The organism is Streptomyces deccanensis (genome assembly GCF_022385335.1).
GTDB classification, from domain to species: domain Bacteria; phylum Actinomycetota; class Actinomycetes; order Streptomycetales; family Streptomycetaceae; genus Streptomyces; species Streptomyces deccanensis.
In genome coordinates this window covers 8,648,085-8,763,427 of record NZ_CP092431.1, presented here as the reverse complement: position 1 = coordinate 8,763,427, position 115,343 = coordinate 8,648,085, and the positions used below count along the sequence as shown (strand labels likewise).

Genomic DNA, 115,343 nt, shown 5'->3' with positions numbered 1-115,343 from the left:
GGCCCGGTCCAGGGCGTGCAGGATCTCGTGGCGGCGGGGCTCGTGCTCGCCGAGGTGGACCATCAGCTCGCGCAGCACTTGGAGGTCCAGGTCGAGGTGGAAGACCTCCTCGTCGAGGACGGCGATGTCGGCGCGCCGGAAGGTGTAGAGCGGCTTGTCGCCGGCGGTGAGGATGTCGCCGAGCGGGGTGATCTTGGAGAAGTTGTCGGCGAGGATGTCGGGGTTGGAGGCCGCCTCGACGAGGTAGTCGATGCTCTCGCCGCCCCGGACCGGGTTGCCGATCGGCACGTACTGGTTGAGCGGGTTGACGGCCTTCAGCGGGGTGCCGTCGGCGAGGTGGACGAGGGCCTCGGCCTGGTTGCCCGGCCAGTCGCCGACGAAGCCGAGGTCGATGACGGCCTCGACGCGGCGGCCCGCCCATTCGGCGGGGACCTGTCCGCGCATCCGGAACCAGGTGGTGCCCCACGGCGGGCCCCAGGGGGTGTCCATGGCGAACGGGGCGTACGAGGCGGCCGCGGCCTCCTCGAAGGGGACCGGTTCGCCCGGCGCCTGCCAGGCCGCGACCTCGAAGGGGACGGAGGCCGCGTAGACGGCGGGCTTGATGCGTTGGGTGTGGACGCGCTCTACGCGTTCCTCGATCCGGCGGCGTTCGTCATGCATGTGAGGTCTCCAGAGAGGGCGGTGCGGGAGCGGGTGGAGAGGCAGGGACGGGACAGGTCGGAAAGCGCTTTCCGGGCGGGAGCCTACTTCAGGTACCCCAGGCCAGGGTGCACGGCCGTGTAACCCTCGACCAGACGGCGGGCCACGTTGACGGAGTCCACCAGGGGGTGCAGGGCGAAGGCCTTCACGGCGGTGGTGCGGGAACCCGCCTCGGCCGCCGCCAGGACCTCGCGCTCGACGGCCTTGACCGCGCAGACCAGGCCGGTGGCGTGGTCCGGCAGGGGCGCGACGGAGACCGGGTGGGCCCCGTTGGCGTCGACCAGGCAGGGCACCTCGATGACGGCCTCGGTGTCGAGGGTCGTGAGGGTGCCCTTGTTGCGGACGTTGAGGATGAGGGTGGTGCGCTCGTCGCGGGCGATGGCCCGCATCAGGGCGAGGGCGACCTTCTCGTAGCCGCCGGAGAGGTCGTCGGCGTCGCGTTCACCGGCGCCGGCCGTCTCCCGGTTCTCCGACATGTAGGTGGCCTCGCGCTCGGCGCGGGTGCGGTCCCAGGCCTTGAGGGCGTGGGCGTCGGGGCGGCGCATCTCCTCGTAGAAATGGGCCTGTTGCTCCTTGAGGAAGGCGCCGCGGGTCTTCTCGACGGCCTGGTAGGCGCGGACGGCCTCGCGGTTGAAGTAGTAGTAGTGCAGGTACTCGTTGGGGATCGCGCCGAGGGACTGGAGCCAGTCGACGCCGAAGAGCTTGCCCTCCTCGAAGGAGCCGAGCAGGTCGCGGTCGGCGAGGAGGCGGGGCAGTTCGTCGCGGCCGGCGATGTGCAGACCGCGGACCCAGCCGAGGTGGTTGAGGCCGACGTAGTCGATCCAGGCCTCGGCCGGTTTGGCCGCCCCGAGGACGCGGGCGATCCGGCGGCCGAGGCCCACGGGTGAGTCGCAGATGCCGATGACGCGGTCGCCGAGGTGGCGGGACATGGCCTCGGTGACCAGACCGGCCGGGTTGGTGAAGTTGATGACCCAGGCGTCGGGGGCGAGGCGGGCCACGCGCCGGGCGATGTCCACGGCGACCGGGACCGTGCGCAGACCGTAGGCGATGCCGCCGGCGCCGACGGTCTCCTGGCCGAGGACACCCTCGTCGAGGGCGACGCGCTCGTCGTTCGCGCGGCCCTCCAGGCCGCCCACGCGGATCGCGGAGAAGATGAAGTCAGCGCCGGTCAGGGCCTCGTCGAGGTCGGTGGTGGCGGTCACCTCGGGGGCGTCGGGGACGTCCGCGGCCTGCTCGGCGAGGACGCGGGTGACGGCGGAGAGCCGCTCGGCGTCCAGGTCGTGCAGGACGACATGGGTGACCCGGCCCTCGGCGCGGTCCCCGAGGAGCGCCCCGTACACGAGGGGCACCCGGAATCCTCCGCCGCCCAGAATCGTCAGCTTCACGCAACTACCACCTTTGCCGATCGTGCGTTTGTGCGGGCCGTTCGGACACTGCTCGTCCGGGCCGTTCCGCCACCGTGCGCGGGCGGGGCCCGACACGTGTCAGCCTCCCCGCCCCGGGGGCGGTCATGGCGTGACCACTTCGACCCCCGCCTCCTCCAACGACGCCCGGGTGGCCTGCTCCACCGGCCCGTTGGTGACGACGACGTCGAGTTCCCTGGGTCCGCAGACCTTCGCCATCCCCGTGCCGGGGAACTTCGCGGAGTCGGCGAGCAGGACGACCCTGTCGCTCGCCCTGATCATCGCGCGTTTGACGGGGACCTCGACGACGGTCGTGTCCATCACCTGTCCACCGGGGCGCACTCCACTCGTACCGAGGAAGAGCCAGTCGGCGTGCAGTTGACGGAGGTTGTCCTCGGTGAGGAAGCCGACGAGGGAGCGGTACTCGCGGCGGACCATGCCGCCGAGCAGCACCAGTTCGATGCCCTCGTCGTCGGCCAGTTCCTCATAGACCACCAGGTTGCTGGTGATCACGGTGAGGCGGCGGCCGTGCAACTGCCGGGCCAGGCGGTAGGCGGTGGTCCCGATGTCGAGCAGCACGGACTGGCCGTCGTGGACCATCGACGCGGCCTTCGCCGCTATCGCGTCCTTCTCGGCCACCCGCACCTCGGCGACCTCGGCGAAGGGCTGGTCGCCCTCGTCCACGACCGCGCCGCCGTGCACCCGGGTGAGCAGCCCCTCCTCCTCCAGCCGGACGAGGTCACGCCGGATGGTGGCGGGGCTCACACCGAGCTGTTCGGACAGGTCGGTGACCGCCGCCGGCCCGCCAGATCGCAGGGCCCGCAGGATGAGTTGGTGTCGTCTCTCTGCCAGCACGCGCTGAACAGTACTCGTCATTCCCAATCAAATCCATGCTCACTTCTGCTCGACTCTTGCCAAACCTCTCGGAGGCGCGCACGATCTGTGCACCGAAATTGAAGACTTTTGAAGAGTGATCTTCGAAGGCCTTCCCCAGGTCTCGACGAGAGGGTGCACGCGTGGACGACGACCGGCCCGACGTGCTGCTGACCGGGCTGCTCTTCTACGACCTCGTACTCACGGGGCTGGGCAGGCCGCCCACACCCGGCGAGGAGATCTGGACCGACGGCATGGGCTGCGGTCCGGGCGGCATCGCCAACCTGGCGGTGGCCACCGCCCGTTTCGGCCTGCGGACCTCGCTGGCCACGGTCTTCGGCGACGACTACTACGGCCAGTACTGCCGTGAGGTCCTCGCCGGGCAGGAGGGCGTCGACCTCTCCCTCTCGCGCACCGCCGACGGCTGGCACACCCCCGTCACCGTCTCCCTCGCCCACGGTCACGACCGGGCCCTGGTCACCCACGGCCAGGAACCGCCCTACTCGCAGGACGTCCTGATGGGCGACCCGCCCGAGGCGCGCACGGCGCTCGTGCACATCGAGGCCGAGCCGCGCGAGTGGCTCGCCAAGGCCGCCGCGAACGGCACGCTCGTCTACGCGGACGTCGGCTGGGACCCCACCCAGCAGTGGTCGCGCGACCTGCTCGACCAACTCGCCCTGTGCCACGCCTTCCTCCCCAACGAGACCGAGGCGATGGCCTACACCCGCACCGACAGCGCGGTCGCCGCGCTCGGCACCCTGAGCGAGCTGGTGCCGGTGGCCGTGGTCACCCGCGGCGGCGAGGGCGCGGTCGCGGTGGACCAGACGACCGGGGAGTACGCGGAGGTGCCTGCCCTGGACGTCGACGTGCTCGACGCGACGGGCGCCGGCGACGTCTTCGGCGCGAGCTTCGTCGCCGCCTCCCTCGGCGGCTGGCCCCTGACGGAACGGCTGCGGTTCGCCGTCCTGTCCGCCGGACTCTCCGTGGGCCGGCACGGCGGAGGCCTCGCCGCGCCCGGCTGGTACGGCGTCGAGCGCTGGTGGCGCTCGCTGACCGACCCCGAGCTGAAGCAGGCCTACGGCTTCCTCGCGGACCGCATCCCCGCCGACGTCGGCCCACCGGTGCGCCACGCCCCGGTCACCCCGCCCGCGCGGCCCCACTGACCCCACGAACAAAAGCCCTGAAGTACCACGAACAGGAACAAACAGGAGTGACCGTGGACCTTTCTCGTAGAGGCTTCCTCCAGGCCGCCGTGTTCACCGCGGCCGCCTCCGGCCTGACCGTCGCCTGCGGCGGCGGCTCCGATTCCGGCGGCACCAAGAACGGCAAGAACCTCACCATGTGGTACTGGGGCGGAGCCCTCAGCGACAAGGTGGTCGCCGAGGCCAAGACGCACTTCAAGAGCCAGATCAAGCTGACCAGTTCCTCCATCGGAGGCGACTTCAAGCAGAAGCTCACCACCACGCTCGCGGCGGGCGGCTCCTCCGTGCCGGACATCACCGGCATCAAGGGCGAGGACATCGCCTCCTTCCTGCCCAACGCGGACCGCTTCCTCGACCTGAACGACCTGGGCTTCAAGAAGATCTCCTCCCAGTACCTGGAGTGGAAGACCAAGCTCGCCCAGACCGAGGACGGCAAGCAGATCGGCTTCCCGATCGACATCGGCCCCACCGCGCTCTTCTACCGGGCGGACCAGTTCGAGAAGGCGGGGCTGCCCTCCGACCCGGCGAAGGTCGCCGCGGAGGCCAAGACCTGGGACGACTACTTCGCGCTCGGCACCGAGCTGAAGAAGGCGCTGCCCGGCACCTTCCTCATCAACAACATGGGCTCGGTGTTCAGCATCGCGGTCGGCCAGGGCACCAAGCGGTTCATCGACCAGGACAACCACTTCATCGGCGACCAGGACCACATCCGCGCCGCGTGGGACCACGCGATCCGTGCCTACACGCTCGGCCTCGACGCCAAGATCAACGACCAGAGCTGGAACGCCGCCGTCGGCAAGAGCCTGACCACCGAGGTCGGCGCCGCCTGGCACGCGCTGGACATCGAGTCGGCCGCGCCGAACACCAAGGGCAAGTGGCGGGTCTGCGCGACCCCCGGCGGACCGGCCAACCAGGGCGGCTCCTATCTGACCCTGCCCAAGCAGTGCCGGAACCCCGAAGAGGCGTTCAAGATCATCAGCTGGATCCTCAGCCCGGAGAACAACGCCAAGAGCTTCGCCGACGCCACCATCTTCCCCGCCTCCCCGGAGACGTACGCGATGCCGGCCATGACCGGCCCCGACGCCTTCTTCGGCGGGCAGAAGATCATCGAGGTCTTCGGTCCGGCCGCCGAGGCCATCCCCGTCAGCTACGAGGCGCCCGCCGACTCCGCGGTCATGGCCCCCTTCATGGCCGAGCTGACCAGCATCGAGGCCAAGGGCAAGAAGCCCGACGACGCCTGGAACGACGCGGTCTCCCAGGCCAAGCAGATCGCCAGGCGACAGGGGGTGAAGTGAGGTGTCGTCACCTCCGGTGACCGGTCCCGCCACGGTGCCCGAGCACCGTGGCGGGCCGGGCCCGGCCCGCTTCCGCCCGCGGCGCACCCCGCCCGCGGGCGTCGCTCGGCCCACGCGTCGCGGGGTGCTGTCGTACTGGCGGCAGTACCTCGCGATCTCGCCCTTCTATCTGATCTTCCTCGGCTTCTCGTTCGTCCCCGTCTTCTACTCGCTGTACCTGGCCTTCCAGCGCTACGACGGGCTGGGCACCAAGGAGTTCGTGGGCCTCCAGCAGTTCGAGTTCCTGTGGAGCGACCCGGTCTTCTGGCTGTCCATCCGCAACACCCTGATCATCTGGGTCCTGTCCACCGTTCCCACGCTCTTCGGCGCGCTGGTGCTGGCGACGCTGCTGCACTCGGTGCGCCGCTTCAAGGGCTTCTACCGCATCGCCCTCTACGTGCCCAACGTGACGTCGATCGTCGCCGTGGCGATCTTCTTCGGCGCGGTGTTCAGCAACGACTTCGGTCTGGTCAACGCGATCCTGGGCACGGTCGGCATCTCACCCGTGCCGTGGCTGAGCAACCCGTGGCTGATCAAGGTGGTCATCGGGCTGCTGATGACCTGGATGTGGACCGGCTACAACATGATCATCTATCTGGCCGGTCTCCAGGCCATCCCGCAGTCGGTCTACGAGGCGGCGAGGATGGACGGCGCCGGACCGATCCGCACGTTCTTCCAGATCACCATTCCGATCATGCGGCCGATCATCCTGTTCACCGTCGTCATCTCGACCATCAACGGTCTGCAGAGCTTCAGCGAACCCCAGGTGCTCTTCGCCAGCAACGCCGCCAACCAGAACCTCGGCGGGCCGGGCCAGGCGGGCCTGACCACCCTGCTGTACTTCTACCAATCGGCCTTCCTCGACAACGACTACGGCTACGGCGCGGCCATCGTGTGGGCCTTCTTCGTACTGATCATCGTGCTCGTCGTCATCAACTGGCGCATCGTGCAACGAGGGAGGAAGGCATGACGACCGCCACCACGCCCCGGCCGGCCACGGCCGCGAAGCCGAACCCGGGCGCCGGGCGGCCGCGCCGCCCCAAGGGCCTGTCCCCGCACCTCTTCCTGATCCTGGCCGTCGTGATCTCGATCTTCCCGTTCGTGTGGACGATCGTGATGGCGACCAACACCACCCGGGACATCTACAAGAGCCCGCCGAAGCTGACCTTCGGCTCGCATCTGCTGGAGAACATCCGGGGTGTGCTCGACACGGTCGACTTCTTCGGGTCGATGCTCAACACGATCGTCATCGCGAGTGTCACGACGGTCCTGGTGCTGCTCGTCGACTCCCTGGCGGCCTTCGCCTTCGCCAAGTTCGACTTCCCGGGGCGCAAGATCCTCTTCGGCACGCTCCTGGTGTTCATGATGCTGCCGCTGCAGCTGGCCGTCCTGCCGCAGTTCATCCTGATGTCGGAGATCGGCTGGGTCGGCATGCTCAAGGCGCTGGTCTGGCCCGCCCTCTCCAACGCCTTCGGCATCTTCTGGCTGCGCCAGTACATCGAGAACGGGGTGCCCGACGAACTGCTGGACGCGGCCCGCATCGACGGCGCCGGGTTCCTCCGGCAGTACTGGAACGTCGCGCTGCCGATGATCAGGCCCGCGATGTCCTTCCTCGCCATCTACGCCTTCGTCGGCGCCTGGAACGACTACGTCTGGCCGCTGATCGTGCTCACCAACCCCGAGCACGTCACGCTCCAGGTCGAGCTGGCCCAGCTCAACGTCGGCCACAACACCGACTACAGCATGGTGATGGCCGGTGTGCTGATGGCCTCCCTCCCCCTGGTGATCGTCTTCGCCGTCTTCGCGCGGGGCTTCATCGCAGGGGCCACCGAGGGCGCGGTCCAGGGCAGTTGAACCGCGGTACGGCGACAGCCGGGCCGGTGGCGGAACGGAGGGGCGCGGTGGTGGGCACCGGGAGCGACGGGCGGCCCGAACGCGGCAAGGTGCTGGTGGTGGGCATGGACGGGGTGCGCTTCGACCGGCTCGCCCGCTCGCCGGCCACGGCACCGGTGCTGCACGCCCTTATGGCCGCGGGCGCCCACGGCCGCGGTCTGCTGCCCTACGGCGAGGTGGACGGCCAGGCCGAGGGCGGGCCGTCCACCAGCATGGCCTACACCGACTCCGGTCCCGGCTGGTCGAGCGTGCTGACCGGGGTGTGGCCCGACCGGCACGGCGTGACCGGCAACGACTTCGCGGGCGCCGACTACGCCCGTCACCCCGACTTCCTCAGCCGGGCCGCAGCCGCGCGACCCGGTCTGCGTACGGTGGCCGTCGTGTCCTGGCCGGAGCTGATCGACCGCGGCACGCTGGGCCCCGGCGTGGGCGAACGCGTGCGCTACGACGGGGAGTCGGACGGCTACGAGGAGGCGGACCGGCTCGTCGCCGACACCGCCGTGCGCCGGCTCACCGAGGACGACCCGGACGCGCTGTTCGTGTACTTCGGCGCCACCGACGAGGCCAGCCACGCCACGGGACCGCTCAGCCCGGCCTACGACCGTGCCCTGCTCGCCCAGGACGCCCACCTCGGACGACTGCTGGACGCGATCTCCGCCCGGCGCTCGGCCCCCGGCCGCGCGGACGAGCACTGGACGGTCCTGGTCACCACCGACCACGGCCACCTCGACACCGGCGGCCACGGCGGCGACACCCGTGCCGAACGCGAGGTCTTCGTCGTCCTGGCCGAGCCGGGATCTCCCTCGTACGGGACCTCCCCCGGCACCCGTCTGGACTCCCCCCGTCTCATCGACATCGCGCCCACCGTCCTGGACCGCCTCGGGATCCCCCTCGACCCCGCCTGGAACCTGCCGGGGCGGGTGCTGCCCCGGCCGGTCTTCTCTCCCCCGCCCCTGACGACTTCGGAACGGTCATGACCGACGCACTCTTCGCCCTGCGCCCCTGGAACGCACCCGAGGTGACCTCCTGGGGGCGGCTGCCCATGAACGCCGTGGACCGGCGTGCGGGGGCGGTGTCGCTGGACGGCCGGTGGCGGTTCCAGCTGCTGCCGTCGCCCGAGCGGGAGCCCGGGCCCGCCTGGTCCTGGGCCGAACTCCCCGGTTCCTGGGCCCTCGACGTGGCGGAGGACCCGCCGCAGTACACCAACGTCCGTATGCCGTGGGGCCAGTTCCCGCCGGACTGCCCGCCCGATAACCCGACCGGGGTCTACGAGCGGGAGGTCGACATCCCCGCCGAGTGGGCCGGGCGCCGGATCGTCCTGCACGTCGGCGCCGCCGAGAGCGTGCTGCTCGTCCATGTGGACGGACGGCCGGCCGGTGTCTCCAAGGACTCCCACCTGGCCGCCGAGTTCGACCTGTCCGGACTGGTCCGGGCCGGGGCGCGGGCCACCGTGCGGCTCACCGTGGTGAAGTGGTCGGACGCCTCGCACATCGAGGACCAGGACCAGTGGTGGCTGGGCGGCATCACCCGCCCGGTGCTGCTGTACGCCACCGATCCCCTCCATCTCGCGGACGTGACCGTACGGGCCCACCGCGACGGGGAGCTGCGGGTGGACTGCCGGGTGCGCTCGGCGGCGGGGACGGCGACGGGCGCGCTGCCGCCCGGCTGGTACGTCAGCGGGGAGTTGGACGGTCCGGAGCTGGACGGGCTGGAGCTGTCCCAGGACCGGGAGTTCGACCGGCTCAACGCCGAGGACGAGCGGGTCTCCGACTTCCTCGGCGAGGCCCGGCTGGGCACGGTCGTCCCCGGCGTGCGCACCTGGAACGCCGAGACGCCCGAGCTGTACGGCCTCACCGTCCGGCTGCACCGCGCCGACGGCACCGTGGCCGACACCTCGCACCACCGGGTCGGCTTCCGCGACGTCGAGATCCGGGGCCGGGACCTGCTGGTCAACGGGGAACGCGTCTACATCCGGGGTGTGAACCGGCACGACTTCCATCCGCTGACGGGACGGACGGTGTCGTACGAGGACATGCGCGCGGACCTGCTGACGCTGAAGCGGTTCGGGTTCAACGCGATCCGCACCTCCCACTACCCGGGCGACCCGGCCCTGTACGACCTCACGGACGAACTCGGCTTCTACGTGGTGGACGAGGCGGACATCGAGTCGCACGACCACGCGCACGAGATCGCCGACGACCCGCGCTATCTGAACGCCTTCGTGGACCGCGTCTCCCGCATGGTCCTGCGGGACAAGAACCATCCGTCGGTGATCGTCTGGTCGCTGGGCAACGAGTCCGACTACGGGGCGAACCACGACGCGGCGGCGGGCTGGCTGCGCCGCCACGACCCGACCCGGCCGGTGCAGTACGAAGGCGCCGCGAAGCTGGACTGGGCCGCCACGGACGACGCCTCCGACATCGCCTGCCCGATGTACGCGCCCATCGAGGACTGTGTGGCGCACGCCCTGTCGGGCGAGCAGACCAGGCCGCTGATCCAGTGCGAGTACTCGCACGCCATGGGCAACAGCAACGGCACCCTCGCCGACACGTGGGCCGCCATCGAGGCAACCCCAGGTCTTCAGGGCGGGTTCATCTGGGAGTTCTGGGACCACGGCATCCTCCAGCGTGTGAACGACGGACGACCGGCCGGGCGTGGGGGCGCCGGGCTGTACGAGAACGGAGTCGCCGGACCCGGTCTGCGCTGGGCCTACGGCGGCGACTTCGGCGAGACGATCCACGACGGCGCCTTCATCGCCGACGGTGTCGTTCTCCCCGACCGCACGCCCAAGCCGGTGATGTTCGAGCACCGGGAGATCGCCGCCCCGGTGCGGCTGTCGGTGGAGGGCGAGGGCACCTGGCGGGTCCTGCGGGTGCACAACCGCCAGCACTTCCGCGACCTTTCGTGGCTGGTGGCCGAGTGGGAGTTCGCGGCGGCCGACGGCGGCACCTGGACGGTGCCGGCCCAGCTGCCCGCCGTACCGCCCGGCGGCTCGGCGGTCATCGACCGGCCCGAGGTGGCGGGCGGGGCCGGTGAGATCTGGCTGACGCTGCGGGTGACGACGGCCGACGACGAGCCCTGGGCGCCGCGCGGCACCGAGGTGTGCTGCCCGCAGGTCCAGTGGTACCCGGCGGAGGAGGGCGAACCGGTGGTGGGCGCCGAGGAGGACCTCGGCCACATCCCGCCGCCGGAGACGGACCAGGACGGGCTGCTGCTGCACCCGCTGCTGGCCTCCCCGCCGCTGCTGAGCCTGTGGCGGGCGCCGACCGACAACGACGTCCTCGGCGGTATGGCCGAGCGCTGGCGCGCCCTGGGTCTGGACCGCATGGAGCGCGAGCCGGTCGCCGTGGAGCGCAAGGGGTCCACGGTGCGGGTCCGCTCCCGCTGGAGCACGGGTGCGGGCGTCGTCGAGCACGAGCAGGCGTTCACGGCGCTGGTGGACGGCCGGGTGCTCATCGAGGAGACGGCCGTGCTGCCCGAGGAGCTGACGGACGTGGCCCGGGTCGGCACGGTTTTCGAGACCGTCGACGGTCTGGACGACCTCGCCTGGTACGGGCAGGGCCCCTGGGAGAGCTACCCGGACCGTGCGGCCGGGGCACCCGTCGGCCACCACGCGGCCCCCGTGGACGCGTTGTTCACCCCTTATCTGCGGCCGCAGGAGAGCGGGGGCCGGCACGGCGTACGGCACTTCACGCTCTCCGGGGACGCCCATGTCCTGTCGGTACGGCTGGACGGCCCCCGGCAGGTCTCGGTCACCCGCCACCGCGCGGAGGACCTGGCGTCGGCCGCGCACCACGACGAGTTGGTGCCCCGGCCCGGCTGTGTGGTCCGCATCGACGCGGCGCACCGGGGGCTGGGCACCGCCTCGTGCGGTCCCGACACCTCACCGTCGTACCTCGTCCCCCCGGGCGTCCACCGCTGGTCGTGGACGCTGCGGGCGCTCTGAACCACGAACCCTTACGGAGTCACTGTGTGCACCTCGCACGAACCGGGGCAGGAGTCTGCCCAGGCCCGCTCGGGCAGACGTAACTTCCTGCGGGCCACGGCCCTGCTGGGCGCGGCGGCGACGGTCTCGCTGCCCGTCGTGGCGCAGGCGGCGCCCGAGCGCTTCCGGCCCGATCGCACGAGCCGTCGCTTCACGCTCGCCGTCATGCCCGACACGCAGTATCTGTTCGACGGGCCGAGCATCGACAAGGCGCCCGTCGAGGCGTCGTTGAAGTACCTCCTGGAGCACGGTGAGGAGGAGAACATCGTGTTCCTGTCGCATCTCGGGGACCTCACCCAGAACGGCACCGCGCAGGAGATGGGGGCGATCGGCGAGGCCTTCCGGCTCCTGGACCGCAGGGGCGTCGGCTACAGCGTCCTCGCGGGCAACCACGACGTGCGCTCGTCGACCGACGACCAGCGGGGCCCGACGCCCTACCTGGATGTCTTCGGGCCCGACCGTTTCAAGGGCGGGCCGAGCTTCGGCGGTGCCTCGCCCGACGGCTACAACTCCTTCCACCTCTTCGAGGCGGGCGGCCGGCAGTGGATGGTGCTGGCCCTGGACTGGCGGCTCTCCGCGAAGGGCTTCGCCTGGGCGAAGGACGTCCTGGCCCGGCACCCGAAAACCCCGGTCGTGCTCACCACGCACGAGCTGGTCGACGGCGACGACTCCCTGTCCGCGTACGGGCAGACGCTCTGGGACCAACTGATCGAGGACCACGACCAGATCTTCCTCACCCTCAACGGGCACTACTGGCCGGCGGCGCGGGCGACCCGGAAGAACGCCGCCGACAACGATGTCCATCTGCACCTCACGAACTACCAGAACCGGTACTTCGGCGGCGCGGCGATGATCCGGCTCTACCGCTTCGACCTCGACCGGAACACCATCGACGTGGAGACGATCTCCCCGTGGATCCTGGGCCGGGCCGGGAAGGGGCTCAACGAACTGGAGCGGCAGGAGAGCGAACTCTCCGGCGACGCCGACCGGTTCACCGTCGAGATCGACTTCGAGAAGCGGTTCTCCGGTTTCGCGCCGGTGCCCGCCCGTGCGGCCCGTCCGGCGTCGAAGATGCTGATACCAGGCACGGTCGCCTACTGGCGGTTCGACGGTCAGCAGGACGGGGCGAAGGTCGCCGGCACCGTCCCGGACCGCTCCGGGCACGGCAACGACCTCACGCTGGTGACCGTCGGCGGCGGCTCCCTCACCTGGTCCGCCGACCACCACCCGGACCAGCCGGGCCACGGCAGCCTGGAGTTCCAGGGCGGCAAGCCCCCGCTGACGGGCGCGTACCTGCGGACGGTCGACGGGGCGCCCCTCAACTCGGCGACGTTCAGGAACGGTTACACCATCGAGGCGTTCTACCGGCTGCCCGCCGACTGGAACCCCTCGCACCACGCCTGGGCGGGTCTCCTCGGCCGGACCGGCACGGGCGGCGCGGCCGGCAAGACCGCCGACGACCCGGACGAGCCGCTCGCCACGCTGTCGCTGTCGAACGATCGGGAGCCGCAGTGGGCGGTGCGCCCGCTCAACCAGCAGGGCATCGCGACCAACTGGGGTCAGGAGACCCCGCTGGAGACGTGGTGGCACCTCGCGGTCGTCAACGACGGCAGGCACACCACGCTCTACGTCCAGGGCTGCCCGGTCGTGCGCAACCCGAAGGCCACCGCCGTGGGGCTCACCTCCGTCGGCCTGCCCTGGATCCTCGGGGGCTACGAGTACGCCGGGAAGATCGACCAGATCCTGCACGGGCGCCTCGGTGACGTCCGCGTCGTCGAACGGGCGCTGCCCGTCAAGTCGTTCATGAACCACTGAGACGCGAAGGAACGCAGACCATGTCCGACCTGTCCGGCACACCCGAACAGCAGCTGCCCGCCTGGGCCGATCCGTCCGTCTCCGCCACCGACCTGGACGCGCAGGGGGTGTCGCGCCGGGGACTCCTGCGGGGCGCGGGCCTGTTCGGCGCGGCGTTCGCGATGGGCGCGACGGGTGCCCTGACGACTCCGGCCGCGGCCGGCACCCGCCCGTACGGGGGCGAGGACCCGCGGCTCGCCTATCTCGTCGGCGACCACCACATCCACACCGTCTACAGCCACGACGCCAAGTACACGTTCTCCCAACTCGCCTCGGCGGGCGCGACGTACGGTCTCGACTGGATGGTGTTCACCGAGCACTCCAACTTCGGGCACGCCGACTTCGGGGCCGCGCTGGAGCACAAGGAGATCTTGAAGGCCCGCGCCGAGAACCCTCGACAGCTGATCTTCCAGGGCCTGGAGTGGTACATCCCGGCCGCCGAGCACTGCACGGTCTTCACCACGCCCGGCCGGCACGAGGTCGACCTGCTCACCCGTTTCGAGCGCGCGTACGACGGCAAGCTGCTGGGCTACACGGACGGTTCCGTCGGCGGCGCGGACACCGCCCGCAACGAGGCGCACGCGGTCAAGGCGATCAAGTGGCTCGCACAGCAACGCCGTTCGGGCTACGTCGACGACGTGCTGGTCCTCGCCAACCACCCCCTGCGGCTGGGCATCGACTCCCCGCACGAACTGCGCAACTGGCGCGACGCGGCACCCGAGATCATGATCGGCATGGAGGGCGCCCCCGGCGCCCAGGGCGCGGCCATCCCCGGCTGGCGGGGGACGACCTCGATCCGGGGCGAGTACGAGAACAAGCCCTCCGCCCAGTCCTGGCCCGGTTATCCGGCGGAGGCGTACCTGACGTACGGCGGCTTCGACTGGTCGACGGCGACCGTGGGCGGACTCTGGGACGCGATGCTGGCCGAGGGCAGGCTGTTCTCGATCACCACGAACTCCGACGCCCACCGGATCGTCTTCGACACCTGGAAGAACGGTGACTGGCCGGCCGGGCAGAACTTCGACAACACGGGCAAGCTGCCCGACCCGGTGAACACCGACACCCCGCAGCCGGGCAGCGACTTCTGGCCCGGCCAGTTCAGCCGCACCCACGTCGGCGTCACCCGCCACGGATACCGCTCGGTGATGGCGGGCCTGCGCGCGGGCCGCGTCTGGCTCGACCACGGCCACCTACTGGACGGCCTGGACGTCCGGGTCAAGCGCGACCGTGACCACGGCCGGGGTGTCACCCTGGGCGGCCGGCTGCGCGTCCGCAAGGGCGAGAGGCTCACGCTGAACGTGACGGTGACGACCGCGTCCCGCGCCAACCCGAAGGGGATCCTGCCGGAGTTGGCCCATGTCGACGTCATCCGGGGCGCGGTGCGCGGTCCGGTGACCGACCGGGACGTCTGGAAGGCCCCGGACACGAGGGTCGTGCACACCAAGGACGTGAGCGGTCGCAAGGGCACGTACACCCTGCGTGTCCCGGTCACGGCGGGCGACGAGTCCTTCTACCTCCGCCTGCGCGGCAGCGACGGCAAGCGCAACGGTGCCGGCTACCTGGGCGCGTCCGTCGACCCGCACGGCCCGATCCCCCACGCCCCGGGCGACGGCGACCCGTGGGAGGACACGTGGTTCTACTCGAACCCGGTCTTCGTGGACGTGAGTTGAGCGGCGGATTCTGTTAGGGGCGCGGGGAACTGCGCGACCAGCCACGACGGTCCGCAGTCCCCCACGTCCCTCAGGTTCTACGGCGCTCAGGCGTAAAAACGAGACAGGCTCTGCAGCACCGCCGCCGGCTTCGGCGCCCCCTCGATCTCGATCGTCCCGTCGACGGTGATCTGCACCCCACCCGGCACGTCCTCCACGGACGCCAGCTTGCCCACCAGCCGGATCTTCGACCCCACCTTCACCGGCGAGGGGAACCGCACCTTGTTCAGGCCGTAGTTGACCTTCGTCGAGACGCCCTCGACGTCCAGCAGCTCGGTGAAGAGCGGGATGAACAGCGACAGGGTCAGGTACCCGTGGGCGATCGGCGCGCCGAAGGGGCCCTCGGCCGCCTTCTCGGGGTCGACGTGGATCCACTGGTGGTCCCCGGTCGCGTCGGCGAACGTGTCGATGCGCTCCTGGGTGACCTCGATCCACTCGCTGGTGCCGAGGTCGCTGCCGGCGAGCTTCTTGAGCTCGTCGATGCCGTTGACGGTGATGCTCATAGGACGTTCCTTAGCTAAGAGTTGGTGCCGTAGCGCTTGCGCACCCGGGCCTTGAGGAGCTTTCCGGAGGCGGTGCGCGGCAGTTCGTCCGCGATCACCACCGACTTCGGGATCTTGTACTTGGCGAGCCGCCCGGCCAGCGAGGCCAGCACCTCGTCGGCGTCCAACGAGACGCCCTCGCGGGGTACGACCACGGCTCGTGGCACCTCGCCCCACTTGTCGTCGGGGACGCCGATGACCGCGCACTCGACGATGTCGGGGTGGGCGAGGAGCTGGTCCTCGATCTCGGCGGGGTAGATGTTCTCGCCCCCGGAGATGATCATGTCCTTGATGCGGTCGACGATGAAGACATAGCCGTCCTCGTCGACCCGGGCCGCGTCCCCGCTGCGGAACCAGCCGTCGGCGAACACCGCGGCCGTCTCCTCCGGCAGCCCCCAGTAGCCGGGCATGACGTGCGGGCCGCGGACGACGACCTCGCCGGGCTCGTCGACGTCGACCGGGGTCATGTCGGGCCGTACGACCCGTACGTCGCTGAAGAAGTGCGGGACGCCCGCCGACCCGGCCTTGCTCACGGCGTGCTCGGCGTCGAGGAAGAGCGTGCCGGGGGCCGCCTCCGTCATGCCGTAGCCCTGGAGGAAGGTGAGCCCGCGCTCCTGGAACCTGGCGATGAGCGGGGTCGGGACCGGGGAGCCGCCGCAGGAGAGCATCCGGAGCGACGACAGGTCGGCGTCGGCCCAGCGCGGGTGCCGGGCGATCTGGTCGAACATGGTCGGCACGCCGAACATGAAGGTGATCCGATGCCGTTCGATCAGGTCGAAGGTGGCCTCCGGGACGAACGCCTCGACCAGGACGCAGGTGCCGCCCTTGAGCAGCACGGGCAGGGTGAGCATGTTCAACCCGGCCGTGTGGAACAACGGCGCGGAGACCAGGGCGCGTTCGTCGGTGATGACGTCCTGGTCGACGAGGACGTTGACGGCGTTCCAGGTGATGTTGCCGTGGGTGAGCATCGCGCCCTTGGGGCGGCCCGTTGTCCCCGAGGTGTACATGATGATGCAGGTGTCGTCGGCGGTGACGGGCTGGTCGATCGGCTCGGCGCCGGCCCCCGCGAGCAGCGCCTCGTACTCGGTGCCGATCTCCACGAACGTGCGCACGTCGGTCTCGCCGCCGGGCAGTCCGGCGACGAGTCCGGTGAACCCGGCGCCGTACACCAGTGCCTTGGCCCCGGAGTCCGCCAGCTGGTAGGCGATCTCGGGGCCCGCGAGGCGGGTGTTGAGCGGGACGAAGACCGCGCCGAGAGTGCCGGCGGCGAACAGCGTCTCCAGGTACGAGGGGTGGTTGGGCCCCAGGTAGGCGATGCGGTCGCCGCGGCGTACGCCGGAGGCGCGCAGGGCGTGGGCGAGGCGTGTGGTGCGCTCGTACAGCTCCCCGTAGGTGAGGCTCGTGTCGCCGTGGATCAGCGCGGTGCGCTGCGGGGTCTTGCGGGCCCGGCGGGCGGGCCACGACCCCAGTCCCTCATTGCGCATGTCTGTGCCCCTGTCCGTCGTTGCACATGGGGAGGTCCATCTGCGTCCTCTACGGTTTCGTCAGGCCGAGCAAACGGGCGGCGTTCTCCTTGAGGATCTTCGGCTTGACCTCGTCCTTGATCGACAGCTTCTCGAAGTCGGCGAGCCAGCGGTCGGGGGTGAGGACGGGGTAGTCGGAGCCGAAGAGCACCTTGTCCTTGAGGAGGGTGTTCGCGTACTGCACGAGCTGCGGCGGGAAGTACTTCGGCGACCAGCCGGACAGGTCGATGTGCACGCCCGGCTTGTGCGTGGCGACCGCCAGGGCCTCGTCCTGCCAGGGGAACGACGGGTGCGCCAGGATGATCTTGAGGTGCGGGAAGTCGGCGGCGACGTCGTCCACGTGCAGCGGGTTGGAGTACTTCAGGCGGATGCCTCCGCCACCGGGCACGCCCGCCCCGATGCCCGTCTGGCCGGTGTGGAAGAGGGCGATGGTGCCCGTCTCCTCGATGACCTCGTACAGGTCGTACGCCACCGAGCGGTCGTTGGGGAAGAAGCCCTGGATGCTGGGGTGGAACTTGAAGCCCTTGACCCCGTACTCCTCGACCAGCCGGCGGGCCTGCTTGACGCCGGCCTTGCCGCGGAAGGGGTCGATGGAGGCGAAGGGGATCAGGACGTCCGCGTTGGCGGCGGCGGCCTCGGCGACCTCCTCGTTGGGGACGGGCTCGGTGCCGGTCGCGGACTCGGCGTCCACCGTGAAGATCACGGCGGCCATCTTCCGCTCACGGTAGTACGCGGCCGTCTCCTCGATGGTCGGCTTCCGCTTGCCCTCGACCTTGAAGTACGCGGAGGAGGCGTCGTGGAGGTCGTCGTCCAGGGAGGAGTTGCCCTTGGAGGACACCTCCGCGTGCGTGTGGACGTCGATCGCGACGAGTTCCTCGACGTTCATGGCCTGGCTCATCACGCCTCCGGGATCTTCGGGGCGGGGATGCCCACGGTCTGCGGCTCGGCGCCCAGCGAGGTCGGCCAGACGTCGGCGAGGGCCTCGGGGGTCCAGCCGCCGTTCGCGTACGCCGTCTTGATCTCCTGCGGATGCGACCAGAGTGCCACCTTGTCGCCGCCGATGCCGATGGCCTGGCCGGTGACCCCGCGCGCCGCCTCGGAGGCGAGGAACGGGATCAGGGCCGCGCAGTCCTCGGGGGTGCCGAAGCCCTCGCCCTTGCGCAGGAAGTCCGGGAACGGCTTGCCCTCGCGCAGGGCCTCCACGTACGGGGCGAAGACCGGGATGGTCTCGGTCATCGCGGTGGCGGCGACCGGGATGATCGCGTTGACGGTGATGTTCGCGCGGCCCAGCTCCATCGCCCAGGTGCGGGCGAAGGCGGCGATGCCGGCCTTGGCCGCGGCGTAGTTGGTCTGGCCGAAGTTGCCGCGCTGGCCGGCCGGGGAGCCCACGAGGATCAGCGAGCCGCCCTCGCCCTGCTCGCGCATGCGGATCGCGGCGGCGCGGGCGCAGGTGAAGGTGCCCTTGAGGTGGGTGGTGATCACGGCGTCGAAGTCGTCGTCGGACATCTTCCACAGCACCTTGTCGCGGAGGATGCCCGCGTTGGTGACCAGGATGTCCAGCCGCCCGAACTCCTCCACCGCCCGGCCCACCAGACGGTCGGCGGCCTCGGTCGTGCCGACCGGGACCACCTCGGCCACGGCCTTGCCGCCCGCCTCGGTGATGGACTTCACGGCCGCCTCGGCCACGGCCTCGTCGATGTCGTTGACGACGACGGAGGCGCCGGCGGCGGCGAGGGCCTGTGCGTAGGCGAGGCCCAGGCCACGGCCACTGCCCGTGACGACGGCGACCTTGCCGGTGAGATCGATGCTGGACACGAGTGGGTCCCTTCGAGTGGCGGAGCGGCTTCGAAATCGAAGTTAAGAGCAATAGTTGTTGACGTCAATAGTTGTTGTTCCCCGGGCGTTGCGCCATGCTGGTGCGGTACGTACGCGCCGCCCCTGCTCGGGGCCTCGACCAGGGAGCCCGCCATCGCCCGCCAGCAGACGCAGGACGCCGCCTCGATCGACGCGCACGAGCCGTGGATGCGCGGGCTGCACGCGGACACCGGCTATCTGCTGTACCGGCTGGGGCTGCGGTCCGGACAGCTGTTCAACTCGACCCTCCAGGAGTCGGGCCTCCGGCTGCGGCACTACGCGCTGCTGCGTTTCCTCGCCACCTCCCCGGGCGCGCTCCAGCGCGAGCTGAGCGCGACGCTCGGCTACGACCCGAGCGCGATCGTCGGGCTGGTGGACGACCTGGAGAAGCTGGGATTCGCCGAGCGGCGCCCCTCCCCCGACGACCGCCGCAGCCGTATCGTCGTGCTCACCGAGGACGGCCGGTCCTTCCTCCGGGACACCGACGAGGCCGGACAGCGGGTCTCCGACGAACTGGTGGAGCCCCTCGACGCCGCCGAACGCGAGACGCTCCACGCGCTGCTGCAGAAGATCGCCGAGGCCGGACTGGGGTGACGCCACGATGCCGATGACCACCGACGCGCTCGCGGGAGCCGCCCGCTCCGCGCCCGACCGGCTGCTCGCCGTGCTGGCCGCCTTCGACCACGACCACCCGGCGCTCTCGCTGACGGACATCAGCCGCCGGGCCGGGCTGACCCTCACCACGGCCCACCGGCTGGTCGGCGCGCTCACCGAGTGGGGCGCCCTGGAGCGCGACGCGGGCGGGATCTACCACGTGGGGCTCCGGCTGTGGGAACTCGCGGCGCTCGCCCCGCGCGGGCTCGCCCTGCGCCAGATCGCGCTGCCGTACCTGGAGGACCTGTACGAGGCGACGCACGAGAACGTGCAGCTCGCGGTCCGCGACGGGGACGAGGTCGTCTACATCGAGTGGCTCTCCGGACGCTCCGCCGTCGGCGTCCACATCCGGGTCGGCGCCCGCTGGCCCCTGCACGCCACGGGCGTGGGCCTCGCGCTCCTCGCCCACGGGGACACGGCTTCCCAGGAGGCCTACTGCCAGGGGCCGTTGGCCTCCTTCACGCCGTACACCATCACGGACGGGCCCCGCTTGCGCCGGGTGCTCGCCGAAGTACGGCGCACGGGCGTGGCGGTGAGCAGCCGTCAGGTCACCGAGGACGCGCTGTCGGTGGCCGCGCCGGTACGCGGGCCTGGCGGGTCCGTGGTGGCCGCCGTGTCGGTCGTGGTGCCGCAAGCCGGCGCCCAGGTACCGGTGTTGACGCCCGCAGTACGGGTGGCGGCACGCGGGATCTCACGCGCCCTGGGCTGGCAGCCGGACGCGCCCCGGCGGGGGTCGCTGATCCCGGGCCGGGGCACGTCCGCCTCCTGACGAGGAGCCGGCCGCTCGGCGGGCGTCCCGTCGCCCCGCTTCCGGCCGTCTACTTCCCGACCGACGCCTGTGCGGTGTACGTCACCGCGGCGCCCGCGTGGGTGGCGGTGGCCCGGGCCGTGAGCCGGCCCTGGTCGGCGTCGGCGGCGGGGGTGACCTCCCAGCGGGCGACGAACCGTCCGCCGGGGCGGATGCGGTCGGCGGTGACCGTGCCGAGTGCGCGCGTCTGCCAGCCGTTCGGCGCGGTGAGGGCGAGACGTGCGGCGGTCCAGGGGCGGGCGGAGCCGTTGGCGCAGGTCGCGGTGACGAGGAACGTGCCGCCCCGCCGGGTCACGTGGAGGGTGACGCCGTAGGGCTTGCGCCGGTAGTCGTCCACCCAGGAGGTCCGCATCAGCCGGACCAGCGCGTCGGCCTGGGCGGGCCGGGCCGCCGCCAGGTCGTTCCGCTCACCCGGGTCGCGGGCCAGGTCGTACAGCTCGACCTGCCACCGGTCGTCCGGCGCCGTCCGGTCCTCGCCGGGGGCGAACCGCACCGCCTTGAGGTCGCCGCGCCGCACCGCCTCGGCCAGCCGTCGCGTCCGGCCGCCGTCGACCCGGTCGGCGCGCGGGGTGACGCCGCTGTGGTTGCGGTAGAAGTACAGATGGCCGTGGCGGGCGGCCTCGGCGCCGCCGGCCCGCAGCAGGGGAGCCGCGGAGAGCCCGTCGATGTCCGACGGCGCGGGCGCGCCCGCGAGTTCGGCGAGGGTCGGCAGCAGGTCGATCAGCGGGGTCGGACGGTCGGTGGTACCGGCGGGGACTCGCTGCGGGGACCAAGCGATGAGGGGGACGCGGATGCCGCCCTCGTACAGATTGCGCTTGTAGCCGCGCAGCGGGCCGTTGCCGTCGAAGAGGTCCGGGTCGGTGCCGCCCTCCTCGTGCGGGCCGTTGTCGCTGGTGACGAGGACGACGGTGCGCCGGTCGATACCGTGCTCCCTGAGCCGGTCGACGAGAGCGCCGACCAGGGTGTCCAGACCGGTGACCTGCGCCGCGTGCGCCTTGTCCGGGCGGCTCCAGGGCTCCTCGGCGTACGCGCCGAGCTTCGGGGCGAGGCTCGGGGCGTGCGGCACGGTCGGGGCGAGGAACAGCAGGAACGGCTCGTCCTTGTGGGCGTCGACGAAGCCGAGGGCCCGCTCCTCGATGAGGTCGGGGGCGTAGACCTCGCGGGCGCCGTCCCGGTTCTCCGGGATCTCCTGCTTCTCGCCGTTGTCCCAGAGGTACGTCGGGTAGTACTCGTGCGCGTGCCTGTGCGTGAGATAGCCGTAGAACTGCTCGAAACCACGCGAGTTGGGGTGGCTCGGCTGGTTCGGGCGCTCCGGGCCGAAGCCCCACTTGCCGATGAGCGCGGTGCGGTAGCCGAGGGCCCGCAGCGCGTCGGCGAAGGTGAAGTCCCGCTCGGTCAGCGCGCCCTGGCCACCCGGGCCCCAGGGGTTCTCTCGGACGGTGGCGTGGCCGCTGTGCAGCCCGGTGAGGAGGGAGCAGCGGGAGGGGGCGCAGACCGGGGCGGCGGCATAGGCGTCGGTGAAGCGCAGCCCCTCGGCGGCCAGGGCGTCCAGGCGCGGGGTGTCGATCAGTTTCTGGCCGTAGGAGCCGAGTTCGCCGTAGCCGAGGTCGTCGGCGAGGACGACCACGAAGTTGGGGCGCTGCGAAGGGGTGCGGGCCGCGGGCACGACCGGCGCGGACGGCCGGCTCCCCTCGGGATCGGCGGCATCGTGGGCGCCGCCCCTGCGTCCGTCGTGCGCGACACAGCCGGCCGCCGCCCCGGTCGCGCCGACGGCGGCGGTCCCCGCGAGGAAACGGCGGCGGCTGGGCATGCGAACTCCTGGGTGGTGATCGGCGGGTGGTCGTGGGTCCGATGGTGAAGGGGGCACCCGGAGCAGAACCATGCACAGGGCATGAACAGCTTGTTGCGGCAGGTCGGTGGAGGCCGCGGTGGTCGACTGCGCGTCCTCCGCCTCTGGAGAGGGGGAACGCGGGGTTCTGGTTCCACCGGGTGCGGGGTGATCTTGCCAGACGTCCGTGACATGCCGCGCACCGGCCTCGGGGGACTTCCGGGGCCGGTGCGTGATGCCGTCGATGCGGTTGTGCCGTGGGTCCAGGGCAGTTCAGGCCGACAGGCCCTCGTAGGCGGCCGCGAGGATCGCGAATCCCCGCTCGTCGCCGAGGCCCCCGTCGATCATCCGGTTCATCATGTACGCCACGGTCATCCGGGCGTCGAGGTCGACCAGGACGAGCGAGCCGCCCCAGCCGCCCCAGAAGCAGGTGCGGGGGTTGGGCAGTTGGCCGCCGTTCAGGCCGTAGCCCATGCCGTAGCGCATCGGGACACGCAGGACGCTGTCGACGCCGTCGAACTGTTCCTCGAAGACCCGCGCGCACCCCTCCTCCGACAGCAGCCGCACACCACGCGCCGCGCCGCCGCAGGACAGCAGCGACTGGACGGCGGCGACCGAGCGGGCGTTGCCGTGACCGTTCGCGGCCGGGATCTCGGCCCTTCGCCAGGCGGTCGTGTTGGGGGCGCCGTCCGGGATGGCCGGGTTGGGCGGCGGGCCGTCCTGGGTCGGCGAGGAGGGCGGCATGATGACCGGCGCCACCCGGTGGTCGTGCTCGGCGGGAAGCCCGATGTGGAAGTCGGCGCCCAGCGGCCCGCTCACCTCCTCGGCGAAGAAGGTGCCCAGACTGCGGCCGGTGACCCGGCGGACGATCTCCCCGAGCAGATAGCCCTGGGTCATCGCGTGGTAGCCGGCCTCGGTGCCGGGTTTCCAGGCCGGTGCCTGCGCGGCGAGCCGCGCGGTGACGGTCGGCCAGTCGTACAGGTCCTCCAGCGTCGTGGGGGCCTCGAAGCGGGGCAGGCCGGCCGTGTGCGAGAGCACATGGCTGACGCGTACGTCCTCCTTGCCCGCCGCCGCGAACTCCGGCCAGTACGTCGCCACCGGGGCGTGCAGGTCCAGTGCGCCCCGGTCGGCGAGCATCAGCACGCACAGGGCCGTCATCGTCTTGGTGGTCGACCACACATGGGTGAGGGTGTCCCGCTGCCACGGGACGGTGCGGTCGATGTCGGTGTACCCGCCCCAGAGATCGACCTCGGGCTCACCGTCCACGTACACGGCGACCGAGGCACCCACGTCCTTGTCGTCCAACGAGGCCGCCAACGCCTCGCGCACCGCGCTGAACCGGTCCGTGCACATGCCCTCAGTCGTCGCCATGGGGGGAAGGTAACGGGCCGCGTCGCGCGCGGCCATCGAATAAGCCGGGCCCCGACGGGGCCCGGTCACCGGTCCGGTGCGGTCCCGCGGTGCCCCTGGTCGGGCGGTCCCGCGCCGATCGCCTAGGCTGCTCCGTGCGGGGCTGTCGTACGGACAAGAGCGTGGTGGGAAATGCCGCTGAGGGACGACGATCCCACCGTCATAGGCGGATACGCCCTGGAGGACCGGCTCGGCTCGGGCGGCATGGGGGTCGTCTATCGCGCCCGGTCCGCGTCGGGACGACTGGTCGCGATCAAGCTGGTGCACGCGCAGTACCGCGACGACGAGGAGTTCCGCTCCCGGTTCCGTCAGGAGGTCGCGGCGGCGCGGCGGGTGAGCGGGGCGTTCACGGCCGCCGTGGTGGACGCCGATCCGGAGGCGGCCAGGCCCTGGATGGCGACGCAGTACGTCCCGGGTCCGACCCTCTCCGATCTGGTGCGCGAGGAGGGGCCGCTGCGCGGCGCCCGCATCCGGGGCCTCGCGCTGGGGCTCGTCGAGGCGCTGCGCGACATCCACCGGGCGGGGGTCGTGCACCGGGACCTGAAACCGGCGAACGTCCTGATGGCCGAGGACGGCCCGCGCGTCATCGACTTCGGCATCTCCCGCGCCGGCGACAACCTGCCGCTCACGGTGACCGGACGGGTGATCGGCACGCCGCCGTTCATGTCACCGGAGCAGTTGCGCTCGCCGAGGGACGTCACCGAGGCGTCGGACGTGTTCTCGCTGGGGTCGCTGCTGGTGTACGCCGCCAGCGGGCACAGCCCGTTCAAGGCGGAGAGCCCCTATCTGGCGGGCTACCAGGTCATGTTCGAGGCCCCGAAGCTGGACGCGGTGCCCGAACCGCTGCGCACCGTCGCCGAACGCTGCCTGGACAAGAACCCGATGACCCGCCCGGACCTCACCGAACTGCACGGCCTGTTCCTGGAGTTCGCGACCTCGCCCGCCACGGCCACCGGCACGCAGGGCGCCGCGCCGACGCCGGTACCGATACCGGAGACGGGCACGGACAAGAGCACGGGCACGGCAACCGGCACAGGCGAAGAAGCGGATCTGGCGACCTACCCGGACGACGCCGGCCAGGCCGACACCGGCCCACGGAACGCCGCTCGGGCCGACGACACGACCACGAGCGACCGGCAGCCGGACCGTCGCCCCACGAGCGGCGGTTCACCGGACCGCCGCCCCACGGACGGCGGTTCGCCGGACCGTCGCCCGGTCGGCGGACGCCTCCCCCGCCCGCGCGGCGGACGGCGGTTGCTGCTCGTCGGGCTCGGCGCCGCCCTGACCGTCTCCGCGCTGACCGCCGCGCTGCTCCTCCACCCGGGGGCCGAGGACACCTCGACGGCGTCCGGCGGCACCGGCGCCACTGTCGACTACCGTGCCGCGTCGCTCCCCGAGGGCTGGCGGCCGTGGCAGACCCGGCTGCGGGCCGACAGCGGCCTTCCCGCCGACTACATCCCGGTCAACTACGACGACACGGGCTGCCGGACGGACGGCACGGACCTGTACTGCGGCGGTACGGGCTTCCTCGTCGCGAAGCTGGACGCCGCCACCGGCGAGACGGGATGGCGGTACGGCCAACTCCCGCAGACCGCCCGGCCCATCGGCGTACGGGACGGCCTGGTCTTCGTCTACACGGAACCCGACAGCACGCAGCGGCGCCTGGTGGCCCTGGACACCCGCACGGGGAAGCAGCGGTGGTCCCGGCCCATCAGCGCGAGCGAGGTGGCACCCCTCTTCGACGGCGGCGTCCTCACCCTCGCACCCGACCACTACGACGTGATCGCCTACGACACGGCGGGCAAGGAGCTGTGGCGGACGTCCGAGCCCGCCGGAATCAACTGCGTCCCCACGGTGCTCGGCGACGCCCCGTACGAACTGTGCTGGGAGGGCGACGACTTCCTCGACACCCGCCCGTTCACGCTGGTACGCCTCGATCCGGACGACGGCACTCCTCGGGAACGCACCCCGATGCCCGAGAAGTCGCTCGCCCTGGGCGCCGTCGACGGACGGCCGCTGTTCCTGAAGGCGGAGACCACCGAGGAGGTCTACCAGGCCGGGTACGAGCGGCCGTACGACGCGTTCCTGCGGGTGGACCCGGACACCGGGAAGGTCACCCGGATCCCGTTGAAGCGCGCGCTGCGGGGCGCGGCGACGCTCGTGGACGGGGTCGTGTACTTCGTGCGGACCAGCGGCTCGGTCACCGCCGTGTCGGCGACGAGCGGCAAGGTGCTGTGGGAGCGGACCACCGACATGGAGAACCTGTCCGCGCCGGTGGTGTCGGCGGCCCGTGACGAGATCTACTTCGCCAACCGGTTCGGCCGGCTGCTGGCCCTGGACAGCCGGACGGGCGCCGAGGTGTGGCGCACGGACGCGCTCGACGACCCGGGGGACATCGCGACCGAGACCCCGCCCCGGGTGCTGCTCGTGGACGACGCGATCGTGGCGACGGCCGGGAACATGGCGTTCTCGGTGAACCCGGACGAGCCGATGAAGACCGGGGCGACCGTGTCGACCTTCGGCGACTGACGGCCCGTCATATCGGCGAGCGGGTCCGGTCACCGGCCGAGACAGCGCGTCTTCAGATCGTGAACTCGGCGCCCCCGCAAGGACTTTCTCCGCTTTAACTCTTGACGCCCGCAGCGCCGGAGCGCACATTGACCGCACGCTCTTCTTTGAGAGCGCTCTCAGGACGGGACTCCACGGAGCGCTCCCCCCACCCGCGCTTTTCACTCCGTACACCGAAGAGGCCGCCATGAGTGAAGCCCCCGGCACACCCGACACCGGAACACCCGCAGGACGTCGCCGCCCGCTCCGCCGCCCGCTCCGGCGCGCGTTCCTCGCCGTGGCCACCGCGCTGGCGCTGGCCACGGCGTGGGCGACGACCGCGCAGGGCGCCGCCCCCACCCCGCCCGCCGGCTGGACGCAGGTCTTCGTCGACGATTTCAACGGCGCCGCCGGCACCGGCGTGAACACCTCCAACTGGCAGTACGCGACCGGGACTTCGTACCCGGGCGGGCCCGCCAACTGGGGCACCGGCGAGGTCGAGACGATGACGAACAGCACTGCCAACGTCTCCCTCGACGGCAACGGCAACCTCCGCATCACCCCGATCCGGGACGCGGCCGGCCGCTGGACCTCGGGCCGGATCGAGACCAACCGCACCGACTTCCAGCCCCCGGCGGGCGGCAAGCTGCGGGTCGAGTCCCGGCTCCAGATGCCGAACGTCACCGGAACGGCCGCCGAGGGCTACTGGCCGGCGTTCTGGATGCTGGGCGCGCCCTACCGGGGCAACTACCAGAACTGGCCGAGCGTCGGCGAGCTGGACATCATGGAGAACGTGCAGGGCCGCAACCAGGTCTGGGCCACCATGCACTGCGGCACCAACCCCGGTGGCCCGTGCAACGAGACGACCGGCATCGGCAACTCCACGGCGTGCCCCGGCACGACCTGTCAGTCCGGGTTCCACACGTACACCATGGAGTGGGACCGCTCCGTGACCCCGGAGACGATCCGGTTCTCCGTCGACGGCACCCAGTTCCACTCGGTCAACGCGAACCAGGTCGACGCGACCACCTGGACCAACGCCACCAACCACGGGTTCTTCATCATCCTGAACGTGGCGATGGGCGGCGCCTTCCCCGACGCGTTCGGCGGCGGGCTCGACGGTGACACCCGCTCCGGTGTGCCGATGGTCGTCGACTACGTGCAGGTGCTGTCGGCCGCCGGGGGCACCACCACCCCGCCGCCGACGGGCACCCGGGACGCGTACAGCGCCATCCAGGCCGAGTCGTACAACGGGCAGAGCGGCACCCTCACCGAGTCCACGTCCGACACCGGTGGCGGCCAGAACATCGGCGCGCTGGCCAACGGCGACTGGGCGCTCTTCCAGAACGTGAACTTCGGCTCCACGGCCGCGACACAGTTCGTCGCCCGGGTGGCCTCCGGCGCCAACGCGGGGGTGAGCGGCCTGGTCGAGGTCAGGCTCGACAGCCGGTCGAACGCGCCGGTCGGCAGTTTCTCGATCGCCAACACCGGTGGCTGGCAGTCATGGCGGACGGTGCCGGCGAACATGAGCCGGGTCACCGGCACCCATGACGTGTATCTGACCTTCACCAGCGGTCAGGCGCAGGACTTCGTGAACGTGAACTGGTTCAACTTCGGCCGCTGACAGCCGGGTTGTGCGAGGGGCGGACTCCACGGCGGTGGGGTCCGCCCCTCGTCGCGTGTCATCGCATCTCCGCCCGGAACGCCACCGGTGTGGTCCCGGCGTGCAGGTGGAAGAACTTGGAGAAGTTCGCCGCGTCGGGGAAGCCGACGGCGACGCCCACGCGGCCGATCGGCAGGTCCGTGTGGGCCAGCAGCCGCTTCGCCTCCAGGACGACCCGCTTGTCGATGAAGCCCTTCGGGGTCTCGCCGGTCGCCGAGCGGACCGCGCGGACCAGGGTGCGGCGCGAGTAGCCGAGCGCGTCGGCGTAGGCGCTGACACTGTGGTTGACGGCGAAGTCCCGCTCGACGGCGTCCCGGAAGCGGGTGAAGGTGGAGTCGTCGAGCCGGTGCGCCTCCTCCGTGGCGCCGGCGGCGAGATGGGCGAGGCGCAGGAGGAAGGCCGTCAGGGAGTGCCGCAGGACGGCGGTGTGCAGGGCGGGCGGCAGGGTGACGGTGTCGGCGTACTCGCGTTCCAGCTGGGTCAACGAGGCGCGCAGGCCCGCGAGTTGGGTCTCGTCGGGGCGGAGCAGCGGCGGCAGGTCGTAGCGGTAGAGGCCGGTCGTCTCGACGGTGGCGCGGGGCAGGAAGCCTGGTTGCATGGTGAGGACGGTCCCGCGGTACTCGGTGGCGTGTGAGAAGCGATGCACCTGCCCCGGCCGTATCCACAGCAGCTCGCCCGCGACCGCCTCGTACTCGGTGAAGTCGATCATGTGGCGTACCGGGCCGCCGTCGAACAGCATCACCACGTGGAAGTCGATGCGGTGGACCCCTTCCAGGGGTACGCCCGCGTCCAGGGGTGTGTCCGCGTGCCAGGGGCCCCGGCCGTCCATCGGGCCGATCCGCATGCCGACGCCGGAGAGGCCGCGGTCGGCGGGGAACGGGAAGGTCTTGATCCGGTCACCGTCGGGGAAGTCTCTGTCCGTCATGTCCTCGCCGTCGCGTCGTCGGTGTCCCAGTTTCACCGAAGGCTGGCACACCGCCACCTCGCCTCATAAAAGTCAGACTTTTACTTTTGAAGACGCCAGAAACCTTTCCGCCGTCTCATCGAGGACTTCTTGAAGATGAACTGGACAGAACTCGACCGACGCGCCGTCGACACCGCCCGCCTGTTGGCCGCCGACGCCGTGCAGAAGGTCGGCAACGGGCACCCGGGCACGGCGATGAGCCTGGCGCCCGCCGCGTACACGCTCTTTCAGAAGGTGATGCGTCACGATCCCGCCGACCCGGAGTGGACCGGCCGCGACCGCTTCGTCCTCTCCCCCGGCCACACCTCGCTGACCCTCTACACGCAGCTGTACCTGGCCGGGTACGAGCTGGAGCTGGACGATCTCAAGGCGTACCGGACGCACGGTTCGAAGACGCCGGGTCATCCGGAGTACGGGCACACCGCCGGGGTCGAGACCACCACGGGTCCGCTGGGCCAGGGGGTCGCCAACGCCGTCGGCATGGCGATGGCCGCCCGCTACGAGCGCGGCCTGTTCGACCCGGACGCCCCCGAGGGGACCTCCCCGTTCGACCACACCGTCTGGACGATCGTCTCCGACGGCGACCTGGAGGAGGGCATCTCCGCCGAGGCCTCCTCCCTGGCGGGCCATCAGAAGCTGGGCAACCTGGTCTTCCTGTACGACGACAACCACATCTCCATCGAGGGCGACACGGCCACCGCGTTCTCCGAGGACGTGCTGAAGCGGTACGAGGCGTACGGCTGGCACGTGCAGCGGATCGAGCCGGCCTTCAACGGCAACGTCGACGTGCACGCCCTGTACGACGCGCTGTCGGCCGCGCGGGAGGAGACCTCGCGTCCCTCGATCATCGCGATGCGCACGATCATCGCCTGGCCTGCCCCGAACGCGCAGAACACCGAGGCCTCCCACGGCTCCGCGCTCGGCGAGGACGAGGTCGCCGCCACCAAGCGGGTCCTCGGCTTCGACGCGGACAAGACGTTCGACGTCGCCGACGACGTGCTCGCCCACACCCGGCGCGCCCTCGACCGGGGCGCCGAGGCGCACGCCGCCTGGGACAAGCGGATCGCCGAATGGCGCGCCGCCTCCCCCGAACGGGCCCGGCTCTTCGACCGGGTGGTCGCGGGCCGCCTGCCCGAGGGCTGGGAGCGTGCGCTGCCCGTCTTCGAGGAGGGCACCTCCGTGGCGACCCGGGCCGCGTCCGGCAAGGTCCTCCAGGCGCTGGGCGCGGTGATCCCCGAGCTGTGGGGCGGCTCCGCCGACCTCGCCGGGTCGAACAACACCACCATCGACACGACGTCGTCGTTCCTGCCGGCGGGCAACCCGCTCCCCGAGGCCGACCCGTACGGCCGCACGATCCACTTCGGCATCCGTGAGCACTCCATGGCCGCCGAGATGAACGGCATCGCGCTGCACGGCAACACCCGTGTCTACGGCGGCACGTTCCTGGTGTTCTCGGACTACATGCGCAACGCCGTCCGCCTGTCGGCGCTGATGCAGCTGCCGGTGACGTACGTCTGGACGCACGACTCCATCGGTCTCGGCGAGGACGGTCCCACCCATCAGCCGGTCGAACACCTGGCCTCCCTGCGCGCCATCCCCGGACTGAACCTCGTCCGCCCGGCCGACGCCAACGAGACGGCGATCGCCTGGGCCGAGATCCTGAAGCGGCACACCACGAACCCGGCCCCGCACGGGCTGGCACTCACCCGCCAGGGCGTACCCACATACGCACCCGACTCCCGTACGGCGAAGGGTGGTTACGTACGGGAGGAGTCCTCGACCGCGACCCCGGAGCTGATCCTGATCGCCACCGGCTCCGAGGTGCAGCTGGCCGTGGCCGCGCGGGAGCGGCTGGAGGCCGAGGGGGTCGGCACCCGGGTGGTGTCGATGCCGTCGGTGGAGTGGTTCGAGGAGCAGCCGCGCGCCTACCGGGAGAGCGTGCTGCCGCCGTCCGTGAAGGCCCGCGTGGCGGTCGAGGCGGGGATCGGTCTGACCTGGTACCGCTACGTCGGTGACCACGGCCGCATCGTCTCCCTCGAACACTTCGGCGCCTCCGCCGACGCGAAGACCCTGTTCGCCGAGTACGGCTTCACCGCCGAGAACGTCGTCGCCGTGGCGAAGGCCGTGCTCGCCCGCACGACGCGGCCCGACGCCGTCCACGGCTGAGGCACGCACCTGAAGGAAGATGATCACTGTGACCACCGAAGCGACCGTGGCGGCCGCCGACGGCCGGGGCTCCGACCACCCGGACATCGCGGTGAGCAAGTCCTCGAACAGCAAGGGAGTTGATGGGGAATGACCGCCGAGTGGCTCAACCCGCTCCGGGACGCGGGCGATCGCCGGCTCCCGAAGATCGCGGGCCCGTCCGGGCTCGTCATCTTCGGGGTGACCGGCGACCTGTCCCGCAAGAAGCTGATGCCGGCCGTGTACGACCTGGCCAACCGAGGTCTGCTGCCGCCGGGCTTCTCGCTGGTGGGGTTCGCCCGCCGGGACTGGGAGGACGAGGACTTCGCGCAGATCGTGCACGACGCGGTCCGCGAGCACGCCCGCACCGAGTTCCGCGAGGAGGTCTGGCAGCAGCTCGCCGAGGGGATGCGCTTCATCCCGGGCGACTTCGGTGACGACGAGGCGTTCAAGCGGCTCCGCGAGGCCGTCGAGGAACTGGACGTCTCGCGAGGCACCGGCGGCAACTTCGCCTTCTACCTCTCCGTGCCGCCGAGCATGTTCCCGAAGGTCGTCAAGCAGCTCAAGAAGCACGGTCTGGCCAGTCCGCCCGAGGGTTCCTGGCGGCGCGCGGTCATCGAGAAGCCGTTCGGCCACGACCTGGCGAGCGCCCGCGAGCTGAACGCGGTCCTGCACGAGGTGTTCGACCCCGAGCAGGTCTTCCGCATCGACCACTACCTCGGCAAGGAGACCGTCCAGAACATCCTGGCGCTCCGCTTCGCCAACCAGATGTACGAGCCCATCTGGAACCGGAGTTACGTCGACCACGTGCAGATCACCATGGCCGAGGACATCGGCATCGGCGGTCGCGCCGGGTACTACGACGGCATCGGCTCGGCCCGCGACGTCATCCAGAACCATCTGCTGCAGCTGTTGGCCCTGACCGCCATGGAGGAACCGGCGGCCTTCGACGCCGAGTCGCTGCTGACCGAGAAGCTGAAGGCGCTCAAGGCCGTGCGGCTGCCGGAGGACCTGGGCCGGCACACCGTGCGCGGCCAGTACGCGGGCGGCTGGCAGGGCGGCGAGCAGGTGCTCGGCTATCTGGAGGAGGAGGGCATCGACCCGTCCTCCACCACCGACACCTACGCGGCGGTCAAGCTCGGCATCGACAACCGCCGTTGGGCGGGCGTCCCCTTCTACCTGCGCACCGGCAAGCGGCTCGGCCGCCGGGTCACCGAGATCGCGGTCGTCTTCCAGCGCGCCCCGCACTCCCCGTTCGACTCCACCGCCACGGAGGAACTGGGGCAGAACGCGATCGTCATCCGGGTGCAACCGGACGAGGGGATGACCGTGCGCTTCGGTTCGAAGGTGCCGGGTACCTCGATGGAGATCCGGGACGTCACGATGGACTTCGCGTACGGCGAGTCGTTCACGGAGTCCAGCCCGGAGGCGTACGAACGGCTGATCCTTGATGTGCTGCTCGGCGACGCCAACCTCTTCCCCCGCCACCAGGAGGTGGAGGAGTCCTGGAAGATCCTCGACCCGATCGAGGAGTACTGGGCGAGGCACGGCAGGCCCGCGCAGTACGCCTCGGGCGGTTGGGGGCCCGCGGAAGCGGACGAGATGCTCGCACAAGACGGACGGAGCTGGCGCAGGCCATGAAGATCGACCTGACTGACACCACGGCAAGCAAGATCAACAAGGCCCTGGTGCAGGGCCGCCGGGCCATCGGCACGCCGGCCGTGGGCATGGTCCTCACGATGGTGATCGTGACGGACGAGGAGAACGCGTACGACTCGATCAAGGCCGCCGAGGAGGCCTCGCACGAGCACCCCTCGCGCACCCTGGTCGTCATCAAGCGGCACGCCCGCACCCCGAAGGACCGCACCAAGTCGCACCTGGACGCCGAGGTACGGGTCGGCGCCGACGCCGGCACCGGCGAGACGGTCGTGCTGCGGACGTACGGCGAGGTGTCCGACCACGCCGACTCGGTGGTCCTGCCGCTGCTGCTGCCGGACGCGCCGGTGGTGGTGTGGTGGCCGGTCGACGCGCCGGAGAACCCGGCGAAGGACCCGCTGGGCGCGCTCGCCCAGCGCCGGATCACCGACATGTACGCCGTGGAGACCCCGCTCGCCGCGCTCGAACAGCGGGTCGCGGCGTACACCCCCGGCGACACCGACCTCGCCTGGACGCGGCTCACGCCGTGGCGCTCCATGCTCGCCGCCGCGCTCGACCAGGCCAAGGAGACCATCACCACGGCCGCCGTGGAGAGCGAGGCCGACAACCCCAGCGCCGAACTGCTGGCCCGCTGGCTGGAGGCCCGCCTCGGCGTGTCCGTGGAGCGCGTCCTGACCGCCGGACCGGTGGTCACGGGGGTACGGCTCGGCACCGCGAAGGGCGAGATCGTCATCGACCGCCCCGAGGGCCCGCTCGCCACACTCACGCTGCCCGGCCAGCCGTCCCGCACCCTCGCCCTGAAGGTGCGCGCCACCTCCGAGTTGATCGCCGAGGAGCTGCGCCGCCTCGACGCCGACGAGATGTACGCCGTCGCCCTGCGCGGCGGCGGGGGCGACGGGCAGACCGCCGCCGATGACTGACACGCCTCTGCTCGACTCTCGTATGGAACAGGTGAACTGACATGGCAACGATGCAGCTGGGTCTCATCGGTCTGGGCAAGATGGGCGGCAACATGCGCGAGCGGCTCCGCCGCGCCGGCCACACCGTCATCGGCTACGACCGCAACCCCGAGGTGTCCGACGTGGGCAGCCTCGCCGAACTGGTCGAGCGCCTCGACGGGCCGCGCGTGGTGTGGGTGATGGTCCCGGCGGGCGGCGCCACCCAGTCCGTCATCGACGAGCTGGCGGAGCTGCTGTCGCCGGGCGACACGGTCGTCGACGGCGGCAACTCCCGTTGGACGGACGACGAGAAGCACGCCGCGGAGCTGGGCGCGAAGGGCATCGGCTTCGTCGACGCGGGTGTCTCCGGGGGCGTGTGGGGTCTGCAGAACGGTTACGCCCTGATGGTCGGCGGCGACGAGGAGCACGTCGAGCGGCTCCAGCCGATCTTCGAGGCGCTCAAGCCGGAGGGGCCGTACGGCTATGTCCACGCCGGCAAGGTCGGCGCCGGCCACTTCTCCAAGATGGTCCACAACGGCATCGAGTACGCCATGATGCAGGCGTACGCCGAGGGGTGGGAGCTGCTGGAGGCGGTCGACTCGGTGACCAGCGTGCGGGAGGTGTTCCGCTCCTGGCAGGAGGGGACCGTGATCCGCTCGTGGCTGCTGGACCTCGCGGTCAACGCGCTCGACGAGGACGAGCACCTGCAGAAGCTGCGCGGCTACGCCGAGGACTCCGGTGAGGGCCGGTGGACCGTCGAGGCGGCCATCGACCACGCGGTGCCGCTGCCGGCGATCACCGCGTCGCTGTTCACCCGGTTCGCCTCGCGCCAGGACGACTCCCCCCAGATGAAGATGATCGCCGCACTGCGCAACCAGTTCGGTGGCCACGCGGTCGAGGCGACGGAGAAGTAGCGGCACCGCCGGTCGGACGGTTCCCCCGCGCCCCTCGGGTGCGGGGGAACCGGACGTTCTTGAGCATTGTCGGCAGATGCGTACATGGCGTGAACTGTCGCTGTGACCGGAACGCCTCCACCGGTAGCGTGCGGCCCCTGTCCCGTATGCACGGCGTGCGCATGAGCGCCCCTGCGTACGCGGCGCGTCCGTAGGGGGAAACGGCGATGGCAGAGACAGAGCGGCGCGACCAGCGGTACGAGCGCTACGACGGGGGCAGCCCCGAGGCCGAGCGGCTCGTGTTCGAGCGGTTGGCCCGGGAGCTGATGCAGGTCCAGGTCAGGAACCGGCGGGCCGGGGGCGGCGGGATCACGCGGGCGTTCCACGCGAAGGCGCCGCTGGGGGTGGAGAACGCCCGGCTGCGGTTCCACGACGATCTGCCGGTGGCGTTGCGGACCGGTTTCGCGCAGCCGGGAGCCGACTATCCGGCGACCGTCCGGCTGTCCAACGCGAGTGGGATCCGGCAGGGCGACGGTGCGCCGGATCTGCGGGGCGCTGCGGTGCGGGTGCGGGTGTCGGAGGGGGTGAGCCATGACCTGCTGGCGACCAGTTTCCCGGTGTCGCACGCGCGCGACGCCCGGGAGTTCGTGGCGTTCGCCAAGGCCATGGCCGGGGCCCGCACTCCGTTGCGGAAGGCGTTCGGGCTGTTCGTGAAGCTGCCGTTGGCGGTGGGGCTCAAGACGGCCGCGCGGATGCGGCGCAATGTGACGGCGGCCGGCCGGCGAACCGTCAACTCCCTTGCCAACGAGACCTATTGGAGCCGGGGCGCCATTCTGTGGGGCGAGGCCGGGCCGGTGCGGTATCTATTGCGGCCCGCGCCCGGCACACCGGCGGCGGTCGCGCCCGATCGCCGGGACCCGGACTTCCTGCACCGGGAGCTGGCACGGCGGCTCGGGCAGGCGGACGTGGCGTTCGATCTGTGCGTGCAGCGGTACGTGGACGAGCGGCGCACCCCGGTCGAGGACGCGGCGGGGGAGTGGAAGGACGCGGTGGCGCCGGCGGTGCCGATCGCCCGGCTCACGATCCCCGCGCAGGAGCTGGACACGGCCGAGGCGCGGGCGGCGGCGCGACGGATCGAGGACCTGACCTTCAACCCCTGGTACACCACCGATGACTTCCGGCCATTGGGCCATATCAACCGGGCCAGGAAGGCCGCGTACCGGGCGAGCGGCGCACACCGTCTCGGCGAGCGCTTCGTCACCGAGGAACCCTTGCGCAACAAGCTGCTCGGCCGTCTCGTGGGCCCCGCTCTCGGGCTGCTGAACCGTGCCGTGCCGTGGCACCGGCTGCCGTTGTCCCTGAGCCTGCTGAACCTGGTGTTCCTGCGGAGGGCGCTGCGCCGGCTGAACCTGATCGACACCGAGGTCCGCGAGGCCCCGCCGAAGGCCCAGCCCGTGCCGGAGCCGGTCCCGGAGCGGCTGCGCACGGAGCGGTCGTACGACGGGACGTACAACGATCTGTCGGAGCCGGCGATGGGCGCGGTGGGGACCGCGTTCGGACGGAACCTGAAGCCGGACTACCGGCCGGACACCTTCGACACACCGAACCCGGTGACGGTCAGCAGGCAGCTGCTGCACCGGGAGAGCTTCGTGCCGGCGACGTCGCTCAATGTGCTGGCGGCGGCGTGGATCCAGTTCCAGGTGCACGACTGGGTGAACCACCGGCGGTACAGGACCGGCGAGCGCAGTGTGGAGGTGCCGCTGCCGCCCGGCTTCGACGGGTACTGGCAGAACGTGCCGGGCGGGCCGACCGAGCGGGTGATGCGGTTCGCCGAGAACGAGGGCCTGGAGGTGCCCGGCCGCCCGCCGATCCTGTTCGCCAACTCCGCCTCGCACTGGTGGGACGGCTCCGAGGTGTACGGCGAGAACGAACGCACCGCGCGCTTCCTGCGCGAGCCGGACGGGGGAGCGAAACTCCGCTTGGAGGACGGCCATCTGCCGGGCGGGGCGAACGGCGTCCCGCTCACCGGTTTCAACGAGAGCTGGTGGATGGGGCTCAGCGCGATGCACACCCTCTTCGCGCGGGAGCACAACGCGGTCTGCGACGCGCTGCGGGCCGCGTACCCGACGATGAGCGAGGAGAAGGTCTACCAGACGGCCCGGCTCGTGGTGTCCGCGCTGATCGCGAAGATCCACACCGTGGAGTGGACACCGGCGATCCTGAACACCGAGGCGATCGACCTCGCGTTGCGCACCAACTGGTCGGGGCCGCCGAGGAACTGGCTGAACCAGCTGGGGCTGTGGCTGTTCGAGGCGCACTCGCTGACCGGCATCCCGAAGACGCTGCCGGACCACCACACGGCGCCGTACTCGCTGACGGAGGACTTCACCACCGTCTACCGCATGCATCCGCTGATCCCGGACGACTTCGAGCTGCGGGAGCACCAGTTCGGGCGGCGGCTGGAGACGGTGGGCTTCCTCGACATCCAGGGCGGGGCGGCCGAGGCGCAGATCCGCAAGACGGGCCTCGCGAACGCGCTGTACTCGTTCGGCATCGCCCACCCCGGCGCGATCACCCTGCACAACTTCCCGCGCTCGCTCCAGCGTTTCGAGCGGGACGGGGAGATCATCGATCTGTCGGTCGTCGACCTGGTCCGGACGCGTCGGCGGGGGGTGCCGCGCTACAACGACTTCCGGGCCGGGCTGCACCGGGGGCGGATCCGTTCCTTCGAGGAGCTGACCGAGAACCCCGAGACGCTGGCCCGGCTCAAGGACGTCTACCGGGACGTCGACGAGATCGACACCGTGGTCGGGCTGTTCGCGGAGAACCCGCCGGAGGGCTTCGGCTTCAGCGACACCGCCTTCCGGATCTTCGTCCTGATGGCCAGCCGACGGCTGCAGAGCGACCGGTTCCTCACGGTCGACTACCGGCCGGAGGTCTACACACCGCTCGGCATCGACTGGGTCGAGCAGGGCGGCATGAACACGGTGCTCCAGCGCCACTGCCCGGAGCTGGCACCGCTCCTGCCCCGCGACGCGAGTGCCTTCGCGCCGTGGCGGACGGTGCCCACGACGGGCAACACCGGTACGGGTGACGGCGGCACGAGCAACGGCGATACGAGCGACGGCGGTTCAGCATGACGCCGTGACACGACGGCCCGGGGTGGTGTGAGGCCCCGGGTCCGAACCACAACGGGGGAAACACGCATGACGTTCACCGACAACCACTCCGAGCTGCCCGGAAACCCGGAGCTCTCCGCGATACCCGGGGCGGGCGAACAGCTCGCGCTCCAGGAACAGCCCGGCACGACCACGGCCGCCACCCACCCGGGGCTCGCCGACCTCTTCGACCGTCCACTGCTGCGGACCGTGTGGCGACGCCGCACCCACCGCGTGAGCCGGGGGGCCAAGGTGTCCGCCGGGACCATGACCTACACCTCCCGCAACGCGGCGCAGCCCCTGACGGAGCTGGAGGAGGCGGTGCTGATCGCGATCACCGGCACCACCGGCCTCACCATGCCCGACCGGCCCTTCGAGGACCCGAACGACGGCACCCCCATCATGTCCAAGCCCAATCTGACGATGGCGGGCCGTACGGCGGGCAGCCCGGACAACGCGCAGGGCACCCACTTCTTCCTCGTCAACGACTCGGGCACCTACTTCCTGCGCAGGCTCGCACCGGCACCGGACGAGCCGTTCGACGCCGAGACGCTGATGGCGCGGGCACGCGAGGCGAAGGTGAAGGTCCTGGACCACCGCCTCGACGTCGCACCGGACAAGCGGGACTTCCCGGCGTACCTGGACTCCAACCGCTTTCTGTCCAACCTGCCCGGAACGACACTGCTGTTCCCGGTGGTCGACCTCTCCCACCAGTACGTGAACGCGCTGATGTATCTGCTCACCCAGCCGGACGGAGCCCGTCCGACGCTCGTGGACGACCGCAACTTCTACCGCGCCGCCGGGGTGCGCAAGTGGGTGCGGAACGGGTTCCTCAACGGGGACCTGAAGCTGCCGCTCGGCGCCCTCGGCCCCATGCGCACCCAGATCGAGGCGGACCTGCTGCTGCAGAACCTGATGCTCACGGCCGAGGCGATGGGTCTGGGCGCCTGGATCCACGCCACCATCAATCCGCAGATCGCTCTCGGCGACCCGAAGTTCTCCCGGGAGTACGGCAGGATGCTCGGTTTCGACTTCGTCACCCCGCGCTGGCGCCCGGCGGACATCTGGCGCTGGCACATCCCGCTGCCGAAGTACGCGAAGGTGCGCTCGCACCCGGTCCGGCTCCCCTCCCCCGACGGCGGCGCCCCCCTGATCGCCGCCGCGTGCCCACCGGTGGTCGGGAGCATGTCGGAGGCGGTGGAGGGAATCGTCCGGGAGAAGTTCGGCCGCGGCGGCGTCTACACCGACCGGGACGTCTTCGCCCGGATCTACCGGGAGGACTACGGGCAGCGCTATCTCACCGAGGCCAGTGAGTACGAGGAGCGGGTGGTCGAGTGCGCCCGGGACATCTGCGAGTACATCCTCCGCACGCACGGCCGCTTCCCCGCCCACACGGACGCGATCCACGTCCCGGGCGTGTGGCTCCAGGTCCACCACGTGGAGAACGAGTACTACGAGCGCTTCTTCACCAACGGCCTCACCGACGCCCACCGCGCGCACGCGGGTGCCTGGGGGCACTGAGCCTGGGGGCACCAGGCGTGGTTGACAGGTACAGGCATCGCGGGTGAGATTCCCGTTGATGATGATCAACGATCTGACGGCGGCCGAGCGGCGGGTGTGGGACGCCTTTCCGCTCGGCGCGGCGGTGGACTTCGGGGCCGGGGACCTCACCACCGTCGAGGAGGGGGCCGTCGCGGACGGCTCCGGCTGGGGGCCCGAACGGACCGTCCGGGCCCGGGTGTTGCGGGCGTTGCTGTTGACCGCTCCCCAGGAGGAGGGCGAGGTGGCCGCCCTCAAGATCGAGGGTGCCCGGATCACCGGCCGGCTGGAGCTGAAGTACGCGACGGTCGAGAGCGTCGTACGGCTGAGCGGCTGTCACTTCGACGAGGTCCCCGACTTCTCGGGCGCGCACTTCAACTATCTCAATCTGTCCAAGTCCACACTGCCGGGCCTGCGTTCGGCGCGGGCGCGCGTGGACGGCGGGCTGCGGCTGACGGGGTGCCGGTTCCGGGGGCCGGTGAAACTCACCGGGGCGCAGATCTCGGGGACCCTGTTCATGGAACGCGCCGAGTTCACGGGCCCGGACGGGGAGCCCGCGCTGCGGCTCAACCAGGCCGAGATCGGGGAGGAGTTGTGCGCTCCCGGGCTGCGCGCGGACGGTGAGGTCCGGCTCGGCGGCGCCCACGTCGCCGGCAAGGTCGACCTGCGACGCGCCCGGCTGCACCGGCCCGGCGGCATCGCCCTCGGCGCGGAAACCCTCGCCACCGAGTCCGATGTCGTCCTGCGCCACGCGGACGTGCGCGGACAGGTCGAGCTGCGCGGGGCACGCGTGGGCGGCTGGCTGGAGCTGTCCTACGCCCGGTTGTCCAACCCCGGCGGCACGGCGCTGCGCGTGAGCAGCAGCGTCATCAGCGAACTCTGGCTGCGCGAGGGCCCACCGGTGGAGGGCGTCCTGAATCTGCGCCGCGCCCAGATAGAGGTGCTGTTCGTGGAGCCGGACAAGCTGCCGGACCAGGTCCTCCTGAACAGCCTCACCTACACCTCCCTGATCCCGCACGTGCCCGCCGAGCGGCGGCTGCCGATGCTGGAGCGCGACGGGGAGGGGTATCTGCCGTACGCCTACGAGCAGTTGACCGCCGCGTACCGCAGGATCGGCGACGACGACGCCGCGCGGCGTGTCCAGCTCGCCAAACAGCGCCGGCATCGCGCCACGCTCCGCTGGCACGGACGGCTCTGGGGGTACGCCCAGGACGCCACCGTCGGCTACGGCTTCCGTCCGCTGCGCGCGGCGATCTGGCTGCTGTCGCTGATGGCGGTGGGTTCGGTGGCGTACGCGGTGCGCGCGCCCAGCCCGCTCAAGGCGGACGAGGCCCCGGTGTTCAACCCGGTCGTCTACACCCTCGACCTGCTCCTGCCGATCATCGACTTCGGGCAGGAACGGGCCTACGCGCCCGAGGGCTGGTCGCAGTGGCTGTCGTACGTCCTCGTCATCACCGGCTGGATCCTGGCGACGACGGTCGTCACGGGGGTGACCCGCACGGTCAGCCGCCAGTAGCCTCCGGCTCCCCGTCCGCTGCCCTCAACCGACCGGTCGTCGCACGTGCTGGGCGGCGAGGCGCACGGGCGCGTTCTGCGCGCCGTAGCCCTGGTACCCGGCGTCGCGCTGGACGAGTTCGAAGAAGACGCGGCCGACGGTCTCGGTGTAGCAGTGGCGGAACGCGCCGTCCGCGTCGCGGTCGTAGAGGATGCCGAGTTCCCGGTACGTCTCCAGCTCGCCGTCGGCGAACTCGAACCGTGCGGCCAGGTCGTCGTGGTAGTTCGCGGGGACGGCCAGCAGCCGGCCCCCGGCCGCGCGGAAGGCGCGGGCCGCGGCGACGACGTCGTCCGTGGTGAGGGCGATGTGCTGGGCGCGGGCCGCCTCGTCGGTCGGGGCGGGGCCGACGCTGAGGGCGATCCGGACGCTGCCGTCGTCGTTGGTCACCGGACGGCTGCGGAACAGGCCGTAGGGGTCGGCGACGTCGACGCTGTCGCTGGCGTGGAGGCCGAGCACCGTGCGGTGGAAGAGGGCCGCCTCGTCGAACTGATGCCAGGGCTGGGTGAGGGCGAGGTGGTCGACGCGGCGGACGTGACCCGCGGGTTCGGGGTGGGGCACGGGACGGAAGTCGCTTGTCCAGCTGGGGAGTTGGGGGCGGTCCGTGGCGCAGAAGAAGAGTTCGGTGCCGTCGGGCGCGGCGACCGCGTCGAGCGGCGCGTCCTCGGCGGCCCGGCGGCGCGGCAGCACCGGCGCGAGCAGGGCCTCGGCGCGGCGGGCGGCGCCGGCCGGGTCCGGCGATTCGAGTCCGACGGCGGCGAGCTGGGTGCCGTCGCGCCGGGCGGCCGGGCCGGTGTTGACCAGCACCCGTGCCTCGCCCTGCTGCCACAGGTCGACGGGCTTGCTGCGGTGGCGTGCCGTGCGGGCGAAGCCGAGCGCGCCGAGCAGCGCGGCCACGGGTTCGGCGTCGGGGGTGACCAGTTCGGCGAAGGCGACGCCGGTGGGCACCACCCGCTCCGGCAGCGCGGCGATACCGGCCGCCTCCTGGAGCATCAGCAGCGAACGGTGGGCGTCCACGGCGGTGGGCCCCGCCTCGGCCTGCCGGAAGACGTCGTTGAAGACCTCCAGCGACAGCGGCCCGCCGTATCCGGCCGCCCGCACATGTCGGACCAGTCCGGTGACGTCGAGGCCGCCCTGCCCGGGGAAGCAGCGGTAGTGCCGGCTCCACTGCAGCACGTCCATCGCCATCAGCGGGGCGTCGGCGAGCTGGAGGAAGAAGATCTTCTCGCCCGGGATGTCCTCGATGCCCTTGGGATCGGAACCCCGGGCCAGGATGTGGAAACTGTCCAGGCAGGTCCCGAGCGCGGGATGGTCGGCAGCCTCCACGATGCGCCACGCGTGGTCGTACGTACTCACGTGCCGACCCCACGCCAGTGCCTCGTAGGCGACCCGGATCCCGAACTCCTCGGCGAGCACTGCCAGTTGGCGCAGATGGTACGCGGCGAGCGCGTCGTCGTCCTCGGCGAGCGGATGGACGCTGGAGCAGACGAGGACGGTGTCGCAGCCGAGCCGGCCCATCAGCTCGAACTTGTGCCGGGCGCGCCACAGGTTCCCCGCGAACACCTCCGGCGGCACGGCCTCGATGTCCCGCATCGGCTGGTAGAGATCGATGCTCAGCCCGAGATCCGCACATCGGGCCCGCACCTCCTCCGGCGTGAGCGGACTGGCCAGCAGATCGTTCTCGAAGATCTCCACCCCGTCGAACCCGGCCCGCGCGGCAGCGGCGAGCTTCTCGGTGAGCGACCCACTGAGGGAGACGGTGGCGATGGATGTACGCATGGGGTGACTCCTTGAGGCAGGGGCGCGCCCCGTAAGGGGCGCGGGGAACTGCGCGACCAGCCGCGACGGACCCGCAGCCGACACACCGGACCGACCACCGCGGCGCTTAGTTACGGGCTCCCGCAACCCCGGCCAACTCACCGATGTCCGCCAACATCCGCGAAGCGTCCGGCTCACACCCGGTGAACAACCGAAACGCGTCGGCCGCCTGAAACACGGCCATCCCCCCGCCGTCGAGCGTGGCGCAGCCAACCCCCCGCGCGACCCGCAGCAACTCGGTCTCCAACGGCCGGTACACCACCTCCGCCACCCACAGCCCGGGACGCAGCAGCTCCGCGGCGAACGGCAGCCCGGGGTGCGCCGCCATCCCCGTCGGCGTCGCGTGGACGACCCCGTCCGCCGCCCCCAGCAGCACCGGCAGCGCGTCCGGCGTGGCCGCGGCGGCCCGACCCGGGCCGAAGTGGCGGTTGAGGGAGGTGGCGAGGTCGGTCGCCCGGTCGGGCATCGCGTCGACGACGGTGACGTGCTCCGCGCCGAGCGTGAGCGTGGCGTGGGCGACCGCCGCGCCCGCGCCCCCGGCGCCCAGCTGCACCACCTTCTCCAGCGGGGCGTCGGGCAGCCCGCGCGCGAAGGACGCGGCGAAGCCGGTGACGTCCGTGTTGTGGCCGACGGCGCGGCCGTCCTCGAAGACGACCGTGTTGACCGCGCCGAGCGCGGCGGCCTGCGGGGCGAGCCCGTCGAGGTGCTCGATGACCAGTTGCTTGCACGGGTGGGTGATGTTCAGCCCGTCGAAGCCCAGGTCACGGGCGGCGCGCACCAGGTCACCCACCGCCTCCGGCCCGACGCCGAGGTCGTCGATGTCGATCAGCCGGTACAGATAGCGCAGGCCCTGCCGGTCGGCCTCCCGCTCGTGCAGGGCGGGACTGAGGGACGGCCCGATGCCGGACCCGATGAGGCCGACGAGATACGAGTCCTTGGCCACGGCGGCCCTCCCGCGAGATCTAATGTACGAACTAGTACGTTAGTAATAGCAGCCGTTCCCTCCCGAGGGAAGAGCGTCGTCGCAGCTCCTAGAATCACGGGCACCGGCCGCACTCGCCCGAAGGAACCCGATGACCAGCGTCGAAGAACCGGCACGACCGAACGGGCGCATCCGTGACGCCGCCCGCACCAAGGCCGAGATCCTCTCCGTCGCGACCACGGAGTTCGCCCGTTCCGGGTTCGCCGGCGCCCGGGTCGACGAGATCGCCGCCCGCACCCGCACCACCAAGCGGATGATCTACTACTACTTCGGCGGCAAGGAGCAGCTGTTCACCGCCGTGCTGGAGCGGGCGTACTCCGTGATCCGGCAACAGGAGCAGGAGCTCGACGTCGAGCACCTGGACCCGGTGGCGGCCATCCGCAGGCTCGCCGAGGTGACGTTCGACCACCATGAGGCGCACCCCGACTTCATCCGCCTGGTCAGCATCGAGAACATCCACGAGGCCGAGCACATCGCCTCCTCCGAGATGCTCGCCAAGATCGGCTCGCCGGCGCTGGACGTGATCCGCCGGATCCTGGAGTCGGGCCAGGAGTCGGGCCTGTTCACCGCCGACGTCGACGCCGTCGACCTGCACGCGATGATCAGCGCGTTCTGCTTCTTCCGGGTGGCCAACCGGCACACCTTCGGCGCCCTCTTCGGACGCGACCTGATCGACGCCGGACGCCGCGACCACTACCGCCAGATGCTGGGCGACATGGTGATCGCCTATCTGACGGCGGACCGCGCGGCGGATTGAGGCCCGCGGGGCTAGACGCACGGGACGGGGCGCACGGGACAGGGCGCACGGGGCGGGGCGCACGGTCTCGGTCGGGTCTCGGCCGCAAGATCCTCCGGCGTCACCTCTTGACACCCGGGAAACGTCGGCGCAACATCCGTAGCCAACCGCTACTAACTATCCAGTGCGTTAATTAGCCGCGTAGCGCCCGGCACGACCGCCCCGTCACCCCAGGGGCCGGCCCCTCCCCCCGCTGTGATTCGCCCCGCCTCGCCTTGCCTTCCTCCGCTTCACCCCCCTCTCATGGGGGAGATCCCTCGAAGGAGTCACGCCGTGTCCGTCCCCGCCGCACCTCCCGGCCAGCCCAAGAAGGCCGCCACGGCCGCCTGGATCGGCAGCGCCCTGGAGTACTACGACTTCTTCATCTACGGCAGCGCCGCCGCCCTGATCTTCCCGACGGTCTTCTTCGACGAGTCCGACCCGGCCACCGCGACCCTGCTCTCGCTGGCCACGTTCGGTGTCGCGTACGCGGCGCGGCCGATCGGCGCGCTGTTCCTCGGGCACTACGGCGACCGCGTGGGCCGCAAGAAGATCATGGTCTTCACGCTGATCCTGATGGGCCTGTCGACGTTCCTGATCGGCTGCCTGCCCACCCGCGACCAGGTCGGCACCCTCGCCCCCGTCCTGCTGGTGATCTGCCGTGTCCTGCAAGGCATATCGGCGGCCGGTGAGCAGGCCAGCGCGAACTCGATGACGCTGGAACACGCGCCGTCGGAGCGGCGCGGCTTCTTCACCAGCTTCACCCTGAGCGGCACCCAGGGCGGGCAGCTGCTCGCCACCCTGGTCTTCATCCCGATCGCCGCGCTCCCCGAGGACCAGCTGCTCTCCTGGGGCTGGCGCGTCCCGTTCTGGATGAGCATCGCCGTCGCCGTCGTCGGCTACGTCATCCGCCGCACCCTGGACGAGACCCCCGCCTTCACCCAGCAGACCGAGTCCGAGGGCGTCGCCAAGCTGCCGCTGGCCATCCTGCTGCGCGAGCACTGGGCGGACGTGCTCCGGGTGATCGCGGGCGCGCTGGTCGCCTCGGTCTCCACGATCTTCACCGTGTGGGCGCTGGCGTACGGCACGAGCGAGTCGGTCGGCCTGTCCCGTTCCTCGATGCTGTGGGTGGGCGCGCTCGCCAACCTGGTCGCGCTCGCCGCGATCCCGCTGTGGGCCACGCTCTCCGACCGCATCGGCCGCCGCCCGGTGTTCCTGATCGGCGCGGCCGGCAGCGCGGTGATGATGTTCGTCTACCTGTGGGCGATCTCCACCGGCGCCTACCCGCTGGTCCTGGTCCTCGGCATCGTCACCTTCGGTGTCGTCTACAGCGCCGCGAACGGCATCTGGCCCTCCTTCTACGGCGAGATGTTCTCCACCCGGGTCCGGCTGTCCGGCATGGCCATCGGCACCCAGATCGGCTTCGCCATCGCCGGTTTCGCCGTCACCTTCGCCGCGCAGATCGCCGGTCCGGACGGCGACGACTGGTTCGCCGTGGCCCTCTTCACCGCCGCCCTGTGCGTCCCGCCGGTCCTCGCCGCCCTCACCGCCCGCGAGACGCACAAGATCCCCACCGAGCTCCTCGGCACCCGCGCGCCGCACGAGAAGAACGACCGGGAGCGCGTCGCGGCCTGAGCCACGGCCCGGTTCCGCCCCGAGTCCCCGGGCGCCCGCGAGGGTGCCCGGGGACTCCCGCGTGGTGCCCGGGGACTCCCGCGTGGTGCCCGGGTCCGCGCGCCACCCCGCCGCGAAGGCGCGCGCGGCTCGGCGGCATGATGATCGCACCGCCGCGACTCCGCGGCACCACACCGCAGGGGGACGATGTGCAGCGCGGCGAGGACCCTTACAGAGCCACCCCGCCTCCCTGGCAGGGATGGCCCTCGGCCGAGACGAGCCGACGGCGCTGGCGGATCGCCCTGCTCGTCCCGCTCGTGGGCGCGGCGGGGTGCGGTGTGCTGTTCCTGCTCGGGGTCGGCCTGTCCTTCGGGCTGGTGATCCTGAGTGGTCTCGCGCTCCCCGTACCCGGCGGCAAGCCCCTGACCATGAGCACGGCCGAGATCACGGGCACGTGGGTGGACGAGGGGGGCGGGCGTCTGGTGCTGAAGGAGGACGGGACGTTTACCTCGACCGAGATCTGCGGAGACTTCGACGACAACGACGACGACGGCTTCGACGACGTCCTCGCCCCGAACCCCGGCACAGGCACCTGGGAACGGGACACCCGCAACGGCGTCGGCACGGACAACCCCGTCTCGACGGTCCACCTCACGTTCACGCCGAGCGGGATACGGGGCGAGTACGAGACGCGGGGCACGAAGAAGAAGCCCGACCTGTGGACGTACATCGGCGACCCCGACGAGAAGAGACTGTGCATGCTCGAACGCGCGGAGACCTCGCGCTGAGGTGATCAGCCCCTGTGCAGGACCCGCAACCGATGCGGTGCCGCCGGATCCCGGTCGACGACCTGGACCGGAGCCCCGGCCCACTGCCACACACCGACGCCCGGTACCCGGGAGAAGCTGATCCGGCCGCGGGTGCCCTCCACCGTGACGTGCGGCCAGGACGCGGCGACGCTCGCCCGGTCCGTGCCGTACGAGCGCATGGCCTCGGCGAGGACCGCGACCGTGTCGTAGCCCTCGAAGGCGACGAAGGAGGGCGCTTCGCCCAGCCGGTCGGCGAGGGCCGTCCCGACCCGTGCGCCGAGGGGACCGAGCCGGTCGGGGTCGTAGCTCAGGAACGGCACTCCGGCACCGTCCGCCCCCAGCGAAGTCAGCCAACTGGCGAGCTCCGGTTGCCCGGCCGGAGCGCCGATCAGTACCTCGGCGAGGCGGCGGTCACGCCGTACGGCCCGGACGATCGGCACCGCCGGGTGCGGGTGGCCGACCAGCAGGAGCAGGGCCGTCGCGCGCCGGTCGGCGAGCGCGTCGCACACGCCGGCGGGGGTGAGCGCGCCGACGTCGATTTCGTCGACGGTGCCGCCGTACGCGGCGAGGTGGTCCCGCAGGACGCGGGTCCCGGCCGCCCAGTAGACGCTCGGCTGGGTGACCACGGCGACACGGCTGTGTCCCTCGCCGAGGAGGTGGTCCGCGTAGATCCGCCAGCCCCGGGACTGCGGCGGGGAGAGGCGTGCGACGCGGTCCGTCGGCTGGTCGGTGAGCGCGTCGAGGACCGCCGACGAGCAGAGGTACGGGAGGCCGAGGGCGTCGGCCCGGCCCGCGGCGGCGCGGGCGACGACGCTGTGGTACTCCCCGACCAGGGCGGCCACCCCGAGCTGCGCCAGTTCCTCCACGGCCGCCGAGGCCCGCAGCGGGTCGGCGGCGGTGTCCCTGACCACCAGTTCGAGCGGCCGCCCGGCGACACCGCCGGAGTCGTTGACCTCGCCCACGCCCACTTCGAGACCGGCGAGCAGGTGCCTGCCCGCCTCCGCCCAGCCGGGCGGGCTCAGGGGGGCGAGTGCGCCGATCCGGATCGGTCCCCCGGTGTCGTCCGTGTGCCGCCTCGGGCCGGGCTCGCCTGTGATCATCCGGACATTGCATCCACCGTCACCGCAGACAGGCAACCGAATATCGCAGTAGACACTGTCTACCGCCTCCTGGTAGACAGTGTCTATGGAAGAACGCAACACGGGGCTGCGGTCCCGACTCGTGGACGTCGGGGTCGAGTTGGTGACGGCGGAGGGCGTGCAGGCCCTGTCGTTGCGGGAGATCGCACGGCGGGCCGGGGTGTCGCACGGGGCGCCGCGCCGCTACTTCCCCACGCACCTGGAGCTGCTGTCGGCCATCGCGCGCCGGGGGTTCGAGGAGCTGGCGGACCGGGGGGTCGCGGCCCTCGGGGACGACACGGCGGGTCCCCGGGAGCAGATCGCGACGCTGGGGCGTGTGTACCTGGACTTCGCGCTGACCAACCGGGGCATGCACGAGCTGATGTTCCGTCACGATTTGCTGGAGAGCAACGAGTTGGGGCTACGGGACGCCAGTCTCCCGATCTTCGCGCTGCTGGTGGATCTCGTCGGGCGGGCCCGGCCCGACGCCGACGCGCGGCTCGTCGCGGGCGCCCTGCTGGCGAACCTCTACGGCATCGCCCAGCTGTGGACCTGGGGCAGCCTCCAACTCACCACGGGGGCCGACGACTTCGCGCCCCTGCTGCACACCGCGCTGGACGCGCACCTGGGGAGCGAGGAGCGGTGACGGCGCCCACGACGGAGGCCGGGGTCGACCGGCACGGACCCGTGTCCGTCTCCCCGTATCACCGCCGCCTCACCCTCGCGAGCAGCGTGCTCGGCGCCATGCTGGTCGCCCTCGACGGCACGGTGCTGACGATCGCCCAGCCGACCCTGCGGCGCGACCTGGACGCCTCGCTCACCGAGGTGCAGTGGACCAGCACCGGATATCTGATCGCGGTGGCCGGGCTGCTGGTGTTCGCGGGGCGGCTGGGCGACCGGTTCGGGCATCGACGGGTGTTCGCCTGGGGTGTGCTGGGGTTCGGCGCGGCCTCCGCCGGGATCGGGTGCGCCCCCGGGGTGGGCTGGGTGATCGGGCTGCGGGTGGTCCAGGGCGTCTTCGGCGCCCTGCTGCAGCCCGCCACGCTGGGCATGCTGCGGGCGGCCTTCCCGCCCGACCGGCTGGCCATGCCCATCGCGCTGCGGACCAGTGCCATCGGGGTGGCGGTGGCGGCCGGTCCGCTGGTCGGCGGTGTGCTCGTCGACCGGCTGGGCTGGCGGGCGGTGTTCTTCCTCAACGTCGTACCGGCCCTGATCATGGGCCTGCTGGCGCTGGCGGTGCGCGCCCCGCTTGCGCGAAGCGCGACGCGGACCCCGCTCGCCCGGCTCGACTTGCCCAGCGCCGCGCTGCTCGGCGTGACCCTGGCGGCTCTCGTGCACACGCTGGTCGGGGTGCCGGAGCACGGCTGGACGGCCACCGGTGTGCTCGGCGTGCTGATCGCCGCCGCGTCCGCCCTCGCCCTCGTACGGCACGAGCGGCGTGCCCCCGACCCGCTGCTGCCGTCCGCCGTACTCGGTTCCGCGCCGGTGCGCGCGGCGCTCGGGGTGCTGGTGGCCGCCTCCGCCGCGATGCTGGGCGCGCTGTTCGTGTGCAGCTTCGTCCTCCAGGACGTGCTCGGCCTGGACCCCCTGCGCACCAGCCTCGTCGCGCTGCCCGGCGGCGTGACGATGGTGCTCGGGGCGCCGCTGTCGGCCGTCCTGCTGCGCCGGTGGGGCGCCCGTCCGACGGCCCTCGCGGGGACCGTGCTGCTCACCGCCGGTGTGCTGGCGCTGTCCCGGCTCGGCCCCGGGTCGTCGACGGTGCTGGTCGGGGCCGGGTTCCTGCTGCTGGGGGCCGGTTTCGGCGCGCTGATGGTCACCGCGACCGCCGTCGTCGTACGTCATGCTCTGCCGGAGGCGGCCGGGGTGGCGGGTGGGCTCCAGCAGACCGCGATGAACGTCGGCCCGGCGCTCGGGGTGGCGGCCGCGACCACCCTCATGCCGCTGGGCACGGGCCCGGCGCTGCTGTTCCTGGCCGCGGTGGCGGCGCTGGGTGCGCCTCTCGCCCTGCGAATGCCCCGACCCGCCCGCCCCGCGAGGGATGGAACGCGATCAGTACGGAACGATGAGAACAAGGAACGTGAAGGCGACAAGCATGATCGCGAGCCGTGACCCGGGCCACCGGAGGAGAACCACCATGGAACGACTGAGCCGAGAGGTCGAACCGCGCGAGGCCGGCCTCGACCCGAAGACCCTGGCCCGCCTGGACGAGTACCTCGCCCTCCAGGTCGACGAGGGCCGCCTGCCCGGCTACCTCCTCTCCCTCGCCCGCGGCGGCCGCGTCGCCCATCTCACGACGTACGGAGCGCGCGACCGCGAGGCGGGGCTGCCCGTCGGGACGGACACGCTGTGGCGGGTGTACTCCATGACCAAGCCCGTCACGTCCGTCGCCGCGCTGATACTGATCGAGGAAGGACGGCTGTCGCTCGACGACCCGGTCTCCCGTCACCTTCCGGAGTTCGCCGAACCCCGTGTGTACGAGTCCGGCGAGGGCGCCGACGTCCGGACCCGCCCGGCGGAGCGGCCGCTGCTCGTCCGGCATCTGATGACCCACACCTCGGGCCTCACCTTCGGGTTCTACTACGACCACCCGGTGGACGCGCTCTACCGCGACGCGGGTCTGGAGAGCTCGGTACGGCCGGGCGCCACGCTGGCGCAGACGATCGGGGAGTACGCGCGCCTGCCCCTGCAGTTCGAGCCGGGCACCCAGTGGAACTACTCCGTCTCCACCAACGTCCTCGGCCGGATCGTCGAGGTGGTCTCGGGCCAGGACCTCGACGTGTTCTTCGCCGAACGGATCCTCGGACCGCTCGGCATGACCGACGCGGGTTTCCAGGTGACGCCCGAACAGGCGGAGCGGCTGGCGGAGTTGTACGGGGAGCAGGAGGACGGCTCGATCGCGCCCGTGCCCGGTCTCCCGGTACGCGGCCGGCCGCGCTTCCTGTCCGGCAGCGGCGGGATGGTCGCCACCGCCCGGGACTACCACCGGTTCGCCGAATTCCTGCGGCGGCGCGGTGAACTCGACGGTGTACGGCTGCTGTCCGCCGAGTCCGTCGACATGATGGCGACGAACCAGCTGCCGGGCGGTGTCGACATCCACACGTACGGCAGCGCGTTCCATCGGCAGCCGGGAAACGTGGGCGTCGGTTTCGGGCTCGGAGTGTCCGTCGTGATCGACCCCTCGGTGACGGAATCCCCGTCCTCCCTGGGGACGTTCGGCTGGACCGGGGCGGCGACGACCATCTTCTGGGTGGATCCTCGGCGTGATCTGACGGTGCAGTTCATGACGCAGGTGCGGCGGCGGTCGTCGTTCTCGGTGTATCCCGAGTTGAAGCGGTTGGTGCATGAGGCCGTGGTGGGCTGAGAACATCGCTCGGCGCCTCTAGTCGATGCGCGCGGTGAACTCCACACCGGCCTCGGCCAGTTCGGCGACGAGCCCCGCCCGCGAGCGCTCCCCCGTCTCCGCCGCCCTGTTCAGACCCGCCGGCAGGGAGCCGTCCAGGATGTGTCCGACTCCGAGGGCCAGGGGGCGGGAGACCAGGCGGGCCATCGCGCTCTCCTCCTCGGTGCCGACGGCGTCGAGGAGGTAGCGGCCGGACCACTGCTCGCCCGCGTCGGCGCGCACGTCGAGGGAGACGGCGAGGACGACCCGGTCGCGGTCGGCGTCGGTGGTCGGGTGGCGGGCCGCGAGGTCACGGGCCAGCTCCGCGATGCGCCGGTCGTCGCCGTGTTCCAGTTCCGCGAAGACCGGCGCCCAGGCGGTGAGCCAGCCGTCGAGGCGGAGGGTGCCGCGCACGAAGGTCCTCGGGGTCCAGGCCGACGGCAGGCCGTACTGGGCGACGAAGGGGACGCTGTCGCGGTTGGGGTAGGCCTCGAAGGTCTCGCCGTCGACGACGTGGGCGCGGGTGGCCGTCCAGGGCCGGTCGGCCGTCGTCACGGCGCCGTCCTCGATGTAGCGGGCCGGTGAGCGCAGGGCGTTCAGGACCCCGGCCGGGGCCCAGCTGAAGCGGTACCGGAAGTCGTTGGGGACGGCCGGGACGCCGCCGCAGTACGAGGTGAGGGTGTACGTGGCGGGGGTCTCGGGCCCGATCGCCCGGGTCGCCCGGTCGATCAGGCTGTGCGCGAAGAGGTGGTCCACGCCCGGGTCCAGGCCCGCCTCGGTGAGGACGGTGACGCCCGCCGCCCCGGCCGCCGGCACCTGCTCCAGGACCGCGTCCGAGACATAGCTGGAGCAGGCGAAGTGGGCCCGCGCCCCGACGCAGGCGGCGAGCAGGGGCGCGTGGTCCGGTGCCGGGAGCATGGAGACCACCACGTCTCCCGGCGCGAGGTCCGCCGCGAGCGCGGGCAGCGTGTACGCCCGGGGCTCGGCCCTGCCGGTCAGACCGCGTGCGGCCAGCGCCTGCTCGGCGCGCTCCTCGGTGCGGTGCCACAGCCGCACCCGGGCGGCCGTGTCGCACAGCGCCGCCAGGCCGCTGCCCGTGGACAGTCCGGCACCGACCCAGTGGACGGTGCCGCTCGCGGGGACCACCTCGGTCATCGGGCAACTACCCTTCTGTGAGGCCCAGTTCGGCGCTCGCCCGCCGGAAGCGGTCGAGGCAGCGCCCCCATGCCCCGCCCGTCTCGAAGTCCAGCAGCTGCGGCAGCAGCGCGGCCGAGAAGTCGGTGCTCGCCTCGCGCGGCAGCAGGGAGGGCAGGTTGTCGATGGCGATGAGATCGAGCGGGGGGTGCTCGCGCAGCCGGCGGACCGGGTGGTCCCACTCGGTGGTCGTGTCGTAGACGGGCAGGACGTTCATGGGTGAGCCGACGTCGACCGTGACGTCCGAGAGGGTGCGCAGCCTGCGGTCCGGTGTGTCGAGGTCCTTGTCCGTCAGGAACGGCGGGACCGGGCTGGTCGTCAGGACGGTGTTGACCAGCAACTCGTGGGCCAGCAGGGCCGGTCGGTCCAGATCACGGGTCTCGGCCAGGTCCCAGCAGGTCGGCTCGACGCCCGCCTCCCCGAGGGCGGTCCGCGCGCCCCGGCCGCTGCGTCCCAGCGCGCCGATCACCAGCGCGGTCAAGTCACCCCGCGAGGACCGGAGTTCGGCCTCCATCTCCTCCTTGGTCGTGGGGACGAGCGGAGCCCGCAGCGCGCCCCGGTGGTGCAGCACCGCGAGGGCCGCGCCCAGATAGCCCGCCCAGAAGCCGAAGGCGGCGAGCCTGCGGCCCTGGTCGTCCACCAGGTACTCCAGGTCGAGCAGCGCCCCGCCCCCGGCCGCGAACCTGCGCAGCAGCGCCTCGGCGCCTGGCTGGCCCTTGTAGGCGTGCCCGAAGAAGATATGACGGTGCGTCAGCACAGCGGGGGTGTCCGGCAGTTCCTTGAGGCCGACGATCACCGCGCGCGCCGACGCCGACACCCACGAGCCCGGCTCCGCGACCTGGCAGCCGGCCTGCTCGTACTCCTCCCTGGGGAAGATCCGCTGAGGGGAGTCCTCGACGGTGATCCGTACGCCGCTCTCGACCAGCCGCCGGGCGTCGGACGGCACGATCGGGGTGCGGCGTTCGGTGGTGCGGGTCTCGTGGCGCAGCCACAAGTGCAGATCGGTCATACGAGGTTGGCCTCCGGGCGCAGCGCGTCGGCCGTGAACCGGTCGACGTTCAAGGGGCTGATGTCGACGAAGGGTACGCGGCCCAGGTACAGGTCGCGGACCACCTCGCCGACCGCCGGGCCCTGGAGGAAACCGTGGCCGGAGAACCCGGTCGCGTACAGGAAGCGGGAACAGGAACCGGCCTCGCCGATCAGGGCGTTGTGGTCCGGGGTGATCTCGTACAGGCCCGCCCAGCCGCCCGTGCGGCGCAGGTCCAGGAGGGAGGGGGCGCGGCGGCGCATGGCCTCGTACAGGCGCGGGATCCAGCGGTCGTGGGTGTCGGTGGCGAAGCCGGGGCGTTCGTCGGGGTCGGACATGCCGACGAGGAGGCCGGGGCCCTCGGTGTGGAAGTAGAGGCTGCTGGTGAAGTCGATCGTCATGGGGAGGTTCGGCGGGAGTCCGGGGACCGGCTCCGTCACCGCGATCTGGCGGCGCAGGGGTTCCACCGGGAGGTCGACGCCGACCATGGCGCCGACGGACCGGGACCAGGCGCCGGCCGCGCACACGACCGTGTCGGTGACGATGCGGCCCTTGCTCGTGACCACGGCCGTGATCGTGTCCCGCCAGGTCTCGATGCCGAGGACCTCGCAGTTGCGCAGCACGGTCGCCCCGTGGCGGCGGGCCCCGGCGGCGTAGCCGTGGACCACGGACTCGGGGGTGCAGTGCCCGTCGTCGGGCGAGAACGCGGCCGCCAGCAGGCCTTCGGTGGAGATCAGCGGGGAGAGCTGCCGGGCCTCTTCGGGGTCCACCATGCGGCTGGGCACGCCCAGGTCGTTCTGGAGCTGGACGCCCGCCTCGAACTGGGCGACCTCGTCGGGGGTCGTCAGGAGGAAGAGGTAGCCGACGCGGTGCAGGCCGATGTCGTGGCCCAGTTCCTGCCGGAAGCGGCCGAACGCCTCCAGGCTGCGGGCGCCGAGCTGGATGTTGAGTTCGTCGGAGAACTGCGCGCGGACCCCGCCGGCGGCCCTCGCCGTCGATCCGGAGGCCAGTTCGTCGCGTTCGACGAGGACGACGTCGTCCACTCCGGCGGCGGCCAGGTGGTAGGCGATGCTCGTCCCGATGACTCCTCCGCCGATGACGACGACCCGTGCGCTGCGGATCACGAACGCTCCCTTCGTCCGACCGTGGTCGCGATGCCCGACGGAGTCAGGTCTTCCACCCGGGGCGAACGTTCATGCGGGGCGCCGGTGGACTTGCCCGAAGGGGCAGCGCGCGCGGGCCTCCGGCGGGCGCGGCGGCCGGCGTTCGGAGTCGCCTCCGAGGCGGCCGCCGCGCGGATCCCGGCGCTCAGGACGAGTGGACCACCGCGTCCAGGTGCGGCAGGTAGTGGTCGAGCCGCTCCCGCTTGGTGCGCAGGTAGGTGATGTTGTCCTCGCACGGGGTGATGAGCAGCGGCACCTGCTCGGCGATCTCGATGCCGTGGCGCAGCAGCGCCTCCCGCTTGCGCGGGTTGTTCGACATCAGCCGGACCGACCGTACGCCGAGGTCGTGCAGCATCTCGGCCGCGACCCGGTAGTCACGGGCGTCCACCGGCAGCCCGAGGGCGAGGTTGGCCTCGACGGTGTCCAGGCCCTCCGACTGGAGCTTCATCGCCTGGAGCTTGGCGAGCAGGCCGATCCCGCGGCCCTCGTGGCCGCGCAGATAGACGAGGACGCCCCGCCCCTCGGCGACTATCGCGCGCAGCGCGCTGTCGAGCTGTTCGCCGCATTCGCAGTGCTGCGAGCCGAACGCGTCACCGGTCAGGCACTCCGAGTGCAGCCGGATGAGAATTCCCTCACCACCGCTGATGTCGCCGTACACGAGTGCCACTTGTTCTTCGCCGCGGTCCTGGTCGAGATAACCTACGGCCTCGAAGTCGCCGTAGGTCGTGGGCAGGGGGGCGTTCACCACACGTACGGCGCCGGAGGACTGGGCATTCGTGCCGAGTACACCAACATTTTCTGTCATGATCTGGTTCCTATCTGGTGAGTCCTGACGTCATGCGAAAATGACGGAGCATCAGCAGAGACGAAAGGCCGTGAAAAGATGAGCAGTTCGAGTCTTGTACCGACGGACACCACCGCGGACGTCCGGGCGCGGGGGGCGGCGGCGGGCCGGCAGGTCGCGGTGCTTCCGGTCGGCAGCTACGAGCAGCACGGTCCGTATCTGCCCCTGGCCACCGACACGCTGGTCGCCTGCGCGATAGCCCGGGAGATAGCCGCCGCGTACCCGGTGCACCTCCTGCCGCCCGTGACCATCGCCTGCTCGCACGAGCACGCGGCCTGGCCCGGCACCGTCAGCATCTCCGCGACGACGCTGCACGCGATGGTGCGGGACATCGCCGCGTCCCTGCGCGGGTCGGGCGTCGAGGCGCTGGTGGTGGTGAACGGACACGGTGGGAATTATGTGCTGGGAAATGTCGTCCAGGAATCCACCGCGACGGGACATCGAATGGCGCTTTTCCCGGCGATGGAGGACTGGGACGCCGCGCGCGAACGGGCGGGCGTACAGACCTCGTTGCTCAGCGATATGCATGCGGGAGAAATCGAGACCTCCATACTTCTGCATTGCCACCCCGAATTGGTCCGTCCCGGTCACGAGACCACCGATTTCCTTGCCGACGACCGCCGTCATCTCCTCTCCCTCGGTATGTCGGCCTACACCGATTCCGGTGTGATCGGCCGTCCGTCCCTGGCGTCCGCCGCGAAGGGGAAGGAGTTGCTGGCAGGGTTCGTGGAATCCTTCGGGGCGTACTTCTCGTTGCTCACCGCGGACGACTGACGGCGGGCCCGCAGGGAGCCGTACCAGCGTCCGACGAGCACGAGCGCGCCCGGCAGGGCGGCCGCGAAGCTGAGCACACCGTAGACGACGGCCACGGTCAGCCCCTGCGAGGCGCCCAGTCCGGCGGCGCCGAACGACCAGGCGGTGACGCCCTCCCGGGGGCCCCAGCCGCCGACGTTGAGCGGCAGACTCATCGCGATCAGGGCCAGCAGCGCGAGGGGCAGCAGTTCCCGCGCGGTCGCGGCGGAGCCGGCGACGTGGGCGGCGAGCAGGAACGTCGCCACGTATCCGGCCAGGACCGCCACGGACGAGATCAGCACGGCGGGCCCGCTGTCGCGGTGCAGCAGCACGCCGCGCGCCTCGGTGAGGACGGCCCTGATCCTGCGGCCCCGGCCTCCCGCGGACGCGCTCGGCCTGCGACCCATGCGGACCGCCGCCCAGATCGCCAGCGCGCCCAGTGCGGCGAGCGCCGTCACACCGGCCGCGCGGCGGGTCTGCTCCAGCACCGGGGACGGCAGCACCAGCAGGACCGTTACGCCGACGACTGCCAGCACCAACTGGCCCGCGGTGCGCTCGATCACCACCGCGCGCACGCCCCGGCCCATGTCGCCGGAGCTCTGTCCGTGCCGCACCGCGCGGTGCACGTCGCCGAGGACGCCGCCGGGCAGCGCCGCGTTGAGGAAGAGCGCCCGGTAGTAGTCCGCGACGGCCGGACCGAGCGGCAGCCGCAGCCCCAGCGCCCGCGTCACCGCGCACCACCGCCACGCGCTGAACACCGTGGTCAGCACGCCGATCCCGACAGCCGCCGCGAGCGTCCCCCCGTCGATCCGCCGCAGCCCGTCGACGAACACCCCGGTGCCCATCCGCCAGAACACGACCACGAGGATCACGGTCCCGGCGAGGGTGCCGAAGTGGGTGCGCAGGGCACGGACGAAGGTGGAGGCGGGGGTGAACTTGACGGAGACCGCCGGGGGTTCGACGTCGCCCGGCGCGGCGGGCACCACGACGGGGCCCTCGGGCCCACCACCGCTCGCCGTGACGGGCGAGGACACGCGAGCTTCCTTGGAGGACGCCGAGCCCGCCGGGGATGCCGCGACGCTCGCCTCGGCGGGCGGCGAACCCGCACGGGTCGCGAGGCTTGTCTCGGAGAGTGCCGGGGCTGCCTCGGGGGACGCGGGGCCTGCCTCGGCGAGCACCGGGGCTGCCTGGCGGGACGTCGGCGCTGTCCGCGAGCCTGCCGCCGGGACCCCGCCCCGACTCCGGCCACCGGCCGAGTCGTCGGTCGCGTCCACCGCGTCGGCCGCGTCAGCCACCGCCGAGTCGGCCGCGTTCGCCTCGGCCGCCTGGAGGCCTTCGGCGGACGCCGGTTCGCCGGACCGCTGCACCGGGACCCCCGCCGCCGCTGCCGCAGCCGTGGGCGGCGGTTCGGGGGAGCGCGTGCCGGGCGTCAGCGCGCGGACCCTCGCCCGCGCGGCAGGCGCGCCCGCCTTCACCCGGGCGCGGACTCCGCGTGGGCGCAGGCGTATGCGGTCGGCCGTCGTCGGTGGATGGGTCTCGACCGTCTCCTCCACCGGTGCCGTCATGAGGCTCCACCCGTCGGTCGGGGCAGCGCCAGGAGGTCGCTGTGGTGGACGACGACGCGGAGTTCACCGGCGGCGTTGGCCGCGAGGCGGTCGCGGAGGTAGGCCTCGGCACGCTCGGTGAGTTCGGGGCGCTGCTCGCAGGCGGCGCCGACCCAGCCCCGCAGCCACTCCTCGGTCAGCGCGGTGTGCCGCGTGTCGAGCTGCCAGGGGCTCGGGTTGACCCGGACCGTGGCCCCCCGCTGGGCGAACGCCTCGCACGCCGTGGTGATCGCGTCCGGACCGAGCAGATCGCTCGCGCGCTGGTGGGCGTTGAACGCCTCGGCGATCTCGGCGTCCATGGGGTGCGCGGGGACGAGGTCCACGCGGCCCACGACCGAGAGCGTCAGCAGCGCGGGGACACCGGCGCCCGCGCAGGCCGCCGCGAGCGCCTCGATCTCCTCGCGGGTGAGGACGTCGAGCAGCGCGGACGCCGTCACCAGCGAGGCCCCGTCGAGGTCGGCCGCCGTCAGCCGGCCGATGTCACCGCGCCGCGTGGTGACCGTGACCGGGCTGCCGTCGGCGGCGGCGCGCGGCGCCCGCGCGACGGCCAGCCGCAGCAGGTTCGGGTCCTGGTCGTGCAGCACCCAGCGCTGGGCGCCGTCCAGTCGGGGCGCGAGCCAGCGGCCCATGGAGCCGGTGCCGCAGCCGAGGTCGTGCACGGTCAGCCCGGTGGCACGACCGGGCAGGTTCGCGAGGCGGATCCGCAGCGGGTCGAGCAGATCCACCGCACGGGCGTCGGCGTCGGCGCTCTCGCGCAACTCCAGCCACTGCGGCGCGTACTGGTGGTCCTCGGGCGCCGGCGTGTCTCCCCCGCGTCCCGCCATGCTCAGCACCCCGCCGACGGGGGCCCCGGCGGCGACACCGGCCGGGCCGACCGGCCCGGCCGCCGCGGGCGTACCCGAAGAGCCGGTCGCGCCCGTCGACAGCGGTCCGCCCGTCGACAGGGGCCCGCCCGCGGACATGGTCATATCGGCAGAAGTGGTCATGCGGCCCTCCGAGGTTCGTGCCGCAGCCTGCCCAGCACATGGGCGAGGCTGCGGGCCGTGGTCGCCCACCCGTCCAGCGCGGCCCGGCGTCCGCGCGCCGCCGCCTTCAACCGGCGCCGCACGTCGGCCTCCCCGAACCAGCCGCGCAGCTCCGCCGCGATGGCCGCGGGGTTCTCCGGCGGTACGAGGATGCCGGGCACCCCGCCGTCGGGGGCGCGGCCGACGGCCTCGGGGAGTCCGCCGACGTCCGTGGCGAGGACGGGGATGCCGCGCGCGAGGGCTTCGGTGACCGCCATGCCGTAGGTCTCGGCGTAGGAGGTGAGGACCATCAGGTCGGCGGCGGCGTAACTGGCGTCGAGTTCCGCGCCGGCCTGCGGTCCGGCGAGGTGGAAGCGGTCCTCCAGGCCGAACTTCGCGATCAGCGAGCGGATGTGGTCGACGTACTCCGGGTCCTGGTCGAGGCCGCCGACCAGGACGCAGCTCCAGCGCAGTTCGGTGACGGTCGCGAGGGCCTCGACCAGCCGGTGCTGCCCCTTGCGCGGGGTGACCGCGGCCACGCACAGCAGCCGGGAGACGCCGTCGGTGCCGGAGGCGAGGGGGGCGATGTCGGCGCCGGGGGCGGCGACATGGACCCGCTCGGGGGCGAGCCCGTGGTGGGACACGAGTCTGCGGACCGCCCACTCGCTGGTCGCGATCACGGCGGACACACCCCGCAGGGTGGTGCGCTCCTTGGCGTCGAGTTCGGCGGCGAGTTCGGGCTCCAGGCCGGTCTCGTCGCCGAGCGGCAGGTGCACCAGCACGGCCAGGCAGAGGCGTTCGGCCTCGGGAAGGATGATCTCGGGGACGCCGCAGGCGACCAGCCCGTCGAGCAGGACGACCGTGCCGTCGGGGAGTTCGCTCAGCGTGCGGGCGAGTTCGGCGCGGGCCGTCTCGTCCGGGCGCGGCCAGCTGCCGCCGATCGCGTGCTTGTGCACCTGCCAGCCGAAGCCGGGCAGGTCGAGGCAGATCCGCCGGTCGTAGGCGTTGCCGCCGCTGGGCCGGGTGGGGTCGTCGACGCCGCCCGGCATCACGAAGTGCACGGAACGCAGCGACATGGGGATGATCGCGGCGTTCTTCAGCGCCGCGTTCTGCACGGGCACATAGCCGAGCCTCACGTGCTCTCCCCCGTTCGCCTGAGCCCCGCCCTTCACCTGGGCGCCGCTTACCCCGTCCGTGGCACCGGATGCCTGGGCGGTGGTGCCGACGACAGCCCGGTCGATGGTCACGTCGGTCACAGGGCACGCTCGTAACTCGCCCAGGCGATGTGCGACTCGTGCAGGGTGACCGTGAGGTTCGCGATGCCCTTGGCGTTCTCCCCGAGGGCGCCCTTGTGGATCCGCTCGGCGAGCCGGTCCGCGATCACCTTGGCCAGGAACTCCGTGGAGGTGTTGGTGTTGGCGAAGGCGGGCTCGTTGTCGAGGTTGCGGTAGTTCAACTCGCTCACCACGGCACCGAGCTCCTGGGTGGCCAGCCCGATGTCTACGACGATGTTGTCGTCGTCCAGTTCGGCGCGCCGGAAGGTGGCGTCCACGAGGAACGTGGCGCCGTGCAGGCGCTGCGCGGGTCCGAAGACCTCCCCGCGGAAGCTGTGGGCGATCATGATGTGATCGCGAACGGTGATGCTGAACAACGGACGACCCTCCAGTGCGGTACGTCTGCCCCCGGGCCGGGGCATGCCGTGTAGTACGGCTGCTCCCTACCCGTTGTTCAGCCGAGTTTTCCGGTTTCTTCGGAGGTCAGCGTTCCGTTCGGGCAGTTCAGGGGCGGGTGGGGCGAACCGGAACGCTCAACTCAGGGGCTCACTCGACGTCGTAGCGCACCCGGTGGCACATCCCGGGCAGCTCTCCGCTCGCGAGCTTCGGCAGCACGTCCGGGAGTTCCTCGAAGGCGCACTCCCCGGTGACGAGGGCGTCGAAGCGCGCGTCGGCGAGGAGTTCGAGGGCGAGCGCCAGCCGGTCCGCGTACGTCCGTCCGACGCGTCCGGCCGGGGAAACGGTTCCCACCTGGCTGCTGCGGACGGTGAGCCGGCGTGAGTGGAAGGCCTCGCCGAGCGGCAGGGCGATGCGGCGGTCGCCGTACCAGCTCAGCTCGATGACCGTGCCCTCGTCGGCGAGGAGTTCGAGGGAGCGCACGAGGCCCTGTTCGCTGGCGCTGGCGTGCACGACGAGGTCGCACTCGCCCAGCGCCTCCTCGGGCAGCGCGAAGTCCACGCCGAGGGCGCGGGCGATATCGGCGCGCGCCGGGTCCGCGTCGACGAGCTGGACGCGCACGCCCGGGTAGCGCGCGAGGAGCGCGGCGACCGAGCAGCCGACCATGCCGCCGCCCACGACGGCGATCCGGTCCCCGATGAGGGGCGCCGCGTCCCACAGGGCGTTGACGGCGGTCTCCACGGTCCCGGCCAGCACGGCACGCGCCGCCGGAACCGACTCCGGCACCACGGTGACGGCGCTCACCGGAACGACGTAGCGGCTCTGGTGCGGATACAGACAGAAGACGGTCCGGCCGAGCAGTGCGTCGGGCCCCTCTTCCACCCGACCGACGCTGAGATAGCCGTACTTCACGGGAGCGGGAAAGTCGCCCTCCTGGAAGGGCGCGCGCATGGCCGCGCGCTGGTTCTCGGGCACGCGGCCGCGGAACACGAGCGTCTCGGTGCCCCGGCTGACTCCTGAGTACAGCGCGCGGACCAGGACCTCGCCGTCGGCGGGCGCCGCGAGGGCCTCCTCACGGATCTCGCCCTGCCCGGGGGAGCGTAGCCAGAAGGCATTGGCTGTCGGTTTCATGTGCGTCTCCGTGAACGGTCGAGCGGTTCGCCACGTACGCAGCGGTGGAAGTTCGCGGACACGGTACGCGGCGATGATCCACTTGTCACACGTTCGGAAGGTATGCGGTGGCCCTGATCAACACATACGACGGCCGGCTGTTGCTCTCGGAGACGACCGTGGGCGCGGGCGCCCAGGTCCTGCTCCTCGCCTTCCTGGGCACGGCGATCGGACTGGGCCCGGCGGGCTGGCTGACCGGGCTGGCCTTCGGGCTCGCCACCTGGGCGGTCCTCAACCGCGCCCTGCTGCGCACCCGGACCCGTACCTTCGGCCCCGCGAACCGGGTCACGCTCGGCAGGGCGATACTCGTCGGCGCCGTGACCGCGCTGGTCGCCGACTCCTTCCAGAGCTCGCCGCCGGTCTCGCTCTTCGTGGGCCTGACCGCCGTGGCGCTGATCCTGGACGGCGTCGACGGCAAGGTGGCCCGCCGGACGGGGACGTCGACCGCGCTGGGCGCCCGCTTCGACATGGAGGTCGACGCGTTCCTGATCCTGGTGCTGAGCGTCTACGTCTCCATGTCGATGGGCCCGTGGGTGCTGCTGATCGGTCTCATGCGGTACGTCTTCGTGGCCGCCGCCAAGGTCGCCCCGTGGCTGAACAACTCCCTGCCGCACAGCATGGCCCGCAAGACGGTCGCCGCGGTCCAGGGTGTGTTCCTGCTGGTCGCCGCGTCCGGTCTGCTGCCGTACGCGGCGGGCTTCGGCTTCGTCGCGCTGGCCCTGGGCTCGCTGCTCTGGTCGTTCGGGCGGGACGTCGTCTGGCTGTTCCGCAACCGCGAGGGCGCCGCCGAACCGACGGCCACGACGACGGCAACCGCCACGGCAACCGCCACGGCCAGGGCCACGGCCACCGTGCACGAGACGGTGACCGTGACCATCGAGCCGGCCGTCGAGCGCCGGACGGCCGAGCTCGTCACGAGCTGAGCGGGACGGACCCGGCGGTCCGCACGCGGCGGACCGGGGTTCCAACGCCCCCAGCGGCTCCGGGGCTTCAGCCGACCGTGAGGACGATCTTCCCGGTCGTCCGGTCGGTCTCCCCCAGGGCGTGCGCCTTGGCCGCCTCGGCGAGCGGGAAGACCGCCTCGACATGGGCCCGCAGCTTGCCCTGCCCGACGAGTTCCGCGATGGCCCGCATACCTCCGTGGTCGGCCTCGACCAGCAGCTTCTCCAGCCGTGCGCCCCGCGCGGCGGCCCTCTCGGCATCCTCCTCCCCGCCGAGCGGCAGGATCGAGACGAGGGTGCCGCCCTTCCCGAGCACGTCCACGGATCGCGTGCGGACGTCCCCGGCGAGGGTGTCCAGCACGACGTCCACCTCCCCGGCCACCTCCACGAAGTCCGTGGTCCGGTAGTCGATCAGCTCGTCCGCGCCCAGTTCACGCAGCAGTTCGTGCTTGCCGGCGCTGGCCGTACCGATGACGTACGCGCCGCGCGCCTTGGCGATCTGCACGGCGAGATGGCCCACTCCCCCGGCGGCGGCGTGGATCAGGACCCGCTGCCCCTCCCGGACGTCGGCGGTGTCGACGAGCGCCTGGTACGCGGTGAGCGCGGCCAGCGGCAGCGCACCCGCCTGGACGTGGTCGATGTTCGACGGTTTGTGGGCGAAGGCCCGGGCGGGCGCCTTGGCGTACTCGGCGTACGCGCCCGCGCCGTGCGGGTAGGGCAGCATGCCGAACACCTCGTCGCCGGCCTTGAACAGGGTGACCCCGAGGCCGACCTCCTCGACGACGCCGGAGACGTCCCAGCCGAGCACCGGCAGCGGCTCGGGCTGCCACAGTCCGAAGGCACGGTTCTTCCAGTCGGTCGGGTTGACGCCGGCCGCGTGCACCCGGACCAGGATCTCGCCCGGTCCCGGCACGGGACGCGGCAGTTCGGCCTCCCTCAGTACCTCCGGTCCGCCGAAGGCGTCCTGGGTCATCGCTCGCATGGTGGCCTCGTCGCGGCCGGTGTCGTTCACGGTGGTTTCGGTCATGCCGTCCAGCCTGCGGGGGACCGACGATCACGACAATGGCACGATGGCCATCATTCGATGAGATCGTGCCACACTGGTCGTATGAGTCGCCTGACCGGTCGTACGACCTCCCCGCACCGTGTGGCGGTCCTCGCCCTCGACGGGGTCTACCCCTTCGAACTCGGTGTCCCGAGCCGTATCTTCGACGCGACCGAGGGGCTGTACGAGGTGCTGACCTGCACCGTCGACGGGCGCCCGGTGCGTTCGGCGGCCGACTTCGCCATCGCCGTCGAGCACGGCCCCGAGGCGCTGTCCACGGCCGACACCGTGATCGTTCCGTCGTTCGGCGTCTCTCCGGCGGCGGCCCGGCTGGTCTCCACGGAACTGCCGGAGCCCGTGGCGGCGGCCCTGGCCCGGATCAGGCCCGGCACCCGGGTGGTGTCCATCTGCACGGGTGCCTTCGTCCTGGCCGCGGCCGGTCTCCTCGACGGCAGGCCCGCGACCACGCACTGGGCGCTGGCCGAGCTGTTCCGCAGCCGCTTCCCACAGGTCGACCTGGACCCGGACGTCCTGTTCGTCGACGACGGCGACATCCTGACCTCGGCCGGCGCCGCCTCCGGCATCGACCTCTGTCTGCATCTCGTGCGCCGGGACCACGGCAGCGAGGTCGCCAACCGGGTCGCCCGCCGCTGCGTGGTGCCGCCGTGGCGGGAGGGCGGCCAGGCCCAGTACATCGAACAGCCCGTCCCCCAGGATCCGGCCAGCGGCACCGCGGCCACCCGGCAGTGGGCCCTCGAACGCCTCGACGAGCCCCTCGCCCTGGCCGACCTCGCCCGGCACGCCCGGATGAGCCTGCGCACCTTCGCCCGCCGCTTCAACGACGAGGTCGGCGTGAGCCCCGGCCGCTGGCTCGTCCAGCAGCGGGTGGCCCGCGCCCGTCATCTCCTGGAGTCCACCGACCTCCCGGTCGACGAGATCGCCGGCCACGTCGGCTTCGCCACCGGCACGTCGCTGCGCCAGCATCTGCACGCGGCGATCGGGGTGTCCCCGCTGACGTATCGGCGTACGTTCCGCGCCACGGCCGAGACGCCCGTCCCGGCCGGCCGGTGACGCCGGCCGGTGACCGCTAGCCGGTGACCGCTCCCGCCCCCGGCGGCATGTTGTACGGCGTCACCACCTGGATCGCCGACGGCAGGAACGGGCCCTCGTCGGGGAGGGCCTGATGGGCGCGCATGATCGTTTGGCAGGCGCGGCGGACGTCCTGGCGGAGGTCGTGGTGGAGCACGGCGGAGAGCCGGTGCTCGCGCAGCAGCCGGGTGTTGTCGTGGTCGAGGTCGTGGGCGACGAAGACATGCGGCGCACGGCCGAGCGCGGCGAAGGCGTCGAGCGTCGCGGTGTTGCCGCCGCCGATGGAGTAGACGGCGGCGATCTCCGGCTCCCGCTCCAGCGCGTCGAGGACGAGGTCCCGCTGGGTCGCGTCGAGGCCGTCGCTGTCGGTGACCTCCACGAGGGCCCGCTGCGGCGCGACCGCCCGCATCACCCCGCGGAACCCCATCTCGCGCTCCTCCTCGTTGCGGTAGAAGCTGCGGCTGATCGTCACCAGTACGGCCCCCGGCCGGTCGCCGAGCCACTGCCGCAGCAGATACGCGGCGGTCGCCCCGGCGGCCCGGTTGTCGATGCCGACGTAGGCGCAGCGCGGGCTGCCCGGCAGGTCCGTCACGTAGGTGACCACCGGGATCCCGGCCGCGACCAGCCGTTCGACGGCGGCGGTGACCTCCGGGACGTCCGGCGCCTTGAGGATCACGCCCTGCGAGCCGCGCCGCCCGATCCGGTCGAGCACCCGCACCATCTCCGCGGCCGGCCCCGTCTCCCGGAAGTGGAAGCGGGACCGTACGACCGCCGGGTGCAGGGACGGCAGTTCGGCCTCCAGCGCCTCCCGGACGGCGGTGGAGAACCGGTCCGGGGTCTGCATCACGATGTCGACCATGAACGTACGGCCGCCGATGCGCACCTGCGTCCGCTGCCGGTCCAGGTCCCGGACGGCCTGGTGCACCTCACGGGCGGTGCTCTCGCGCACTCCTCCCCGGCCGTTGAGGACCCGGTCGACCGTGGCCTGGCTCAGCCCGGCCTGACGGGCGATCTCACGGATCGTGTAGGGGTGCGCCATGCGGTGTGTCCTGGATCTCGACGGGTGGCCGGCGGTGAACCGGATGAGGGGTTTTTGATGGTCCGCTGCGGGTTGTACGAGGGGACCGCCGCCCCAAGACTGGCAGAGGCGAAGGCGCTGTGAAAGGCCCTGCGCCAGGACCGCCACAGGCCCCGGCACGGCCCGCCGGAGCCCGTCGAAAGGAAACACCCTCACATGGCACTACTGGAGGACAAGGTCGTCCTCGTCAACGGCGGCAGCCAGGGCGTCGGCGCGGGCGTCGTCCGTGCGGCCCTGCGCGAGGGCGCGACCGTCGTGTTCACGGGGCGCCGCGCCGAGGTCGGCGAGCGGCTCGCGGCGGAGACCGGCGCGACGTTCGTCCGGGCCGACCTGGCGGACCCCGCGCAGGTGCGCGACGCCGTGGAGCGGGCGATCGCCGCGCACGGCCGGGTCGACAGCCTCGTCAACGCGGCCGGCCTGACCTCACGCGGCTCGCTCCTCGACACCTCGCCCGAACTCTTCGACGCGCACATCGCGATCAACCTGCGGGCCCCCTTCTTCGCCATGCAGGCCGTGGTCGAGCACCTGGTGGCCCGCACGGCGCCCGGCACGATCGTCAACATCGGCTCGAACTGCGCGCACGGCGGCCCGCCGTTCCTGGCCCCCTACTCCGCCGCGAAGGCCGGCCTCGCGGGCCTCACCCGCAACGCCGCCCACGCCCACCGCTGGGACCGGATCCGGATCAACGACCTCAACATCGGCTGGACCGAGACCGAGGGCGAGGACGCGATCCAGCGCGAGTTCCACGACGCGGCCGACGACTGGCGGGAACGGGCCGCCGAACGCCTCCCGATGGGCAAGCTCGGCCAGGTCGACGAGATCGCCGACTTCGTGGTCTTCCTTCTCTCCGACCGCAGCGGCGTGGTCACCGGCTCCGTGATCGACTGGGACCAGAACGTCGTAGGCGCCCAGGACTGACCGCCCCATCCCCCTTCTCCCCTCACTTCCCCCGCTTCTCCTGCTTCTCCTGCTTCTTCAGCACATCCGAAAGGGACTCTCGATCATGCGCATTGGCATCCTGGGGCTGGGCCGCATCGGCGCCTTCCACGCGGGGACTCTCGCCGGGCTGGACGTCGTGGAGGAGCTCGTGGTCTCCGACCCGCTGGCCGCCGCGGCGCAGGCGGCCGGCGAGAAGTTCGGCGCGACCGTGGCCGACTCGCCCGAGGCGGTGTTCGCCTCCGGGATCGACGGTGTCGTGATCACCGCCGCCACCGACGCGCACCCGGGCCTGATCCTGGCCGCCGTCGAGGCGGGCATCCCCGTGTTCTGCGAGAAGCCGGTGGCGAAGACGGTCGAGGAGAGCCTCACCGTGCTGCGCGCCGTCCGCGAGAGCGGCATCGAGGCCCAGATCGGCTACAACCGCCGCTTCGACGCGGGCTGTGTGGCCGCCCGCGACGCCGTCCTCAGCGGTGAGCTGGGCGCGCTGCACACCGTACGGTCGACCACCCTCGACCCGGCCCCGCCGCCGGCGGCGTACGTCGCGGTGTCGGGCGGCATCTTCCGGGACTGCGCGGTGCACGACTTCGACGTGGTGCGCTGGGTGACGGGCCGCGAGGTCGTCGAGGTGTACGCGACGGGCGGCAACAAGGGCGCGGAGTACATCAAGGAGGCGGGTGACGTCGACACGGCGTCCGCACTGCTCACCTTCGACGACGGCACCATCGGCGTCATCTCCAACACCCGCCACAACGCCCGGGGTTACGACGTCCGTCTGGAGGTCCACGGCATGAAGGACAGCATCGCCGCCGGCCTCGACTCCCAGCTCCCGCTGCGCTCCGCCGAGCCCGGTGTCACCTTCCCCTCCGGCGTCCCGCACAACTTCTTCATGGACCGCTTCGCCCCCGCCTACCGCGCCGAACTCACCGCGTTCACCGAGGTCGTCGCCGGCACCCGCACCTCCCCCTGCACGGTCGCCGACGCCCTGGAGGCCAGCTGGATCGCCGAGGCGGCGACCCTGTCGGTGGCGGAGCACCGGGCGGTCTCGCTGGACGAGGTGCGCAAGGCGGCTTCCTGATCCCGCGCACGGCCGACTTGAGACGGAGAGGTACCCCAGCCCTGGCTCCTCTCCGTCTTATCCGTGCCCGTCACCCGGCGAGCCTTTCACCACAGCGATCACGAACACTGAGACATCAGGACATGTTCCGGATTCGGCCTGGAGTGTCGCCAGAACCGTTACGGCGGGGGCGGGATCCGCGGTCGTCCGTCCCTGGCCGATGTCACCCGCGCAGCAGCACGCTCGTCCCCACTTGTGCGAGCAAGGGCGGTTCGGACTCTCCCTCGTACGCAAGGTGAAGGTCGAACCGGGCACGCGTGGCAAGGACGTAGTAGGTCATGCGCAGGGCAGCCGAAGTGGGATCCGTGGCCGCGTCGGCGTGCGTGTCGGGTATGACCACCGTGTCGAATCCGAGCCCCTTGGCGCTTCTGCGGTGGACCAGCACGATGCCGGGACGGCCGAGGTCGAGCGTGCGATAGCGCCCGCCCCTGGCATCGGAGGTGTACAGCTGTGGTTTGAGCCTCGGTGCTCGGTGTTGCAGGGTGCCGAGCAACGAGAACTGGGTGTGTTTCGAGTGGACGATGACACCGATGCTGCGTCCCGGCTGTCTCTCCGCCAACAGGAGCAGCAGGTCGGCCGCGCCGCGTTCTGGCAGGTGATGGAGTCTTGGCGGGGGCCCCTGCCGGTCCGGCAACGGGGGTGAACCGGCGCCCGTGTGGAAGTGAGCCGCGAACGACGCGGTCTGGTAGGTGTTGCGATGGTTGCCCTCGACATGGTGCCGGTCGCACCGGCCGAGGCGCTCGGCGATCTCGGCGAGCGTGGAGTTCGTGTCGGTCAGCCGTTGACACTCGTCCGCGAACACGGTCACCCGTGCTCCCAGGAGTCGGCACAGGCGGTAGAACCCGGGCGGCAGGTCCTGCCCCTCGTCCACCACCAGGGTGAGTCCGGGGACGGGCCCGCTCTCCGCGGCGCGTTCATAGAGAGCCGGCCAGTCGAACCATCCGTCCTCGCCCTTCGGGGGCGTACCGCCGTACCACTCGCCGAGCCATGCGTGCGCGGTTCTCACCCGCACGCTGCGGTCCTCCGGGCCCAGCGTGTGTACGGCCCCGGCCAGTGACTGACGCAGGAGGTTCGAGTACGTCAGCAACGTCGTCGGAGTACCGGTGAGGGCGAGCATGACGGCTCGCTGGACCGCCAGGAGACTTTTCCCGCTGCCGGGTGGCCCACTGATCAGGTGGTTGCCGTCGAAGGGCAGTCCGTCGAGGCAGGAGCGTTGTTCCGCGGTGAGGTCACGGTAGGTGAGTGTCACGTCTCCTCCAACGCGTCGGCGGCTGCGGAGCGGGCGGCGGCGACGATGGACTGCAGATAGCCCGGCACGTGCTCGCCGCCGACGACGAGGGCACGGTCGAGGAGGGTGTTGCCGGTCTCGCAGCTGGTCTCGGGCAGAAGCGCACAGGCGTGGCAGGCCGCCCGGTTGAGGTTGTCGAATCCCTGACCCGTGTGTTCGGCACACAGCGGGTCGGCCGAGCACCAGGCGGCGGCCTCCGTCATCCGCAGCAGTGTCTCGGCCAGGCGCGGAGGCTCACCCTGGCGTACCAGCCCGCCCAGTGTGCCCTCGGCGTCCCCGGCGGCCGTGTACACGAGGATGCCGTACTGGTCCTGCTCGGGGCGGGCGTAGATCCTCTCCCGCAGACTCGCCGTCGTGTAGCCGGACTCGAAGGAGAGCTGACGGATCAGCAGGTGCGCGAGGGTGTGCAACAGCACGAACCTCGGCGAGAGTTCCGGCCCCGTCACGGCTTCGAGACGGTCCTTCTGGAACGAGCGGTCGAGGTCGGCACGCATGCCGGACACCTGTTGCCGTACCCGCGCGTCGCCTTCCCAGGAGGCGAGTGCGTCCCGGTCGAGGGTGAGGAAGACGCCCTCACCGTAGACCTCCACGGCAGGCAGCCACTTCAGGCGCCGCGCGCTGTCGGCGGGCACGACGGAGGCGTCCGGGGAGACCCTGGTGAAGCCGGAGAGGGCGCGGACCTCGCGCAGTCGGTCGGCGAGGACGATCCGACCGAAGCGTCGGCGCATGCCCGACCAGGGCTCCGCGCTCTCGCCGGCCAGGCCGAGCGTCGTCTCACGCAGCGCGAAGTCGCGGGTGACCGGCGGTGCCGGAGCCGTGAAGGCGGCCCATTCCTCACGGCTCAGGTCGGGCCGCGCCGGAGCGTCCGAAGAGGCGGGAACAGCCTCCGAGGCCCCGCCTGTCTCCTCGGCGACGAGGGCGTCCAACAGATCGTCACCGGCACCGGTGTCGTCCTGGATCATGGTGCGCAGCGCCTCGGCGCGCGGAGTTCCGGCCGTGCGGCACAGAGAGACCCACAGGTCGTGTTCACGCACCCGTTGGGCGAGGGCGTCGTCCGCGTGGGCCGGTAGGTCCGTCTCGGGAATGTCGAGCGCCGAGTGCACGAGCGGGTAGTACAGGTTGCCCGCAGTGCGCTGCACGATCTGCACCGGCCGCACGCACTCGACGGCCTCGCCTGCCCGCTGCCAGGGGTTCCGGCCCGAGCAGCGCATGCCGTGGGTGCCGAGGACGTCGAGCAGATCGCGGGCCGCACCGCACCCCTTCGCGGTGCATGCCACGGAGAGTGCCTCAAGACCCGAGGCACGGTCGGAGACGAGGAAACTGAGCCTGTCCCGCTCTCCGCACTGGCGCCGTTCGGCGGCTTCGCGTCGGGAGTGGGCCCAGAACCACCAGTCGATGTCGCTGAGGTGCCCGGCCGCGCAGATCTGCACGAAGCGCATGGGTGCGAGTGTCCGGGCCGGTGAGCAGGAAGGGCATCGCGGCGCCTGCCCGTGCTTCTCGTCGGCGATGCGCCAGCGCTTCATGCGCCGACAGGCTCCGCAGAACAGCCAGGAAGGAAAGCGGATGTACGGCGCGCCGGGCGCGTCCGGAGTGTCGAACCGGTCGTTGGCGGTCGCGGGGGCGGCGTAGAAACCGGTCGCCCCCAGCCTGGAGGCCAGTCTGGGCGAGTCGATCCGCTGCCTGCCCCGGGTCGGCCAGTCGCCGATTCCCGTGGCGACGAACGACTCGCCCTGGATGTCGAAGACGGCTCCGACACCGAAGGGCACCACCGTCTGCGACTGACGTACCCGAAGTGTGCGACTCACAGGTCGGCTCCCTTCACTGTCACCTGGCATTCCCGGTCCACGTTGCGCATGGAGTTCGGGGTCTCCCACAGGCCGTAGATGTGCTCGAAGCTCTTGATCAGGTTGGACTGTCCCTTGCCCTGGCTGCGGTAGTACAGCTCGCGGCCGTCCTTGCGGGCCTGGCGGGCGGCGTCCTCCCAGTCGGCGAGGAGCGCGGACAGTTCCTTGCGCACGTCGTCCCCCACACCCGGCTCCCGTGCGTCGGCGCGGGCAGCCAGGTCCACGACCAGCCTCTCCACTTCGGGCAGCCGGTCGATCACCTGCCCGGCCTGGTTCTCGGCAGCCAGCCCCAGCCCGTGCCGAACGAGGATGACGAGCGCGGCGTGCAGGGCGCGCCGCCGCGACGGTACCGACCAGGGGGTGACGCTGGTCGGCTCGACGTGCCGGTACAGCGAGCGGTGGTAGACGTCGAAGGTCTCGTAGTGCGAACGGTCGCGCGGGCGGGTGGCGTTGAAGAAGGTCACGACGAGTCCCGGCACGGTGTGCCGGCCCACGCGACTGGTGGCCTGGATGTACTCGGCGGTCGTCTTGGGCTGGCCCTGCATCAGCATCAGCGCGAGGCGCTTCACGTCGACGCCGACGGACAGCATGTTGGTGCAGGGCAGGAAGGACACCGACTGCGGGTCGTCCCACGGCTTCTCCAGCCGGTCGAGCAGGACGGGCTGTTCCGCGCGCGGCAGGTTGCTGGTGAGTTCCTGCACCTGGTGGTCCGGCAGCCTGCGCGTTCCCGCGCCCGTGTCGAGTCCCGCGATCTGGGCGGGGATGTCATCGGCGGCGGCGGTGACGGTACGGCCGAGTTCGCGCAGGCTGTGGTGGTAGGCGACGAGCGTCCAGTACGCGTCCCGATGCTCTTCGGGCAGTTCCCAGGCGCCCTGCAGCATGGCGGCCGCCGTGGCCACCGCGGCGCGACCGGCCGTGTGTCCCTGGGCCATGACGCCGAGGTAGCGCCGCCCCGTGCGGGAGGTGTCGGGTTCGGCGAAGTACGAGTGGCGCGCGTCGAGCCCGGCCGGCGGGAACAGCTGGGCGGCACCGCCGTAGAGGGCCTGGATCTGCTCGCCGGAGCGTCGGATCGTGGCCGTCGAGGCCACGATCTTCGGCCCGGTCCCGTCGGACGTGGTGCACAGCCCCAGGACGGCCGATTCGTACAGGCCTACGGTGGTGCCGAGGGGGCCGGTGAGGAGGTGCAGCTCGTCCTGGATGACGAGTGACGGCGGTTGGTTCGCGGTTCCCGCGCCGAACAGGCGTCCGGCACGCGGCTCCCACGCCAGGCGGGCGAACTTGTCGACGGTACCGAGCACGAAGGTCGGCGGTCGGTCGTAGAGATGCTCGTCGACGACGGCGACGGGCAGTTCGTCGTGGAAGGCGCACTCGTCACGTGGACAGAAGAACGCGAACGCGTCCGCCGACGCTCGCACCCCGTAGTCTCCGATGTCGGGCGACTTGCGGGCGGGCAGGATGCGGGTGCCGCACCAGGGGCAGCGGTCGAGAATGAAGACGTCGTCGGGCCGGGCGGCGGCACGGACGTCGTCGAAGGCCGCTCGTGCCTTTTCGTACGTGTTCGGTGACGTGGCCTCGCCCACCCACAGGCCGATCGTGAAGGGCTCCTCGCCGTAGGTGTCCGGGTCGTCACGGCGGAAGGTCTCCAGAGCGCAGACCGTGGTGGCCGCGCGCTGGAACTGCTGGGTGGTGAGGAGACTGAGGGTGTAGCGGCTGAGCACCGCGGTGCCCCGGCCGTCGGGGTCGCCGCGCCGCAGCACCATGGCGAAGGCGGCGAGCAGCAGATACGCCTCCGTCTTGCCACCACCGGTGGGGAACCAGATCAGGTCCGTGGTGTCCCGGTCCGGGTGCCGTGGGTCGGCCACACCGTCCAGAGCGAGCAGGAAGAACGCCAGCTGGAAGGGGCGCCAGGTGGCCCGCGGGTCCGGTTCGGGATCGAGAAGTACGGGGTCGCGGCGGGAGCGGCGTTCTCCGGCCTGGTCGCGTGCCGAGTGTCGCATCTGCAGGGCCATGGCGCGGTTCGCGGCGCGAAAGGCACGGAGCAGTTCGGGGCGGTCGGGGTCGCACAGGGTGCGTACGCCTGATTCGATCCTGGAGACCGCGGCAGCGATACGGTCCAGGATCCGGTGGGCGGCATCCCGGCCCCAGGAGGGGATTTCCGTGGTCAGCTGGCCTACGTACCAGGCACGGTAGTCGGCCGCGAACTCGCCCAGCTCCTCCCGCAGTTGTGCGAGAGGCACGTCGGGGTCGGCCAGGTGCCGAAGGTCGAGCACCTGGGAGCCACTCGGACCCGCCGCACGGACACCGCTCACCTCGGCCTCCGGCATGACCGCGGCCCTGATCCCGGTCACCCGGTCCCCTGTGCCGCCGTACTGCTCTTCGACCGCGCAGCCATGGCCGACTGCGTGGGTCCGGACGTGCCGGTACTGCAGACGCAGTTCCTGCTCCTCCGGATCACGGCTGGCCAGACGGACACTCGGGTACTGGAGGACTTCGCCATCCAACGGCCTTGCTTCCAGTGCTACTTGAAAGAGCATGCGGTCCCAGTGGGCAGTCTTGCCGAGGGCCGGCTCATGGCGAGCGGTGTTGACGAGAGCGACGGTGACCAGTTGGCCGACGCCGAAGTGACGGCGCCGGACGCGCAGTTCGGCCCTGCCGTCGAGGACTTCGATGTGGTCGCGGTCGGGGCCGAGCGTGTGCTGCTCGGCCGGCAGCGCCACACGTTCCCAACGCCTGCCGCGTTCCCCCGTGGCGGAGTGGGTCACATAGCGGGCACCGGCACAGCCGACCTCGACGGTGGCGGCGTCGGTGTAGAAGCTGAAGCCGAGGGAGGAGGGAAGCCAGGCGTTGGATTCCGGGATCGGATCGCCCGCCGGGGCGGTGTCCTCGGCCGCGCGTTCGGTGCCGGCCCCTTCCGGGTCCTCCGCCGCAAGGACCAACTGGCGTTGCAGGTCTGCCTCTTGGGGATAGAGGGTGCCCATCAGGTACTGCCGGTCGGGCGGGGCGTCGAGCATCTCGTGCTCTCCCCCTGCCGGGCCGACGAGTTGGCGGTGCAGATAGGCGACGAGTTCGTGTCTGGGATCCATGGTCTTCCTTGGGAAGTGCTCGGGTGAGGGGGCCTGCGGCGCGGGTCAGGACCGGCGCCGGCGGTCCCAGAACGATGTGCGGCCCTCGTCGTCTCCGCGTGCCGCGGCGAGCTGCTCCTGGAGTTCGGTGATGCGGGCCCAGGCCTCGTGCTCGATCCGGGCCGCCTGCTGCGCCGTCCGCTGCTCGGCGGCCTCCACCTGGGCCTGTGCCTGCTGCCGTACGGCGATGAGGGCCTGGTCCCGCTCGATCAGCTGGGCCTCGACCCGCTTCAGCCGGGATTCGAGATCCTCGGCGGACGCTTCGGCTGCCTCGCGCTGCCGTCGCAGGCGCTGGTCGCCCTCGAACACCTGGTGCTCGGCACGTGACGCACGCCGGACCGCTTCCACTGCGCGCCGCTCGGCTTCGACGGCCCGTTGTTCCGCCTGGGCGGCGCGCAGCCGTGCCATCGTCAGCTGTTGCTCGTCGCGGGGAGAGCCCTGGGCGTCTGCCGGTGCCGTCTCCGCGACCCGCGCCGCCCGCTCGGCCATGGTGCGCCGTACCTCGCGATGCTCCTCCCTCAGGCGGGCGAGTCTTCCCTCTGCCTGTCCCTTCAGAAACTTCTCCTGCCGCGCCAGGGCTTTGTCCACACGGTGCAGAAGCACGTCTTCCAGATCTTCGAGCTGCCGCTCCGTGTCCGCCACCGCGGCGGCGAACCGGGCGTCCGCGGCCTGCCGTTCCTCGACGAGCCGCAGTTCGTGTTCGCGTTGTACATGGGCCAGGCGAGCCTCATGTGCGCGGCGCTCCTCGTCGAGGCGGCGTTCGGATTCTGTGCGCAGTCGCGCGAGTCGCTCCTCAGCAGTGGCTCTTTGCCGGGCGAGTTCGTCGTCCGCGTCCGCCTGAAGCCGGGCGAGCCGCTGCCCGACGTCGTCCAGGGCAGGGTTGGGGTGCTGCCCGACGTCGTCGAAGGCAGGACTGGGGTGCTGCTCGGATGTGTCGTGGCTCGACAGCGCGCGTCGCCCGTCCTCGCCGGGGGACGGTTCCGACTCCTCGCCGACCTCGTCTGCTCCCGCTCGCCCCGCTGTCTGCTCCACCCTGCTTTCCGGGTCCTCGGAAGCGCCTTCCGTGGCAACTGAGGCAGCGCAGACGTCTGCGGCAGCCGGGGGCGTCCCGTGCGCGTCGGCGGCCTCTGCCGTGGCTGGTTCGGCGCCCGCTTCCCGGCTCGGCGCAGCGGCGACGAACTCGCGCAGCGCGTCACGCGTGGCAAGGCGCGACTCCGGCTTCACCAGGGGTCTCTTGGTCAGGTACTCCCGTGGTGTCAGGCCGACCAGCGCCTCGGCCGACCGTTCGAAGAAGTCCTCTGGCCGGAGTCCGGCCGACTTCAGCGTGTCGAGGACGCGCTGCAGGACTTCCAGGGCCGTGAGCACCTGGCGTTCCGGCATGACGCGTTCGCGCGCCGCCCGCACGACCGTCTCAGTGGCTGCGGCCCCGAGGAGGACCACCAGTTGGGCATGTCCGAGCGCCAACAGCACGTACTCGGCCAGCCAGTCGATTCCGCCGCGAAACTCCGCCGACATGCGCTGGGCCTTCTCCCAGTCCGCCATGTACAGCGCCTGCCGGGCATCGGTGACCGGAGCGTGAGGTGAGGCGTCCGCGTCACTGTCGAGCTTGTCCTTCTCCATGCGCTGCCCGGCCTCCTCCGCCGCTGCCGTCTCCTCGTAGGTCCGCGTCGACGGTTCCTCGGCCAGTTCCGGCTCCGGCTCCAGCACCTCCTCGGGCAGCGGCTCCCTTCGCTCGGTCGGGCTGCCGCCCGTGTCGCCGACCACCGCGACCACGGCTCTCGCCTTGGCGCGGACGCGCCTCGACGGGCTCCGCTTCCCGGCGTCTTCCGCCTCGCCCCGGGCCCCGTGACCGCTGAGCAGTCCGGCCGCCCGCAGCCTGAGCCAGAATTCCGGGCGAGCCTTGTTCTCCAGTTGTCTGATGCGCTCGCGGGTCACTCCGAACTCCCGCCCCAGTTCGTCGAGCGTCGAGGGTTCGTCCCCGTCGAGGCCCAGCCGCCGGACGAGGATGCGGGCGCTGCGTTCGGAGAAGGTGGCGACGACGGCCATGACCTCTTCCATCAGGAGCGCGTTCACCACGTCGTTCTCCACCGGCGGCAGCGCGTCGCGTTCCCCCACGAAGTCGCCGAGCGTGGCCCCGTCGCCGATGACGCGGTCGAGCGAGTCGGTACGACGGGTCAGCTTCCGGATCTCGGCCACCTTGTCCACGGTCATGTCGCACTGGACCGCGACGTCGACGACCCCCGCCGGCCGCCCCTGCGCCGCCAGTACGCGTTCGGCCGCCGCCACCTTGCGCATCTGCTCGTGCATGTGGACGGGGACCCGGATGAGGGCTCCCTCGTCAGCGATGGCGCGGGTCACCGATTGCCGGACCCACCAGGTCGCGTAGGTCGAGAACTTGTAGCCCTTCGCCGGGTCGAACTTGCGGGCGGCCCGCATCAGACCCAGCGCTCCGTGCTGGACCAGATCCTCGTACTCCAGCCCCTGCTCCAGGTAGGAACGGATCAGCGAGTGCACCAGGCGCTGGTTGTGCAGGACGAGACAATCCCGCGCCCGGATTCTGATGTCGTCGGACGGCAGCATGCTCAGCTCCTCGTCCTGGGGCTCCTGCCCGACACGGTCCGCACCGCCCCGCAGCAGAACCGCGAGACCGACCTCCGCCTCGGCCTTCAGGATGTGGTCCCCAGGACGTCGACGGAAGCGGTCCTCCCGCAGAACAGCCATCGCCGCAGCCACGGCAGCATCACTGTCGCCCCCGGCCAGGGCACGTTCCCGCTCCTCATCCGACGGCGGATCGCCCTCCTCGCCCGTCCCCGCATCCACTGACGCGTCGGACATGGCCTCGACGTCCCGGACCTTCACCCCCGCCCGCAGCGCCGCCGCATCCCGCTCGCCGAGCCCGGCCAGTCGCGCCACCCCCTCCACGACCCCGGACGTCACCGATCCGTCGGTGTCCGCGTAGCGGAGGAGGAGCGCCCGGACCTCAGCAGCCCCGGGGAACACGATTTCTCCACGAAATCGTGCAACCTTTTCCATATCCGGGATGTCCGCGTCATTGTGTACATGCACGTTCCGGACGGGCAGCCCCAATCGGGCCAGTTCGTCCCGCAGCCGCTGCTGCTCGGCACCACCGAGCCCCAAGGCATGCACATGCTCCACGAAGGCGACTTCCGGCACGACTCCTTCCACCGCGGCGCTCCGGAGCCGCGCGAGCAGCGCCCCCAGCGCGGCCTTCAGGCCAGGCACTTCCGTACTGGCGACGGATTGGTGTCTCATCACGGCCACCCCCAACCGATTTCACCACGAGGGTAGAGGTAGCGCGTTGACGTCGTCAACACACTGAACACCTATCAAATGCCCCCTCGGTCGTGTACGGTGGCGGCGGCCACAGCGTCCCCTCTGCCACGATGGGCGGTGGCACAGTCAGGTCAGGGGGCGCATTCCGTTTCGGAACGGCGACAACCCGTGGAAACAGGGACAGAGGAGCGGGGCGTGAGCCACGAGCTGGTCGACGGCAGATTCCGTATCGGGCGCGTCATCGGCAAGGGCAACATGGGCGAGGTCCACCGGGCCGAGGATGTGAACGCTCTCGCGGGGTCACGCGGGCGCGTGGTCGCGCTCAAGACCATCCTTCGCCGCCGTACCGGCCTTCAGATCGACACCAGCGCCGACCCCAAGGCGGTACAGCGCTTCGCGCGCGAGGTACGCATCATGCGCCGCCTGCACCATCCCAACCTCACCCGGCTCGTCGCGGGCGGAGTCGCCGAGGACCACGGCGGCCTTCCCTACCTCGCCATGGAGCTTCTGGACGGCGAGACCCTGCGCGACCTCATCGAGGAGGAGCCGCAGCTCCCGATCTCCTGGGCCGCGGCCATCGGCGCGCAGGTAGCCGCGGGTCTGGCAGCCGCGCACACCGCGGGTGTCGTCCACCGTGATCTGAAGCCCGCCAACCTCATGCTGACCCAGGGCGGCACGGTCAAGGTCCTCGACTTCGGCATGGGCCGCATCGTCGACGACCCCGACGAGACACGGCTGACCAGCACCGGGGTCAGTGTCGGGACCGCCCGCTACATGGCTCCGGAACAGTTCGAGGCCAAGCAGGTCACCCAGGCCGCTGATCTCTACGCGCTGGGTTGTGTGCTGTACGAGATGCTGGTCGGCGTTCCCCCCTTCACGAGCGAGTCCCCGTTCGAGCTCGCGGACAAGCACACCAGGCAGGACCCCGCGCCCGTCGCCGGTATCCGCGGCGGTGTCCCCAGCGAGCTCGCGCGTCTCGTCCACCGATTGCTCGCCAAGGACCCGGCGGCCCGGCCGGCGGACGCCGTCGCGGTGCGCGACGCGCTCCTGCCGCTGGCCACGGCGGACGAGGCCTCCGTACGACTGCCGCACTGGAGCGCCCTGGACCCCACCGTTCCACTGCGCGCCGCCCCCACCACAGGCGTCCCCGTCCCCGAGGCAGTCGTTCCGAAGCCCGCTCCGGTCGCCCTCGCCGCCTCCGGAATGGACGTCTTCGGCGTGCATCGCGCGCTGATCAAGGACTACCGCTCCTTCACCGAGGGTGGCACCGTCGTCCGTGACGACCGCATCGCCGCGTTCGTGGAGGAAGACCTCGACAAGAAGTCGCAGTGGCCGAACCCGTGGGTGTCGCTGAACCCGTTCTTCCAGAGCGGTGGCACCGTCGTCGAGCTCGCCCAGCAGAAGGTCCTGCACGAGGAGTGCGCCCGCATCTTCCAGGCGAGGAAGACCGAGGGGGGAACCGTCCCCGACGGCCGCCCTCTCACCCTCCACCGGCACCAGCGCGAGGCCATCGACGCGGCCGCGTCCGGCGCGTCGTACGTACTGACGACCGGCACCGGCTCCGGCAAGTCGCTCGCCTACATCGTCCCGGTCGTCGACAAGGTGCTGCGCCGGCGGGAGGCCGAAGGCCCCAAGGCTCCCAAGCGGGTCCGGGCGATCATCGTCTACCCGATGAACGCCCTCGCCAACAGCCAGCTCAAGGAGCTGGAGAAGTACCTGCGCGACGGCTACGGAGCGGGCCGCGAGCCGGTGACCTTCGCCCGGTACACAGGGCAGGAGGACGACGAGAGGCGCAAGGAGATCCGCGACAACCCGCCGGACATCCTGCTCACCAACTACGTGATGCTGGAACTGATGCTGACCCGCCCCGCCGACCGGGCGAGCCTCATCAGGATGGCGCGGGGCCTTGAGTTCCTGGTCTTCGACGAACTGCACACCTACCGTGGCCGCCAGGGCGCCGACGTGGCTCTTCTGATCCGCCGCGTGCGCGAGGCCTGCCAGGCCGTGGATCTGCAGTGCATCGGCACATCGGCCACCATGTCGACGGAAGGCACCTTGGAGGACCAGAAGAAGGTCGTCGCCGACGTGGCGAGCACCCTCTTCGGCACGACGGTCAGCCCCGAGCATGTCATAGGCGAGACCCTGGTCCGCGCGACCGGGGAACCCCCGGACACGGTGCCCGCCGAGCGCCTCAACTCTCCCACGGCACCGCGGGCGTACGACGATCTCGTCCGGGACCCGCTGGCCCGCTGGATCGAGACCCGCTTCGGTCTCAAGGAGGACGAGGCCACGGGCAGCCTGGTACGCAGGGCCCCGGCCAGGATCGAGGACGCGGCGAAGGAGTTGCACGAGCAGTCCGGTGTCCGTGAGGACCAGTGCGACGCCGCGATCCGCGCCACCCTCGAAGCCGGTTCGCAGGCGCTGCATCCCGTGACCGAACGGCCGCTGTTCGCTTTCCGGCTGCACCAGTTCCTCTCCAAGGGCGACACCGTGTACGTCACCCTGGAGGACAAGCTCTCCCGCCACCTCACGCGCTCGTACCAGCTCGAAATGCCGGGCAGCGGCGGCAAGTTGCTGATGCCGCTGGCCTTCTGCCGCGAGTGCGGCCAGGAGTACCTGACGGTGTGGCGGACCGAGAAGGACGGCGAGTTCCGGTACGAGGCGCGCCGGGACACCTCCGCGACGGGCGGACGGCAGGGCGACGGCTATCTGTACATCGACCACGAGCGTGCCTGGCCGTCCAACGTTCAGTACGCGGTCGACGACCGTCGACTGCCGGAATCCTGGCTGGAGTTGGACGACAAAGGCCAGGAGGTCCTGAAGAAGTCCTACCGCGACCGGGTGCCGCGCGCCGTCACCGTCGACCCGCTGGGCCACGAGGGTCGCGGCGAACTCCAGGCCGCGTTCATCCCCTCCCCCTTCCTGTTCTGCCTGCACTGCGGAGTGGCGTACGAGCAGACGCGCGGCCGGGACTTCGCGAAGCTGGCGACGCTGGACCAGGAGGGCCGGTCCTCGGCGACCTCACTGATCTCGGCCTCGGTGGTGAAGTCGCTGAAGTCGGTGCCGGAGGAGGTGCTGGACAAGGAGGCGCGCAAGCTCCTCACGTTCGTCGACAACCGGCAGGACGCTTCTCTCCAGGCCGGCCACTTCAACGACTTCGTGCAGATCACCCAGTTGCGCGGCGCGCTGTACCGGGCGGCGCTGGACGCGGGCGAGGACGGCCTGCAGCACGAGGAGCTGGCCTCGGCGGTGACGAACGCCCTCGCGATCGACCCGGCCGACTACACCGGCGAGAGCGATCTGCCGCCCTCGCTCGCCCGCAACGCCGCCAGGACACTCCGCGACGTGATCGCGTTCCGGCTCTATCTCGACCTGGAGCGCGGCTGGCGCATCACCATGCCGAACCTGGAGCAGACGGGTCTGCTGGAGATCGGCTATGAGGACCTCGACTGGGTGGCGGCCAAGCAGGACCGGTGGGCCGGCACCCACGAGGCGCTGCGGGACGCCGACCCGGTGCTGCGGGCCGAGGTCACGAAGGCGCTGCTCAACGAGATGCGCCGCTCGCTGGCCATCGACGTGTCGTACTTCCGTGACGACTTCGACGCGCTGCAGCGGGCGAGCGAGGAACGGCTGATCGACCCGTGGGTGCTGACGGCCGCCGACAAGCCCAAGGTCGGCACCGCCTATCCGCATCCGTCCAGGCCCGGTATGGACCGCTCGGCCCTGTTCCTGTCGGCGCGCGGCAAGTTCGGCAAGTACCTGCGGCGCGCGGACGCGACGTATCGTAGGCTCGACCCGGCCGATCTCCAGCTGGTCATCGAGCAGTTGCTGAAGGTCCTGGCCAAGGCGGGGTTGGTGAAGGAGGTCATGGAGGCCCCTCAGCGCGCGGGCCGGTACCGCAGGTCCTCCGCCCCGGCCGCGACCGGTTACCGGGTCGCCGCGCAGTCCCTCGTCTGGCGCGCGGGCCGGGGTGAGACCGGGACGCACGATCCGCTGACACGCACGTACCAGAGCGGCGACGGTCCGCGCGTCAACACGTTCTTCCGTGATCTGTACCGGGACGCGGCCGGCACCCTGTCCGGTCTGTTCGCGCGTGAGCACACCGCGCAGGTCTCGCCGGAGGACCGGCAGGAGCGCGAGGAGGCGTTCCGCAAGGCGGAGTTGAAGCTGCTCTACTGCTCCCCCACGATGGAACTGGGCGTCGACATCTCCTCGCTGAACGCGGTGATGATGCGCAACGTGCCACCGACTCCGGCCAACTACGCACAGCGCTCGGGCCGCGCGGGCCGTAGCGGTCAGCCCGCGCTGGTGACCACCTACTGCGCGACCGGCAACAGCCATGACCAGTACTACTTCCGCCGTTCGGACCGCATGGTCGCGGGCGCGGTCGTCCCGCCGCGCCTCGACCTCGCCAACGAGGACCTGGTGCTGTCCCACCTCCAGGGCATCTGGATCGCGGAAGCCGGCCTGAAGCTCGGCCAGTCCATCCCGCAGGTGCTCGACGTGTCGTATCCGGACACCGGCGAGCGGCCGAACCCCGCGCTGGAGCTGCTGCCGGACATTCTCGCGGCGTCCCTCGACGAGAGCGCCGGGCGTCGCACGGTCGACGCGGCGCTGCGCGTCCTCGGCCCGCTGTTCAGGGACTTCAGCGAGACCACGTGGTGGCACGACGACTGGATCCAGGATCGCGTACGGACGGTGGCGGAGCGCTTCGACCGGGCCTTCGACCGTTGGCGGCAGCTGTTCCGTGCCGCGCTCTACGACCAGTACATCCAGAACAAGCGCCGCCTCGACTACAGCCTCACCGAGGGCGACCGCATCCGCGCCAACTCCCGGCGCCGCGAGGCGGAGACGCAGCTGAACCTGCTGATGAACGAGAGCGTCGACAGCAAGTCGGTCCTCTCCGACTTCACCCCGTACCGCTATCTGGCATCCGAGGGTTTCCTGCCCGGATACAGCTTTCCGCGACTGCCGCTCGCCGCCTACATCCCCACGATCGGACGGCGGCGCGGAGACGGCGACTACCTCCAGCGACCTCGCTTCCTCGCGATCCGTGAGTTCGGCCCGGGTGCTCTGATCTACCACGAGGGCGCCCGCTACCAGGTGACCCGTATCCAGCTGCCGCCGGACGCCTCGGGCGACCTGACGACCGGTGAGGCGCGGCGCTGCGCGAACTGCGGCTACCACCACGCCCCGGAGGAGCTGGAGGACGTCTGCGGTTTCTGCGGGGAGCAGTTGGGCCAGGCCACATACGGTCTGCTGCACCTGCACACCGTGTACACGACGCGCCGGGAGCGGATCTCCTCCGACGAGGAGGAGCGCCGTCGGGCCGGCTTCAAGCTGGAGACGTCGTACCGCTTCCACGACCACGGCACCCGCAAGGGCCGCCTCAACGCCGACGTGACCGACGCTTCCGGCGCCCCGCTCGCCAAGATCACGTACGGCGATTCGGCCACCGTGCGCATCACCAACACCGGCCGGGTCCGGGCCAAGAGCAACGAGCCGGCGGGCTACTGGCTGGACCTCGCGGACGGCCGCTGGATGAACGACAAGGACGCGGCGGAGGCGTCAGGCGACTCCAGCGAGCTGCCGGTGATCGACCCGGACGGCCATGAACGGCGCCGCAAGAAGCGAGTGATCCCCTACGTGGAGGACCGCCGCAACATCCTCGTCGTCACCCTCGACGAGGCGCTCCCCGAGCCGGTCGCCCTGTCCTTGATGTACGCCCTGGAGCGGGGGATCGAGGCGGCGTTCGAGCTGGAGGACGCCGAGCTGTCCAGCGAGCTGCTGCCGCCGGACGACGGCCCCCGTCGGCGCATCCTGTTCACGGAGGCGGCCGAGGGCGGTGCGGGCGTGCTGCGTCGGCTCCAGGCGGAGGGCGACGCCCTGGCGAAGGCGGCGCGACGCGCCCTGGAGATCTGCCACTTCGGCGAGGACGGCACGGACGAGGGCGGCGAGCAGCACCGTCCTGGCCGGGCCTGCGCGCTCGGCTGCTACGAGTGTCTGCTGACGTACGGCAACCAGCTCAACCACACGCTCATCAACCGGCACTCGGTGCGGGACCTGCTGGTGCGGCTCGCGTCCGCGACCGCCCGGAAGGAGTCGCGCGGCGAGTCCCGCTCGGAGCAGTACCGGCGACTGCTCGACCGGTCCCCCGCCGCCGACCCGACGCCGGTCGAGGTGTCCGCCGCCGAGTTGGCGGCCCAGGGTGACTTCCTGGGCTGGGCGAAGGCGCGCGGACTGCGGCTGCCGGACGAGACCGGCTCGTTCCTCACCGAGGCGATGGCGACACCGGACTTCGTCTACCGCCTGCCCGGCGTGAACGTGGCCGTGTTCGTGGACTTCCCGGACCGGGAGCAGGACACGTCCCGGGACGAGGACGCCGAGGACCGGCTGTTCAGCGCCCGCTGGGACGTCGTCCGCTTCCCGCTGGGCGAGGACTGGGACGCCATCGCCGCCCGCAACTCCCGCTACTTCGGCTCCCCGGCCGCCCCCTGACCGCCCGCCCCTCGCAAGGACTGACGACTGACATGGCATTCAACTATTCGGCCGGCGCCCTGGTGAAGGCCCGTGGCCGCGAATGGGTGGTACTCCCCGAGAGCAAGCCCGATCTGCTGGTCCTGCGGCCCTTGGGCGGCTCGGACGACGACATCGCGGCCGTGCTCCCGTTCGAGCCGGTGGAGGAGGCCCGGTTCGCGCCGCCGGAGCCGTCCGACCTCGGTGACCAGCGCGCGGCGGGTCTGCTGCGGACGGCGCTGCGCGTCGGCTTCCGCTCCGGCGCGGGCCCGTTCCGTTCGCTGGCCGGTATCGCGGTGGAGCCGCGCGCGTACCAGCTGGTCCCGCTGCTGATGGCGCTGCGCCAGAAGACGGTGCGGATGCTGATCTCCGACGACGTGGGTATCGGCAAGACCATCGAGGCCGGGCTGATCGCCAAGGAGCTTCTCGCACAGGGCGAGGCGACGGGCCTGGCCGTGCTCTGCTCCCCCGCGCTGGCCGAGCAGTGGCAGCAGGAGCTGCGCACCAAGTTCGGCATCGACGCGGAGCTGGTGCTCTCCTCCACGGTCACCCGTCTCGAACGGGGCCTGGACCTGGGCCAGTCCCTCTTCGACAAGTACCCGCACGTGATCATCTCGACGGACTTCATCAAGTCCCCGCGCCACCGCGACGACTTCGTCCGGCACTGCCCCGACCTGGTGATCGTCGACGAGGCACACACATGTGTGGCCGCCGACGACACGTCGGCGAGCGCGCAGAACCAGCTGCGCTACGAGCTGCTGCGCCGCGTCTCGGAGGACGAGACCCGGCATCTGCTCCTGGTGACGGCGACGCCGCACAGTGGCAAGGAGTCCGCGTTCCGTAACCTCCTCGGCCTGGTGAGGCCGGAACTCGCCCGGGTGAGCCTGGAGTCGGAGGCGGGCCGGAAGCAGCTCGCGCAGCACTTCGTGGCGCGCAAGCGGGCGGATGTCCGCCAGTACCTCACCACGGAGGACGGGCTGGAGGACGACTCGCTCGCCGAGCGGACCGCGTTCCCCTCGGACCGCTACTTCAAGGACGAGAAGTACAAGCTGTCCCCCGAGTACCGGGCCCTGCTCGACGACGCGATCGCTTACGCGAGCGAGCGCGTCGAGGAGGCCGGTACGCAGGGCAAGCGCGAGGCGCGCATCGCCTGGTGGTCGGCGATCGCGCTGCTCCGCTCCCTCGTGTCGTCGCCGCGCGCCGCCGCGCAGACCCTGCGGACCCGCTCGGCGGCGGCCATCGCCGCGTCCGCCGAGGAGGCGGACAAGCTCGGCGCGCCGCTCAACAGCGACGCGGCCGACAGCGACGCGATGGAGGGCATGGACGTCGCGCCGGGCGCGGAGACCACGGAGACGGAGGACGACGACTCTCCGCTGGGCCGGCTGGCCGTCCGGGCGAAGGCCTTGGAGGGCCCGGCCCAGGATCTGAAGCTCAAGGCGCTCATCAAGCATCTCAAGGCACTGCTCGCGGACGGTCACAACCCGATCGTGTTCTGCCGCTACATCCCGACGGCCGAGTACCTCGCCGACCATCTGGAGAACGACAAGGAGTCCGGCAAGCGCGGCCCGCTCGGCGCGCGGACCGTCGTGAAGGCGGTCACCGGCACGCTCTCCCCGCAGCAACGTATCGAGCGCATCGAGAAGCTCGCCGAGGAGGCCGGTGAGGACGCCGCCGCCCGCCGCGTCCTGATCGCCACCGACTGCCTCTCCGAGGGTGTCAACCTCCAGCATCACTTCGACGCCGTCGTCCACTACGACCTCGCCTGGAACCCGACCCGCCACGACCAGCGCGAGGGCCGTGTCGACCGCTACGGCCAGCGCAAGGACCAGGTCCGTGTCATCACGGTCTACGGCGACGACAACGGCATCGACGGCAAGGTCCTCGAAGTCCTCATCAAGAAGCACCGCCAGATCAAGAAGGACCTCGGCATCTCCGTCTCCGTGCCCGACGAGACCTCGACGGGCGTCACGGACGCGATCGTCGAGTGGCTGCTGCTGCGCGGCCGTGAGGGACAGCAGGACACCCTCTTCGGCTCCGACGCCTTCGAGGACGTGGCGGCCAAGGTGGAGAACGACTGGAACTCCGCGGCCGAACGCGAGAAGGCGTCGCGTTCCCGGTTCGCCCAGCGGTCCGTACGTCCGCAGGAGGTGGCCCGCGAGGTCGCCTCGATCCGCGAGGCACTGGGCGGCACGGGCGAGATCGACACGTTCGTACGGCAGTCCCTCGGCGCCCTCGGTGCGGTGCTCCGCGAGGCCGGCGAGGACTTCACGGCCCAGGTCGGCGGCACGCCCATCGGCCTCCAGGACGCCCTCGCGCCGACCGTCGGCGCGGACGTCATCAAGAAGGACCTCCCGATCCCGTTCCGCGCGGACCCGGCGGTCGCGCGCGGCGAGGCGGCCCTGGTCCGCACGGACCCGGTCGTGGGCGCCCTCGCGTCCCACGTCCTCAACGCCGCCCTGGACACCCGGGTGGACGGGGCGCGCCCGGCCCGCCGCTGCGGCGTGGTGACGACGGACGCGGTCACCACGATGACGACCCTGCTCCTGGTCCGCTACCGCTTCCACCTCACCTTGCCCTCCCGCAGCGGGGAGCGGCAGCTGGTCGCCGAGGACGCCCGCCTGCTGGCCTTCGAGGGCCCCGCGAGGAAGGCGGAGTGGCTCTCGCAGGAGCGGGCACGAGCGCTGCTCGACGCGAAGGCGGCCATCAGCACGGACCGGCAGTACAGCGAGAACACCATGTCCCGCCTCATCAACGGGCTTTCCGCCGTCCAGGGTCATGTGGACGCGTACGGCAAGGAGCTGGCGGCCGAACTCGACGCCTCGCACCGCCGGGTCCGCCAGGCCTCCGGCGAGATCGTCCGAGGCCTGTCCGTCACCGCCCAGGAGCACGCCGACGTCCTCGGCGCGTACGTCTACCTGCCCCTCACCCCCGCCGCCCCCGGCACCGCCACTGGAGCGTCCGCCTGATGTCCGCCACCACCCGCCACCAGGTGTTCACCGCCGTCCACACGGTCGGGGGTCTGATCCCGGCCGACATGCTGGTACGGATCTCCGAGGGCAAGTCGACCAAGGACCTCAAGGGCCTCACCCCCGCCGACTACCGCATCCCCGGCTCCCGTTCGGTGCGGGACGAGGCCGAGCGTCACTGGGACAACCTCAAGTCGCTCTGGCGCGAGCTGCGCGTGAAGCTACCCGCCGCGCCCGAGCAGGAGGTCCCTCTCGACAGCACCGGGTACGCCCGCGCCAACTGGGTGGAGCCGCTCTTCGAGGCGCTCGGCTTCGGCCACCTCACGCCCGTGGGCGCGGAGGGAATCAAGGCCGCTGACGACGAGACCAAGAAGTTCCCGGTCAGCCACCGCCGCGACGACACCCTCGTGCACGTGACCGCGTGGAACGTGAAGCTCGACAAGCACCAGGGCGCGGGCTCCCCGGCCCCCCAGTCGCTCCTCCAGGAAGCCCTCAACCGCACCGAGCCCCATTTGTGGGCCCTGCTCACCAACGGACGTCAACTCCGCCTCCTCCGCGACTCGAACGCGCTGGCCACCGCCGCGTACGTCGAGTTCGACCTGGAGGCGATCTTCGACGGCGAGCTGTTCAGCGAGTTCGTGGTCCTGTACCGCCTTCTCCACGCCTCCCGCTTCGAGGGCCGCGAGGGCCGCACGCAGTGGACCTGCTGGCTGGAGGTGTGGCGGGACGCGGCGATCCGTCTCGGCGCGCGTTTCCTCGACGACATCAGCGTGGGCGTGCAGCTCGCCATCGAGGAGCTGGGCACGGGCTTCCTCGCCCACAAGGACAACAGCGCCCTGCGCGAGAACCTCGACCGCGACGAGTACCACAAGGCACTGCTGCGCCTGGCCTATCGCCTGCTCTTCGTCTTCGTCGCCGAGGACCGCGACGCCCTGCACCCCCCGGAGACCCCGGCCGACGCCCGCAAGCGGTACGCCGACTACTTCTCCACGGCCCGGCTGCGCGAGCAGTCCCGCCGTCGACAGGGCACGTCCCACTCCGACCGGTACGAGGCGCTGTGCCTGGTCCTGGACGCCCTCAGCAAGGAGGAGGGCCTGCCTGAACTCGGCCTCCCCGGCCTCGGCGGCCTGTTCGACGACACCCCGGCCGATGTGCCGCTGCGGGGTCTGTCACTGGCCAACTCACACCTGATGGCTGCCATACGGCACCTCGCCGTCGTCCGCGACACGCAGGCGCAGCGCTGGCGGTCCGTCGACTACCGCACGCTCGACGCCGAGGAACTCGGCGCGATCTACGAGTCCCTCCTCGACCTTGTCCCCGAACGCGTGGACCACGCCTTCAAGCTGGTGCCCCGCGCGGGCAACGAGCGCAAGAAAACCGGCTCGTACTACACGCCGAGTTCACTGGTCGACGTGCTCCTCGACTCCACGCTCGACCCCGTGATCGACGCGGCACAGCAGCGGGGCGAGCGGAAGGCCGCCGAGGCGAAGGAGGTCGACGGCCGGGAGACCGTGGTCGCCGAGCTGCTGTCGCTGACCGTGTGCGACCCGGCGTGTGGCTCCGGGCACTTCCTGGTCGCTGCGGCCCGCCGTATCGCCAAGCGGGTGGCGGCCGTGCGTGAGCGTACGCCGGAGCCTACGGCGGAGCGTGTACGGGAGGCTCTGCACGAGGTCATCGCGAGGTGCGTCTTCGGCGTCGACCTGAACCCGATGGCTGTGGAACTGGCCAAGGTCTCGCTGTGGATGGAGGCGTTGGAGCCGGGCAAGGCGCTGGGCTTCTTGGACGCCCACATCAAGTGGGGCAACGGGCTCATTGGAGCGACGCCGGCGCTCCTTCGGGGCGGTATTCCGGAGCAGGCGTTCAAGGTGGTGGAGGGCGACGAGAAGTCGGTCGCCACGGAGTGGCTGAAGCGCAACAAGGAGGAACACCAGGGGATCGTCACGCTGGACGCCGCGCTGGACGAGTCGGTGAGCGTGACGAACGTGGCCTTCGCGTCGGAGCTGCGGGACCTTCTGGACACGTCCCCGACGGAGAAGCTCGGCCAGGTCCGCAAGCTCGCGGACCGTTACAAGGAGTGGGCCGAGTCCCCTGCCTATCTCAACGCCCTGCACATCGCGGATGCGTGGTGCGCCGCGTTCATGTGGGAGAAGACGGGGGACGCGCCGTCGCCGGTGACCCAGCGGGTGTTTCTTTCGCTCCAGTCGACGGAGGAGGACGGGGGTGCGCTGCCGGAGACGCACAAGGAGATCGTGCGGCTCAGTCAGGAGTACCGGTTCTTCCACTGGTATCTGGAGTTTCCCGAGGTCTTCCGGGTGCCGGACAACCCGTCGGAGGCTGGGGTTGATCCGGTGACCGGGTGGGCGGGGGGCTTTGACTGCGTGTTGGGGAATCCGCCGTGGGACAAGGTGGATTTCAAGGATCAGGAGTACTTCAGTGTTGTCGAGCCGTCGCTGGCCCAGTTGTCGGGGCAGAAGCGCCGCGCGGAGATCGTCAAGTGGGCAGCGGAGAACCGTGAGGAGGCTGCGCGCTACCACGCTGCACGGCGCCGGGTGAAGTCTTCGTTCCTCTTCCTTGGTGCATCTGGGGCTTACCCGCAGCTCCGGCAGGGGCTGGCGGTCAAGGGTGTCAACTCCCTCCAGACAGATCAGCTGTTCACGGAGCGGTTCGTCTCCATTACCTCCTCGATGGGTCGCTGCGGCACGGTTGTCCCCACGCAGATTGCTACGGGGGCGGGGGCACAGTTCCTCTTCCAGGACTTGACTCGACGAGGCGCAGTAGCACACCTCTACGACTTCGAGAACGGCAAGCGGGAGAGGCTTTTCCCGGCCGTGCACGCCAGCTACCAGTTCGCTTTGGTCTCTCTCACAGGGCGAGGGCTGACCGAGTCGGCAGCACGATTCGCATTCTTCCTTGGCCACCCGGACGAGCTCGCAGACGGAAATTCCGTGTTCGCGCTATCGCCTGACGAGATCAACCTCATCAATCCGAACACCGGGACCCTCCCAGTGTTCCGAACGCGACGGGACGCCGACCTCACTACGGTCATCCAGCGCCGAATTCCGGTTTTGGTACACGAGAGGGAGGTAAAGGGCAACCCTTGGGGCCTCATTTTCAAGCAGTTCATCAACCTGACGGACGACTCCGACCTGTTCCGTGAGCAGTCACAACTCGAATCAGAAGGCTGGCACTTGGAGGGAAACGTCTTCGCAAGAGGCGGTGAGCGTATGTTGCCGCTGTACGACGCGAAGATGGCGCATCTATTTGATCATCGCTGGAACAGCTACTACGGTCTCGGCAACGACGACTACGAACGCGTGCCGCTGCCGGTTAAGCAGGACTCCTACGGCGTGGCGCAACCGCGCCAGTGGATCCAGGACGCCGGACTTATCGCAACTACCCGCAACGGCAAGGGGACCAAAGTCGCCGGTGTCGCAGAGCGATTGAGCGATCTGGGGTGGCGCCATGGCTGGCTGATGGGTTGGCGTCGGGTGGCTCGCGTAACAGATGAGCGGACCGCCATCCCAGCGTTCATCCCCCGGGTCGGGGTGGGCAACACGTTTCCCCTGATGTTTCCTGACGTGTCTGCCGAACTGAGCGCCGCTCTCGTGGCGGCCCAGAGCTCGCTGGTCTTCGACTATGTGGCGCGCCAAAAGGTCGCCGGGATTGATGCTGGCTTGAGGACCTGGAAGCAGCTCCCTGTCCCCCACCCGGACGACTTGGTCCGCCACACCCCCTCTATCACTCCGCGAACCCTGGAACTCGTCTACACCTCCTGGGAAATGCAGCCCCTGGCCGAAGACCTCGGCGACACCAGCGCCCCCTTCATCTGGAACGAGGACCGCCGCGCCCAGCTCCGCGCAGAGCTGGACGCCTACTTCCTCCACCTCTACGGAGTCTCCGCCGAGGACGCGGACTACATCCTGGAGTCCTTCCAGACCGAGAACGGCGGCCTCAAGAACAACGAGATCGCCAAGTACGGCGAATACCGCACCAAGCGCCTGGTCCTGGCCGAGTACGACCGCATGGCCACCGCCGGCCTCACCCTGGAGACCCCGCTCGTCGAGGGCGAGAACTACACCTCCACCCTCACCCCGCTGCCGGGCCACGGCCCCCGCCACCCCAAGGCGGCCTGACGATCGGTTGGTGGGCCGGACTACTCGGCCCACCAACCCGCCGCACCCCTAACCGCTTCGCCACACCCCCGCCCCGTTCCGCCCGGAGCCCCCATGCCGTTCTCACAGGAAGACACCCGCAAGGTTCAGACCGCCGTGTTCGGACACGTCGGCTCGGACCTGCCGGTGTTTCTCCCCATGGACGCCGACGACTTCGGCACGTTCATACGAAACCATCCTGAGCGCACCTTCTTCTGCGGCACGCTCCTCGGCGGATGCGGCAAGAAGCTGGCACCCAAGCAGTACCGGGACCGGAAGTGCCACTTCGCCCACGTGTCCGATGCAGCCAACTGCCGTCGTACGGAGGGCGACGAGAGCAGCGCCGACCACTTGTACATCGGGCGAGCCGTCGCCGACTGGCTGAAGCGGCAGAGGCAGCGGGCGGATCAGCCCGCATACCGGCCCAAGGGGCACCAGGTCCGCGATGTCGTCGACGTGTCGTGCGAGGCCGGGCGTCGGCTCATACGCGTCCAGCTCGCCCGGCGGTCGAAGCGGGAGTGGGAGGAAGCAGACGCAGAGCTGCGAGCCAGGTACACGGGACTCGACTGGCTGTTCGGGCCGGACAGCCTCCTCGCCAACTGGCAGGTCGAGCGGCAGGGGTACGCCCTCCGCGTGCAGTGCCGGTCCGCCGGGGCGACCCGCGAGGTGGAGATCGGAACCCAGTTCCCGGACCGGCCCGTCGATTGGACCTCCCTCTCGGAATGCACACTCGAACGTGAAGGCATCGTCACGCCGAGTCTCCTCCACACACCCGACGGCATCGTTCCGCGTCATGCCGCCACCACACAGGCCGACACTCCCCCGTCCTGCCTGCCGCTCACCCCGGCCTCGGTCCTCATCACCGATGCCACGCTGTCCCACGTCACCGGCACCCACCTCTGGTTCGATGTGTCCGTTCGCGTCAACGCCCGCCTGGCGCTACCTGTCAACGCGGACGCACCCGACGCTCAGTCCGCGTACCTGCCCATGGACGCCACTCTCTCCCTCGACGGTGACGGCACATGGCTGATCGAGGCCAGTGCACTGCAGCGCATCCAGACCGACACTCCCGACCGGACCACGGACAGCGCCGCCCCCTCGTCCGACACTCACGATCCGTCACCCGAAGAACAGCGCTCTCTCCCTGACGCCGACCTCGTCACCTCTTTCCGCAAGACGCTGGAGAACACGGCGCGGAGCAAGAACATCGTGACGATGGCAACCCTCTGCAGGGGAGCGTCCCTCCCCGTCCACACACTCTCCGTAGCGCGGTGGCGGGACCTGCTCCTCCAGGTCGAGCAGCCCTGGACACCCGGCAAGCCCGTTCTGTCAGCCCTCATCAAGGGTCGCGACGGCGGCCCAGCCCCGTTTTTCGGAGAGATACTGCACGGACTCGGCTGGACGAAGGGGTTCTCCGACGCCAAGTTGCTCGACATCTGGAACCGCGAGCGTGGCCGCGTCCACGCGGCGTACTGCAGAAGCGGCCAGGCGAACCCACCATCGCTTCCCCGTCCGGAAACCCGCCGGGAGCCGCCGGGCCGTGTCGGAGGAAAGCGGACCGATTCCGTCGCCGCCCGACGCCGCGCCGCCTTCGACGCTCTGCTTGACGTGGCTCAGGAGGCACGGCAGGCCGGTGACCTCGATACCTTCGAACAGAACCTGTTCCTGGCGGAACGGGCAGCGCAGTCGACCGATGACCAGGAGACCCTGCGGGACCATACGGACTGGCTGGTGGACCGGCGCGCCGACGAGTTGTACGAGACCTGGGAGCGCCTGTCAGCGCTCATCGACACGATCAACCGAGACGGAGACGATCTCCTTCCGGACCAGTTGCGCCGTGCGGTCCGGAGTGCCGAGGAACTCGCCGTAGAGCTCGGAGACGATCTGGCGGCGGAGGAACGTCGCGACATCGCGCGCTGGCGACAGCACCTGGAACGGATGGCTGACCGCCTCACGCTGCCGCAGATACGCGGCCATGCCGTCGCCGTCCGCGTCGCACTGCGGCAAGCCGCGCGTGAAGGGCGTACAACGACATGGGGCGAACTGGCCCTGCGGATCGGATCGCCCCTCGCGGCCCTCCACCCCGACGACAAGACCGCCGTCCTGGTCGAGGCGGACCGCGAGACACCGGACGAGAGACCTCCACTCTCCGCACTGGTCACCGCGCACGGAGGCGATCGACCGCATCCGCTCTACCTGCAGATCCTCTTCAACCTGGACCGGATCGCTCCCCCACCCGACGCCCTGTTCATGCACTGGCGCATGGCACTGCGTCGGCACTCCGAACTACGGTGACGCCTCCGCCTCACGCCTCCGCACGACACATCGCCCCCACAGAGACCGCCGCTCCGACGGATACGAACCTGGGAGAACCCACCATGACCGAAGCTGTGATCGACGCTGGTGATGGAGACGCCGATACCGGTGCCGACCACGAGGCTGTCGAGCAAGAGCGTTCTGAAGTACGCGAGTTCGTCAAGGGCCTGAGCGCAGATGACATCAAGTCGGGCAACTGGTTCACCAAGCTCTGTGCTCAGGCCATGAGTTCCTACACCGCAAAGGTCGATTGGCAGTACTTCCAGGAGCGATATGAAGGCGTACCCCCGGATGCCATCGTCGATCAGCGGATCAAGATGGCGGCCCGGTACGCCGCGCTCGAAGGCGGTCTCTCCGCCGGGGCCTACACGGCGACCGTCATCGCCACTCTCGGAAGCCTTGGCGGTGCCTCGCCGGCGACTGTCCCAGCCGCCGTCGCGACCCTGATGGTCGACGTCGTGTTCATCACCCGGCTCCAGCTCCGCCTGGCCTACGACATCGCCGTCCTCTACCGGGTCCCGCTCGACCTGTCCGACCCCGATGACATGTGGAAGCTCATCCGAGTAGCCTTCACGATCAAGAGCGGGGAAGCGGTCCGGGAAGGTGTGGCCAAGGCGGTCCCGGCCGTCGTGCGGCCGCTGATCAAGCGCTTCTACTCTGGAGAGGTACTCAACGCCGCGAAGGCGCTCCCAGTCGTCGGGAAGCACCTACTGCAGAAGAACGTCATCAAGATCGGTATCCCTCTGGTCGGCGTTCCTCTCGCGGTGATGTTGAACCGCTACACCACGCTGGTCACGGGGCGGCACGCGCGAGCCGTCTTCCGGAACGAGGCTCGGGTGATCGAAGTTGCCGAAGGGCTGAGCAAGCGGACTCGGCACCCGGAGTCAATGTTGTGGGTCGCGTGGCTCGTCATCAGGGCGAACCGCAAGATCGCCGACGATGAGGCGCTGTTGATGCGCCATCTGGTGAGGCTGGTCCGGGAGCAGCATCAGGTCGTCGACGAGCAACTCGCTCGCCTTGTCGACATCGACCCCGCCGAGGTGTGGCGACGCCTGGACGCCGAGTCAGGCGATCTGAGCGACCTCCTCGACGTGGCCAACCGGGTGGCCGCTGTGGATGGTGACGTCAACGCACGCGAGAGAGCCGTCATCTCCGAGCTTCAAGATCGCTGCCATCAAGGCTGACTTCGTCGTACGCCTCCTCCCACAGGTGCGGCCACAGTCAGGTGACCGTCGCAAGGTGGAGGGGCTCGAACTCCGATGGCTTCGGCGGCGCCTACGCGGTGTCCCGCCCGCCCTGCCCGTATCCCGGAGTCGGCGGGCGGCACACACCGCTCAGTGCCCGACGAGAACCGCACGAACCGCGCCCATCTCTCCCGCCCGACCGCGAAGAGGGCTGGGGCGGCTCATGCCACCCACGCTTGTTGCTCTGGCGCGCCAAGTACTCAAGCTGGGACCGTCGTTCGGGGTCCTCGACCTGGTAGAGGACCAGGAGGATACGTACGTCCCCCACGCGTGGTGCTGACTGGCCGGATTCGAGACGGCTGATCTTGGACTGTTGTCCTGTGAGGGGAGCGCCCCGATCTCTCACTCCGGCGTGGTCGAATACCGCTCGATGCTCGCGCGGCCAGTCGACCGGTCGAGGAGGCGCAGCTCCCACGGGCCCGTGTTCACGTCGAAGTCCTTGCCGAACCCGACCCACTTGCCCGCCATACGTCGGCCCGTCGGCTCGACGAGTAGCTGAATCGCACCGTGATACCGGGCGCCCTGGTAGTACCCGTCGGCAGCCGTCTGCTCGATCCACGTACCAGTGACTACATTTCGATCAACGGTGAGGTCCAGAGACAACGGGCTGTCAGGGTTGGTTGACGCACCGGGCAGGCTCTGTGCTGTCAGCCGGTTGCCATGCTGGACGATCACGATGTGATGCTTGCAGTCGTACGTTTCGTCACGGCTGGACGAGTAGAACTCGTACCGGGACAGCCAGATCCCTGCGTAGTCACTCTGCGACTCTGGCTCTGGTTCCAGGCTCGCGACAGCATCCGCTGTGCCGGCTTCCCCAGCTTGCATGTCGTGGCCTCCTGTGCCGTCTGATTGGACGCGTGCCATTGGAATGGCGAACCCCAGTGACTCAGGGGCGCGCCCGGTGAACCGCTTCAGTGCCCGCGCATACAACGGGCGGCATGTCCTGGTCTCCCCGGACTCCCAGCGTTGCACGAGTCGCTTGGAGGCGTCGTTCGGTTCCCCCAACGCCTCGCCTGCGTCACGTAAACCTCGGGCGAACTCGTCTTGGCTCAAGTTCATCGACTTGCGTACGGAGGTCAGCACGTCGTTGGGGACTCGCGCACGCTCGGCCGTAGTCGTCATGATCCGAGGGTAGCCATGCCACACCCCTAATGACATCGCTTTGACGCCCTCCGGGTGACGCCGACACGACGCCCGAGAGACGCCTCGAACGTCGCCGCAATGGGCAAGGCCGATCCGGAACATGGTCGTCATGACCATCCGCACGGGTGGCATGACCTGAGCACCACGGACCCCCAACTACGTGGAGGCAAACCAGCATGAGTACGGCAGTAGTGATCCGCGACCCGAAGGCGTACGTCACACCTGACGTGTGGGAACGGGAGGTAGCCCTCCTCCTCCGCAACCCGGAGAACACGCGCGAACTCGCAGAGACCAAGTTCGGACAGGCCATCGCCTACCTGGTCACGTGCGGCGAGAACCCGGACCTTCTCATGAGCCCGTCCAAGCAGGTGGACGAGGCATGGCACTCGTTCATGCTCGACTCGATCCCGTACCACCACTTCACCAGCCGGCACTTCGGCCGGTACATCCACCACGTGCCGGAGCTCCCGGGATCGACGGCCGGTGTCCAGTGCGTCAGCGACGACGAGGCGAAGCAGGACGGGCACGACCGCAAGGGCGGCGGCGGCCCGCTCGTTCTGGAGCAGACGATCAAGGCCATCAAGGCGGCCGGGTTCGAGATCGACGCGGACCTGTGGGGCATGGCTGACTCGGCCGACTGCAACCAGTGCCACGCCGGATGCCACGATTCGCCCAAGTAGCAGCCGCTCGTGAGTGAGTTGGGGCCCGCTGCCGTACGTTGGGCGTGGGCCCCGCTCACCGGGAAGGATCACGCATGTCATTGGCTGAGTCCTGGGACAGGTACGCGGTCGAGAGCAAGCCACGAAGGACCGTCAACGCCAGGGGCGAGACGACCTGGCTGAACTGGACTCAGTACACCGATCACGGACCGGACGAGAACGTGCTGGGGCCCGTGGCCGGACGCCGGGTGCTGGAACTCGGCTCAGGGAGTGGCAGTAATCTCGCGCACCTGGTCACGCTCGGCGCAACAGGTCTAGGGGTGGACGTCGCTCCCCTCCGTGAAACGGTTGCGCGGGAGCGATGGAGCAGCCTGCCAGGCCTTGAGTTCCGTGCAGCGGAGGCGACTGAGTTCCTGAGCCAGACGGACGAGACATTCGATGTCGTGCTGTCGATCTTCGGTGCCGTGTGGTTCGTCGATCCGGACACCCTGGTCCCGCTGATCCGCTCGCAAATGGCGGCGGGCGGAGTCCTGGCGTTCTCGCACCTGCCTCCAGGCAGCCAGGGATCCCAGGCGGCCAGATCCGGGCTGCGGCAGGACCGTACACCGGAGGAGTGGAGGCGCATCCTGACGGGGCACGGCTTCTCTGACGTAACCGTGTCGCTGATTGAGCCGCCAGAGGGCATGGCCGCGGGCACGATGCTTGTCCGCGCGATGGCTCACTGATCGCGTTTGCCTTCCACGGGGCCCTGTACGCCAGCGCCCCTGACGCCTTTGCGTCAGGGGCCTGCCGGAATGTCTGTGCGCCTGCCTCAAGCACTCTGCCGACGGGCCGAGCACACCACGGCGCTGCGGCAGGCAAAGCCCAACGTCACCAGCAGCTCACCCCGGAAGCGACCCGCGTCCAACCCCGGATCGCCGGCGGGAAGCCTCGCCCACCCCTATCCACCCTGCTGATGGAAGTCCTCTCCGAGGCTGCCAGCCGACCGCCCACTCCCGGTGATCTCGCCATGACAGCCACGGGTCCGGCGCTGGACGGCATCAAGCCCCCGCTGCTGACCGAGGCAGCCTGCCGGGCCCTGGGGCGAACTCCACTCGACTGCCGCCTTGGTGTGCCCGCAGTCGCATCTGAACCAGGCGAGTGCCGTCCCGCCGAGGTCCACGTCGGCCCCTCCCCCACGGTCTCGCCAGTGCGGGCCGGGCCGTACACCGGACGTCAGTCTGCGGACCTGCTGCTCTCAGGCGCACTGGCGGGCGGCTGCTCAGCAACAAATGTTCCTCTCTGCGGAAGCGTGATCACCCATCCTTCGGAGCGCAGTAGCGCAACGGCCTGACGCGCGGTGTCCCTGGCAACGCCATAGTCAGCGACCATCCTCGACTCAGACGGGATCGGGTCCCTCGGTCGGAGTTCGCCGGACTCGATCTTGGCGCGGACAACTCGCGCCACCTGTTTGTAGATGGGCGTCGGATCGAAGCGATCAATTTCCATGACTAGGACGTTAGATACGTTCCATATGGTGCGCATATTGGCAACGTCGCAGACGTCCTAGACCCACGGGCCCGGTGTACGAGGCGTGCCGTCGGACGCGCGACATGCCCCGGCCCGGGGCCGTCGGTCTCCTGCCGATGCGGCGCTGCCCGCTCCCCTGCCACACGTCGAGGGTGAGCGGTGAACGCCGGAACCCGTCCCGAACCGGACAAGTCCCGCATGACCATCAGCACTTACCGCCTCGATGGCGACGGGCGCCGGGTCGGCGTGGCGGAGCCGACCGCGTACGCCCCCGGCACGGGCACACTCCCGCCGGTGTCCCTCGCTTGGCCCCCCTGCCGCTGCCCACACTGTCGGACCGGCCACGATCCACAAGGCCGGTAGCGGCTCCCACAGACAGGCCTTCGGGCGGCGTCCTGCGAGGCGCGCTGCCGTATCCCCCGTCCGGCCGTCGGGATGGCGGAGCACGGACGACGGCTCCCAGAGCGCGGTTCCGGGAGCCGTGCACTGCACGACCAAGGACCTCCAATTTATTACCCCTGCATGATATCATGCAGGGGTAATAAATGAGAGTGGTATGCCCTTCAAGATTGTCGTGGTGGAACCAGCAAGAAGCTGGTTGCACCATCTCCGTCAAACCGACAGGGGCACGCTGATCCAGATCACGCAGGCATTCAACGTTCTGCAGATCGAAGGCCCCGCCTTGGGGCGCCCTCTCGTTGACCGGATCACCGGCTCGGCCGTGCCGAACCTCAAGGAGCTACGGCCCGGCTCATCCGGAGCCAGCGAGGTGAGATTGTTGTTCGTGTTCGATCCCGAGCGGAACGCCGTGATCCTGGTCGGCGGCGACAAGGCCGGCAACTGGTCCGGGTGGTACCGGACGGCGATCAAGGAAGCGGAAGAGGCGTACACGGCGTACAGGGAGGAGTCATGAGCGTGAAGAAGCAGAGCACTGCGAACGCCGTCGACTGGGATGACCTCAAGGAAGAGTTCGACTTCTCCCCGGAGGAGAAGAAGGAGATCGAACAGGGCACCGCCGCGCTCCTGTCCGAAGTGCGCGCTTACCGCCTCGCCGAGGTCCGCAAGCGCCAGCACATGACGCAGACGGCGGTGGCCAAGATCCTCGGCGTCACCCAGGGGCGCGTCTCAGCCATCGAGAAGGGTGCGCTCAGCCGCTCCGAGGTCGACACGCTTGCCGCCTACGTCGAAGCCCTCGGCGGAAAGCTCAAGCTCGTGGCCGACTTCGGCGACGAATCGCTTGTGCTGGGGTAAGGCGAAGCGTCGCGCTGTCGGACGCGACGGGACTTCACCAAACCGGTCACCCGCACCACCGGCCTGCTGCGCAACCAGGGGAAGATCCCGCAGTCGGCCGTCCAAGTCCTGAGGGCTCTCTCAGGTCCGAACGGTCCCCGCGCGAGTGCCAACCCAGTGCCAGCAGCCTGAGGCCATCGAGCGCATGGGCAAGCACCGTGAACCGCCCCGGCCCCGGGGTGACGTGGGGATGTCAGGTCTCCCGGTGCCCGCTCAGAACAGTGCCAGGCCCTCGCCACTGGTGTCCGCGATGACTGGCCGGGGCTGGGCGGGGAGGCCGTCCACGCGGTCAGGACCGGCCGCGGCGGCCACGGCAGGGGCCGTCTCGGCCAGCCAGCTGCGAAACCGCTCGGCGGCTTCGCGGTAGGGGACTCGCGCCAGGACACGGTGCTCGCCGGAGGGGCAGCAGTCGACGGCGACCGTGAGCAGGCAGGAACGGGGCGTGTTCTGACTGCCCGTCCAGGACACGCGCAGGACACCGCACGGCGTGCGCCCGCGCGGGGCCCGGTGGGTCGGGCGCAGCGATCGGCAGGCTATGTGGGCCGTCCATGCGGCGAGGTGTGGCAGAGGCAGGGTGGTGCGGGCGCGGCAGCCGGGGCAGCGGTGCCAGTGGCGGAGCCAGTCGTCGGTGCCGGTGTGGAAGAAGCGGGTGTAGCGGTTCGCCACCCGGATGTCGTTGCTGTACAGGTGGTCGGGACGTTCCAGTGTGTTGCAGGACTGGCAGACGGGGGCGCGGACGTAGCCGTGTTCGTGGCAGTGGTCGAGGACTGCGGCGGGCGCGTCGCGGCAGACGGCGCACGCCCAACCGGCCACCCTGCGGGAGGTACCGGGCTTCCTGCTGAGCACCGAGTACAGCTGACCTTCCAGCTCCGCGTTGTACGGGCGTGGTGCGGCGGTGGGGCCCTCGGGACTCGCCGTCTGCCGGCCGTCGGCGTCTCGCCGGCCGTCGGCGTCATGGGCCCGTCGGGGGTGGGAGGGCGGCTCGGTGGCGGCGGCGCCTGCCCGGCGGGTCCGTGCCGCTTGCACCCACTGCGCTTCGGCGTGCTCGGCCGCGTCGAGCAGCCTGACCACGGCGCGCGGCAGCCACCACGTCCGCTGCGTCCCGTCGCGGGTCCGCTCCACGAGCAGCTGTCGCCAGTCGATGCCCGCCAGATGGTACGGCCGGCCGAGGTCACGTCGTGCTGCCCGCTCGGGGCCGCCCAACTCCCGCAGTTCCCCCGTGATGCGCCGGCGCCAACGTAGCGGCGTCTCCTCGTCGCACTCCTGCGTCGGCGCCCCACGAAACGGACCGATGCGGACCAGGTCCTGCCGATCCATCCCCACCGCGTTCAGTTCCGCGGCCGCCCGGCGCACCTCACTCTCCGGGACACTCCACCGACCACCGCTCGCCCTCACCGTCGCCACCACATGCCCGCCGAGCAGGACGTACCCCACCCGGGCATGGGCAGGAGAGCGGGTGAATGCCCCAGAAGCCGTCGGCACAGCGCTGTCGGCCGTCAGATCGACCCACAGAGTGTCCGCGGCACCCAGGGTGATCAGGCCGCCCGCGCGACCGGGCATGGCACGCTCTGACATACCGACAGGCTAACGGCGCCGACGCGGCAACGGGCTTCCGAGCACCGACCGTTGGGGCCAGGAGCCGTACCCGCCAAGCGGCAGGACCGCCCGGACCGACATCGGCAGCCCCGAAGTGAGGAGGCGGTCACGCCCAGAGGGCGCTCCAGGTGCGCGGCCCCGAGGACCTGTTGGGCGTCATTCGCGTCCTCGGCGTCGACACCCGTGTCACAGCGGAGCAGGCGACGGCGTGGATCGGTTCAGTACTGCGCTGCCCCACCACAGGCTTCCCGGTCGGCGACAGCGGCCTCAGTGGTGTGTGGGCCGAGGTCTTCCCCGGCCCACGGGCCTTCCGGATCACTCGACGCGGGAGTTCAGTACGCGAGTTGCGTGAGCTGGTCCTCCTCGTCGGAGTCGAAGGCCGGACCCCCGATGTCGGCCTCCCGCCCGTCGGCGACCCCTTGCCAGTAGCCGGTGCCCTTGAACTTCGTCGGACGCGCTTTGCTCAGCTTCGGGTACCGCGCGTCAAGCTGCGCCTGCACCACCGTCGTGCGGTCGGCGAGCACGAGGGCCACGCTGCGCCCGCCGGACAACTGCTCCTCGTCCGCGCCGGCTTCCTCCTCGGCGGCGGCCCTCGCGGCCTGCTGGGCGGCGGCGATCCGGGCCGTCACCTCGCGGATGAAGCCGAGCATCCAGGACCGCTTGTAGGCGCGGGCGTCCTCGCCCGCAGGGCGGTGTCGGCGGTCCGCCCGGTCCGCGCCTTCCAGCATCTGCAGGCGGAGGCTCGCGAACAGCACCTCGGTGGCCTGCAGGTCGGTCTCGAAGCCGAAGAGGTGGACACGGTGGCGGTTGTCCTTGCCGCCGGGGTACACGGACCGGCATCGCATCTCGTAACCGATCCTGGCGAGCAGCCGGCGCCCTTCCTTGACGTAGGGCGGGTACAGATCGACGATCCGGTCCACGGGCCGCTCGGGCTCGGTCACGGCGTCGTCGAGCATGGCCTGCTCGATGCCGTACTTGGCCATGAGCTCGGTGGCCTTGTCCAGGTAGGCGCGGGCCTCCTCCTCGGTGGCCCCGCTGTTCTCCGCCTTCCGCAGCAGTGACCTGACCTTGATGAGCAGTGACTCCGGCAGCGCCTCGCGTGCGCGCCCTGGGACGTTCGGAGTCACACCGGAGTCGGGCGACGTACGGTCGTCGTCGGCGCGCGTACGGCCGTCCGCCGCGTCGCTCTCATCCGTGTCGTCCTCGTCCTCCCGGGCGATCAGGTCGGCCAGATCCTCCGGGTCTGGGACCAGGTCCGACAGGACTTCGAGCGCCCAGCGCCGCCAGGCGACGGTGTCGTCCTCGCGGACCTGCGCCCGGACAGAACGCAGCCGCTGGAAGCGTCCGTCACCCAATGGCGTCAGAAACTCCAGCCGCGCGTGGCCGAGTTGAGCGACGGCGAGCAGCGCGCACAGGTCGAAGGCACTGTCCGGGGCGTAGTCGATCTCGATGCCGGGTGCGGGATACCACTCCTCGTGCGCGTCCCCCGAGCCCTCGAATCCGAACAGGTCGGACAGCAGGCTCTGGGGCTCCGCGCCGGTCCTGACCTGGAGGACCGACCTCGCCGGCTTCCCCGAGTAGGCCAGCGCCGCCGCCCGTTCCTCCCGGGAGGTGACGACCCGGTACCAGACCGGGACCGTGCCGAGCATGCCGTGCCAGGTCTTCTCGCCCAGCTCGTCGCGTACGCGCGCCTGCTGTTCGACGTCCGCGCTCAGCCGGTCGTCCCGCCAGGCCTCCGCGTCCGGCTGTTCCGACGCGTCGAGGAACGCGTCCAGGTAGTCGGCGGCGGAGCGCCGCGCGCCGTGCCTGCTGTCGCCCAGCAGGGCACGCTCGCACGCGGAGAGAGCGTCGACGACCGGCTGGAGTACGAGCGACATGTATCGCTTGACGGCTTCGGACAGCTCCGCGAGGAACGCCCGGATGGCTTCCGATCCCCTGGCCTGCTGCCTGCGGCGCCACGCTTCGAGCTGTTCCACGCACGCCTGCTGCTCGGCCAGCCACATCAGGTGCCCGGCGCCCTGGAGATGCTCCTCCCGCAGCAGAACGGCGTCCTGGACGCCGGCGGCCGTGTCGGGAGCGTCCAGCACCGCCCGCACCAGCAGCCGTACCGGCTCGGGTTCGTCGGCGAAGAACTCCGCGGGCGTGACGAGCCGCCGCCCGTGGCGGCGCGGCGCACGCTCCGGCCAGTCGATGTCCCCCACCCCCGGGATGTCCGCCGACCAGCGGACCCGCCATTCCGCACGAGCACGTGACAGATCGTCAGTGGCGGGCTGGTTCCACCTCCACCGCCACAGCAGCATCTCCTCCCAGCCCTCGGCGTTCCACGACCAGAGAGCGGGCTCACCGCTGGTCGCGAGCTGGGACCGGAGTTCGCGTACGGCTCCCTCCAGGTCGTACAGGTGCCCCCTGGGGATCAACCGCTCCAACCAGCGGACCGTCTCGGCCACGGGCTGGGCTCGCGCCTCGTCCGCGGCGACCCGCGCGACCGTCACCGCGGCGACCAGGTTCCGGTCGCCGAGATCGGTGGGAAGTAACTCGTGCAGCCGGGGTTCGGCGGTCTCCAACAGGGCGGCGAGGTCCCCGGCCCTGATCTCCAACCAGTCCCCTCGCGCCTGCCGGAACTCCTGCTCCGACAGCCCGTCCGTACCGCTCACCGTCATGTGATCCCCTCCCGGATACGAGAGGACATCCTAGGAAGGCCGACCGGGGGCAGGCGAAGCAGGGCTGTCGGCCCGGCAGCCTCCGTGCAGGAGTGTTCCGACGCCCGGGGGCGACCGCCTCACCCCCGCGACCACCGCGACGATGTACGACGAGGAGTCGGGCGGAATGTCACCGAGGCCGGCCTGTCAGTCGACTGCCCTGAGGTAGACCCGGCTTTCGCTGCCGTCCAGCCTGTGCACCGCGATCGTCAGGGAGTTCACGTCACCGGCACACGGGGCACAGACCTGCCCTTCGCGCACGTCCGGCAGCGACTCCGGTTCGGGGAGCCCGAGGTGGGAGAAGGGAGTCATGGGCTTCGCGACGCTCTCGCGGGGCTCGTCGCGCAGCCTCAGCTCCCTCTCGGGACCGAGCTGTTCCACGAAGGCGTCCACGCCGGAGGTGGGGAGGGTGAAGACCAGCAGCAGCCCGTCGTCCTGGAAGCCGTTCTGACGTGCGGCACGCTTGTCGGTGGCCTTGGGCGGAAGGTCGATGTTCAGCTGCCGGCTGACCGTCGTCGGGGTGGCCTTGTCGTCCCATTCCGGAACCCCACCCGTCCGGTCGGCCGCGCCGGACTCGGCCGCACCCGATTCGGCCGTGGCCGAACAGGCGGTGAGGGCCGGGCCGGTCAGGCAGAGGGCGGCTACCGCTCCGGCGGCGAGGACGACACGCTTTCCGCGGGGCCGGTGGAGGGGGCGCGTCATCGGGCGTCCCCGTTCCGCCCCGGATCGCTGCGCGTCCCGTCCCGTCCCGGGGCCTCGGGGGCGGGCAAGCCGCCGTTCGAACTCAGGTCGTGGTGTTGCACCGATCCGCTGCCTCGCATGTCGAACTCTCTGGCCAGACCTGTGGTGTGCAGCCGGGCCATGTCGGCATCGGTCACCTCGGTCGGACCGATGGGGGTTGTCTTGCCGGGGTCCCAGTTGTACCGGTCCCACACATTCACCTGGTAGTCGAGACTGATTTTGGGCTCGCCGTTCTCGCCCGGCACGACCGTGACCGTGCCCGTCGTGTTCGTCATGCCGCTGCCGACGGCCAGGTACCAGTTGCGGTCGCTGTGGGTGTAGCCCTGCGGCGGGGTCTCCACCGGGAACGCCACGGGCTGCCCACCCGACTTCTCGAACTCGGCGAGCGCCTGCTCGCGCCACCTCTCCTGCTCGTCCTGGATGGCGTACTCAGCTGTCTGCCGCAACATCGCGTCGTCCGTGAACATCCGGTCCACGTCCAGGTCCACCGGGGTTCCGAGCCCGCGCAGATAGTGATCCATGTGGGAGGCGGCATCGGTGTTCCCGACGAAGTCGCCGGCGTTGGACATCGCCACCGCCTGGGTCTGGATCCACTGGTCGCGTGCGGTGGGGGACTCGACGCCGTACGCACCCGCCCCCGAGTCCGCGGCGATGCGCTTCGATGCGGGCATGAGGAGCCCGGCGGCGAGAAGGTCGTCCCTATGTCCCGCCCACAACTGCCCCCGCGCCTCCGGGCTCAACGACTGCCACAGCCGCCGCAGTTCCGCTCGCTGCTGGGCGTTCGCGTCCTCACCGAGCGAGGCGAGCTTCATCGCCCGCGGCAGCTGGTCCTCGTCGAGCGAGGTGTACGTGGCGTGGCCGGCGTTGTGCGGGTCACCGCCGTGGGACTTGCGCAGGGCTCGGGTGACCGCGGCGTCGATCTCGGCGGCGTGGGCGACCAGGCCCGTGAGGGTGTCGGCGTACCACTGCATCCTGTCCTTCGTGCGCTGTGAGGTTCCCTCCACGTCGCACACCGCCTCGATCACCTTCACCGTTCCGTTCCCACCGTCCATCACGAGCAGGGCCGGTTCGGCGTCGGGGTGGGGACCCGCACCCCCCTTACGGGCCTCCTCGGTCAGGGCCTTGGCACGCTTCTGGATCTGCGAGAGCTCGGCGTGGGCGTCGGCGAGCACGTTGTGAACGCTCTGCGCCTCCTTGAAAAGATCGTCGAACTCCTTTGCGGCACTGCGCACGAAGTCCTTGGTGACCGTGGCGTTGACGCCCTGCCAACGGGCCCCTTCGGACTTCTTCAGCAGTCCGTCCCTGGCCTCGGTCCGCAGCCTGGCCAGGTGCCCGACCATCGTCTCCCAGTCGGTCACGGCCGTGTTCAGCCTGCCGAGGTCCAACGCGATGAGATCGGAATAGGTGAGCGCGCCCATCGTGTGCGACCTCCCGTCAGCGCACGTACTTGGAGATCTCGGAAACCGGCATGGCGGTCCCGTCCCGGCCTCGGATGGCGGCCGCGATCGCCGCGTCCTCGTTGCCGTGCAGCTTCTTCGAGTAGTCGAGGTGGTTCGAGATGTGCGCGCACATCTGCAGGACCGTCTTCACCTGCGAGTCCCACACCGACAGCGTGGTGTACAGCTCGCCGCCCATGGTCATGTTCCGCTCCGCGAACTCCCGGGCCGCCCGCGCGGTCGACCCTTCTCCGTTCTTGTCGGCGCCCGCACCCACGATGTCCGCTTTCTCGTGCAGCTCTCCGTGGAGCAGGAACGCCTCATGACCGACCGCCCCGAGATCGTCCTGCGTGACCACCAGATCCTTGCCGGCACCGGCGGATCCCGGCTCCAGCTGGTTGAGCCGCATCCCCACGGGCTGACGCTGCTGTGCCTCCGCGACCAGCCGCGCCCACTCTTCACCGAACGTCATCGTCTCCCCCGTTTCCGCTCGCCGCCTCCCTCGCCACGTTAGCAACTGTTCAGATCATGAACGGAGTTGCCGACGTCGCACGAGAAAGTACGTTGACGTCGCTAACACGATGATGCCATGCTCATACTGCACACAAATTTCTGACGTGCCGTCATGTCCGTGCCGCCATGCCTCGATCGACCCGCCGCTCGCCCTCGCCTCCGGAGAACGCCCATGTATCTCGAACGACTTCACCTGCGCGGGTTCCGATCGGCCGCGGACACCACCGTCTCCTTCCAGCCGGGCGTCACCGTCCTGGTGGGCGAGAACAACGCGGGCAAGTCCAACGTGATGGACGCGATCCGGCTTCTGACGCTCCCGCTGGACGTCAAGGGAGGCGGGCTGTATCCGGACCGGGACGACCTGCACCGCGACAGCTGCGCGAAGGACGAGCATGGCGAGCACTGCCGGACCACGATCGAGCTGTCCGCCCGCTACCGGTCCACCGTCGAAGGCGATCTGGACCGGTTCAGTCAGGCATTCGACCAGGACGGGCAGAGCGCTGGTTACCACCTGACCATCACCCCTCCGCCCACCGGATTCCGGCGGGCCACGCTGTCCTGGCAGGCCGGGGACGGCGCTACGACCGACCACGACCCCGAGCCGAAGGCCCGCGAAGGCATCCGCCATCTCTACCTCCCACCTCTGCGTGACGCACAGCGTGAGCTCGCCTCCAGCAGCGGCGGGCGCATCCAACTCGTCATCGAGCGCCTTCTCCAGGACAACGCCGTACGAGAAACCTTTCTCCAGGACGTCGGTAAGCAGTTCGAGGCCGTGGAAGCGATCCAGCCGCTCCCCGACGCCGTCAAGGCCGTACGCAAGCGGCTCACCCGGCTCACGGAAGGCGCCCACGCGCAGACGGCCGATCTCGGGTTCGCGGACGCGTCCATCAGTTCCATCGCGCGCGGACTGCGACTCCGCATGGAGCAGGCCGGGCTCGACCCGCGCGACCTCGGCGAATCCGGCCTCGGCTACGCGAACCTCCTGTACATGGCCACCGTGCTCACCCAGCTCCAGGACGCGGCCGAAGCCGACCTCACAGTGCTCCTGGTGGAAGAGCCCGAAGCCCATCTGCATCCACAGCTCCAGACCATCCTGCTCAACCACCTCGCGGAGGAGGCCGAAGCGAGCCGTCGACGGCAGCCCGAGCCCGGCAGTCCCTGGCTCGGCAGGATCCAGGTGATCGTCACCACTCACTCGCCGCACGTGGCCACGGCCGTCGACCCGCGGAACCTGGTCGTTCTGCAGCGCCGACCGTGGAAGGCCCCGTCGGCCACCGACGGTTCGCGGACCACCACCGCCCGGCACCGGCCGTCGTACGAGACCACGGCGGTCGCCGTGGACCGCCTCGGGCTGGACCGACGCGATCACCACAAGGTCCGCAGCTATCTCAACGCGACCCGCAGCACACTCCTGTTCGGGCAGCGGGTCCTGCTCGTGGAGGGCATCGCGGAAGCGATTCTGCTGCCCGAGTTCGCGCGGCTCACTCTTACCGACGAGGGTCTGCAGCGGTTCCACGGGACGGCGCTCGTGCCGATCGACGGCGTCGACTTCGAGCCGTACCTGCGTGTTCTCCTGTACCCGGACAGCGAGAGCGGGCACCGGATAGCCCGGCGCGTGGCCGTGATCACGGACGGGGACGACGGCGACCGGACCGCCCAGGGCAGGATCCGGAAGCTCGACGCGCTCCTCACGTCATCGAGCGCGCACGGCCTGGCCAAGGTCTTCCACAACGAGTTCACCCTGGAGCCCGAGATCCTCCGGGCCGGCGGGCCCAACCGGGAACTCCTCGTCAGTGCCTGGAAGGAGCAGCGCCCACAAGGCTGGATCGACGACTGGAAAGGGGTCGGGAGCGGTCCCCTCGACGTACAGGCGAAGGCTTTCGCCGAGCTGTTGAGGGAGAAGAAGAGCAAGATCCGCAAGGGAGACCTCGCGCAGGCTCTGCTCGCCGAAGCGGCGGTCAGACCGGACGGTGCCCCGCCGCTCGTCGTCCCCTCGTACCTGCGCGAAGCTCTACTGTGGATCACCGAGGAGCCTGCCCGATGACCGACCTGACAGACCTCGTGACAGACCTGACAGACCTCGATGTGCCGAGCCTGCGAGAGATCACCGTTCTGCGGGCCGAAGCCGAAGCAGCGCAGCGCGCCCTCGTGGACCTGAACACCGAGCCGGGGCGCGTGATGAACGCGCAGGCGTGTCCGGGCGCGGGCAAGACCCGAAGCGTCGTCGAACGCCACCTCGACCGGCCTGTCCCACCGGGGCGGGGACGAGCCGTCCTCTCCTTCACCAAGGTGGCCGGCTCCGAGGTCAGGAAGCGGTGTGTACGGGCCGGCCGCCCCGAGCTGACGCAGTTCCCCCACTACATCGGCACCTTCGACACCTTCGTCTGGCGTCACCTCGTCCGGCCGTACCTGCGCCCGACGGAAAAGAAGACCTGGCATCGCCTGGAGTCCTGGGACGACCATCCACAGGCCCGCCGCGAGGGCGTGACCCTGGACGATTTCGTGTTCCACTACGCGGAGCACGAGGCCGTACGCCTCGTGCGGCCCGCCCTCAGGCCGGGAGGCCTGCCGCACAGGCTGCGCAACGACGAGAAGGCGGCGGCACGTCTGACCTCCTGGGCGGGGCGGGCCATGCGCGAGCTGTGGCAGGCGGGATACCTGTCCGGCGATCAGCTGCGCGACATGGCCCACTCGCTGCTGACCCGCGGCAGCCGCCGGGAGCGCATCGCACGCGTGCTGAACACGCGGTTCGCCGAGATCGTCATCGACGAAGCGCAGGACTGCTCCGACGACGACCTGATCCTCGTGGACCTGATCCGTGCCGCAGGTGTCCCCCTGCTGCTCGTTGGAGACCCCGACCAGAGCATCTACGGCTTCCGTGACCACCATCGACGCGCGGGAGGCGACCGCACCCGACTGGGCTTCACCACCGAGCCGGACCACCGACTGAGCCACAACTGGCGCAGTACGCAGGTCATTTGCGACCTCGCCCACACCTTGCGCACCTCCGACGCTCCACGCGACGTCGCCACCGGCCCCCACCACGCCGAGACGGCACCGGTCCTCCTCATCCCCACCACGGACCGTACGGACACCGAGTGGATCGGCGACTTCAACCGGGAAGCGACGCGGCTCGGCATCCCGCCGCAGGAACGTCTGGTCGTGGCGCACCGCCGCTCCCTCCTGCCGAAGGCGATGACCGGGACACGGACCGTGCCGACGGCCAAGCTCGACCGCCTGATCTGGGCGACGGCCGTGCTGCGCTCCCCGGCGGCGGCCACGCGTCAGCGGGAGCTCGCGGGACGGACCCTGCGTGAGGCCGTGCTGGACCACTGGCACGGTGTGGCACCGGACGAGCCGGAACCGGTCGGGCTCTCCCGCCACCACCTCACCGGCGGCGAACTCCGTATCGTCCAGCAGACGTTGTTGCGGAAGTTTCCCCCACTGAGCATCCCGCCCCGTGACTGGAGCCGTGCGGCGTGCCAGGCCCTCCGGGAGGAGGCCGTTCGCCTCGGCATGGAGCCGAAGACCACGGGCGCGTACCGCTGCACGCGTCCCAGGGCCGAGGCGTGGGAGCTTGTGGGATTCGGCGATCCGCAATCCGCGCGAACCGCCGTCGGCCGCGCGGGTACCGTACACGCGGTGAAGGGCCAGGAAGCCGACGCCGTCCTGATCATCGTCCCGCCGGTCGGCAAGGCGAAGGAGGACGATCGCCGCTCGGACCTGCTGATCAAGGCATGGACGACAGGTGCCGCGGCCCAAAGCACCCCCGAGACCGCCGAAGCGCTGCGCGTCCTGTACGTCGCCGTCACCCGGGCCCGACGCCTCGTCGCCCTCGCCCTGAGCGACACCCATGTGCTCGCGGTGAAAGCATTCCTCACCGAACGGGCCACCCCTCACCGAGCCCTGCACGACAACATCGGGGAACAGACCATGTTCCCGTGGTGACGTCGCCGTGGGATCGGAGCCCGGACACTCCTCGGGCCGATACCCACAACCGCCGGCACCTCGCGACCCAGGTGCGTTCCGGACAGAACGCTCGAACAGGCGTACACAATCCCACCGTCGCGACTTCTCCAAGTCTGTTGACGACGCTAACAAGCTACCGTCATGCTCGGATCACAACGGCTCAATGTCCCCGCGTCACCTTGGGGCCCCCGCCGCACAGTGAAGGGCTTCCAGGGCCCCACCGTGCGGAGGAAGCCGGAGAAAACCCCGGCGAAGTCATGCACGACGTGATCGACCCCGAGCAACCGCACGCATGAGGAGCTCATTGATGGACGCCCGCCGCTACCGCATGGTGGTTACCAGCCGTACCGGTTACGTGCGGACCGGTGCTCTGGTCGACGAGCAGCTGCGCCACTGGCTCACTCAACCGCCCAAGCGCTACAACGTCGCCGCACTGGCCGAAGGTCGTAACGAGATAGCCCGCGGAGTCACACTCGACCACGACTCCGTCACGGGTGTCACCGGCGCATACGGACGATGGCGGCTCCGGGAGACCGCGCCCGGCGGCACCTGGCAGACCACCGTCGTGACACGGCAGATCGCCGACGGGCCGACCTGGGTCCAGCTCGACGTCGAGCACCTCCCCGACGACGCCGACGCGGCCCCCGTCCCCGCCAAGACACCCCGGCTCGCAAGACATTTGCTGGAGGCACTCGACACACACGACGGCCTGGCGGACGTGACGCCCATGCCCCAAGTCGTCGAGGCGGAGGATGTCGAGGCGGTCATAGACGAATTGTGCGACGCCGACCGACGCCTCCCCGTCGTCATGGCGAGCACGCCGCACGACGTCGACTTCGACGCCTGGCTGGAGGGGACGATCGACCCACTCGTCCGGCCCCTGGTGGGATTGGCGATCCTCTACGTGCTCACCCCAGGGGCCGAGTCGGTCTTCAACCGGGCGATGGAACATCACCGCGTGTACAACGGGGGGATCCGCACCTACCTGCCCGGCGTCGACCCGGCCTGGCCGGCCGACGGCCAGCGGCATCGTGTGATGTCGAAACGGCTGATCACGGAGAACCCTCGCCTGGCCGCCCGTCTCCTGAACCAGCTCCCGCAGGGACTCGCCACCCGTCTGCCGCTGCCCGACGCTCTGGATTCCGTGCCACTCATGCGCACACGGGCCAGGGACGGGATCGGCGGCTCCGAACAGGAGCGGCTGCGCGACGAGAACGACGCCCTGCACGAGATCCTGGAAGAGGCGGCACGCGAACAGCGTGTCAGAGCGGACGAGATCCGTGACCTCAAGCGGGAACTGCGTCAGGCGGAGAACAACGAGGCCCAGGTCGTCGTCGACTACGACGAGCAGTACAAGGAACTCCACCGGGCCAAGGCCCAGATACGGGAACTGCAGAAGGAACTGCTGAGGCTGGGCGCCGCCGAGCAGGCGTACAGGACGGTGGACCCGTCGGTGGACGCGCCCACATCCTTCGCCGAGATCCTGGACCGGATCGAGGGCATGCGACGCGTTCACTTCAGCGGCCGGCGCAAGTACACCTTGGAACTCGATGACCAGGCCTACGGTTCGTCCTGGGTCCGCATGGCCTGGGACTCCCTGCTGGCACTTCAGGACTTCGCGGAAGCCGTCGCGAACGGCAAGGCGAACAGCGACTTCAAGCAGTGGTGTGCGGACGCGCCCGAGGGAGCCCACGTGATCTCGCCCCGCAAGGTCGTCAGAGACGAGTCGAAGTCCGTCAAGGCGAACGGCGACTGGAGCCGGGCACGCACGTTCCCCGTACCCCGCCACGTGCATCCGGACGGCAAGCTGTTCATGGGTGCCCACCTGCGGATCGGCGGAGGCAACACCATCGCGCCGCGTCTGCACTACTACGACGGAGCCTGTACCGATCACGGAATCTACGTCGGTTACATGGGCCCGCATCTGAACAACACCCTGACCTGACGCGACCCACCCGCCACGACCCCGCGCCCCGGCTGGTCATCGGACCCCGGACCACACGAGTCCACGCCCGGCCGCACCACATCCGTACCAGAGGAGCACAGCGCCACGTGAACCCTTACAACGCCCCAGCCCCACCCCGCCCTTGGTGGAGGGCCACACCCGCCGTGCTCGGCATCCTCGCCCTCGTCGCTCTGCTCGGCGCGTTCAGCTTCGGGCTCGGCTTCGTCGTGATGATCGCCGCCATGGTGGCGGTCTGGGTGCTGCCGAAGTGGCCCTGGTTCGCCAAGCTGGGCGCGACGTTCGGGGCCTTCGTGCTGCTGTCGGTCGGCGCGGGCCTGGGCGGGCAGCTCGATGAGAGCGGAACGAAGCAGCCCGACGCCAAGGCACGGGACGACGGAGGGGTGAACGCCGAGGCCGCGTCGTCCCCGACCCCGGCGAAGGCCCTCAAGGCCGCCGACCACACCGGGAAGCCACTGGACGAGGCGGAGAAGGACGCACGTTCCGCAGGGTTCACCACCAGCTCCCACGACGCTGCCGAGGACGACCGCTCGATCATGATGCGGTCCCTGTGGACGGTGTGCTTCCAGAAGGCCGACACCACCGCGAAGAGCATCAACTTCGCTGCCGTCAAGAACGACGAACCGTGCCCCGAGAAGGACGGCGGCCCGCTCCCGTGGCCGAAGATGCCGGGTGTCGTCGGTGCCACCTACACCACAGCGGCCAAGGATCTGAAGCAGGCCGGCATCGATCTCGACAGCGTCACGCTCGACGACGTCTACCTCGACCTCGACGCGCCCACCGCCGAGGAGGCCGCCGAGGACGGCGACGAGTGGCGGGTGTGCTTCCAGTCCCCGGACGAGGGGGCCGAGGTCACCTCCACCACCACGATCAGCCTCGACCTGGGCCGGTGGACCGACGCCGACCTCGTCCAGGACTGCCCCAAGGCCAAGGACACGACCTACAAGATCCCGGCCAACGATCCCGACTACGAGAACGACAACAACACCGGAAGGGAGGACAGTTCGACTGGTGGCGGCTCCACGTCCTCATCCGGCGGCTCCACCGGAGGCGGTGGCGTCGGCACCGTCCACCCCGGCTCGTACTGCTCTCCGCAAGGCGCGACCGGCGTCACCACGAAGGGCACCCCCATGGTCTGCGGCCCCGGCTCGGACGGCCGCAACCGCTGGCGCTCCTCCTGACCAGCCCCATCTGTCCTTCACGAAATTCGACCGCTGATGGAGAACTCCAATGAGCACCGACACCGACCCGCTCGTCGACGACGACGCGACCCCGATGAGCACGTACGAGGAGCAGGTATGGGAGACGCTCAACGAGCACTGGGAGCGCCGCAACAACCGTCGCGGTCTGCCCAATTGGGCGAGCAACGCGCTCGGTCGCGCCGGTGAGGCCGCGGGAAACGCGGCGAGACGGGTTACGGACGCTGTGCCAGAGGCGGTCACGGAACCGATCCGTCGCGCGGGCGGCGCGGTCGCCGACAAGGCCATGCGCCCGGCGCTCGCAGGCGCGGCAGCGTTGCTCGAACTGGTCAACGACTTGGCCATGGACCTGAACGATCCCAAGAGCGTCGAGAAGCTCGCCCGCAAGCAAGGCCTCGAACTCGACAGTTTCGCCGAACTGCGGCAGCAGGATCTCAGGTTCTGCGACCGGCTTCTGACCCGGAACTCCCTCAAGTGGCGCACCGCCGGCGCGTTCGAAGGTGGGGCCATGGGTCTGCTGGCCATGGTCCCCGTCGCCGGTATACCCGTCGCGATGACAGCGGACATCCTCGTCATCCAGGTCCTGAGCACGTCGATCGCCTCGCGCATCGCGTACTCCTACGGCTACGACGCCAAAGACCCAGCTGAGCAGATCTTCATCCAACGCCTGGTCCACCAGTCGTTCATGGCACAGGCGGCCAAGGCCGAGCCGCTGCGAGAGACCGCGATGGCAGCGAACGCGATCAAGGGACGCGTGAGGTGGTCGAACAAACTTCGCCAGGACCACCGCCTCCTGGCCGCCCTTGAGAAACTGATGCAGCAGCTCGGCCCGGCCGGCTCCAAGGTGCCGGTCAAGAACGTCGCCAAGGTCGTGCCGTTCGTGGGCGTCCTTATCGGCGCCGGCATGAATGCCGCAGTCCTCGGCAGGGTGGCCGCCGAGGCCCAGCGGTACTGCCAGACCCGATTCCTGTGTGACAAGTACGGGATGCCGCTGCCGGCCGCACTGGCGACCCACCAGGACGACGACCCCCCGACCGATCCGACGTAGGTGATGGCCGCCGGGTCCACGAACGCCTGTACCACTCGCGCGTCAGGTACGAAGCCGGCGGAGTGTGTCCGGAGAGGGCTGTCAGTCCCGGCCAGTACGCTGCAGGCAAGATCGGAGCGGTGGGTATTGAGGGGGATTTCCATGGGCGACGAGTCTCCGGAGTTCCGGCTGAGGTTGCCGAACGGCAGGATGGTGGCCCGGGGGCGGCTGCTGGCGGAGAAGGGCGCGAAGGGAAGCCGGAAGTTCGTCGTACTGGCGGGTTCGCCGGTCCGCGCCAACATCGTTCCGTCGTTCGCCGCGCGGAGGCCACCGTCGTACTACACGCGGCAGCAGCTGATCGACACAGGGGTGATCCGCAGGTCCGAGCGTTGGGCCGGTTGTCTGGAGACCGTGTCGGACATCGAGTGCACCTCGCCGTCGGCAGCCGCGGAAATCCTCATGGGATGCAGCGTCAACGGGTGGGGGGTGTGGAAGTCCGCCGACGGCCGCTCGCTCATCGAGTTCCTCGGACAGTCGTCGGCCGTCCCCAACCGGCCGTGGCTGGTACGCGGCTCGAACGTCACCGGGCTCGACCTGGTCAAGCGCCTCTGGATCCCGGAGGGACTCGTCACCCTCGCCGCCTCCCGTCTGCGCCAGGGCCTCCGGCAGGGCATCGGGAAGGACGAGCTGCGCACCCTGGTCCAGGAGGACTACGAGTCGACGGCCACCTACAGCCAGCAGCAGCAACTCGTCGAGGACGTGCACGCCTTCCTGTCCCGGATGAAGCCGGGCGACACGGTGTGCACCATCTCCGGAGGGCACCTGTACGTCGGTGAGATCACCGGCGAGCCGGAGCAGACTCAGTCGGACGACCGGCGGTCCAATCTGCGGCGGCCGGTGGAGTGGCAGCCGACGGGGCACTCCTACGACGAACTTCCGGAAGAGCTCCAGCAGAAGCTGTCCGTCCAGCATGACGTCGTCGACCTCACCATGGTTCAGGCCCACATCGAAGGCCTTGGCCTGA

General features: G+C 70.6%; 78 protein-coding genes and 2 pseudogenes (2 of these 80 cut by a window edge). 45 read left to right on the top strand and 35 right to left on the bottom strand.

The annotated features are described in order from the left end of the window. The 3 genes and pseudogenes from L3078_RS38570 to L3078_RS38560 all read right to left on the bottom strand — a co-directional run. Positions 1-660: pseudogene (locus L3078_RS38570) on the bottom strand (alpha-mannosidase); it reaches 2,393 nt to the left of the window's first position. A gap of 83 nt (positions 661-743) precedes the next feature. Next, positions 744-2,084 carry a 6-phospho-beta-glucosidase gene (locus tag L3078_RS38565; protein WP_239758783.1) on the bottom strand — a complete coding sequence of 447 codons (1,341 nt, stop codon included), beginning with the start codon at positions 2,082-2,084 and terminating at the stop codon, positions 744-746. Positions 2,085-2,207: 123 nt separating this feature from the next. Continuing rightward, entirely contained in the window at positions 2,208-2,957 is a 750-nt protein-coding gene (locus L3078_RS38560) for a DeoR/GlpR family DNA-binding transcription regulator (protein WP_033529655.1), read from the bottom strand. 161 nt (positions 2,958-3,118) lie between these two features. On the opposite strand from L3078_RS38560, the gene L3078_RS38555 reads away from it, so the two are divergent. From L3078_RS38555 to L3078_RS38520, 8 genes are all read left to right on the top strand, one after another. Further along, the gene (locus L3078_RS38555; RefSeq protein WP_239758781.1) at positions 3,119-4,138 is read left to right on the top strand and encodes a carbohydrate kinase family protein; all 1,020 of its coding nucleotides are present in this window, start codon (positions 3,119-3,121) and stop codon (positions 4,136-4,138) included. Positions 4,139-4,191: 53 nt separating this feature from the next. After that, positions 4,192-5,472, top strand: a complete 1,281-nt coding sequence (locus L3078_RS38550) for an ABC transporter substrate-binding protein (RefSeq protein WP_239758779.1) — start codon at positions 4,192-4,194, stop codon at positions 5,470-5,472. A gap of 124 nt (positions 5,473-5,596) precedes the next feature. Then, entirely contained in the window at positions 5,597-6,481 is an 885-nt protein-coding gene (locus L3078_RS38545; RefSeq protein WP_239760649.1) for a carbohydrate ABC transporter permease, read from the top strand. Further along, on the top strand, positions 6,478-7,365 hold the full coding sequence (locus tag L3078_RS38540; protein WP_239758778.1) for a carbohydrate ABC transporter permease: 888 nt from the start codon (positions 6,478-6,480) through the stop codon (positions 7,363-7,365). Before L3078_RS38545 ends, L3078_RS38540 begins: the two co-directional genes overlap by 4 nt. 47 nt (positions 7,366-7,412) lie before the next feature. After that, complete coding sequence (locus tag L3078_RS38535; protein ID WP_275593203.1) at positions 7,413-8,381, top strand: alkaline phosphatase family protein; 969 nt, start codon at positions 7,413-7,415, stop codon at positions 8,379-8,381. After that, positions 8,378-11,350 carry a glycoside hydrolase family 2 TIM barrel-domain containing protein gene (locus L3078_RS38530; protein WP_239758776.1) on the top strand — a complete coding sequence of 991 codons (2,973 nt, stop codon included), beginning with the start codon at positions 8,378-8,380 and terminating at the stop codon, positions 11,348-11,350. The genes L3078_RS38535 and L3078_RS38530 overlap by 4 nt, the downstream gene beginning before the upstream one ends. Positions 11,351-11,374: 24 nt before the next feature. Continuing rightward, entirely contained in the window at positions 11,375-13,204 is a 1,830-nt protein-coding gene (locus L3078_RS38525; RefSeq protein ID WP_239758774.1) for a LamG-like jellyroll fold domain-containing protein, read from the top strand. A 20-nt stretch (positions 13,205-13,224) separates the two neighbouring features. After that, a complete protein-coding gene (locus tag L3078_RS38520) occupies positions 13,225-14,913 on the top strand; it encodes a PHP domain-containing protein (RefSeq protein ID WP_239758772.1) in 1,689 nt (562 codons plus the stop codon). Positions 14,914-14,999: 86 nt separating this feature from the next. On the opposite strand, the gene L3078_RS38515 is transcribed toward L3078_RS38520, so the two are convergent. Genes L3078_RS38515 through L3078_RS38500 form a run of 4 tightly spaced genes read right to left on the bottom strand, consistent with a single transcriptional unit; the run spans position 15,000 to position 18,832 of the window. Beyond that, a complete protein-coding gene (locus L3078_RS38515; protein ID WP_239758770.1) occupies positions 15,000-15,455 on the bottom strand; it encodes a MaoC family dehydratase in 456 nt (151 codons plus the stop codon). A gap of 14 nt (positions 15,456-15,469) precedes the next feature. Continuing rightward, positions 15,470-16,978, bottom strand: a complete 1,509-nt coding sequence (gene menE, locus L3078_RS38510) for an o-succinylbenzoate--CoA ligase (RefSeq protein WP_239758768.1) — start codon at positions 16,976-16,978, stop codon at positions 15,470-15,472. A gap of 49 nt (positions 16,979-17,027) precedes the next feature. Continuing rightward, entirely contained in the window at positions 17,028-17,903 is an 876-nt protein-coding gene (locus tag L3078_RS38505; protein ID WP_239760647.1) for an amidohydrolase family protein, read from the bottom strand. Positions 17,904-17,914: 11 nt separating this feature from the next. Further along, positions 17,915-18,832 (bottom strand): SDR family NAD(P)-dependent oxidoreductase, encoded by a 918-nt coding sequence (locus L3078_RS38500; protein ID WP_275593202.1) that lies wholly within the window; start codon positions 18,830-18,832, stop codon positions 17,915-17,917. Positions 18,833-19,039: 207 nt separating this feature from the next. On the opposite strand from L3078_RS38500, the gene L3078_RS38495 reads away from it, so the two are divergent. Both L3078_RS38495 and L3078_RS38490 read left to right on the top strand, forming a co-directional pair. Further along, positions 19,040-19,465, top strand: a complete 426-nt coding sequence (locus L3078_RS38495) for a MarR family winged helix-turn-helix transcriptional regulator (RefSeq protein ID WP_239758766.1) — start codon at positions 19,040-19,042, stop codon at positions 19,463-19,465. Between the two features lie 7 nt (positions 19,466-19,472). After that, positions 19,473-20,294 carry an IclR family transcriptional regulator gene (locus L3078_RS38490; RefSeq protein ID WP_239758764.1) on the top strand — a complete coding sequence of 274 codons (822 nt, stop codon included), beginning with the start codon at positions 19,473-19,475 and terminating at the stop codon, positions 20,292-20,294. A 49-nt stretch (positions 20,295-20,343) separates the two neighbouring features. On the opposite strand, the gene L3078_RS38485 is transcribed toward L3078_RS38490, so the two are convergent. Continuing rightward, positions 20,344-22,143 carry a sulfatase-like hydrolase/transferase gene (locus tag L3078_RS38485; RefSeq protein ID WP_239758762.1) on the bottom strand — a complete coding sequence of 600 codons (1,800 nt, stop codon included), beginning with the start codon at positions 22,141-22,143 and terminating at the stop codon, positions 20,344-20,346. A gap of 291 nt (positions 22,144-22,434) precedes the next feature. Then, positions 22,435-23,532, bottom strand: coding sequence for a serine hydrolase domain-containing protein (locus tag L3078_RS38480; RefSeq protein ID WP_239758760.1), 1,098 nt, complete (start codon positions 23,530-23,532; stop codon positions 22,435-22,437). A gap of 171 nt (positions 23,533-23,703) precedes the next feature. Here L3078_RS38480 and L3078_RS38475 point away from each other — a divergent pair, with 171 nt between their 5' ends. Then, entirely contained in the window at positions 23,704-26,100 is a 2,397-nt protein-coding gene (locus tag L3078_RS38475) for a serine/threonine-protein kinase (protein ID WP_239758758.1), read from the top strand. A 226-nt stretch (positions 26,101-26,326) separates the two neighbouring features. Then, positions 26,327-27,742: a glycoside hydrolase family 16 protein gene (locus tag L3078_RS38470; RefSeq protein ID WP_239758756.1), complete on the top strand. Its 1,416-nt coding sequence runs from the start codon at positions 26,327-26,329 to the stop codon at positions 27,740-27,742. A gap of 58 nt (positions 27,743-27,800) precedes the next feature. Here L3078_RS38470 and L3078_RS38465 read toward each other — a convergent pair whose 3' ends face one another. Next, positions 27,801-28,706 carry a helix-turn-helix domain-containing protein gene (locus L3078_RS38465; RefSeq protein WP_239758755.1) on the bottom strand — a complete coding sequence of 302 codons (906 nt, stop codon included), beginning with the start codon at positions 28,704-28,706 and terminating at the stop codon, positions 27,801-27,803. 135 nt (positions 28,707-28,841) lie between these two features. Here L3078_RS38465 and tkt point away from each other — a divergent pair, with 135 nt between their 5' ends. The 7 genes from tkt to L3078_RS38430 all read left to right on the top strand — a co-directional run bounded on the left by tkt (position 28,842) and on the right by L3078_RS38430 (position 40,629). Beyond that, on the top strand, positions 28,842-30,911 hold the full coding sequence (gene tkt, locus L3078_RS38460; RefSeq protein ID WP_239758754.1) for a transketolase: 2,070 nt from the start codon (positions 28,842-28,844) through the stop codon (positions 30,909-30,911). Between the two features lie 129 nt (positions 30,912-31,040). After that, positions 31,041-32,570 (top strand): glucose-6-phosphate dehydrogenase, encoded by a 1,530-nt coding sequence (gene zwf / locus L3078_RS38455; protein WP_239758753.1) that lies wholly within the window; start codon positions 31,041-31,043, stop codon positions 32,568-32,570. After that, positions 32,567-33,505 carry a glucose-6-phosphate dehydrogenase assembly protein OpcA gene (opcA, locus tag L3078_RS38450; protein ID WP_239758752.1) on the top strand — a complete coding sequence of 313 codons (939 nt, stop codon included), beginning with the start codon at positions 32,567-32,569 and terminating at the stop codon, positions 33,503-33,505. The genes zwf and opcA overlap by 4 nt, the downstream gene beginning before the upstream one ends. Before the next feature lie 50 nt (positions 33,506-33,555). After that, complete coding sequence (gene gnd, locus L3078_RS38445; RefSeq protein WP_239760645.1) at positions 33,556-34,437, top strand: phosphogluconate dehydrogenase (NAD(+)-dependent, decarboxylating); 882 nt, start codon at positions 33,556-33,558, stop codon at positions 34,435-34,437. Positions 34,438-34,643: 206 nt separating this feature from the next. Then, the gene (locus L3078_RS38440; RefSeq protein ID WP_239758750.1) at positions 34,644-37,556 is read left to right on the top strand and encodes a peroxidase family protein; all 2,913 of its coding nucleotides are present in this window, start codon (positions 34,644-34,646) and stop codon (positions 37,554-37,556) included. 66 nt (positions 37,557-37,622) lie between these two features. Continuing rightward, positions 37,623-39,095, top strand: coding sequence for a hypothetical protein (locus tag L3078_RS38435; protein ID WP_239758749.1), 1,473 nt, complete (start codon positions 37,623-37,625; stop codon positions 39,093-39,095). A 58-nt stretch (positions 39,096-39,153) separates the two neighbouring features. Beyond that, complete coding sequence (locus L3078_RS38430) at positions 39,154-40,629, top strand: membrane-associated oxidoreductase (protein ID WP_239758747.1); 1,476 nt, start codon at positions 39,154-39,156, stop codon at positions 40,627-40,629. A gap of 24 nt (positions 40,630-40,653) precedes the next feature. Here the strand turns inward: L3078_RS38430 and L3078_RS38425 are convergent, their stop codons facing one another. Both L3078_RS38425 and L3078_RS38420 read right to left on the bottom strand, forming a co-directional pair. Continuing rightward, positions 40,654-42,444, bottom strand: coding sequence for a sugar phosphate isomerase/epimerase and 4-hydroxyphenylpyruvate domain-containing protein (locus L3078_RS38425; protein WP_239758745.1), 1,791 nt, complete (start codon positions 42,442-42,444; stop codon positions 40,654-40,656). A gap of 106 nt (positions 42,445-42,550) precedes the next feature. Next, complete coding sequence (locus L3078_RS38420) at positions 42,551-43,426, bottom strand: shikimate dehydrogenase (RefSeq protein WP_239758743.1); 876 nt, start codon at positions 43,424-43,426, stop codon at positions 42,551-42,553. A 130-nt stretch (positions 43,427-43,556) separates the two neighbouring features. Here L3078_RS38420 and L3078_RS38415 point away from each other — a divergent pair, with 130 nt between their 5' ends. The 3 genes from L3078_RS38415 (at position 43,557) to L3078_RS38405 (ending at position 46,642) form a co-directional block, all read left to right on the top strand. After that, positions 43,557-44,222, top strand: a complete 666-nt coding sequence (locus L3078_RS38415) for a TetR/AcrR family transcriptional regulator (RefSeq protein ID WP_239758741.1) — start codon at positions 43,557-43,559, stop codon at positions 44,220-44,222. A 312-nt stretch (positions 44,223-44,534) separates the two neighbouring features. Beyond that, positions 44,535-45,875 (top strand): MFS transporter, encoded by a 1,341-nt coding sequence (locus tag L3078_RS38410; protein WP_239758739.1) that lies wholly within the window; start codon positions 44,535-44,537, stop codon positions 45,873-45,875. Between the two features lie 137 nt (positions 45,876-46,012). After that, the gene (locus tag L3078_RS38405; RefSeq protein ID WP_239758737.1) at positions 46,013-46,642 is read left to right on the top strand and encodes a hypothetical protein; all 630 of its coding nucleotides are present in this window, start codon (positions 46,013-46,015) and stop codon (positions 46,640-46,642) included. 5 nt (positions 46,643-46,647) lie between these two features. Here L3078_RS38405 and L3078_RS38400 read toward each other — a convergent pair whose 3' ends face one another. Beyond that, entirely contained in the window at positions 46,648-47,763 is a 1,116-nt protein-coding gene (locus tag L3078_RS38400) for an ABC transporter substrate-binding protein (protein WP_239758735.1), read from the bottom strand. A gap of 85 nt (positions 47,764-47,848) precedes the next feature. On the opposite strand from L3078_RS38400, the gene L3078_RS38395 reads away from it, so the two are divergent. Genes L3078_RS38395 through L3078_RS38385 form a run of 3 tightly spaced genes read left to right on the top strand, consistent with a single transcriptional unit; the run spans position 47,849 to position 51,142 of the window. Beyond that, positions 47,849-48,427, top strand: coding sequence for a TetR/AcrR family transcriptional regulator (locus L3078_RS38395; RefSeq protein WP_239758733.1), 579 nt, complete (start codon positions 47,849-47,851; stop codon positions 48,425-48,427). Continuing rightward, positions 48,424-49,890, top strand: coding sequence for an MFS transporter (locus L3078_RS38390; protein ID WP_239758731.1), 1,467 nt, complete (start codon positions 48,424-48,426; stop codon positions 49,888-49,890). The genes L3078_RS38395 and L3078_RS38390 overlap by 4 nt, the downstream gene beginning before the upstream one ends. Before the next feature lie 25 nt (positions 49,891-49,915). Continuing rightward, positions 49,916-51,142: a serine hydrolase domain-containing protein gene (locus L3078_RS38385; RefSeq protein WP_239758729.1), complete on the top strand. Its 1,227-nt coding sequence runs from the start codon at positions 49,916-49,918 to the stop codon at positions 51,140-51,142. Positions 51,143-51,160: 18 nt separating this feature from the next. On the opposite strand, the gene L3078_RS38380 is transcribed toward L3078_RS38385, so the two are convergent. The 4 genes from L3078_RS38380 to ribA form a co-directional block, all read right to left on the bottom strand. Continuing rightward, on the bottom strand, positions 51,161-52,315 hold the full coding sequence (locus tag L3078_RS38380) for a saccharopine dehydrogenase family protein (protein WP_239758727.1): 1,155 nt from the start codon (positions 52,313-52,315) through the stop codon (positions 51,161-51,163). A 7-nt stretch (positions 52,316-52,322) separates the two neighbouring features. Continuing rightward, positions 52,323-53,363 carry a saccharopine dehydrogenase gene (locus L3078_RS38375; protein ID WP_239758725.1) on the bottom strand — a complete coding sequence of 347 codons (1,041 nt, stop codon included), beginning with the start codon at positions 53,361-53,363 and terminating at the stop codon, positions 52,323-52,325. Further along, the gene (locus L3078_RS38370) at positions 53,360-54,505 is read right to left on the bottom strand and encodes an NAD(P)/FAD-dependent oxidoreductase (RefSeq protein ID WP_239758723.1); all 1,146 of its coding nucleotides are present in this window, start codon (positions 54,503-54,505) and stop codon (positions 53,360-53,362) included. The genes L3078_RS38375 and L3078_RS38370 overlap by 4 nt, the downstream gene beginning before the upstream one ends. A gap of 184 nt (positions 54,506-54,689) precedes the next feature. Beyond that, the gene (gene ribA / locus L3078_RS38365; RefSeq protein WP_239758722.1) at positions 54,690-55,349 is read right to left on the bottom strand and encodes a GTP cyclohydrolase II; all 660 of its coding nucleotides are present in this window, start codon (positions 55,347-55,349) and stop codon (positions 54,690-54,692) included. A 78-nt stretch (positions 55,350-55,427) separates the two neighbouring features. Here ribA and L3078_RS38360 point away from each other — a divergent pair, with 78 nt between their 5' ends. Next, complete coding sequence (locus tag L3078_RS38360; protein ID WP_420864142.1) at positions 55,428-56,162, top strand: creatininase family protein; 735 nt, start codon at positions 55,428-55,430, stop codon at positions 56,160-56,162. A gap of 119 nt (positions 56,163-56,281) precedes the next feature. Here the strand turns inward: L3078_RS38360 and L3078_RS38355 are convergent. The 5 genes and pseudogenes from L3078_RS38355 to L3078_RS38335 all read right to left on the bottom strand — a co-directional run. Continuing rightward, positions 56,282-57,025, bottom strand: a pseudogene (locus L3078_RS38355) (lysylphosphatidylglycerol synthase transmembrane domain-containing protein); the annotation flags it as partial. Positions 57,026-57,741: 716 nt separating this feature from the next. Then, positions 57,742-58,770: a methyltransferase domain-containing protein gene (locus L3078_RS38350; RefSeq protein WP_239758721.1), complete on the bottom strand. Its 1,029-nt coding sequence runs from the start codon at positions 58,768-58,770 to the stop codon at positions 57,742-57,744. Next, positions 58,767-60,044: a glycosyltransferase family 4 protein gene (locus L3078_RS38345; RefSeq protein ID WP_239758719.1), complete on the bottom strand. Its 1,278-nt coding sequence runs from the start codon at positions 60,042-60,044 to the stop codon at positions 58,767-58,769. Before L3078_RS38345 ends, L3078_RS38350 begins: the two co-directional genes overlap by 4 nt. Then, entirely contained in the window at positions 60,041-60,439 is a 399-nt protein-coding gene (locus tag L3078_RS38340) for a 6-pyruvoyl trahydropterin synthase family protein (protein ID WP_045556695.1), read from the bottom strand. The genes L3078_RS38345 and L3078_RS38340 overlap by 4 nt, the downstream gene beginning before the upstream one ends. Before the next feature lie 169 nt (positions 60,440-60,608). Then, positions 60,609-61,589 (bottom strand): zinc-dependent alcohol dehydrogenase, encoded by a 981-nt coding sequence (locus L3078_RS38335; protein WP_239758718.1) that lies wholly within the window; start codon positions 61,587-61,589, stop codon positions 60,609-60,611. A gap of 107 nt (positions 61,590-61,696) precedes the next feature. Between L3078_RS38335 and L3078_RS38330 the strand changes: the two genes are divergently transcribed. Next, entirely contained in the window at positions 61,697-62,551 is an 855-nt protein-coding gene (locus L3078_RS38330) for a CDP-alcohol phosphatidyltransferase family protein (protein WP_239758717.1), read from the top strand. Between the two features lie 67 nt (positions 62,552-62,618). Here the strand turns inward: L3078_RS38330 and L3078_RS38325 are convergent, their stop codons facing one another. Beyond that, positions 62,619-63,551 (bottom strand): NADP-dependent oxidoreductase, encoded by a 933-nt coding sequence (locus tag L3078_RS38325; RefSeq protein ID WP_420864201.1) that lies wholly within the window; start codon positions 63,549-63,551, stop codon positions 62,619-62,621. Between the two features lie 126 nt (positions 63,552-63,677). Between L3078_RS38325 and L3078_RS38320 the strand changes: the two genes are divergently transcribed. Then, a complete protein-coding gene (locus L3078_RS38320; protein WP_239758714.1) occupies positions 63,678-64,685 on the top strand; it encodes a GlxA family transcriptional regulator in 1,008 nt (335 codons plus the stop codon). A gap of 16 nt (positions 64,686-64,701) precedes the next feature. On the opposite strand, the gene L3078_RS38315 is transcribed toward L3078_RS38320, so the two are convergent. Further along, the gene (locus L3078_RS38315; RefSeq protein WP_239758712.1) at positions 64,702-65,742 is read right to left on the bottom strand and encodes a LacI family DNA-binding transcriptional regulator; all 1,041 of its coding nucleotides are present in this window, start codon (positions 65,740-65,742) and stop codon (positions 64,702-64,704) included. Positions 65,743-65,937: 195 nt separating this feature from the next. Between L3078_RS38315 and L3078_RS38310 the strand changes: the two genes are divergently transcribed. Beyond that, positions 65,938-66,699 carry an SDR family oxidoreductase gene (locus L3078_RS38310; RefSeq protein WP_239758710.1) on the top strand — a complete coding sequence of 254 codons (762 nt, stop codon included), beginning with the start codon at positions 65,938-65,940 and terminating at the stop codon, positions 66,697-66,699. An 85-nt stretch (positions 66,700-66,784) separates the two neighbouring features. Next, positions 66,785-67,795 (top strand): Gfo/Idh/MocA family protein, encoded by a 1,011-nt coding sequence (locus L3078_RS38305; RefSeq protein WP_239758708.1) that lies wholly within the window; start codon positions 66,785-66,787, stop codon positions 67,793-67,795. Positions 67,796-67,997: 202 nt separating this feature from the next. On the opposite strand, the gene L3078_RS38300 is transcribed toward L3078_RS38305, so the two are convergent. Genes L3078_RS38300 through L3078_RS38285 form a run of 4 tightly spaced genes read right to left on the bottom strand, consistent with a single transcriptional unit; the run spans position 67,998 to position 77,361 of the window. Then, positions 67,998-69,083, bottom strand: coding sequence for a DEAD/DEAH box helicase (locus L3078_RS38300; protein WP_239758706.1), 1,086 nt, complete (start codon positions 69,081-69,083; stop codon positions 67,998-68,000). Further along, positions 69,080-70,927, bottom strand: coding sequence for a DUF1998 domain-containing protein (gene drmB / locus L3078_RS38295; protein ID WP_239758704.1), 1,848 nt, complete (start codon positions 70,925-70,927; stop codon positions 69,080-69,082). Before drmB ends, L3078_RS38300 begins: the two co-directional genes overlap by 4 nt. After that, positions 70,924-74,049, bottom strand: a complete 3,126-nt coding sequence (locus L3078_RS38290) for a helicase-related protein (protein WP_239758702.1) — start codon at positions 74,047-74,049, stop codon at positions 70,924-70,926. Before L3078_RS38290 ends, drmB begins: the two co-directional genes overlap by 4 nt. Before the next feature lie 45 nt (positions 74,050-74,094). After that, positions 74,095-77,361, bottom strand: a complete 3,267-nt coding sequence (locus tag L3078_RS38285; protein ID WP_239758701.1) for a sigma-70 family RNA polymerase sigma factor — start codon at positions 77,359-77,361, stop codon at positions 74,095-74,097. A gap of 216 nt (positions 77,362-77,577) precedes the next feature. Between L3078_RS38285 and L3078_RS38280 the strand changes: the two genes are divergently transcribed. The 5 genes from L3078_RS38280 to L3078_RS38260 all read left to right on the top strand — a co-directional run bounded on the left by L3078_RS38280 (position 77,578) and on the right by L3078_RS38260 (position 94,515). Next, the gene (locus L3078_RS38280; protein ID WP_239758699.1) at positions 77,578-83,880 is read left to right on the top strand and encodes a protein kinase domain-containing protein; all 6,303 of its coding nucleotides are present in this window, start codon (positions 77,578-77,580) and stop codon (positions 83,878-83,880) included. Between the two features lie 32 nt (positions 83,881-83,912). After that, the gene (locus L3078_RS38275) at positions 83,913-86,864 is read left to right on the top strand and encodes a helicase-related protein (RefSeq protein WP_239758697.1); all 2,952 of its coding nucleotides are present in this window, start codon (positions 83,913-83,915) and stop codon (positions 86,862-86,864) included. Continuing rightward, on the top strand, positions 86,864-90,997 hold the full coding sequence (locus tag L3078_RS38270) for an Eco57I restriction-modification methylase domain-containing protein (RefSeq protein ID WP_239758695.1): 4,134 nt from the start codon (positions 86,864-86,866) through the stop codon (positions 90,995-90,997). The genes L3078_RS38275 and L3078_RS38270 overlap by 1 nt, the downstream gene beginning before the upstream one ends. A gap of 93 nt (positions 90,998-91,090) precedes the next feature. Beyond that, positions 91,091-93,310, top strand: coding sequence for a competence protein CoiA family protein (locus L3078_RS38265; RefSeq protein WP_239758694.1), 2,220 nt, complete (start codon positions 91,091-91,093; stop codon positions 93,308-93,310). Positions 93,311-93,393: 83 nt separating this feature from the next. Next, positions 93,394-94,515 (top strand): hypothetical protein, encoded by a 1,122-nt coding sequence (locus L3078_RS38260; protein WP_239758693.1) that lies wholly within the window; start codon positions 93,394-93,396, stop codon positions 94,513-94,515. Between the two features lie 402 nt (positions 94,516-94,917). Here the strand turns inward: L3078_RS38260 and L3078_RS38255 are convergent, their stop codons facing one another. Continuing rightward, the gene (locus L3078_RS38255) at positions 94,918-95,697 is read right to left on the bottom strand and encodes a helix-turn-helix domain-containing protein (RefSeq protein ID WP_239758692.1); all 780 of its coding nucleotides are present in this window, start codon (positions 95,695-95,697) and stop codon (positions 94,918-94,920) included. Positions 95,698-95,894: 197 nt separating this feature from the next. On the opposite strand from L3078_RS38255, the gene L3078_RS38250 reads away from it, so the two are divergent. Both L3078_RS38250 and L3078_RS38245 read left to right on the top strand, forming a co-directional pair. After that, positions 95,895-96,398 (top strand): glycine-rich domain-containing protein, encoded by a 504-nt coding sequence (locus L3078_RS38250; protein WP_239758690.1) that lies wholly within the window; start codon positions 95,895-95,897, stop codon positions 96,396-96,398. A gap of 74 nt (positions 96,399-96,472) precedes the next feature. After that, the gene (locus tag L3078_RS38245; RefSeq protein WP_239758688.1) at positions 96,473-97,102 is read left to right on the top strand and encodes a class I SAM-dependent methyltransferase; all 630 of its coding nucleotides are present in this window, start codon (positions 96,473-96,475) and stop codon (positions 97,100-97,102) included. Positions 97,103-97,592: 490 nt separating this feature from the next. Here L3078_RS38245 and L3078_RS38240 read toward each other — a convergent pair whose 3' ends face one another. Then, the gene (locus L3078_RS38240) at positions 97,593-97,865 is read right to left on the bottom strand and encodes a GntR family transcriptional regulator (protein ID WP_239758687.1); all 273 of its coding nucleotides are present in this window, start codon (positions 97,863-97,865) and stop codon (positions 97,593-97,595) included. A gap of 577 nt (positions 97,866-98,442) precedes the next feature. On the opposite strand from L3078_RS38240, the gene L3078_RS38235 reads away from it, so the two are divergent. Then, a complete protein-coding gene (locus tag L3078_RS38235) occupies positions 98,443-98,799 on the top strand; it encodes a type II toxin-antitoxin system RelE/ParE family toxin (protein ID WP_239758685.1) in 357 nt (118 codons plus the stop codon). Then, positions 98,796-99,137, top strand: coding sequence for an XRE family transcriptional regulator (locus L3078_RS38230; protein ID WP_239758684.1), 342 nt, complete (start codon positions 98,796-98,798; stop codon positions 99,135-99,137). The genes L3078_RS38235 and L3078_RS38230 overlap by 4 nt, the downstream gene beginning before the upstream one ends. Before the next feature lie 252 nt (positions 99,138-99,389). On the opposite strand, the gene L3078_RS38225 is transcribed toward L3078_RS38230, so the two are convergent. The 5 genes from L3078_RS38225 to L3078_RS38205 form a co-directional block, all read right to left on the bottom strand. Beyond that, entirely contained in the window at positions 99,390-100,751 is a 1,362-nt protein-coding gene (locus L3078_RS38225; protein ID WP_239758682.1) for an endonuclease domain-containing protein, read from the bottom strand. Between the two features lie 353 nt (positions 100,752-101,104). Continuing rightward, a complete protein-coding gene (locus L3078_RS38220) occupies positions 101,105-103,432 on the bottom strand; it encodes a DUF2786 domain-containing protein (RefSeq protein WP_239758680.1) in 2,328 nt (775 codons plus the stop codon). 186 nt (positions 103,433-103,618) lie between these two features. Next, the gene (locus L3078_RS38215; protein ID WP_239758678.1) at positions 103,619-104,173 is read right to left on the bottom strand and encodes a hypothetical protein; all 555 of its coding nucleotides are present in this window, start codon (positions 104,171-104,173) and stop codon (positions 103,619-103,621) included. Continuing rightward, a complete protein-coding gene (locus tag L3078_RS38210) occupies positions 104,170-105,630 on the bottom strand; it encodes a hypothetical protein (RefSeq protein ID WP_239758676.1) in 1,461 nt (486 codons plus the stop codon). The genes L3078_RS38215 and L3078_RS38210 overlap by 4 nt, the downstream gene beginning before the upstream one ends. 16 nt (positions 105,631-105,646) lie before the next feature. Next, complete coding sequence (locus tag L3078_RS38205; RefSeq protein ID WP_239758674.1) at positions 105,647-106,120, bottom strand: hypothetical protein; 474 nt, start codon at positions 106,118-106,120, stop codon at positions 105,647-105,649. 213 nt (positions 106,121-106,333) lie between these two features. Here L3078_RS38205 and L3078_RS38200 point away from each other — a divergent pair, with 213 nt between their 5' ends. The 6 genes from L3078_RS38200 to L3078_RS38175 all read left to right on the top strand — a co-directional run. Further along, complete coding sequence (locus L3078_RS38200; RefSeq protein WP_239758672.1) at positions 106,334-108,205, top strand: ATP-dependent nuclease; 1,872 nt, start codon at positions 106,334-106,336, stop codon at positions 108,203-108,205. Further along, a complete protein-coding gene (locus L3078_RS38195) occupies positions 108,202-110,109 on the top strand; it encodes a UvrD-helicase domain-containing protein (RefSeq protein ID WP_239758670.1) in 1,908 nt (635 codons plus the stop codon). The genes L3078_RS38200 and L3078_RS38195 overlap by 4 nt, the downstream gene beginning before the upstream one ends. Positions 110,110-110,437: 328 nt before the next feature. Further along, a complete protein-coding gene (locus L3078_RS38190; RefSeq protein ID WP_239758668.1) occupies positions 110,438-112,075 on the top strand; it encodes a hypothetical protein in 1,638 nt (545 codons plus the stop codon). Between the two features lie 164 nt (positions 112,076-112,239). Next, on the top strand, positions 112,240-113,274 hold the full coding sequence (locus tag L3078_RS38185) for a PASTA domain-containing protein (RefSeq protein ID WP_239758666.1): 1,035 nt from the start codon (positions 112,240-112,242) through the stop codon (positions 113,272-113,274). A gap of 49 nt (positions 113,275-113,323) precedes the next feature. Continuing rightward, positions 113,324-114,340, top strand: a complete 1,017-nt coding sequence (locus L3078_RS38180) for an EcsC family protein (protein ID WP_239758665.1) — start codon at positions 113,324-113,326, stop codon at positions 114,338-114,340. A gap of 141 nt (positions 114,341-114,481) precedes the next feature. Then, positions 114,482-115,343, top strand: the 5' end (the start) of a protein-coding gene (locus L3078_RS38175; RefSeq protein WP_239758664.1) for a DUF4357 domain-containing protein. 947 nt of this gene lie beyond the right edge of the window; the window shows 862 of its 1,809 coding nt (coding positions 1-862); the start codon lies at positions 114,482-114,484; its stop codon lies off the right edge, out of view.

Coding starts and splice junctions, on each gene's coding strand:
- L3078_RS38425 (WP_239758745.1), bottom strand. CDS start 42,444: ATGCGTACATCCATCGCCACCGTCTCCCTCAGTGGGTCGCTCACCGAG.
- L3078_RS38210 (WP_239758676.1), bottom strand. CDS start 105,630: ATGGGCGCGCTCACCTATTCCGATCTCATCGCGTTGGACCTCGGCAGG.
- L3078_RS38480 (WP_239758760.1), bottom strand. CDS start 23,532: ATGGCGACGACTGAGGGCATGTGCACGGACCGGTTCAGCGCGGTGCGC.
- L3078_RS38225 (WP_239758682.1), bottom strand. CDS start 100,751: ATGTCAGAGCGTGCCATGCCCGGTCGCGCGGGCGGCCTGATCACCCTG.
- L3078_RS38400 (WP_239758735.1), bottom strand. CDS start 47,763: ATGATCACAGGCGAGCCCGGCCCGAGGCGGCACACGGACGACACCGGG.
- L3078_RS38515 (WP_239758770.1), bottom strand. CDS start 15,455: ATGAGCATCACCGTCAACGGCATCGACGAGCTCAAGAAGCTCGCCGGC.
- L3078_RS38270 (WP_239758695.1), top strand. CDS start 86,864: ATGTCCGCCACCACCCGCCACCAGGTGTTCACCGCCGTCCACACGGTC.
- L3078_RS38440 (WP_239758750.1), top strand. CDS start 34,644: ATGGCAGAGACAGAGCGGCGCGACCAGCGGTACGAGCGCTACGACGGG.
- L3078_RS38255 (WP_239758692.1), bottom strand. CDS start 95,697: ATGACGACTACGGCCGAGCGTGCGCGAGTCCCCAACGACGTGCTGACC.
- L3078_RS38195 (WP_239758670.1), top strand. CDS start 108,202: ATGACCGACCTGACAGACCTCGTGACAGACCTGACAGACCTCGATGTG.
- L3078_RS38290 (WP_239758702.1), bottom strand. CDS start 74,049: ATGGATCCCAGACACGAACTCGTCGCCTATCTGCACCGCCAACTCGTC.
- ribA (WP_239758722.1), bottom strand. CDS start 55,349: ATGACAGAAAATGTTGGTGTACTCGGCACGAATGCCCAGTCCTCCGGC.
- L3078_RS38530 (WP_239758776.1), top strand. CDS start 8,378: ATGACCGACGCACTCTTCGCCCTGCGCCCCTGGAACGCACCCGAGGTG.
- L3078_RS38505 (WP_239760647.1), bottom strand. CDS start 17,903: ATGAACGTCGAGGAACTCGTCGCGATCGACGTCCACACGCACGCGGAG.
- L3078_RS38200 (WP_239758672.1), top strand. CDS start 106,334: ATGTATCTCGAACGACTTCACCTGCGCGGGTTCCGATCGGCCGCGGAC.
- L3078_RS38375 (WP_239758725.1), bottom strand. CDS start 53,363: ATGACCGATCTGCACTTGTGGCTGCGCCACGAGACCCGCACCACCGAA.
- L3078_RS38435 (WP_239758749.1), top strand. CDS start 37,623: ATGACGTTCACCGACAACCACTCCGAGCTGCCCGGAAACCCGGAGCTC.
- opcA (WP_239758752.1), top strand. CDS start 32,567: ATGAAGATCGACCTGACTGACACCACGGCAAGCAAGATCAACAAGGCC.
- L3078_RS38230 (WP_239758684.1), top strand. CDS start 98,796: ATGAGCGTGAAGAAGCAGAGCACTGCGAACGCCGTCGACTGGGATGAC.
- L3078_RS38335 (WP_239758718.1), bottom strand. CDS start 61,589: ATGAAACCGACAGCCAATGCCTTCTGGCTACGCTCCCCCGGGCAGGGC.
- L3078_RS38275 (WP_239758697.1), top strand. CDS start 83,913: ATGGCATTCAACTATTCGGCCGGCGCCCTGGTGAAGGCCCGTGGCCGC.
- L3078_RS38385 (WP_239758729.1), top strand. CDS start 49,916: ATGGAACGACTGAGCCGAGAGGTCGAACCGCGCGAGGCCGGCCTCGAC.
- L3078_RS38380 (WP_239758727.1), bottom strand. CDS start 52,315: ATGACCGAGGTGGTCCCCGCGAGCGGCACCGTCCACTGGGTCGGTGCC.
- L3078_RS38180 (WP_239758665.1), top strand. CDS start 113,324: ATGAGCACCGACACCGACCCGCTCGTCGACGACGACGCGACCCCGATG.
- L3078_RS38540 (WP_239758778.1), top strand. CDS start 6,478: ATGACGACCGCCACCACGCCCCGGCCGGCCACGGCCGCGAAGCCGAAC.
- L3078_RS38495 (WP_239758766.1), top strand. CDS start 19,040: ATGCGCGGGCTGCACGCGGACACCGGCTATCTGCTGTACCGGCTGGGG.
- L3078_RS38360 (WP_420864142.1), top strand. CDS start 55,428: ATGAGCAGTTCGAGTCTTGTACCGACGGACACCACCGCGGACGTCCGG.
- L3078_RS38315 (WP_239758712.1), bottom strand. CDS start 65,742: ATGGCGCACCCCTACACGATCCGTGAGATCGCCCGTCAGGCCGGGCTG.
- L3078_RS38240 (WP_239758687.1), bottom strand. CDS start 97,865: ATGGAAATTGATCGCTTCGATCCGACGCCCATCTACAAACAGGTGGCG.
- L3078_RS38190 (WP_239758668.1), top strand. CDS start 110,438: ATGGACGCCCGCCGCTACCGCATGGTGGTTACCAGCCGTACCGGTTAC.
- zwf (WP_239758753.1), top strand. CDS start 31,041: ATGACCGCCGAGTGGCTCAACCCGCTCCGGGACGCGGGCGATCGCCGG.
- L3078_RS38310 (WP_239758710.1), top strand. CDS start 65,938: ATGGCACTACTGGAGGACAAGGTCGTCCTCGTCAACGGCGGCAGCCAG.
- L3078_RS38415 (WP_239758741.1), top strand. CDS start 43,557: ATGACCAGCGTCGAAGAACCGGCACGACCGAACGGGCGCATCCGTGAC.
- L3078_RS38325 (WP_420864201.1), bottom strand. CDS start 63,551: ATGCGAGCGATGACCCAGGACGCCTTCGGCGGACCGGAGGTACTGAGG.
- L3078_RS38285 (WP_239758701.1), bottom strand. CDS start 77,361: ATGAGACACCAATCCGTCGCCAGTACGGAAGTGCCTGGCCTGAAGGCC.
- L3078_RS38320 (WP_239758714.1), top strand. CDS start 63,678: ATGAGTCGCCTGACCGGTCGTACGACCTCCCCGCACCGTGTGGCGGTC.
- L3078_RS38465 (WP_239758755.1), bottom strand. CDS start 28,706: ATGACGGACAGAGACTTCCCCGACGGTGACCGGATCAAGACCTTCCCG.
- L3078_RS38235 (WP_239758685.1), top strand. CDS start 98,443: ATGCCCTTCAAGATTGTCGTGGTGGAACCAGCAAGAAGCTGGTTGCAC.
- L3078_RS38475 (WP_239758758.1), top strand. CDS start 23,704: ATGCCGCTGAGGGACGACGATCCCACCGTCATAGGCGGATACGCCCTG.
- L3078_RS38350 (WP_239758721.1), bottom strand. CDS start 58,770: ATGACCACTTCTGCCGATATGACCATGTCCGCGGGCGGGCCCCTGTCG.
- L3078_RS38430 (WP_239758747.1), top strand. CDS start 39,154: ATGATGATCAACGATCTGACGGCGGCCGAGCGGCGGGTGTGGGACGCC.
- L3078_RS38305 (WP_239758708.1), top strand. CDS start 66,785: ATGCGCATTGGCATCCTGGGGCTGGGCCGCATCGGCGCCTTCCACGCG.
- L3078_RS38260 (WP_239758693.1), top strand. CDS start 93,394: ATGACCGAAGCTGTGATCGACGCTGGTGATGGAGACGCCGATACCGGT.
- L3078_RS38215 (WP_239758678.1), bottom strand. CDS start 104,173: ATGACGCGCCCCCTCCACCGGCCCCGCGGAAAGCGTGTCGTCCTCGCC.
- gnd (WP_239760645.1), top strand. CDS start 33,556: ATGCAGCTGGGTCTCATCGGTCTGGGCAAGATGGGCGGCAACATGCGC.
- L3078_RS38245 (WP_239758688.1), top strand. CDS start 96,473: ATGTCATTGGCTGAGTCCTGGGACAGGTACGCGGTCGAGAGCAAGCCA.
- L3078_RS38265 (WP_239758694.1), top strand. CDS start 91,091: ATGCCGTTCTCACAGGAAGACACCCGCAAGGTTCAGACCGCCGTGTTC.
- L3078_RS38220 (WP_239758680.1), bottom strand. CDS start 103,432: ATGACGGTGAGCGGTACGGACGGGCTGTCGGAGCAGGAGTTCCGGCAG.
- L3078_RS38250 (WP_239758690.1), top strand. CDS start 95,895: ATGAGTACGGCAGTAGTGATCCGCGACCCGAAGGCGTACGTCACACCT.
- L3078_RS38470 (WP_239758756.1), top strand. CDS start 26,327: ATGAGTGAAGCCCCCGGCACACCCGACACCGGAACACCCGCAGGACGT.
- L3078_RS38485 (WP_239758762.1), bottom strand. CDS start 22,143: ATGCCCAGCCGCCGCCGTTTCCTCGCGGGGACCGCCGCCGTCGGCGCG.
- menE (WP_239758768.1), bottom strand. CDS start 16,978: ATGCGCAATGAGGGACTGGGGTCGTGGCCCGCCCGCCGGGCCCGCAAG.
- L3078_RS38490 (WP_239758764.1), top strand. CDS start 19,473: ATGCCGATGACCACCGACGCGCTCGCGGGAGCCGCCCGCTCCGCGCCC.
- L3078_RS38520 (WP_239758772.1), top strand. CDS start 13,225: ATGTCCGACCTGTCCGGCACACCCGAACAGCAGCTGCCCGCCTGGGCC.
- L3078_RS38395 (WP_239758733.1), top strand. CDS start 47,849: ATGGAAGAACGCAACACGGGGCTGCGGTCCCGACTCGTGGACGTCGGG.
- L3078_RS38205 (WP_239758674.1), bottom strand. CDS start 106,120: ATGACGTTCGGTGAAGAGTGGGCGCGGCTGGTCGCGGAGGCACAGCAG.
- L3078_RS38405 (WP_239758737.1), top strand. CDS start 46,013: ATGATGATCGCACCGCCGCGACTCCGCGGCACCACACCGCAGGGGGAC.
- tkt (WP_239758754.1), top strand. CDS start 28,842: ATGAACTGGACAGAACTCGACCGACGCGCCGTCGACACCGCCCGCCTG.